Genomic DNA, 115,343 nt, shown 5'->3' with positions numbered 1-115,343 from the left:
AGGCTACTTTCCGAGTCGATGACCTTCGCCTGCTGCAGCAGCTCTTCCGCATGTTGCATGCCCTCTTCGGAGAGATGCACCTGCTTCTGCTTTTCATCCACCCAGTAATCGCCAGGGCCGTCTTCCACCGACTGGCGGGTCATGCGCGGCACGATCTTGTTCACCGCGATGTAGAGCTGCGGCGAATCCTCGGCCGGCCCGGAGATGATCAGCGGCGTGCGCGCTTCGTCGATCAGGATCGAGTCCACTTCGTCGACGATGGCGTAGTGCAGGCCGCGCTGTACGCGCTGATCCTTGGACAACGCCATGTTGTCGCGCAGGTAGTCGAAGCCGTATTCGTTGTTGGTGCCGTAGGTGATATCAGCGGCATAGGCAGAATGCTTGTCGGCTTGATCCATACCCGGATACACCACGCCCACGCTCATGCCGAGGAAGTTGTACAGCTTCCCCATCTGGGCCGCGTCGCGCTTGGCCAGGTAGTCGTTGACGGTGACGACATGCGTGCCCTTGCCTTCGAGCGCGTTCAGGTACACCGGCGCCGTGGCCACCAGGGTCTTGCCTTCACCGGTGCGCATTTCGGCAATCCTGCCCATGTGCAGCACCATGCCGCCGATCAGCTGGACATCGTAATGGCGCATGCCGAGTACGCGCTTGGCGCCCTCGCGCACGACGGCGAAAGCTTCTGGCAGAAGCTTGTCCAAGGTCTCGCCATTGGCGATGCGTTGCTTGAATTCGTCGGTCTTGCCGCGCAGGGCCTCGTCGCTGAGCTTCTCGAACTCAGGCTCCAGCGCGTTGATGCGCGCGACGGTTTTGGACAGCTGGCGCAGTACTCGTTCGTTACGGCTGCCAAATAGGCTCGTCAGGGCACGGTTAAGCATCGATCTTCCGGATCTGGAAACTGAAAGGGTGGCCGCCCGGCAAACCCGGACGGACAAAGGCTTGATGATACTAGGGTCCGCCGGCTATCCCAAACGCAAGAAAGCGCTAGCGTGCCGCATCAACGAGGCGCATCAACGGGGAAGGGGTGGCGGTACGGCGGCGCGCTTTCAAGGGCCACGCCGATGTTTGCTCAGCGATGGTTCTTGACGTACGCCAGCGGATTGACGACACGTCCGTTGTACCAGACCTCAAAATGCACGTGCGAGCCGGTAGAACGGCCGGACGAGCCGGCCTCGGCGATCTCATCGCCCACGCGCACATGTTGGCCGGGACGCGCCAGCAGCTTGCTGTTGTGCGCATAGCGGGTCATGTAGCCGTTGCCGTGGTCGATTTCCACCACGTTGCCGTAGCCATTGCGCACGCCGGCATAGGTGATCATGCCTTCAGCCACGGTGCGCACTGGGCTACCGTAAGGCACGGCGATGTCCAGGCCGGTGTGACGGGCAGCCATCCCATCGAAGGGGTCAGCACGTACGCCGAAATACGAAGAAATATAGCCATCTGCCGGCATGCCGGTGGGCTTTAGATTCGAATCGATGCGCGCATTCAGCAGCAAACTCTGCATGGCGTTCAATTGCGCCTGCTGAGTCTCGAACTGGGTGGCCAGCTGGCTGATGCCGGCATCAAGCGTCTGCGGCAAGGCATAAGCGCTACTGCCGTCGGTCACTTCCACACCGCCCACCGGCGGCGGCTGATCGAAATTGAATTCGTTGCTGTCGAGCTTACCCACCTGCACCAGACGCTCGCCCAATGCATTGATGCGGGTAGCTTGAGCCTGCAACTGGCCAAGCTTGATGGCCAGCGCGTCGAGCTGCCGATGCGCGTCATCGCGCAGGTCACCCAATTGCTTGTCCTGCTGCTTTACCTGTTGATGCAACGCGTTGATCTCTGCCATCGCGCGATCACGCGGACTGGCCACTGCCAACGCAACGCCAGCACCGATGCTCGCCAGAGCGAGCACGATCGCAGCTCCGATACTCCATACACGCCAGCGCAAATGCGGGTTGGTGAGATCCAAGGTTTTGGGCACCTTCCCTGCGCGTGAGACGAGTATGATTTGCATGTCGTTACCGGTTTGAAGTTTTTACTTATGCAGCGCGACGTTCCTACCTCTCACCGCACCGGACATGGGCCCCGACCCATTACCGATGTCGGTCCTGTCGCTGCGCTGGCCAAACAGGCCGGCAAGCTTGAGGCATTGGACCGCGCACTACGCCAGACGTTGCCATCGCCCCTGCGTGAGCAGGTCAGATTCGCCAATCTCCGTGACGACCGTCTTGTATTCCTGGCTTCCTCGCCGGCTTGGGCATCGCGCCTACGTCTACAACAGACGCAGATACTCGCTGCCGCACGCGCCATCGGCGCGAATGCCAGCTCAATCATCGTGAAAGTGGCCCCCCTTCCTCCGCCTGACCCACAGCCGGAGCAATCAAAACCGCTTTCGACTGCTGCAGCCCTTCACCTGAAGGCCGCAGCAGGCTCCATCCATGATCCCGAATTACGAGCAATGTTCCTGGAACTGGCGTCCGTCGCCGAAACGGCGAATTCCACCCCCTCCGCAACATCCTGAGCTGCTGGTGCTTGTTCCGGGTAAAGGCGAGCAAGCCGCCTGCCCCGACACGGAAGCCGGTTTTATACCACGGCATACCCCACCCAGGTCTCTATGACCTGTGGTCATAACGTGAACCCGGGGACGACAAAAGTGTGATCGTCATCACAAAAATGAACAGACCGGGCTCAAAGACCCGGTCTGCAAGGGTGACGCAAGCGATTTTTCAGATTGCCTGAGCGGGATGGGCGTAGGAGATCGGGGCGGTGGCCGGATCGTCCTGGTAGCTGACTTCTTCCCACGCGGAGGCATCGGCCATCAGCGTGCGCAGCAGCTTGTTGTTCAACTCGTGGCCCGACTTGTGTGCGTAGTAAGCACCGATCAGGCTGTGACCAAGCAGATAGAGATCGCCGATCGCATCGAGGATCTTGTGCTTGACGAACTCGTCTTCGTAGCGAAGGCCGTCTTCGTTGAGCACACGATAGTCATCGAGCACCACCGCGTTATCCATCGAACCGCCGAGCGCAAGATTGTGTTCACGCAGCATCTCGATGTCGCGCATGAAACCGAACGTACGCGCGCGGCTCACTTCTTTGACGAACGACGTGGTAGAGAAGTCGATCTCGGCGCGCGAAGTGCGCTTGGAAATGATCGGGTGATTGAACTCGATCGAGAAGCCGACCTTAAAACCTTCAAACGGCTCGAAGCTGGCCCATTTATCGCCTTCCTGCACTTTCACCGGCTTTTTGATGCGGATGAAACGCTTCGGTGCGGACTGCTCTTCGATGCCCGCCGATTGCAGAAGGAAAACGAACGGACCGGCGCTGCCGTCCATGATCGGCACTTCCGGCGCAGACAGATCGACGTATGCATTGTCGATGCCCAAGCCCGCCATCGCCGACAGCAAGTGTTCCACGGTTGAAACACGTACGTCGCCATTGACCAGCGTAGTGGACAAACGTGTGTCGCCCACGTGATCGGGACGTGCATGGATCTCTACCGGAGGATTGAGATCGGTGCGACGGAAGATGATGCCGGTATTCGGTGCCGCCGGACGCAACGTCATATAGACCTTGTCGCCGGTATGCAGACCGACGCCGGTGGCACGGATGATGTTCTTCAACGTACGCTGCTTAATCATTTATTGGGTACCTATAGGGGCAGCAGCCAATTCGAGCTGGGATGCTAACACAGTCTTAACCTGCGGAAAAACAAACCGTACCGTATTGAACGGACAATCCTTCATTTTCCTTTCATCAAATAATGCGAGTCATTCGCATCCCGATGCTGCAAGCACTATAGGTAAATCAAGTACTTGCGATTCGACACAGAATCCCGCGCCGGGGACGGGAAGATCCGGCAACGAGATTCTGGACTGGCGGCATGGAATCCCACTCCACACCAGCCAATCGTGCGCCATCCTTAAGATCGCACCGCCTATCGCATTCAACGCATGAACACGACGCCAGCCGACATCAGTGACGTCCCCCTGCCGCAGCTGGCTATCCAGCCGCGAAAGGTGGCGGAAAGGGAGGATACCCTCCTCGCCCCGCACAGGGAACACTGACAAGTTAATGCGTCGTTAGTTCATGCTCTCTCTACTTCTTCACATACTGAGTGCCTCTTAGTCGGCCTGACGGCGCAAAAAGGCCGGAATGTCCAGGTAATCGAAGCTCGGGTCGGCGCTCTTGGCCGGACCCTCGCCCCCGCGCGGGTTGCTGGCCGCGAGCTCCGGCTGGGCGTAATCCACCACCTCGTTGCCGGTACCGGTACGCAGCACGATCGGACGGGGACGCTGGCGCATTTCCACCTGCTGACCGGTAACCCGCTGCACAGGCTGGCGGGCGGCAGCGCGGTTGAGGCCGGTGGCCACTACCGTCACGCGTACATCGTCCTGCATTTCCGGATCGAGCGAGGTACCGATCACCACCGTGGCGTCTTCGCTGGCGAAGTCGTGGATGATGCGGCCGATTTCGTCGAACTCGCGCATGGTGAGGTTCGGACCGGCAGTGACGTTTACCAGGATGCCGCAGGCACCATTGAGGTTGACGTCTTCCAGCAACGGGTTGTTGATCGCCGCTTCCGCTGCCGCCTGAGCACGGTCGTCACCACGGGCCGTACCCGAGCCCATCATCGACAGACCCATTTCGCTCATCACCGTACGCACGTCGGCGAAGTCGACGTTGATCAGGCCCGGCGCCGTGATCAAATCGGCGATGCCTTGCACCGCGCCCAACAACACATCGTTGGCGGCTTTGAAGGCATTGAGCAGCGTCACCTCACGGCCGAGCACCGAGAGCAGCTTTTCGTTCGGCACCGTGATCAGCGAGTCGACATGCTGCGACAGATCTTCGATACCCTTCAACGCCACCTGCATGCGGCGACGGCCTTCAAACGGAAACGGCTTGGTAACCACTGCAACCGTCAGAATGCCCTTCTCTTTCGCTAGCTGAGCCACCACCGGCGCTGCGCCCGTGCCGGTGCCACCGCCCATGCCGCATGTAATGAACACCATATCCGCGCCTTCGAGCATTTCCTCGATGCGCTCGCGATCTTCCAGTGCGGCCTGGCGGCCAACTTCCGGATTGGCGCCCGCGCCCAGGCCCTTGGTGACGTTCGCGCCGAGCTGCAGGTGCATGCGCCCGCCGCAACCCTTCATGGCCTGTGCATCCGTGTTGCACACCACGAAGTCGACGCCTTCGATGTTGGAGTTAAGCATGTGCGCCACGGCATTGCCGCCGCCGCCGCCCACGCCAATGACTTTGATCACCGCATTCGGTGCCAGTTTTTCGACCAGTTCAAACATTTCCCGTCCTCCGTAGAGCTTTCGTTGTCGTTGTAACCGCGAGTCGACTCCTGTCTTCTCGTGGTGGTGAGCGAACCTCCATTCGCCCTGGCTGCGCCTCCTGCGCCACCTAACCCTTCGTTTCTAAAAATTCTTGGTGATCCACGTACGTAATTTGTCGACCAGGCCGCCGACGCTTCCGCCGGAAGGACCGCTGGCGCGCATGCCGCCGGAGCGCGCACCGTGCAACAGCAAGCCCACACCGGTGGAATGCAACGGATTGGCGATGACTTCGCCCAAACCCACCACATGCTGCGGCACGCCGATGCGCACCATCTTGTGGAAGATCTCTTCTGCCAATTCGAGCGCACCTTCCATGCGCGACGCGCCACCAGTTAGCACCACGCCAGCGGCGACCAAACTGTCATAGCCGGAACGGCGCAGTTCGTCCTGCACCATTTCGAAGATTTCTTCGTAACGCGCCTGCACGCTCTGCGCGAGTGATTGCCGCGCCAGACGACGAGGCGGACGATCGCCCACGCTCGGCACCTGGATGGTTTCTTCCGCGTGCGCGAGCTGCGCCAGTGCGCAGGCATACTTGATCTTGATTTCCTCGGCGTGCGCAGTCGGCGTGTGTACGCCGTAGGCGATGTCGTTGGTGACCTGATCGCCCCCCACCGGCAGCGACTTGGTGTAACGGATCGAACCTTGCGTGTAGATCGCGATGTCGGTGGTGCCTGCACCGATATCGACCAGGCACACGCCCAGTTCGCGTTCGTCGTCGGTGAGCACCGATTTCGCGCTGGCCACGGCCGAAGGCACCAGCTCGTCGACCGAAAGTCCGCAACGCTGGATGCACTTGCTGATGTTCTGCACCGCCGCGGCCGCGCCCGTCACTAGATGCACCGAAGCCTCCAGACGCACGCCGCTCATGCCAACCGGCGAGCGGATACCGTCCTGGCCATCGATGCGGTACTCCTGCGACTCCTTATATAAGACCTTGCGGTCAGCCGGGATCGCCACCGCGCTCGCAGCTTCCAATACTTGGTCGAGATCGCCCGGCGCCACTTCGCGATCGCGAATGGCAGCCGTGCCATGCGAGTTGCGCGTTTCCAGGTGGCTGCCAGAAATGGATGCATACACCGAGCGAATGTCGCAACCGGCCATCAGCTCGGCTTCTTCCACCGCGCGCTGGATCGAGTGCACAGTGGATTCGATATCCACCACTGAACCGCGCTTCATGCCGCGCGAGACATGCGAGCCGATGCCGATCACTTCGATCGGCTCACCCGGCTCGTACTCGCCCACGATCGCCACCACTTTCGAGGTGCCGATGTCGAGGCCGACTACCAATTGCTTATCGCTTTTGCCTTTCATGTGCGTGGCGTGCCTCCGGCGGTCGGGACGGCCGTCACTTGCGGCCATTTCACGGCAAAGCCGTTGGTGTAACGAAGATCGGCGTACTCGAAGCTTTGCGGGTGTCCTGCTGCCATCTGCGGATAAACGTCGAGAAAGCGCTGCAGGCGGCGACCCGCCTGATTGCGATCACCGATCACGATCTGCGCACCGGAGTCAGTCGCTACGCTCCAACTGCCGCGCTCGGTCAACGTGACGCCGGTGATTTTCAGATGCGTGCCGGTAAACGCCTTCTGCACATCGGCAAAGAAGCTCACCACTTCAGCGAGATGATCATCGGGGCCGTGCAAATCGGGCAACTGGTTGTAGTCGGTCGCATCCGGCACGGTGAACACCTTGCCTTCGCGGCTGATCAGCGCATTGGTGTTCCAACGCGCAAACGGTTGCCGCTCGTACACGCGCAGCAGCAAGGTATCCGGCCAGCGCTTGCTCGCTTCCACCGATTCCACCCAGGGCAATGCGGCCACTGTTTTCTGCACGGTATCCAGATTCAATGCGAAGAAGCCTTTGCCCAGGCGCGGCAGCACGGCGGCGCGGATCTGCTCCGCGCTCACATGCTTGAACTCGGCCTGCACCATCAACTGGGTGACCGGCCAGCGGTCGGCGGCGAACCAGCCGCTCAACACACCGACGATCGGCGTGACCACCAGGGCGATGGCCAGCAACCAGGCGACGAGGCGAATGCTTCCCCTCATTGCTCCTCCCTGAAACTGGTTTCCAACACGCGCCAGCACAGTTCCTGGTAGTCGATACCCGCAACGGCTGCGGCTTTCGGCACCAGCGAATGCGAAGTCATGCCCGGCGCGGTGTTCACCTCCAGCAACCAGTTGCGGCCTTCGCGATCACGCATCACGTCGACGCGACCCCAACCAAAACAACCCAGCGCGTCGAACGCTTCCAACGAGAGAGCGCGCAACGAAGCTTCTGCTTCACCTTCGAGACCAGGACAGATGTATCGAGTGTCTTCGGCGATGTATTTCGCGTTGTAGTCGTAGAACGCGCCCTTCGGCACGATGTGAATGCTCGGCAACACTTGGCGGCCAAGGATGCCAACGGTGAGTTCATCGCCGACGATCAGCGTTTCCATCAGCAGATCGCCCGGATATTTCTGCGCGAGTTCTACCGCGGCATCCAGATCCTTTTCTTCGAATACGCGCGTCACGCCTACGCTGGACCCTTCGCACGCAGGCTTTACGATCAGCGGAAAACCGATTTCCTTAGCCGCGGCATGCACGTCCGCACCGCGCGGCAACGCTACGAATTTTGGTGTCGGCAGACCTAGCGACTGCCACACACGCTTGGAACGCGTCTTGTCCATCGACAGTGCGGAACCCAGCACGCCCGAGCCGGTATATGGCACATGCAGCGATTCCAGCGCGCCCTGCAGTACGCCATCTTCGCCGCCGCCGTGCTGGCCATGCAGGATGTTGAACACGCGCGCGAAATGGCCCGCACGCAACGCATCCAGCAATGCCGGAATGCCGTCGATCCCATGCGCATCCACGCCGCGCGCTTTCAGCGCCGCGAGCACGTTGCGGCCCGAGTCGAGCGATACCTCGCGCTCGGCCGAGCTGCCGCCCATCACGACGGCGACGCGGCCAAACTGGGCGGGGTCGGTAATCTTTCTCATGTCTCGCTCGTCCTCAAATGACCGGCTTGTGCCAGCTCCACCGCCGCGGCGCCGATGTCACCGGCGCCCAGCAGCAGCAGCAAGTCGCCGTCGCGCAGCAACGTCGGCAGAGTGTCTTTCAATTCGCGCGGATGACTTATCAGCACTGGATCAACCTTGCCGCGCGCACGCACGGCGCGTGCCAGGGCACGTCCATCCGCACCGGCAATCGGCGCTTCGCCAGCCGGATAAACCTCGGTCAGCACCAACACATCGGCTTCGGCCAGCACGTTGGCGAAGTCGTCGAGCAGATCGCGCGTGCGGCTGTAGCGGTGCGGCTGGAAGCCCACCACCAGGCGGCGATCCGGCCAGCCACCACGTGCTGCTGCAAACACGGCGGCAAGCTCGCGCGGATGATGACCGTAGTCATCGACCAACATCACCTTGCCTTGGTCGATCGCGATCTCACCACGGCGATGGAAGCGGCGGCCCACACCTTGGAAATGTTTCAACGCATGCGCGATGGCATCCGCCTCTACCCCGAGCTGCCAACCGATCGACGCGGCAGCCAGTGCATTGAGCACGTTGTGGCGTCCCGGCAGGTTGAGCGTGACCGGAATGGCTTTGTTCACACCTGGCAGCAGCAGGTCGAAATGCATCTCGAAACCTTGCTGGCGCACGTTGACGGCACGCACGTCCGCACCCTCGGCATCGATGCCGTAGGTCATCACGCGGCGTACAGTGAGCTTGGCCAGCTCGGCCACTTCCGGATCATCCACACACAGCACAGCCAGGCCGTAGAACGGCAGGCGATGCAGGAAATCCGAGAACGCCTTGCGCACCAGCGCGAAGTCGCCGTGGTAATTCTCCAGATGATCGGCATCGATATTGGTGACGACCGCGATCACAGGCGACAGCAGCAGGAACGAACCGTCTGATTCGTCCGCTTCAGCCACCAGATACTGCCCCGTGCCCAAGCGGGCATTTGCGCCTGCCGCATTGAGCTGGCCACCGATCACGAAAGTGGGATCGTAGTTGGCTTCGGCCAGCACGCTGGCGGCGAGGCTCGTCGTAGTGGTCTTGCCATGCGTGCCGGCGATGGCAATGCCACGGCGGAAACGCATCAATTCGCCCAGCATCTCCGCGCGCGGGATGACTGGGATGCGCGATTCACGCGCAGCGACCAGTTCCGGGTTGTCGTTCTTGATCGCGCTGGACGTCACGACGACGTCCGCATCACCGATGTGTGCGGCGGCGTGGCCAATGCGCACATCGATGCCGAGTTGACGCAGGCGTTGCGCGGTCGGCGATTCGCTGCGATCCGAACCGGACACGGCATACCCAAGGTTGTGCAGCACTTCGGCAATGCCGCTCATACCCACACCACCGATGCCAATGAAATGCACACGGCGGAAGGTGCTCATCAAATCTTCGTGCGCAAGTAAACGACGCGGCGTCATGCGGCCACCTCCACACAGGCGCGCGCGATATCCGCGGCAGCATCCGGCTTAGCCAACGTGCGCGCGGCTTCCGCCATCGCAAGCAGCTTGGCGGGATCACCCAGCAGCGCAGTCAAACGCTGCGCCAAATCCTTCGTATTCAAATCACGTTCCTGGATCAATTCGGCTGCACCGGCGGCGACCAGCGCCTCGGCGTTGCGGGTCTGGTGGTCGTCCACCGCATGCGGGAACGGCACTAGCACGGCGCCCAGACCACATGCAGTGAGTTCGGCGAGCGTCAACGCGCCCGCGCGACACACCGCAAGATCAGCCCACGCATAGGTGCCAGCCATGTCTTCGATAAACGGTACGATGCGCGCCTCCACACCGGCATCGGCATACGCTTTGCGTGCTTCGTCGATACCCCGATTGCCGCACTGATGCAGCACTTCTGGCCGTTGCTCGATCGGCATGTCAGCAAGCGCTTGCGGCACGGATGTATTCAACGCGCGCGCACCTAGACTTCCACCAAGCACCAGCAAGCGCGGTTTGCCGCTGCGCTCAGCCATGCGTTGTGCAGGCGATGGCAACGAAGCGATCGCACCACGCACGGGATTGCCCACCCACTCAGCATTCGGCAGCGCGTCAGCAAAACCTGCCATCACGCGGCGTGCATGCTGCGCCAGCTTGCGATTGGTGAAACCGGCCACGCGATTCTGTTCGTGCACCAGCAGCGGCCGATGCAGCAAACGCGCAGCCACACCGCCTGGACCCGCCACATACCCCCCCATCGACAGCACGCTGCGCGGCTTCAGCCGATGCAGCACAGCCAACGACGAAAGCAATGCGCGCATCAACATCCACGGCGCGAGCAATCGCGTCTTCATGCCCTTGCCACGCAAGCCGCCCACCGTAATCGTGTGCAGCTCGATACCGTGCGCCGGCACCACTTTGGTTTCCATGCCGCCTTGCGCGCCCAGCCACACTACCGGCACACCTTGCGCGCGCAGCGTTTCCGCCACGGCTAGGCCGGGGAAGATGTGGCCACCGGTGCCACCGGCCATGATCAGCACGGGTGCCTGCGCGCTCATGCTGCCACCGCCTCGCGCTCGCGCGCGTTGTTCGGATTGGCATCCGACACCGCCGCTGCAGGTGCACGTGTAGCCATCTGCCGCGCATCGAGCGCACGATAGATTTCATATGTCGCGCGCAACAACACGCCCGCCATCGCGCAAGTCAGCACGATCGACGAACCACCATAGCTGATCAACGGCAAGGTGAGACCCTTGGTCGGCAGCGCGCCAAGGTTCACGCCAATCGACACCATCGTCTGCAAGCCGATCAACAGCGAAACACCGAAGGCGATATAGCCGGCGAAACGCTGACCGATTTCCACGCCCTTCAGGCCCACACTCAGGCCGCGCCATACGACCAGCGCAAACAACCCCATCACCACCACGATGCCGAGCAAGCCGAGTTCTTCGCCGATCACCGCGAAGATGAAGTCCGTGTGTGCTTCGGGCAGATACGACAGCTTCAACACACTCGAACCAAGCCCGACCCCCATCCACTCGCCGCGACCAATCGCCATCAGCGATTGCGTGAGCTGGAAGCCATCGGCGAACGGATCCTTCCAGGGATCCATGAATGAAGTGAGCCGCTTCATGCGATAGCTTTCGCTGGTCGCCGCGATCGCCAATAGCGGCATCAGCGGCAGGCCCATGATGAACAGGAAGATCGGCCGCGCGCCGCCCAGCCACACCAATGCGAGCGTCACAGCGATCATCAGCGTCGCCGAACCAAAGTCCGGCTGCGCAAGTAGCAGCAGCACCATCACGCCCGAAACCGCGATCGGCTTGATCAAGCCGAGAAACCGCGTCTCGATGCTCTCGCGATGGCGAACCAGATAACTGGCTAGATACACCACCAGGATCAGCTTCACGGCTTCCACCGGCTGGAACGACGTAACGACCAGATTCAACCAGCGCCGCGCGCCATTGAGGCGCATACCCAAGTGCGGCACGAATACCGCCAGCAGCATGATGAAAGCCACCAGCATCAGGAAGAAGGCGTGCTTCTCCACCACTTTGAGTTCGGTGCGCATGGCGATACCCGCTGCCACGCAACCGAGCGCGAGATACAGCAGATGGCGCTTCAAGTAGTAGAACTCACCGATGTGCGTGCTGTCGGCCACGGCGATCGAACTCGATGTGACCATCACGACACCCACGCAGGCAAGACCGACCAAGGCCACTAGCAGCGGCAAGTCGAACTTGCCGCGCGGGCCTTGCCGGCGCTTTGCTTGAGTTGTGTCGAAACCGAACATGAATCAACGCACCTTCAACGTCGCCAAGCCAATCAGCACCAGCACCACGCTGATGATCCAGAACCGCACGATGACCCGAGGCTCGGGCCAGCCTTTCAATTCAAAGTGATGATGGATCGGCGCCATGCGGAAGATGCGCTTGCCGGTCATCTTGAAGCTGGCGACCTGCATCATCACCGACACTGTTTCCATCACGAACACGCCACCCATGATCAGCAGCACGATCTCCTGCCGCACGATCACCGCAATCGCCGCCAGCGCAGCGCCGATGGCCAGCGCACCGACGTCGCCCATGAACACCTGCGCGGGATAGGTGTTGAACCACAGAAAACCCAAGCCAGCCCCCGACAGTGCGCCACAGAAAATCGCGAGTTCGCCTGCGCCGGGAATCGAGGGAATTCCCAGGTATTCGGAAAACACGCGGTTACCGGCGAGATACGCAAAGATGCCCAGCGCGCCAGACACCAGCACAGTCGGCATGATCGCAAGGCCATCCAACCCGTCGGTGAGGTTCACCGCGTTGGAGAAGCCCACGATCATGAAGTACGCGAGCACGATGAAGAACACGCCCAGTGGTACTGCCACATGCTTGAACACCGGCACGTATAGCGCCGTTTCCGCCGGAATATTGGCCGTGTGAAACAAAAACCACGCCGCACCCAAACCGAACACCGACTGCCAAAAATATTTCCAACGCGAAGCGAGCCCGCGGCTGTCTTTCAACACCAGCTTGCGGTAATCGTCGTAGAAACCGATCGCGCCGTAGCAGAGCAGCACCAACAGCACCAGCCACACGTAGCGATTGTTGAGGTCCACCCATAGCAGCGTGGCGATGGCAACCGACAGCAGGATCATCACGCCACCCATGGTCGGCGTGCCTGCTTTCGAAAGATGCGTTTGCGGACCTTCCTTACGCACCACCTGGCCGGCCTTGAGCGCGGCGAGCTTGCGGATGAGCGCAGGACCAAACAGCAGCGACATCGCCATCGCCGTCAGCGCCGCCATGATCGTGCGGAACGTGATGTATTGGAAAAGGTGCGGCGTGGCGAAATGCCGTGCGAACCATTCGGCCAGTTCAAGCAGCATCGTGTGCGCCCCCCTCTGGCCGGCTGCTCTTAAGTGCAGTCACTACGTGTTCCATGCCCGCGGAATGCGAGCCCTTGATCAAACAGGTGACGCCCGCGTGCACTTGGGCACGCAACGCGTCGATCAGCTTTGCCTTGTCGGCAAAATGCGTAGCGCCCTCGCCGAACGCCTCCACAGCGGCGGCATTCAACGGGCCTACTGCGAACAGACGATGGATACCTTGCTGGCGCGCATGACGTCCGACACCCGCATGCAGAGCGCGCGCGTCCGCTCCGAGTTCGGCCATGTCGCCCAACACCAGCCAGCGCTCGCCGCTGGCCAACGCCAGCGTGTCGATCGCTGCATACATGGAACTCGGATTGGCGTTGTAGCTGTCGTCGATCAGCGTCCAGCCGTCCGGCATCGCGATGCGTTTCAGCCGGCCTTCGACGGCGCTCGCCTGTTCCAGGCCTGCGACGATGGTGTCCAGCGGAACATCCAGTGCAAGCGCAATGCTGCTTGCAGCGAGCGCGTTGGCGATATTGTGGCGACCCGGCAGCGGCAACTGCACTTCTGCATCACCGTGCGGTGTGCTCAGTACGAAGCGTGAACCGTCCACGCGCTGCTCCAGAATCTCCGCACCCACGTCAGCCTTGTGATCCAGGCCAAAACGCAGCACTCGGCGCCCACCAGCCAGACCCATGAAGAAACTGGCAAAAGCATCGTCGGCGTTGACCACCGCCACGCCATCCGCTGGCAGCGCGCGATACAGCGCGCCTTTGGTTTCTGCCACCATCTCGATCGTACCCATCCGCTCAAGATGCGCTGGTGCGATGAGATTCACGAGGCCGATATCGGGCCTGGCGATGGCAGCGAGATAGTCGATGTCGCCGGGCTTACCTGCACCCATTTCGAGTACAGCGTATTCAGTATCTTCCGGCATCCACAACAACGTCAGCGGCAGGCCGATCTCGTTGTTGTAGCTGCCGGTGTTGACGTGCGTGCGGCCATGGCGCGAAAGAATCGACGCAGCCAGGGTTTTTACCGTGGTCTTGCCATTCGAACCGGTGATGCCGATCACCCGTGCGTTGCGCTGCGCGCGCACGGCACTGGCCAGGTCGCCCAAGGCCAGTTCGGAACTCTGCACTTCCACCTGCGGCAGGTCACCTTCCACACGATGCTCGACCAAAGCCGCCACTGCGCCGCGCGCTTTCGCATCGGCGAGATAGTTATGGCCGTCCACGTGCTCGCCCTTGAACGCAACGAACAGATCGCCTGGCTTTATCTTGCGCGAATCGATGGCGATGCCAGTCACGCTGACATCGACACCGTGCAGCCGTCCGTGCGTCCACATGGCAATGGCGCTCAGCTGCATCATGCGTGGCTCTCCAAGGCAGCGCGCGCGACTGCCATGTCGTCGAACGCGCGCTTGCCGCCCGCGCTTTCCTGATAGGTTTCGTGGCCCTTCCCAGCAATCAACACGACATCTCCGGTACGCGCCATCGTCAATGCCGCACGAATCGCCGCTTCACGATCGCGCTGCACGGTGGCTGCCTGTGGCCGTGCCATGCCGGCCAAAATCTGCGCGACGATCACGTCGCCATCTTCGCCACGCGGGTTGTCGTCGGTGACGATGGCGACGTCGGCCAGCCGCTCGGCGATTTCGCCCATCTGCGGACGCTTGCCCGGATCGCGCTCACCACCGCAGCCGAACACGCAGATCAGCCGCGCCTCGCAATGTGCGCGCAACGCGTTGAGCGCCTGCTCCAATGCATCGGGCGTATGCGCATAATCGACCACGACCAGAGGCAATCCACGCAGACCGCCAATGCGATTCATGCGGCCGTTCACCGGATCGAGTGCTTCGACCGCCTCGACGATACGTTCGAATGATTCGCCCAGCGCACCGAGGCAACCGATGACGGTGAGCAGATTCGCCACGTTGAAGCGACCAAGCAAGTGGCTGCGAATCGTTTGGGCGCCCCACGGCGTGCGCAGTTTGAATGCCACGCCTTCGGCCGAGGTGACGATATCGCTGGCTTCGATATCGGCGTGCTCATTGCCTGCGCTGCTTAGCCGCCATCCGCGAACACTCGGCGGCAGCTTGCTAATCAATTGGCGACCGAAGGCATCATCGATATTGATCACTGCGGTTTTCAATCCCGGCCATGCGAACAGCTTGGCCTTGGCCGCACCATAGGCTTCCATGCTGCCGTGGTAGTCGAGATGATCGCGCGTGAGATTGGTGAACGCGGCAACATCGAACGCGGTGGCGGCAACGCGCCCTTGCTCCAGTGCGTGCGAAGACACTTCCATCGCCACGTGCGAGGCACCATCGCGGCGGAACTCGGCGAACAGCCGCTGCACCGCGATTGCGTCGGGCGTCGTGCGTTCGCCTTCCATCAATTGCCCATGCAGGCCAGCACCCAGCGTGCCGATGGTGGCGGCACGATGCCCCAGATGTTCCAGCGCCTGCGCCAGCAATTGCACGGTGGACGTCTTACCGTTAGTGCCGGTTACGCCGATCACGCGCATCGATTCCGAAGGACGGCCAAAAAAGCGCGAGGCGATTTCGCCCACGAAAGCGTGCAACCCGTCGATCCATAGCACCGGCACGCCTGGATCTTCCAAGTCGGCCGGCGCCGGCGTTTCGGCCAACACCACGCTGGCGCCGCGCTGTATCGCACCGCGTACGAATTCGATGCCGTGTCCGCGCGTACCGCGCAGCGCGAAGAACGCATCGCCGCTGCGCACCTGACGCGAATCCAGCGCAAGCCCGGAAACGACGACAGGCCCTGCGGCCTTCGTTTCGGCGATGCCTTGAAGCAGATGATCCAGACGCTGGCCGTTCATGGCTCTACGGCCTCCACGGCGGATTGATCATCTTGTTGTGCGTTCTGTGGCGGCGCGGTACCAGCCAATCCTCCGCCCGCCTGCAACGGGCCGCCGACGTACCAGCGCCCGATGTTGTCGGGTGGTACGTCAAGCAGGCGCAGCGCGCCGGTCATGACGCTCTGAAACACCGGTGCTGAAACCACACCGCCGTAGTAGACGTTTTTCTTGGGGTTATTGATCACTACCACGCCAATCAAGCGCGGATCAGTGGCGGGCACGATGCCAGCGAACAGCGAGTTGTAACTGTTCTTGGCGTAACCTCCGCCCGATGCCAGATGCGCCGTGCCGGTCTTGCCGGCCACGATGTAGTTGGCAATCTGCGCGCGCGTGGCCGAACCGCCCGGCGCAGTCACCGTCTCCAGCATGTCCACCAGCTCCCGGGCGATAGTTGGCGAAATGATCTGCTTGCCTGCATCGCTACCGCCCTTGATGAAAGTGGGCGTGTGCATCACGCCGCCATCCGCCAGCGTGGCGTACGCAACGGCCAGTTGCAGCGGCGTGACGTTAAGGCCATAGCCATAGGCCATGGTGGCTTTTTCGATGGGGCGCCAGCTTCGGCCGGGCCGCAGAAGACCGACCGATTCGCCCGGAAAACCGCTGCCCGTGCTTTCGCCGAAGCCGAACGCGCGATACGTGTCATACAGAAACTTGGTATCCAGCGACAGCCCGATCTTGGCCGCACCGATGTTGCTTGACTTGGTAAGCACGCCGGTCGGCGTAAGCACGCCGTTACCGCCGGACTCCACGTCACGGATGTCCTTACCCATGAACATCCAGTGGCCGTTGCCCGTATCGACCATCGGCGACGTGGGCGTGTACTTGCCACTGGAAAGGCCGGCCGCCATGGTGAACGTCTTCATGGTGGAGCCCGGCTCCACCACGTCGGTCACGGTGCGGTTGCGACGTGCCGCGGCCGGGCTGCCGGTGACGACGTTAGGGTTGTAAGTAGGTAAGCTCACCATGGCGAGAATCTCGCCGGTGCTTATATCCAGAATCACGATCTCACCAGAATCGGCGTCGAGATCCTGCAACTGTTTTTTCAGTTCGCTATAGGCGAGGAACTGAATGCGGCGATCGATGCTGAGCGTGAGATTCTGCCCAGGCTGCGGCGCGTGCACCTGTTCCACGTCTTCGACGATGCGGCCCATGCGATCGCGGATCACGCGCTTCGCACCTGGCTTGCCGGCCAGCCAATTGTCGAACGCAAGCTCCAGGCCTTCCTGGCCATGATCGTCGATGTTGGTGAAGCCGAGCACGTGCGCGGTCACTTCACCCGACGGGTAGTAGCGCTTGTACTCGCGCTGACCGTTGACGCCCGGAACACCCAGCGCAAGCACCGCTTGCGCCGCTTCCGGACTCATCTGCCTGCGCAGATAAGCGAAATCGCGATCGGCACGCTGCTCCAGGTACGACTTCAGCTCATCGGCATTGGTACCCAGCGCCTGCGCCAACGCCGGAATGCGGTCGGCGTTGTCGAGCACTTCCGACGGCACGCAGGTGATGGACACCATCGGCGTGGAGACCGCCAGCGGTTCGCCATTGCGGTCGAAGATCGTGCCGCGCGACACGGCGATCGGCACCACGCGCAGAAAGCGCGCGTCGCCCTGATCCTGGTAGAACTGTTTGCGCACCACCTGCAGATCGAAAGCACGCGCCATCAGACCCAGCGATGCGATACCAAGCAAACTGATCACCAGCAACATGCGTCGACGCGTGCTGGGGCCCGCACCTTTGCGGCGCGAGCTGGGCTTCGGAGCCATGGCGTGCTGCAGCCGATTCATGGCCGCACCAACTGCACGTCCTGCGGACGGGGCGTGAACATGCCGAGTTTCGTGCGCGCTTCGTTGTCGATGCGGCGCGGCTCGGCCCAGGTTGCCTGCTCCAGTTCGAGCTGGCCGTATTCGATGTTCAATGCGTCGCGCTGGCTTTGCAGTTGCGACAACTGCACGAAGAGCGCGCGACTCTGGTGGCGCGTCCATACCACGGCGATCGCGCTGACCATCGTCGCCACCAGCAGCAGCAAGAGCGAGAAGATGCCGACGGCCCTCATGCCAGCTTCTCCGCCACGCGCAGCACAGCGGAGCGTGCACGCGGGTTCGCCGACTGCTCCGCTTCGGAAGGAAATTGCGCTTTGCCGATCGCAGCCAGCCTAGCCGGCGCTGCAGCAACGGGAGGACCGCGGCGACTGCCTTGCACGCGACCGGAATGATCACGGATGAATTGCTTCACCATGCGATCTTCCAGCGAATGGAAGCTGATGATCGACAAGCGGCCACCGGGATTGAGCCGGTCGAGTGCCGCTTCGAGCCCACGCTCGAGCGCTTCCAGTTCGCCGTTCACGCGAATGCGCAGCGCCTGAAACGTACGTGTAGCCGGATGCTTGCCAGGCTCGCGCCGACCGATCAGGCGCTCCACCAAGGCCGCGAGTTCGCCGGTGCGGGTGATCGGCGATTCTTTGCGGCGCTCTACGATGGCGCGGGCGATCTTCCGGCTGAAGCGCTCCTCGCCGTAGATCCACAACACGTCGGCGATCTCGCGTTCTTCGGCGCGGGCGAGAAAATCGGCGGCACTTTCGCCCTGTGTGGGGTCCATGCGCATATCGAGCGGCGCATCGGCCATGAAGCTGAAGCCGCGGGAGGCTTCGTCCAGCTGCGGAGAGGAAACGCCGAGATCGAGCAGCACGCCGTCGAGACCAATGGCCGTCTCATCCCATTCGGCCAGCGTGGAGAAATTGGCGTGACGGATCGACACGCGCGGATCGGTGGCGAATTCTTTTTGCGCGGTGGCGATGGCCTGCGGATCACGGTCCATCAGCAGCAGTCGACCATCCGAACCCAGGCGCGACAGCACGACGCGGGCGTGACCGCCGCGTCCGAAGGTGCCATCGAGATAACGCCCGCCTTCCCGCACGGCGAGACCCTCCACCGCTTCATTCAGCATCACCGGGATGTGCAGCAACAGGTCGGCCATGCCGCACTCCCGCATTTGTTCGAATTCATCCCGCGCCGACCCTTTCGGTCTAAAGGCGCAGGTCCGCCATGTCGTCGCTGATTTCGTCTTCGCCGATGGTCTGGCGAATCTTGGCCAGGTGGGCCTGTTCGCTCCACAGGTCGAACTTGTTGCCCATGCCTAGCAAAACCGCCTTTTTCTCGATGCCGGCCGCAGTGCGTTGGCTGGCCGGCAACAGGATGCGCATGGCGCTATCCGGCTCCAGCATCGCCGCCGCACCGACCAGCTTCATCTGCAAGGCACGATGTACGGCCTTGACGCTCGGCAAGGCGTTCACCTGGTCGCGCACCCGCTCCCATTCAGCGTGCGGGAACAGCCAGAGGCAGCCCGACTCGAACGGGTTGTAGGTGATCACCAACCGATTGGCGCAAGCGCTCGTGACCAGCTCCCGATACGCAGTCGGGATGGCCAGTCGGCCCTTGTCATCGACGGTGATGGCGGTTTCGCCCTGGAACACGACCTAGAAAACTCCACGAAATCCCACGATTTCACACAGGGGCCCACGATAGTCTCGCCTTTTGAGACTGTCAACAATTTTTTGCTTGTGAATCAATAAGAAAGGCGCGGTTGTGGCGAAATTTCCAGTGTTTTCTAGAAAGACCGGCAAGAGCCTTGATTGGCATGGATTTTTGCCCGCAGGAAGTAAGCAAAGAGGAGGGGGGAGTGAGAGAAAAGCCGGACGATCCGCTCTCTCACTACCCGCTCCTCTTCACTCTGTCCTGAATGAAAGGTGGAGTCGGCCTATAAGCCGGGTTCTGTACGCCTTGCGGCGCGACAGTCATTCCTCTCGGCCAGGCGTCACCGCCTGGCTCCAGCAACCTACCCGGGAACAACGCGGGCCGCGTTATCGTTCCCCTATTCGGTCTTGCTCCGGGTGGGGTTTACCGTGCCACGCGGCGTTGGCCCCGCGCGCGGTGCGCTCTTACCGCACCATTTCACCCTTACCTGTGCCCTTTTGAGGCCATCGGCGGTTTGCTTTCTGTTGCACTGGCCGTCAGCTCACGCTGCCCAGGTGTTACCTGGCACCCTGCCCTGTGGAGCCCGGACTTTCCTCGATGCGCACATGGCGCGACGCGACTGTCCGGCCGACTCCGTTGGATAGTGTAGCTGGTGGAAGCAGTGAGTAGGTTTGCACCGCAACCTACGCTCACTCCTGATAAAGCTGCTTGCGTGGCGCTCCGCTGATCGCCGCGGCCAATTTCGCTGCCTTCGCGGGTGGAAGCTCCTCGCGCAGGATTGCAAACACGCGACGCCCTTCGGCTAGCTTCGCATCCGTATCGTCACCACGCCCTGCGACAAGAACCACGCACTCACCGCGCTGTTGATTCGGATCCTCCACCACACGCGCTGCCAATTGCGAAAGCGGCTCGCCGATCACTGTCTCGAACATTTTGGTGAGCTCGCGCGCCAGCACCGCTTCACGTTCCGCGCCGAACACATCGCGCATATCGGCAAGGCTCTCTGCGATGCGATGCGAGGATTCATAAAAGATCAACGTCCGCGGATCGCTCGCAAGTTCTTCCAGGCGACTGCGACGTGCCGCGGATTTGGGTGGCAGAAAGCCCTCGAACACGAAGCGATCGCTGGGAAGCCCTGCGACGGAAAGCGCCGTGATGGCCGCACACGCGCCGGGCACCGGTATGCAACGGATACCCGCTTCACGCGCTGCGCGTACCAGCCGAAAACCCGGATCGCTGATCAACGGTGTACCGGCATCCGAAATCAACGCCACAGATTCGCCTTGCTCCAGTCGCCGCACGATGGCAGCCACCGCTTCGCGCTCATTGTGTTCATGCAACGCCACCAGCGGCGTGCTGACGTTGTGCTGGAGCATCAACGGACGGCTGTGCCGGGTATCTTCAGCGGCAATCAACGCGACATTGCGCAAGGTTTCGATAGCGCGCGCGGAGATGTCATCACGATGACCAATTGGCGTTGCGACCACCCACAGGCAGCCCATTTGCTTGGATGACATTCCGGAACCCTTTTCGCGGCGAAGCAACGATGCGATCGGCTATGATCGCGCAATTGCCCCCATGGGATCGAGGAAATCCATGCGTTCAGGTCGTCTCGCCGCGTCAGGACTGCTGATTTCAATGCTCTTGAGCGCCTGCGTGCCGTCCGTGGTGCCACGTTCGCCCGCAGAGATCGCCGCAGCGCAAAACGCTGCCGACCTGAGCAATCGGGGGCAATTCGACCAGTCCGCACAAGCCTATCTGGCGCTTGCCGCGCAAACGCCGAGCCGCGTCGATCATTACAAGCTGCTGGCCGCCGAAGCTTATCGCGAAGAAAACGCGCTGGATCGCGCGGCGCCACTTGTTACGGGCATCCAGCGCGACCGACTCAGCGATGACGAACCCGTACGCTTGGACTTGCTGCGCGCAGAAATCGCACTGCGCCAGCGCGACCCAGCCACCGCGCTGCGCTTGACCACGCAGCCGGATCTGAGCGTACCGGCGAATCTACGTCCACGCTTGCTGATCCTGCGCGCCGATGCGCTCGCTGGCACAGGCGATCTATGGGGTGCAGCGCGCACGCGCGTCGAAATGGACGACGTATTGCATGGCGCCGATCGCGAACAGAATCGCGATCAGACGCTGACGCTACTCACCAAGCTCGGTGCGCAACCGCTCAAGCAACGCGCAGCGGCCATGCAGCAAGGTGATCGCATGCTGCCATGGGTGAATGAAGCACTCGGCCGTCTGGGCGTGACGGTGGCACAGGCACAGCCGAATCTGGAACAAGCCGTCGGCACACTGGTGCCTGGCAGCGGCGCCAGTGTGCGCGAGGGCTACAAAATGCCCGCACATGTCGCGCTCTTGCTGCCCAACAGCGACGGCCTGGCGGCTGCAGGCGCAGCCATTCGCGAAGGCTTCTTTGCCGCTTACTTCCAGTCGTCCGACACGCATGCGCCACGCGCCACGGTACGCGTCTATGACAGCGGCGGCAATGCCGCCAGCGCGGTCAAGGCTTATAACCAGGCTGTAGCCGACGGCGCGCAGATGGTGATCGGTCCGTTGGCGCGCCCGGAAGTTATGGCTGTGCTCGGCCAGCCATCGCTGCCCGTTCCGGTGCTGGCGCTCAATCATTCGGATAACAAAACCCTGCCGGCGGGTACGGCAAGCGAATTTGCCCTGATGCCTGAAGACGAAGGCGCGCAGGCCGCCGATCACATGATCGAGCGCGGCCTACACAATACCTACGTACTCATTTCCGGCGACGACTTCGCCAAACGCGCCGCAGCAGCATTCAAGGCAGAGTTGGAAGCCAAGGGCGGACAGATCACCGGCACCGCACAGTTGCCGGCGAGCGGCGTCAATTACGGTGATGCCGTCAACGCATTGAATGCCGGCAATGCCGGAACCGACGCGGGCATTTTCATCAGCATGCGTGCAGAGCAAGCACGACTGCTGCTGCCGCAGTTGCGCATTGTGCGCATCAACCTGCCCGTATTCGGCACATCGCATATCTATGGCGGCAGCGATAACGCCACAGCGGATCGCGACTTGGAAGGCGTGGAATTCTGCGGCGCCCCGTGGCTGTTCGACGCACAAACCGGCCTGCCCGGCTATCACGACATCGCGGCACAGCTACCCGCCGCGCATGGCGGAACGGCCCAACTGTTCGCGTTCGGCATGGATGCATGGAACCTCGTGCCTTACCTCGACTGGCTGCACAACCATCCAGGCAGCTACCTACCCGGCGCAACGGGTCAACTTACCGTGGATACCTTCGGCCACGTGAAGCGCGTGCTGACTTGGCTGAAATTCCAAGATGGCGTAGCGCGCCCGAGCAACGCCAGCCTGCAGATGGACAGCACGCCTGATGGCCCTGCTCCCGCAAGCAGTGCATCCGCGCCGGCCGGCACCACCCCCATGCCAGCCACCCAACCCAACGGTGGCTGATGCGTGCTGCAGGGAGCGCGTTCGAACAACGCGCATGCACTGAATTGGAGGGCGCTGGGCTCAAATTGCTCACGCGCAACTACACCACGCGCTACGGTGAACTGGATCTCGTCATGCGCGACGGCGACACCGTGGTGTTCGTTGAAGTGCGGCACCGCCTACGCGCCAGCCATGGCGATGCCGCCAACTCGGTCACCGTAAGCAAACAAGCCAAGCTGATCCGCGCTGCGGAACTATGGCTGTGCACCTATTCCCGGCTATGACCAACAGCGGCCGCCACAAACTCCCACTGTGCCACCTCCGCGATGGGAGTCTCGCTGGGGGGCGATTTATACCGACGCGAACAAAGGTGTGGTTGGATTTTCCACAAGCAAATTAGGGCGAGAACAGGCTAGGCAAGCTGCATTGGAAGACTGCACGACCAAGGGCGGAATCCAGTGCAGGTACGCTATTTCTTATAGCAACAGCTGCGGTGCCATGGTCGCAGGTGACAACTGGTTCAATGTGGAATCGGGTGCAACGGAAGACGAGGCCATTCAAGCTGGAATGAAGGCGTGCAAGAAGGACAAAGACACCAATTGCCACGTCTACTTAACGACTTGCAGCCCTGCAGTACTTGTTCAATAAACGCGCCATAATGAAATCCACATTTTTCCTATCTTTTGCCCTGTTTTTGACTTTGGCCACTACTTCCTGCGGTTCCACCATGAGCACACCCGATATCAAACACAACACAAACCCGAAGGTGCGCTACGAGATCACCTTGACGATCAAGGATGCGCCAGGCCTGTTCGATTCGGTGACCGGATTCATGCAATACGATGTCGCCAACGAACAGTGCACCCCATACGAAAGATTCACTGGCATTTACCGTACACCGCCCGGCCAAAGCCCGCCGATTGCGTTCAGTCGAGTCAGTGATAACCAATACAAGGGCACCCTTCATCTCGACTTGTTGCAAGACGAGGACTACTACGGGCTTGGCGTATGTCATTGGTCGATGACAGCGGCGATCGCGCGCTTGAAATTCCAAGAAGCAACCTTCAGCCCAGACATATCGCAAAAACAGATCGTTGCGCAACAGTCAGTGACGATTTATTTCCCGAAGAGCGGTTATGGGGATAACTCGATCAAGGATATGCATTACGCCGGCTCCACTATGTCGGAGACCGTTGCTCACTATCGAGACGATTTCTTCTCCGTAACGCTTTCCTCCAAGGAGCGATTTGAATGAGCCTGGATTCTAATGACTATGCAGCTCTGTCAAAGGACTCCTACAAGGACCGAACAAAAGAAAAAGACGAGGACAGGATAGTTTCCATCGGGAAATATAAGTACAAAATCCTCGACACTGATAGCGATCCGTTCACTGGCTACCAAGGCACGGCTTACCAGAAGCTGGACGTCAACGGCCACTTCACTGGTGAGGTGATCATTGCCCATCGCGGCACCGAGTTCGGCCGCGAACCGATCAAGGATGGCCTTACCGACTTCGGCATGGTTGTTACCGGCCTCAATGCCCAAGCGCCTGCCGCTGAAGCATTTACCGAGCGCGCGATAGCAAAAGCCAAGATAGCCGCCGAAAAAGCACATGCCCCTCTACACATCACCGTCACCGGCCATTCCCTAGGCGGCACACTGGCCGAACTTACGGCATACAAATTCCATCTGCATGGTGAAACCTTCAATGCGTATGGGGTTGCAGGCCTGATGCATGGCGTTCCAGAAGGCGGATCGCAGGTTATCAATCACGTACGCGCCACTGACGTAGTGAGCGCCGCCAGCGCGCACTTCGGTGAAGTACGAGTCTATGCCACCACACAGGATATCGATCGCCTTTCCCATGCACATTACCACGAAGATGGGGCGGGTCTTGGGCGCAATGTGATTCACGCGATCGACCCAGGTGCGCATGGCATCGACAACTTCGTACCGGATGCACAAGGTCACTCGGCTCTCGATGCCGAGAATACCGCCCGCTATGGCGCCCATCACGCCATGGTCGACCGCTTCCGACAAGATGTACTAACGGCACGAACAGTGATATCGGCCCGGTGGGAAGTGCAAAAGTTCGCTTACGAAGCCAGCCAGGCCGTGACAGTCGCTGCAGCGGCACGTTGGCTTGAGACATTCGAGACGGCACGAGACACCACCGTCAAGACAGCCCACGTCGTGGGTGAGGCGTTCGACAACGCGCATGATGCGATGGCACGCAGTACAAAGGCCATGAACGACAGCATGGCGTACCTCTCCCAATCGCTTAGTGATGCAGGCAGTCGACTTGAGTCCAAATCTACGACTCCCACTTCTCGCATCTTGCTGGACGATCCCAGTCACCCTAGCCACGCGCTGTTTCAGCAAAGCCTGCAGGGCATACAGCAACTCAATAACGAGCATGGCGTAGCACCATCCGAACGCGACGGTCGTTTTGCGGGCGCGCTGGCGGCGGCCGCAGCAGCAAATGGTCTTTCTCAGATCGATCGTGTAGCGCTCAGCCAGGACGCCACCTACGCATTTGCGGTGTGTAAAGAAGGCGAACAGGATCTTTGGGGCGTAAAGCCTTGGATCGCTCGTGTAGAGACCGCGACCGCACTGAATACGCCATTGGTGCTAAGCAGTGAGGCCTGTATGCGGGCTATGCAGCAAAGAACTGACGAAAGCGCACGCGAGCATATGCCGGCACGCCGACACGAGCAGACTCAGGAACATACGAAGCACATCCATCAGTAGGAACGCTCCCTCACGGCAACAAGAAAGGCTGTCTCCACAAATCGAACGGTTAATAGGACAAAGAATATGAAACGGAATTACAGCAAAACACTTCATGCGACCTTCTCCTTGATCTTCGGTGCCATGCTGGCGACATTCGTTGCAGGCGCCGCCGATTCTCAGCTTGAGGGAGAAAATATTCTTCAGGTTTTGCCCAAGGATTTCGAGGTCGCTAATCAGCAGTCCCCCAACCACATCACCTTGACCGAGATGATTCCTAAGGGCGAGACGGTGGACCACTGGACTCAAATGGTCACAACTCAGATTTTTCACGGCATCGACGATCCTGCCTTCTACCCCTATTACAAGAAGCAAACTGGCGATCGCTTCGAGCAAGCCTGCGACGTTTCCAATTCGGAATCTTTTACGGAGCTTGACGGCGAAGAGAACGGCTACCCCGTTCATCTATGGCTTGCTTCCTGCAAGTTCAAAAATCCAAGGCAGGCACCGGAAATAACACTCTTCAAATTCATTCAGGGCAATGACGCCGCTTATGTGGTGCAGTTGGCGACGCACTACGAACCGACTGATGAGCAAATGAATGAGAGCATGAAGTATTTAGCCAAAGTCTTGGTCTGCGACACACGGCGAAAGGAAAGCCCATGTTCCATGCCAAGCCCCTCATCCAGTAACGCCGATGCTCCAGCACAGGACGGCGTAGCCGAACATAAAGTTTCGATAGGAGATGCCAATGCCCACGGAATCCCCTGCCTATCGATGCAGGACGTAAAAAATACGTATACACCCTTCGACTTGATAGCCAGCTTTGCGCAATGCGCTGATGAAGGCGACTATGACAAGGCAGCACGCCTGTATATAACAGCCAATTCGTACACCAAGTTCGATATAGCCAGAGTTGCCGATCCTAGCGTGGGAGATATGAGAACCATTGTCGCCTTGCGCATGGCCTCATACATGAGCGAAACACAGCGTAAAACATTTGATGAAGCACTTCATGCCATTACGGACAACGAAACACCATTGAATGCTTTTTGCGCGCAGATTCGTCGACTTGGACCACCCAGTTACTACCCGGACTATCTCATTGCGCATGGCATGAATGGCTTCCTCGACGAGTCGACACGTGGCGCTGCGCTAAAGGCTGATTTCAATGCTCGTGAAACGTGGAATAGCCTCGAAAAGGACTTTGTCCGATGCAAGTCGTGACGCATCGTAGCCATCGACGTCAACGCGATGACTTATACATGCATCACGCCACATGTTCATGATGGAGCATCCAAACCATGCTCGCTTTATGAGTGGCTCGATAGCGAAGCAGCGCCACCTTCACGAATACCCATGCAAAGGACAAGATCCCACTTCGGCACGGAAGCTAAGGAAGCCCTAATGAGGAGCTCGATTTTCATAGCTGCAACATTGCTCGCTCTTACTATCAATGCGCAAGGAACCTTGCAGTTCAGAGCTAATGATCCCTTCGCTTTCTGCACGCAAGGCCAAGACCTTCCCGATCCATGCTGGAAGCCACTGCCCCCATATACAGGTGGTGCCGCGTGGACTTACACGGGCACCTGCGATCCGCCAAACGAGTACGGGCGGTTGTGGACAGGTGACGACTATCGTGCCTTGAGCCAGTACCAAGCGATCTGCGCGATGGCAGGAAAAAGCGGCGCCTGGACTGGCGAGACGCCGCCCGACTTGGTGCCATTCAAGCACTGACCCCAAACGCGTTGGCGAGCCGCTCAATACACGGGTTTTACGACGCTTCGGCGTTAAACTGGTTATATGCCACTTCCCGCTGCCCTGCTCGACACCCTTCGCGCCATCTTTGCCACCCACGCGCTGTCGGTGGGTGAGGCCGAGCGACTCGCCTACGCCTACGACAACTCGCGTTGCAATGCCTTGCCTGATGCCGTGGTGTTTCCGACTGAACATGCACAAGTAGAAGCGCTCGTTCGCACATGCCGGCAGCATCACGTGCCCATCGTGGCGCGGGGGCGTGGCACCAACACCACTGGGGCCACCGTGCCGGTAAACGGCGGCGTCGTGGTGAGCTTCGAACGCATGAATCGCATCGTGCGCATCGATCCGGACAATCGCCTAGCTGTCGTAGAGCCTGGTGTGCTTAATGGTGACCTGCAAAATGCGCTGAAGCCGCATGGCTTCTTCTGGCCGCCCGATCCCACGTCGTCACCTTGGTGCAGCATCGGCGGCAATCTTGCCTGCAATTCGGCCGGGCCGCGTACAGTGAAATACGGCAGCCCGCGCGAAAACACACTCGGCCTTCGCGCCGTGGCCGGCACGGGTGAAAGTTTTCGTTGCGGCACATACACAAGCAAAGGTGCGACGGGCTACGACCTCACACGCTTGCTGATCGGCTCGGAAGGTACGCTTGCGCTGATCACCGAAGCCACGCTCAAGCTGACACCGAAACCTTCGGGCATGCGCACACTACGTGCCACTTATCGTGACGTAAACAGCGCGGCGCATGCCGTAGCGCGCATCATGGCGCAACCGGTCACGCCATGCGCATTGGAATTCATCGATGATGTGGCGCTGAAACTCGCGCGCGATTATGGTGGCGACGATGTGCCGTTGGCCGGCGCAATGCTGATGATCGAAGTCGATGGCGAACCGGACACCTTGCCTTCCGCGGTCGCCGCCGTATCGCAAGCAGCGCGTGGCGAGGGCTTGGAAGAGCTGCGTATCGCGCAGACCGCCGAGGAAACACAGGCGTTATGGTCCGCACGCAAAGCCCTGTCGCCCGCGCAACGCACGATTTCACCGAACAAGATCAACGAAGATGTCGTCGTGCCGGTAAGTCGACTTCCTGAGCTGGTGAATGGCATCCGCGAGCTTTCGCGCAAGCACGATGTGTTGATCGTCACCTTCGGCCACGCCGGCAACGGCAACCTGCATGTAAACCTGCTGCCGCGCGACGATGCCGAACGTCAGCGCGCGCATGCCTGCCTCGCAGAAGTGTTCGCGCTGGTGATTGCTTTGCAGGGCACGCTCTCCGGTGAGCACGGCATTGGCTTGGTGAAACGTGAATTCATGCCACTGGCACTGGAACCTGGCACGCTGGGTCTAATGCGCAGTGTGAAAGCTGCATTCGATCCGGAGGGAATCATGAATCCGGGCAAATTGCTGCCATGACAGAGAGCGATGCACTCCATGCGCTTCTCGTCGATATTCGAGCATGCCATCTCTGCGCCGCGCAGCTAAAGGATGGACCGCGTCCAGTGTTGCAAGCCAGCGCATCATCACGCTTGCTGATCGTCAGCCAGGCACCGGGGCGTAAAGTCCACGCCACCGGCATCCCGTTCAATGACGTCAGTGGTGATCGGTTGCGTGATTGGTTGGGTGTCGATCGCGATCTGTTTTACGACGCACAGCGCATTGCGATTGTGCCCATGGGCTTCTGCTTTCCTGGGAGTGGCCGTAACGGCGATTTACCACCGCGTCCCGAATGCGCACCAACTTGGCATCCGCGATTGATGCCCCTACTGAAGTGTGTGCAGTTGACGCTGGCGATCGGACAGTATGCGCAAGCCGGCGTTCTGAGCGAACAGCGAGGCGCCACGCTCACCGACACCATGCTGGCATGGCGCGAACACCTAGCTCGCGGAATATTGCCGCTGCCGCATCCAAGTCCCCGCAATCGCGCGTGGCTGAAGCGCAATCCGTGGTTTGAAGTGGAGCTGTTGCCGGTGTTACGCAGCGAAGTGGCGCGCGTGCTGTAGGTTGGGGTGCAAACCCCAACCCACGAGCTCAGGTGGCTCGACGGGAAAAGATCAGGTGCAGCCCGAACAGCATGAACACCGCACCGGCGCAACCATCAATCCAGCGGCTGAGGCGCAGATAGCCACGGCGCATCACCGGCAAGGCAAAGCAGCCGGCCACGAACGAGAACCACAGAAACGTCTCGACCACTACCATCGCCCACAACCCCCAGCGCGCAGCCGGCGAGATACCCGTACCAACAAACGCCGAAAAAATGCTGCCGAAATAAATCACCACTTTCGGATTGGCAAGATTGGTGAGCAGGCCATTGCGCAGCGAGCGCCAAGCGCCAACGAACACCTGCACGGGTTGCGCTGCTTGATTCTGCGCAGGCTTGGTCAGCGCGCTGCGCAGCATCTTCAGACCCATCCAGCATAGATAAAGGCCGCCGCAGATCGCGATCAGGCGCTCCAGCCAGATCAGCCGGTGCAACAACAATTGCAGACCAAGCAGCGCCAGTCCCGCCCACATCGCCACCCCAAGAGTGATGCCCGCCACGCCCGCCATGGCTTCGTGCCGCGACCGGCTCACCGCCGTCTGCGAGACGAAGAAGAAATCCGGCCCGGGACTCATCAGGGCGATGATCTGGACGATCGCGATGGTGATGAACTGGCTCATGGGGTCGCTCCGGCAAACTCTACGCAGTGTAGCGGCACGAGCGGGCCACCCACACTGCCGCGGCGAGCCTTGCCGGCCGGGCCGGGGTTCCTCTACGCTGCCGGAGCATCATGTACGGGCTCGCCCGGCTTTTTGTAGGGGATGTTTACCCTTGCCAGTCGTCATTCCGGCGAAGGCCGGAATCCAGTTTAAACACGTCCTGCGAAGCACTCGAAATATGTCGATGCGCTTCGCACGATGCACTCAACTGGATTCCGGCCTTCGCCGGAATGACGATAGGCAATGACCGGCATTCCCGAAACAGCACAAACCTATACGCATCACCCAGGGGAACGAACACATGCAGGAAACCAACCCATGAGCCTGAAGTTGCGACTCATCGCGATGAATTTCCTGCAGTACTTCGTTTGGGGTGCGTGGCTGATCACCATCGGCGCCTACTGGTTCCAGAACCGGCATTGGTCTGGCGCCCAGTTTGGCGCGATCTTCTCGACCATGGGCCTCGCTTCGCTGTTCATGCCATCGATTCTCGGCGTAGTCGCAGACAAATGGATACGCGCGGAGCGCTTATACGGTTGCCTGCACATCCTTGGCGCGGCGGTGCTGTGCATCGTGCCAACCATCGACAAGCCCAGTACGCTGTTCTGGGTGATGCTGCTGAACATGATGTGCTACATGCCCACCATTTCGCTGGCGATCACGGTGGCCTACAACGCGTTGAAGCGGGACGGCGCAGACGTAGTGCGCGTCTATCCGCCGATTCGTGTGTGGGGCACCGTGGGTTTCATCGCGGCGATGTGGATGGTGAGCCTGCTGCACCTGGAAACCACCACCGGCCAGTTCTATGTCGCCGCAGGCGCTGCGCTGCTGCTAGGCGTCTATGCTTTCACATTACCGCCCTGCCCGCCGCGCCTGCGCGGCGAAGCCCACCACTCCTGGCTGGATGCCTTGGGCCTCACCTCGTTCGCACTGTTCAAGCAAGCCAAAATGGCGGTCTTCTTCATCTTCGCCATGCTGCTCGGCGCCGCGCTGCAATTGACCAACGCCTACGGCGATACGTTCTTGCACGACTTCGCGCATGTGGAGGCCTACAAGGATCTGGTCGCAGTGCGGTATCCCGCAATCATCATGTCGATTTCGCAGGTGTCGGAAACGCTGTTCATCCTGGCGATTCCGTTCTTTCTGAAACGCTTCGGCATCAAGACCGTCATGTTGATCAGCATGCTGGCATGGACGTTGCGCTTCGGCCTGTTCGCGTTCGGTGATCCGGGCAATGGGCTGTGGATGATCGTGCTGTCGTGCATCGTCTACGGCATGGCCTTCGATTTCTTCAACATCTCCGGCTCGCTGTTCGTGGAAGGCCAGAGCGACCCGGCCATCCGCGCCAGTGCGCAAGGCCTGTTCATGCTGATGACCAATGGCGTCGGTGCGGTGCTCGGTAGCTCGATCAGCGGCCTGGTAATCGATGCCTACTTCACCCGCCCGGATCACTCACTGGACTGGCACAGCATCTGGCTCACATTCGCGGCGTATTCGCTGGTGGTGGCCGTGGTGTTCGTGTTTCTGTTCAAACACAAGCATGTGCCGGAAGCTCTGCAGGGCGCCCCTGCGCACTGATTCACGAATTTGCCCCCTCCCCTGCTTGCAGGGGAGGGTTGGGGTGGGGTGAGCACTTACTTCAAGCCCACCCACAAGCGCCCACTCCCTCCCAATCTCTTCCGAATCCGGCCCCGGGACAGCGTGGCGCTACAATAAGTCGATGCAAATCGGCCCCTACCGCATCGATCCGCCCGTCGTGCTCGCCCCCATGGCCGGCGTCACTGACAAACCCTTCCGCCTGCTGTGCAAACGGCTGGGTGCGGGCCTTGCCGTATCGGAGATGACCACCGCTGATCCCCGCTTGTGGCAAACCCGCAAGTCGCTCAAACGCATGGATCACGAAGGCGAGCCGGAACCCGTCAGCGTTCAGATCGCCGGCTACGACCCCGCCATGCTCGCCGAAGCCGCGCGCTTCAATGTTGCCCATGGCGCGCAGTTGATCGACATCAACATGGGCTGCCCTGCCAAGAAAGTCTGCAACGTGTGGTCCGGCTCCGCACTGCTGCAGGATGAACCATTGGTGGCGCGCATCGTGAAAACAGTAGTGGATGCGGTGGAAGTACCGGTCACACTGAAAATCCGCACCGGCTGGGATCGCCAGCACAAGAACGCACTCACCATAGCGCGCATTGCCGAAGACAACGGCATTGCCGCACTCGCCGTGCACGGTCGCACCCGCGCCGACAAATACGAAGGCGAAGCCGAATACGACACCATCGCTGCAGTGAAAGCCGCCGTACGCATTCCGGTGCTTGCCAATGGCGACATCACTACGCCACAGCAAGCCAAGCACGTACTCGACGTCACCCATGCCGACGCAGTGATGATCGGCCGCGGCGCGCAAGGCCGCCCCTGGATCTTCCGCGAAATCGCACACTATCTCGCTACCGGCGAGTTGCTTCCCGAGCCATCGCTGTTCGAGGTCTCAACCATCCTGCTCGGCCACCTCGAACACCTGTATGGATTTTATGGCGAGCACGCGGGCGTACGCATTGCGCGCAAGCATTTGGGCTGGTACGCCAAAGATCGGCCGGAAAATGGAGCTTTTCGAGATGTAGTGAACCGCGCAGAAAGTGCTCAAGACCAACTAAATCTGACCGCCTCCTACTTCGAAGTACTACATAACCACCTACGCGTCGCCGCATGATCCGTCAACGATAGCCTGAAGATTATTGTCATAGGCTAACAATCGCTTAGAGCGACCCGAACTCCAGAATCGTCGTCCCAGTGAACGCCAAGACCCAGTGTCTTTGGGCGCTAGAGAGCCGCTGGACCCCGAGAGGCAACAATTTATTCAGATCATCCCTAGATCGACGGAAAGGAAGCGACGCCATAATCAGCGGGACGTCGAACAATCGGCAGGAAGCCATGCTCACTCACCTCCTACAGAAAGCATCCAAGCCAGCAGTAGCGCGATTGGTTTGGCTCGCAGCAATATTCGCTGCCCTTGGCTGCAATCATGCCCACGCAGACTGCATAGACGACGCAGCACGCTACCAGCTAATACACCCTTATGTACTACGGGCCATCGCTTACCAAGAATCGCAGATGCGCCCGGACATCACTCACTCCAACACCAATCGCACGACCGACTACGGCGTCATGGGCATCAATTCCGTGCATCTGCCCGAACTGTCCGGTTTCGGCATCGCGCCAGACCAATTGATGGACCCGTGCATTAACGCATACGTCGGCGCCTGGTATTTGCGCCGCAAGATGGAAAAGTACGGGAACACTTGGCGCGCCGTCGCCGCCTATCACTCCGAAACACCGGAAGTCGGCTCAGCCTACGTCGCCAGAATTCAAGATTTACTTACGTCGTGGGGCGCCCTCGATCCGAACACCTCCGAACCAACAGCAGTAACCCGCTAACGTAACGCTTGTGCTACGCATTCCTTGCACAACGACCACGTCTCCGGATTATCACGAAGCGTCTCCACGATCAGACCTAACGCTTGCTGGAATTGCGACTCGTTGCTGAATTCGTCTCCAAACTCCCGTTTGAGCAGCCCTTCAACCAGACAGGTGACCAACACACACTCGTCCGTTACGCCAGCCGAGTGCAAGGCTTTGACCAAATCGGCAGGATGATTGGCGCCAGCCGCAATGCCAGCCTTTCGCTCTAGAGCCACAGCACCTGGTTGAACGCTCTCGGCGCTCTTGTTTTGCCGCTTAAGCTGCGTGCGCAATCGCGCGACCAGCTGATCGATTCGAGTAAAGGACGTCATACAGTTATTGTGCCTAGGAACGTCCTACCATAATTCAGTTTTAGGACACGCAAAGTTGTCAATTCACGGGGAACTCCGCGACATACCATCCAGCTTGAACAAGTATTTAATTCGCAAATAATGGACCAACTCTGTACAGCAGAGTTGGCCCAGATGGATGACACAGCTTTATTTGAAAACTGATGTCACGGTGCAGCAGCACGCAATTCCGACGATCCGAGACCAAAGAGCTCCTTACTCAACAAGTCATCACAAGCCAATCGCGCCTTGTCCAGATATTCCTTTAACAACGCAGCCTGGTTAGCCAGCAATTGGTCTTTGGTGGGTGGCTTCTTATCATCACCCTGAGTAGTCTGACACATAGCTTGCGCGACCACTTTCTTTTTCGGAACGTCAATCAATCGAGCTTTAGCTACATAGTTCACCCGGTAGTGAGACCAGTCCGTCGGGTAATAAACGAATTGCCAAGCGAAAGTCCTGGCATCCAACAGCAAGTCGGCACCTTTGTAAACCTCAATTATCGTCTGTATTTTGTCGTTCTTGGCAACAGAAACGTCGGGGTTCACGATCACCTTCGCGCTATAAGCTGATGCGATTTTTTCGGCAAGCGACAACCCTAGAACCGGCGCGGGATCGTGGACATCATTTTCCTTGACGAGTGCATTGCCCGCCGAAATCATGGCTGCAGCACCGATCAACCCGAACGCCGCCCTCCCCACTGTAACCGCATTGAAATCTGGTGTTTGATAGCGAGTTACTGCGATCTTCTTCCCCTGGAACCCAGCCGCATCATGACTAGACATGGGAATAGTTTTAACACTCACACAACCCGTCAATGCCATGACCCCGCTCAACGATATAAATTTTATGGCATTTTTAATCATTCCCTATCCCCATATTAAAATTCGTTTATTACATGGACATCATGGATTGCTAGAAATCCGACCAAAGACTAAGAAGGACGCGCCGGTTATGGGCTAGAAAACAACCGATTTAATGGCGACAGCATCACCTCAAATCGTTTTTCTAATGACATCAATAGATGTACAAGCTGATAAAATGATTCATCGCATGCAAAGAGATTAACGATTATCGCCTGTCGAAATCAGCAGTTAGTCAGCAAAAAGGATTTCGCGGGTAAAAATCTGACGGATAGAGGGCGTGATTGCTGACACGCACACGCCTGTCGTGGTTGACCTGATGACAGCTAACGCATGGCGTTGCCAACCGATATTGGATGCATTGCTGATGGCAATCTGGCGTCGACGCCCAACGGGAGAGGTTGTTATCCATTCGGACCAGGGCGTGCAATACGGCAGCGACGATTGGCGCCGCTTCTGTCGCGAACACGGATTGCAGGTCAGTATGAGTCGACGCGGTAACTGCTGGGATAACTCCGTTGCGGAGTCGTTCTTCAGCAGCTTAAAGAAGGACCGTGTGCGCGGCCGTGTCTACAGTAGCCGTGAAGAAGCGCGCAGCGATGTGTTCGATTACATCGAGGTTTTCTACAACCGACAACGCCGGCATGGACATCTGGGAGGCCTTGCGCCGATGATGTTTGAGGCGGCTAGCTCAAAAACCAGTGCCTAACCGTCTATGAAAGCGGGAGCGTACCACATGATGGTTGGCACAGGATAGTTACAGAAGCCTTGCGAATAACTTACAATCCATTTGCAAGCTCCGTGTCGGGGGAACGGACGTCCTAACTCAAATTCGCATAGCGAAGACGTGCCGAATGCAAAAACTTCTTCACTTTCATCTCCCCAAGACAGGCGGCACAACGTTACGCCACCATCTGATCAATCAATTGGGAGAGCACAAAGTCACTCCTGCCTTGACCGGAATGCGCTTGGCGGATGCACTGATCGAGTGGGATCAAATGGAGGCCATCAGCGGCCACTTCTTGGCACGTCATGGCGACAGACTACCGCCAGATCGCTACAGCTTCACCGTCCTTCGCGACCCTCTGGATCGCTTTCTTTCTGACTTCTATTTTTCAAAGATAGATAACTCGCGCAGGCCTCTCGATGGAAGAACCCACGCTCTTGATCTCGATTCTTACCTCGATAGCCTAACTGACAGGGAACGCAAAGGGTTTCCACTTCAGTTGGAAATGCTCTACCCCCTTGGCACGAACTCTCAATGCACTCTCACCCAGGACGACAAGTTGTCGGCCGCTCTGAATGTGCTGGAGCTTTTTAGTTCGATAGCCATCCAGGACGAACTGGAAGACTTCACATGCATGCTTGACGCCAATTTCCATTGGCCATGCAGGCCAACCCCCAGGGTCAATGTCACATCATATCGGCTGAATCTCGACGATTTAAGTGCATCGCAACGCAAACGCTTAAGGCTGTTGCTTGAGCCGGAAGTGGAGCTCTACCAGCGGGCCAAGGAAATATTCAAGAAACAAAGGAGACTGCTCCTAAGCCTGGCCCAGGGCAAAGTGGGAGCTAATCCTGTTCTTGAGTCGACCGAATCAGCGAAGAATCAGACCATACCGTCCCCTAAAAACCTCGGGGACCTGAGGTGCGTGATCAAAACGGTTCGCGTGAGTGGCTCCATATCGGGCGACGGGCGTGTTATGAGCGGAGAGCAAATTTCAATCTCGATTGCGTTTGAAGCAAAAGTAACCGTGGCGTCGTTAAATATAGGAATCGCTATCAAGAATGATCGCGGCGTGCTTATATTTGGCACCAACTCAATGCTTTTGGGCGAAGTATTCAGCCTCACGGCTGGCGGATACGTCGCCACGTATCGCATGCTAAATCGCATGCCGATAGGAAAATACTACTTAGACGCAGCTCTGATTCCAACCGAGACCCACTATGAAGGTTGCTATAACTGGATAGAGCAGGCTGCTTCGTTCGATGTATACGATGTTGCCTTGACGACCTTTGAAGGCAAGATATTGATGGATGCCCAGGTTGAATTAACGCCGATGTCAGACTCGTCTTCATGCTCTGTCGCCCCTTATATAACCGCGAATCGATTTCTACGAGCGAGGGCACGATCGAATGAACCTTTGAGTGATTTCAACTCTGAAATTGTTGCGATGTGTTCGCCAGAAACTGTTCAGGGCGGAAGTGAGGCGTTATTTCCGGTGCGATTGAACAACAAGAGCAATGTGACTTGGCCTGCTTTAGGCCTACAACCGGTCGCCCTGTCTTATCGTTGGTACAGTAGTGAAGGCGCTGTCTTGATCGCCGACGGTTTAAGAACACAGCTTCCCATCGATGTGGAGCCCGGTCAGAGCATCGCCGTAGTACTTCACGTCAAAGTCCCGGACGCTAAAGGCAAACTGGCCCTGACGGTGTCGTTGGTTCAAGAGGGCGTAAGCTGGTTTATGGATAGACACCCTAGCTCCGCCCTTGTATTCAATCTCGCTATCATTTGAGTTCAATATGGGGGCTATGGAATACCCCACCAATTAGCGAGAGCGAGAATGACTCAAGCAGATGAAATAAGACTGGAAAGCAGCTCAGTCTTCTCCTTCATCACAAGCGCATCTCCCCTGCTTTCCACGTTCAAACGTAACAGCGGCTCTGTATTGGACGCGCGCAGATTAAAGCGCCACTCACCAAAATCTGCACTGATGCCATCCACCTTTTCCACGTGTGGCTTCTGACTAGCAAAATGAGCCATGACGTGATCAACGGCCTTGGCGGCATTGTCAACGGTAAAATTGATCTCTCCACTACATGGGAAATCAGCAACCTGCTTGCTTACTAACGACTCAAGAGACTGACCACTCTGGCTGATGCGCTCTGCCAAAAGCAGCCAGGGAATCATTCCCGAGTCGCAGTAGGCAAAATCACGAAAGTAATGATGGGCACTCATTTCTCCACCGTAGATCGCGTCCTCTGCCCGCATGCGCTCCTTGATAAAAGCATGCCCCGTCTTGCTCTGCACCGGTATACCACCGGCATCTCGCACCATCTCGATGGTGTTCCACGTCAGACGGGGATCGTGGATCACCTTTGCGCCAGGATGCTTTTCGAGAAGCTGAGCGGCGAGCAGACCGACGATATAATACCCCTCGATAAACCCGCCCTCGGCATCAAAGAAGAAGCAGCGGTCAAAGTCGCCATCCCAGGCTAACCCAAAGGCCGCGCCATGATCGCGGACTGCATCCGCTGTAGCGGCACGGTTTTCAGGTAACAACGGATTGGGAATGCCGTTAGGGAACCTGCCGTCTGGCTCATGGTTTACCCGAATGAATTCAAACGGTAAATGTCTGGCGAGCAAATCCACCACTGGTCCCGCACAACCGTTGCCAGCATTCACTACAATCTTCAACGGCCGCAGAGCCATCCCATCGATATAGCCCATCAGATGGCTGATATAGGCCGCCTTGTCGTGATCACGGGTCACGTGACCAAGACGCTCTGCATCCACGAAGCGGTTCTCTTCCACCAAACGCTCCATGTCACGTAAGCCCGTATCACCGCTGATTGGGCGGGCTCCTTCCCGCACCAGCTTCATGCCGTTGTAGTCCATCGGGTTGTGGCTGGCAGTGACCATAATCCCGCCGATCACACCACGATGAAATGTCTGGAAGTAAACCTCTTCAGTACCACACAAGCCGATGTCGATGACATCACAGCCGGCCTGGGTCAGGCCTTCGGACAGCGCTGCAGCCAGTGCCGGACTGTCCTTCCGGATGTCATAACCGATCACCACGCGGCCATTACCCACGATCTGAGCAAATGCACGGCCGATTCGTTCTGCCAATTCGACGTTGAGTTCATCAGGAATGCGGCCGCGAATGTCGTAAGCCTTGAAGCTCTTGAGCGCCATTTTACAGTTCTCCTGGAGGCCGGAGCCTTATTCACTTGCCTCGTACATCCACTGCAGCGTTTGCCGCAACGGAATCATGTCCAACGGACCGATCAATCTGGCCAACTTCGCGTTGGAACCAGCTAATCTCGCCACCTCGTTAGCTCGAACGAATGCAGGGTTGACGCGCACTTCCATGCGATAACCTGCCAGATCCTCCATCATCCCAATGACTTCGTTAAGCGTATAGGCATGACCGGAGCAGAGATTGACGACCTCGCCGACTGCGTCTGCATCGAGCAGCTTCCGGTACGCACTGGCCACGAACCTTACGTCTTGGAAGTCGCGCGCAACATTGATGTTGCCTAGCTCAATCATCGGTGCACGACGTTGAAAATGTGAAACGATCTTGGGAAGCAGGTACTTTTCTGACTGCCCTACGCCCGTGTAGTTAAAGGGACGCGTCAGGACGATGGGCAGGCGATCGGTCCAAAGGCGCGCCATCTGCTCCATCGCGAGCTTGCTGACCGCATAATCATTGGCCGGAGCCGCAGGCAAGTCTTCGGTCAGGAGCGATACGTCACTGTTGCCATAAATATTGGCGCTACTCGCCAATATCACTGTGCGCGGCCGATGACTACTGGAGGCTAATGCTTCCAATAGATTGCGCGTACCTACGATATTGGTACGATAAATGGCGTCCGCATCGCCATGCGCAACAAAAGCGATGGCGGCAAGATGTATCACCACGTCGGGCATCAGATTCCCTACAGCCATGATCGTAGCCTCGCGATCGCATAGATCGACCTCAACGTTTCCGGCAGCGGGGCCGTGCGACAAGCCCACCACGTTGTAACCCGCAGCCATCAGCTCAGCCGAAACGTATTTGCCGGTAAAGCCAAGGCTTCCGGTCACCAGTGCAACTGGTTGCGAACGATCAGAAGGACTGGCCACGTTCGTTCCGTTGAAGGTCCGCAGCGACCATCATGCGACACAACTCTTCAAGGCTCGTCTTCGGCTCCCACCCTAATTTGGCTTTGGCCTTAGCCGGATCACCGATCAACAGGTCGACCTCTGCTGGGCGGTAATACCTGGGATTAATCACCACCATAGCACGGCCGGTTTCACGACAAATGCCACGCTCACCTTCCCCCTCTCCTCTCCAGTCAATCGTGATGTCCACGCCCTTGAAAGCCATGGCCACGAAATCACGGACGGTTTCTGTACGGTTGGTCGCCAATACGTAGGTATCGGGCTCGTCCGCCTGCAGCATGCGCCACATGCCTTCGACATATTCCTTTGCGAAGCCCCAGTCGCGCCTGGCGTCGAGATTTCCGAGCTCGAGCCGATCCGTGCGACCCAACTTGATCTTGGCCACTGTGTCGGTGATCTTTCGAGTCACGAACTCTCGGCCACGCAGCGGTGATTCGTGATTGAACAAAATCCCGCTGCTACCAAAAATCCCATAGGACTCGCGATAGTTCACCGTCATCCAGTGAGCATAGAGTTTGGCAACACCGTACGGACTGCGCGGATAGAAAGGGGTGTCTTCCTTCTGAGGAACCGCCTGCACCTTACCAAACATCTCAGACGTCGACGCCTGATAGAAGCGGACTTTCGGATTGACGATACGGATCGCCTCGAGAAGGTTCAATGTACCTACCGCCGTGATTTGCGCGGTCAGCACGGGTTGGTCAAACGAGACGCCCACAAAGCTTTGGGCAGCCAAGTTGTACACCTCGGTAGCCTCGGTCTCCTGCAATAGGCGGATCGCAGAACCAAGATCGGTCAGGTCATACTCAACCAAATGCAAGTTCGGCTGCTTGTCGATGCCGAGCTCTTCAATCCGCCAGAAATTGACGGAACTCGTGCGCCGATACGTACCATAGACGGTGTATCCCTTTTGAAGAAGCAGTTCGGCGAGATAGGCACCATCCTGGCCGGAGATGCCAGTGATAATCGCAGTTTTCATGGAGCTTTTTCCTGATTTCATAATTAATCCAGTGGCGATGACTTACGGCGTGTCTAACCCGGCGACCAGGTTTTGTAAGACGACTTTCCCGTGACTGCGTCAAGAAACCGCTCGGCACTTGTCGCCCACGAATTTACGGCAACGGCCGCCTGATTCGGGACTGCCCCATTTCGAACGGCGTCGAGCGAGCGCTCAATAGAATCCGCTAGATCTTTGGCGGAGTCTCCCGAGAAGTAGAAGATTCCATCTCCACCAACCTCTCGGAATACGGGAATATCCCGAGCAAGTACTGTTACCCCGCGCATCGTCGCTTCGATGATTGGCAGACCAAAGCCTTCACCACGCGACGCCACAAGCAACAGATTGGCCGAATCATATAATTGATCAAGAAGCTCGTCGCTTGCAGCGGAGAACCAAGTCACGCCAGAGGCTGCAATCACTTCATTGCCCAACCGCTCGATTAACTGCTCAACACACCAACCTTGCTTACCGACGATTACCAAATTTGCGTTGACATTTCGCTCGCGCAATTTGACGAACGCGTCGAGTACCTGATCGTGCCCCTTTCGGGGTTCGATCGTACCCACCATAAGTACTAGGTTTCCGTTGTGGCGCAACCACCTTAGGCGCTCCTCTTCTTCAGGGGACATGCCGCGAGATGGCACACTGGCCTGGACGTCAGCGCCTAAATGAAACCAGGAAAGTTGCAGTGGAATTTTACGTCCGGTCGTGGGTAGCCACGCTGCGAACTCATCCGCCACAGATCGCGAAATGGCCACAATCCTGTCCGCGATAGTTGCCACTGTCGGATACCAACGTCCCAAGATTTCCGTCGCGTTGGCTGGAAACCATTCGGGACGTGCCACAGGTAGCATGTCGTAAAGCACGAAAGTGATTTCAACGCCTTTCGCTCTTAATGTACTGAAGAATTCCGAGGCTGTGATAACGGTAGGTGCTAGATCGAGGCCAACAAATAGGTCACCCGTAGTGGCATCCATCGGATCATCGTCCAGGCCCATGTCTGGGCAGCCGAGAAATGCGCATGTAAAACGACGGGCATAGCGATAGACGCCATCTCCGTTACTGTAGACAGGCTCAATACGCCAGCCAGTTTTGTTTTGCGTTAGTAACTCACTGAGAATGCTGCGTACTACACGTTGGATTCCAGTGCGCGCATCGGTTCGAGCCAATTCCGAGACATCCAGCAACAACTGAGGGTGGGAAGTAAGCGGCCCTAGTAACGGTGCGAGACCGAGTGCCACGGCGTCGCGATCAGTGCTCGTTGGTTCGACGGTTGAACGGATAGCTGATAGCTGATCGACGGCGTGTTTTAGAATTCGACGAGAGCTGCGCTCGTACAATGCGTCAATGGTCAACGAGTACTGTTTGGCAATACGCGCAGGATCATGCAGCCTTTCCAAATAGTCTCTCCCGGCCCTAGCCAGTGCCGAACGAGTCTCTTTGGAATCAATCAGCCGACCAATGCTAGTCGCAAGGTCCTCGACACTGAATTCATCCTCAAGCGTTATCACTGTCTCGCGTGGCAATTCGGCCAACGACCCATGCGCGTTGACGATGGTTGGAATCCCCCACGCCATACAATCAAGGACTGCTGCAGACGTCTCGCCACGCGACTGCCGTCTCAATTGGACGGCTATATCTGCGGATGCGAGCCAATGACGATAAGTTTCCGCATCCGCAAAGCCCGTTATGAATACATTCTCAGCGCCGACTGCCCTTGCACGCTCATAAAGCATAGTCTGCCAAGCTAAATCCGCAGCCTTGCCGACAAAAACGAGCTTACAGTCGGCGCGATGACCAAAGGAAGTCAGCCACGCTTCGAGCAACGACTCATTGCGCTTGTTGGCGCTAAGCATCCCGAATGAGGCGACCACCAACTGCCCATCGTCCAACCCAAGTACGCGCCTAGCTTCAGCGCGATCAACAGTGTGCTGTACCTTGCGGAGAAGAGGTATTTGAGCAAAACACGCTGCCTTGTCGCCGCCGTACCATTCATTGGCGAGCGTACGACTGTGCGTGGAATGGACTATCACCCCGTCGGCGGCAGCAACCACGCTCCAGTTACAAGGAAATTTATACGCGATGGCATATTGGGCCGTAATACTTTGGTCAACCGCCTCGCCGAGCATCTTCAACGCGTAATAACCGTGCCCTTCATACAGCGCCTGCTGCCATAGGCCCGGAATTCGACCCTTTTCCTGGAGCCATTGATGAAGATTGCCGAGGTAAAAATCGTGCAACACCACAGTTCCACCAACTTTCGCCAGCACATCAAACATGTGACCGTGAAATTCAGAGTTACCAAAATGATAAAGCACTCGATCAAAGCGTTTGGCGTTGGCTAGAAACCAAGGCACATCTCGCACTGGTACAACTAAGCCATCGAGATTAATTGGTCTATCAATATCATCAACGACCAATTCGATATCGTAATAAGCCACCAGTTCCGGTAATAATTCCGCGCTGAAGTCGGCGATACCAGACTGCTGCGGCGGCAATGGTGACAAGTACGCCAACTTGGGCTTGCCACGTCGGGCTGGGACTTGTCTAGCTGCGAGAACCTCGGCGCACCGAGCACCAACGGCCATCTCTATACCCTTCCACGCTTCGGTGCCGGTTCGCTTCCAAGAGAATTGCTTGCTGCGCGAAAGCCCATTCGAAGCAAGTCGTTCTCGCAACGCATCGTCCGACAGAACGCGAATGATAGCGTCGGCGATGGATTGCTTGTCTCGCGGATCAAACACCACCCCGTCCAAACCAACCACCTCCGGCAAGCTAGAAGTCTTGGACACGATGACGGGTGCCCCCACAGACATCGCCTCCAACACCGGCAAGCCAAATCCCTCGTGCCAAGATGGAAACACGAATAGCTCGCACAAGCCGTACAGCGCAAGCAGATCCTCATCAGTCACAAAGCCAGTGAGAACTAACGCATCATTGGGCAAGCCGACGCGTCGTGCAAGGGCACGTAGACGCTCGAACTCTTCCGGTTGCACTTTGCAGACGATCGCCAGCTGATGCGACTTCGCGATGCGGCCCGTTGTCGCAAATGCCTCGATCAACAGATCGATGTTCTTCCGGTGATCTATTCCGCCGGTGTACATCACAAATGGCTTCTTGAGCTTTAACCTCGCACGAACCTCGCGCTCCGCACTCTCCGGCATAACAACCTGCGGAGCGTAGCGCTCATTCACAGCCGCAGAGATATTTAAGACGCAATCGGGCGCATATTCCAACGCACCAAGAATCTCCTGGCGCGAGCTGTCGGATATGGCTAGCAGGACATCGGCCCGGGCCAGCCCCCTAAGGACATTCAGATACCAGTTGCGCAGCCGAGGGTCGCGAAGATAAATATCCGGGTACGTGTAAGGAATAAGGTCATAAACAACCACCACCGTAGCAATGGCGATATCGGCGGATGGAAGCGAGCAGACACAGTCGTCAATCCAACCTTCAAAAGGGCTGAGAAGAAGAAAGCAGTCGGGCGCAATCGATGCGATTAAGGCATCACGTACCAACTGGCTTGCCTCAATTCGCCACGCGTTACCCTCATCCCCTGCGTTACGAGGCGACGGAGAGGTCCAAACGTGGATATCTTGGGGATCCACCTTCGTCTTCAATTCCCGGCGCAACTCGATCGCGGACTCCTCCATGTCCCCGTTGATAAGGAAGGAGATGCGTCGGCCGTCAGCCTGGCTTATCAATGCATGCACGAGTGAATTGGCATAAATGCCAATCCCCCGCTTTCCATGCTCAACGCTCTGACACGCTTGCAAATCGATGAGCAAATGCATGGGTAAATTATTTTTCTGATCCATAGACGTCACGATGACTTCGTTGCTCTGTCGAGCATCGAGCGAACCTCTCGCGCTCGTGCAGGCAAGTGCGTATATCTGCGGGGCACCACCGCCCGCGGAATAGGCGGCAGGGGCTGCGGCTTAGCATCACCGACTACAGTGCGAACCAAGCGAGCCTTGAGTCCAGGCGTAGCACTTAGAAGAACGGAGCCTATTCGGCGTAGCGCAGGGCGATTTGTAGCTGCGATAAGAAGCCGAGTCAATTTGGCGTTGCTAGGCCGAACGTTTCCAATCCACTCACCGCGTACCAGAGCACGCAGCACACGCGCGATGAAACGCGGCCCTTTCGTTAGGCGCCACGAACGACTAAGAAGAATCTGCTGAAGCTTGGCGTCGATCGCATGCTCACGATTCATAACATCAAGCAACGCTGCTTGCACATTGTGTGCAAAGCCGAGTCGTTCATGCACGCGTTCGATCGCCTGGTCCACGCTATTGAGTCGCTGGGCTAAGCGCTCCAATTGCTCATCGACGTTACCGTGAGCACGCTTCTTGAACGCTTCTTCGAAGCGATTGCCAAAAGCTGCGAGTCTTTCGTCCAGTCCATTTAGGATATCGGTCGACATGCTCTGTTCGAAGTGCTTGCCAAAAGCCACGAGTCTTTCGTCCAGTCCATTCAGAATATCGGCCGACATGCCCTGTTCGAAGCGCCTGCCAAAAGCCACGAGTCTTTCGTCCAAACCATTCAGGATATCGACCTGCATGTTCTCCAGGCGTTCCGCCCTGGCAGCGACGGCATGATAGCTCTCATTAACTCGTTGCGACTCCGCTCGCTCAAGCTCAACTTCTTGGGATAGACGATCCATTTGTGTACGTGTCCATGATTCAGAATAGCTTACGAAGTCGTCAAAGAAGTTGGGGGGTCGCGAGAAATACGTAATGCGATCCTCGTGCTCTAGGGCCACATAAAACCGATTTAATCCGTCGTCGTAGGCAAATATGTAATTTGCATCTAGCAGCAAGTGCTCCCATTCGCCAAATGTCGGCTCTGGGGAATTTGGCTTAGTGGCCTCGACCAAGATGATCCAAGGGCGAAAGCGATTCAAATCCAGGCTCCGAAGCACGGCGGCCTCAGCACCCTCAACATCGACTTTGAGAAAGTGCACGTCCTTCGGTCCGTAAGTCCGAAAGACCGCATTCAGCGTATGCGCCTTCAGCCGCTTTTTGACGACACTCCAGCCTTCTTTCGCGTAACGCCTGGCGTAATCCTGACTTACTGTCGAGAGGCCGGTGTCCTCGACATCATAAAGTTCGATATAACCAGGCTCGTCGGAGATTGCTGTATTGAGATTAATGTCCTGGGGCCGATCATCGCAAATCAGACGAAACCAGCGTTCTACTGGCTCGATATTTACGCCGTGCCATCCGCGCGACTGAAACGCCTTGGTCACCGAACCATTGATTGGATGCTGCGCCCCCACGTCTATATAAAAGCCCTCGCCAATGTCAGCGAGAGCACGAACAAGCATGACGTCCTCGTAATTTTGGGCATACGAGATCATGCTCATGCGCGCAACACCTTGATGGTCGGCGGAATCCACGCGAGTCCCACAAAGCCTGGCTTATCCAAATTGGTCACGGAGAACGTGAGCGCAAGGTCGCGCCATTCGTAATTGTTGACCAAATGGGTGTCCGTGCTTACCAGCGCGGTGGAAATGGAGTAGTGACCTGGCCCGAGGTTGGCGGGGAAATCGACAAGAAACTCAATGGATTCACCGCACTTGATGTCAGACACTACTTGTTTCGTATGGAACGTATTGGTTCCGTAGACCTGCTGCCCGGTTCGATCCTTGATCATGTAGCCCAGCACGAGATGCGGTACCGCCACCTGTGCGGAAACCTTCACACGTAGATGCAAGGGTTGCCCCACCGCCACAAACTCGACCGGCTCCCCAGCTCCGTTGTATAGCGCGATACTCGACACTTGGACTTCCCCGGTGCCGGATATCGTCTGAGTTCGCCCGTCCGCCTTAACTTCCGTGCGGATTTTATTATTTTCTTTATCCGCGATCAGGGCATTGTAATAATCCATGATCGCCTCGGGTTCGCCGTCACGGATAACACGACCGTGTTCCAGCAGAATGGCTCGTGTACACAGCGCCTGGACAGCCGCCTTGTCGTGGGAAACGATAAGCAACGTGGTGCCCGCCTTCTGGAATTCGCGGATACGCGCAAAGCTCTTGTGCTGGAAGTAGGTATCGCCAACCGACAGCGCCTCATCAATGATGAGCACCTCTGGGCGGAATGCCGTCGCAACACTGAAGGCAACGCGCATGGCCATGCCGCTGGAATATGTGCGCACGGGCTCATCGAAGTAGGGCCCTATTTCCGCAAAATCCTCGATCGCAGCGATGACCCCATCGACATCTTGGCGGCTAAAACCCATAAGCCCAGAAGAATGATAAACATTCTGACGCCCGGTCAAATCCGGATTGAAGCCCATGCCCAGCTCGAGGATGGCAGCAATTCGCCCAAAGTACGTAACGGCCCCTTCACTAGCACGTGAGGTACCCGTGATGATTTTCAGCAATGAGCTTTTACCGGCGCCATTCTCCCCAACGATACCGATGGCCTCCCCTTCCCTTACGGAGAAGGAGATATCGCGAAGAACCCATTTTTCGTGCCGACTCTGACTCTTAAAGCCAAACCAGTTCGCAAAACGTGACCATTCTGAAGAATAGTCCCGATAGGCCTTCCCGACCTTTTCTACCCTCAACACCTCGCGCGTCATAGCACATCCACCAGTTCCGGTGCAGCCTTACGGAACATATACAGGGCCAATCCTAGAAAAACGAGGCTTCCCACCAAAAGTAAGCCCAAGCGCACAAAAGGCGGCATTTGCTGGAACAGAAGAACATTTTGATAGCCCTGTATCACTGGCGCAACAGGGTTGAACGCGACAACACGCTGAAACTGTTCCGGAAGAACATCGGCAACATAGACGATCGGCGTCATCCAGAACCACAGCTGCAATACAACGTTCATAACTTGTCCGACATCGCGAACAAAGACGTTGATGACGCCAAGCACCAGACCAAGCGCCGCCGCGAAAACGAGCAAAGCCATGGTTAGCACCGGCACCCAGAGAATGAGCCAAGTTACTGGGTGATTTGTGATCAAAATGATCAACAGGGTCGCCATCAGCAGTAGCGCATGATTTACCAGCGCTCCGCCCAGGGTAATGACCGGTATGCAAATCCGCGGAAACGCAATTTTCTTCATCAAGCCTGCGTTATCCACAAACATCGTCAGGCTACGGGACACCACCTCAGCAAAAAGCGACCAAGGCACCATCCCGGCGATCAGATAGACCGCATATGAAAGATGAGCGCCCTTTCCTGCTGGAAGCCTTGCCGCAAGAAGGGATGAAAGCACGATGGCGTAAATTGCCACCTGCGCCAAAGGCTGCAATATCATCCACGAAGCACCCAGCTTACTGCGATTAAATCGGGTCCTCAGATCCGCCTTAATCGCTGAAATCATGAAGTGGCGATATCGCCATAGGGCAAGCAACATTTGATTCATCGTCGATAACACTCAATCAGGTTTGCACCAGTCTCACTCGCAAAGGTGAAGACCAGGTTTTGGACGAACGGCCTACCAAGGCAGCGAATTGACAGTAGGCACGAATCTAAAAGGCGCTGTAAATTAGATTTTCAGCGCGCCGGCAAGCTCGTCCTTTAAGTCCTTTATATCCTCCACGCCGACCGACAAACGGATTAATCCGTCGCTGATGCCGAGTCTCTTGCGGTTCGCCACAGGTACTGAGGCGTGAGTCATGATCCCTGGATGTTCAATCAAACTTTCGACCCCACCCAACGATTCTGCCAACGCGAACAATTCACAACGTTCAAGCATGCGCCGGGCCTTCTTAAGCCCACCTTTCACCTCGATCGTGATGATGCCGCCGAAACCGTACATCTGCCGTTTGGCTAGCGTGTGCTGCGCATGGCTCTTGAGGCCCGGATAAATCGTCCGCTCGACTGAGGGGTGCTTTTCCAGCCATTGCGCCAACTCCAGCGCGTTGGTGCAATGCGCCTTCATGCGCAAATGCAGGGTCTTTAGGCCACGCATGGCGAGGAAAGCATCGAACGGGCCGGCAATCGCGCCGACTGAATTTTGCAGGAAAGCCATCTGCTCAGCCAGTTCCTTACTGCCAGCGACAACGATGCCGCCAACCATGTCGGAATGACCATTGAGATACTTGGTCGCCGAGTGCAGAACCAGATCTGCGCCAAGCTCCAGCGGCCGCTGAAGCATAGGCGAACAGAAAGTATTGTCGACCACCAGCATCAATCCATTCTTCTTAGCGAAGGCGGCAACCTTAACCAAGTCGACTAGCTTAAGCATTGGATTGGTCGGGGTTTCAGCCCAGATCATCCGCGTATTGGGTCTGAGCGCAGCCTTCAGCGCCTGGGCATCATTGAGATCTATGAAGCTGAATTCCAGACCGGCGGAACGGCCGCGGACCCGTTCGAAGAGTCGATAGCTACCGCCATAGAGATCGTCCATGGCGATAACGTGGCTACCCGAGTCGAGCAGATCCAGCACAGTTGCCGCCGCAGCCAACCCCGAAGCGAACGCGAACCCGGCCACGCCGCCTTCCAAGTCCGCCACACACCTTTCATAGGCCATGCGGGTGGGGTTTTGGGTACGCGAATATTCAAACCCCTTATGCTTCCCTGGACTTTGTTGCACGTAGGTGGACGTGGCGTAAATGGGTGTCATAACAGCCCCTGTGCTCGGGTCCGGCTGCTGCCCGGCGTGGATAGCTCGGGTGCCCAAGCCCAGTGCATTCGTCTTGCTTTGACTCTTAGAGGTTGTCATGGCGTGAAAGCTGGGCCTTCCTGAGGATAAAACGCCAATCTTAACCTGCTAGGCGACTATTACCGAAGGGACCCCAGTAAAGAACATCGCTGCAGCAAGCGATCCTTCAGTCTCCGTACGAAAATAGGCAAGCGATCCATACGGTTGCGAATGGAAAGAAACCATCCGCCACAGTGCTTAAGCAAGGATCGGGTCTATGCGCGTACGCCTTTTACAACACGCTGCAACTATCTTCTATCAGGGAGATGCCGTCGCAGCCCGCCACCTCCTATCGAAGCAGTCAGGGCCACCAATATTTCGCGCAGCCGCCGCGATAGCCATCTTGCTCAGCCTTACCACTGAGACGTAACGATTGGTAAAACTCCAGCAAGTACGGCTGACGACAAAACCGCTCATCGAAGCCCTTTCGTTGCATTGCCCAATTCTCGCCTTCAATGAAAGCCCCTCCGACACCCATCGACTCGAGCTGCGAAGCCAAGCAAATAACTGGCGCCCCAAAGTTACGCGCCAATGATGGCAACACCTCTCCCAACGTTTGAAACATTTCAACGCTCTAGCAGCAGCAGGCCTCCATTTCACTCTTGCACCGCAGCGTTCCTATGTGGAGGCAGTAGTGCAAAGTTACGACCACTGCTGGCCTCGATTGATAGGATGATGCTCCATGATTTCAGACGGACCCGTATGAAATTTCTCCTGTATGCGCAAGCCTACTCTTTCGGCATCGAAGACCTGCCAGATGCGGTCGATCACAGCGGTTTCTCTCTCCTGAGCGCCTTCTCCGAGATCCTGCGTGATTTGGGCGAAGTTGCCCAAATCCACCACATAGAGGAAGCCGAGCACGCCTACAAGCAATGCCTGGAAAAAAATGAGGCGTGCCTGCTGCTCTCGTTTACACCGCCGTATATAACGCCTATTACACTGAATTGTCCGGTTATACCTGTCTTTGCATGGGAATACGGCAACATCCCCGAACAGATCGAAGAGCGGTGCTGGCTGGATAATCCGCGCCATGATTGGCGCTTCGTTCTATCCAAGGCCAAGGGCGCCATTGTCCTGTCCACCCATGCACGTGATGCAATCCGGCGAAGCATGGGCCCTACGTATCCTGTCTTAGCGGTGAGCTGGCCGCTGCCCCTTCCTCCTAAGGATCGGACTTTCGGCTTCCTTCCTGTCCCAAATTCGGAACGAGGAGCAATTCTCTCAATACACGCTGCTGTAGCGGATAGTCATCAAATGGGACTCGACGCCGATGCCATTGTCTGCGAGGAAAATGACGATACGCCATCTTTGGATCCTGCCGATATCCTCGATCTTCCCGCTCTCAATCACAATTCACAACGCATCCTAAACGACTCCCATGAAAACTCAGCGGCGACATCGCTGATAGAGCCGGGGCTCATTCCTCCACCACATTGCAGCTGGGATTTTCCTCCGATCACGGACATACGGATGCGCCTGCGTGGCACCGTTTACACGGCGACGCTTGCACCGTCGTTGGAACAAGACAACTGGGAAGATCTTGTTACTGGCTTCTGCTGGAGTTTCCGCAATTCCGAAGATGCCACCTTGATGCTCGTCGTCGACGACCCAGTTCCGTTCGCTTGTCACACCAAGCTTGTCTCGCTTCTGACTAAGCTCTCGCCATTCAAGTGTCGCGTGCTGGCCATCTATGGCCTACCTTCGGCCGATGAATATGCGGCACTGATACGCGCCACCACCTATTGCGTAAACACGTCCCATGCGAGCGGAAATTGTCGGCACATAGCCAACTTTCTCGCTGCCGGAGTACCTGCCATTGCTCCAGCACACACGAGTCTAAGTGACCTCATCAGCGCTGATAACGCATTCCTGGTCCGCAGCATACCCGGCCTTCCTAGAGTCTGGCCGCATGGCGATCGTGACACCTATCGCACGTCTTGGCACCAGATCGACTGGCAATCGCTCACTGATGCATTCCATAAGAGCCACATCTTGGCCACCGAACAGCCAGCCATGTACCTCGCGATGAGTCGCTTAGCGAGGGAGCGCGCAATTGCGCACTGCAGCAGCGACGTGATCAAGATCGAGCTCCAGCAGTTTCTGCGCGACACTATCGCTGCAAGCCTAATCGTGCATCACGATCAGCATAAACAACCTTTCACGACGACTCCGGGCAGGAACCATGATACTGCTTGTCTACACCAGCACAGCCGATAAAGACCTGATCAAAAAGCTGGGATGCCGAGAATACAGTTATCGCTTCGTCATCCGTGAATTCATGCCGTTGTTGCAAGAGTTCGGCAAAGTTATCGACATTAGCCACCCCGAAAAGGAGGTCGACGTCATCTATTCCTCGTACCTAGCTCAGGGCGAACAATGCCTGTTTCTATGCTTCATGCCTCCGGGAAAAACTCCGATCCGCCTCAGGTGCCCGACTATTCCAGTTTTCGCTTGGGAGTACGACATATTGCCGAGCGAGCCGTTCCGAGGGCGCCCCCGCAATGATTGGACCAGAGTGTTGGCCCGATTAGGCACAGCCATCACGCATTCCAGTTTCGTCGTCGAAAGCACTAAAGATCTGCTTGGACAGAACTTTCCCATAGCAAGCATTCCCGCACCACTTTGGGATCGCATGCAGCACCCTCGTGACACTCCCATCAATCCCCCTTGCCTCACCCTCCAAGGATTGATCATCGACAGCAGAAAGATTGAGTTGTCCTCCTACACGAGAACCGCTCTGAAGGCCACTCCCGCACATGAGATGCATGTACTCGCAGAACCCGCCACTGAAGCTGTAACGATAGCCCTAGAGGGGATCGTCTACACGGCCATCTTCAACCCGCACGATGGACGTAAGAATTGGCGAATCATGATATCCGCCTTCTGCGAGGCCTTACGCAACAAAGATGATGCAACATTGCTTATTAAGTTGACACATCATGATGCCAATCAAGTTCTGCCGGCAATGCTGCAGCAAATTTATCAGATGGGCCAGCTCAAATGCCGTGTTCTTCTCATCCATGCCTACTTGTCTGACAAGACATACGGCGAACTCATAAGTTGCACCACTTATACGTTGAACACGTCTCATGGCGAGGGCCAGTGTCTTCCATTAATGGAATACATGTCTTCAGGCATACCTGCCGTGGCACCTCGTCATACTTCAATGCTTGACTATATCGACGACCACTGCGCCTTCGTCGTCGAGTCTTCTGCGGAAATCAGTTGTTGGCCCCACGACCCACGTCAGGTTTTTCGAACACTGCGCCAACGCATCCATCATGACTCACTAGTTAACGCCTTCCGGACGAGTTATTACGTAGCCAAATATGAGCCCGGCACCTATGGGTACATGAGTCAGTCTGCTCGTCAGTCGTTGAAGCGATACTGCTCCATGGATGTAGCTCGATCGAGATTTCGGCAACTCCTATCAGCAAGGCTCGCCAAGCCGACAATGGAAATTGCGTAGTGGCATCGATCATGCGCATCATGACTACTGCAACATCGCGCTCCTCCAATACGGACATCGAGTGCCTACGTGCACTGGCGGTGATCGGCGTCATGATCCATCACGCACAAGGTAATTTATTCCATCCTGGGTTACCGTTACTGGACCGTATTTTCGCCATCGGCCAGACGTGGTGCGGCGTTGACCTTTTCTTCGCCATTTCCGGATTTGTCATCGCACGCAGCTTGCTTCCACAATTGGCAACCGTTTCCGGCAGCCTGGCCGCACAATGTCGCATCATTGCCGCGTTCTGGATCCGGAGAGCCTGGCGCCTGTTGCCGTCGGCTTGGTTATGGCTTGTAGTTATGCTGCTTGCCTCGATGGTGGCAAACCGAAGCGGAGTATTTCAAAGTGTTCATGCCAATCTGATTGCGACTTTGGCAGGCTTTTTCAATGTCGCCAACATCCGCTACGCAGACAGCTTCTACCAATATCCCTATGGAGCTAGCTTTGTCTATTGGAGCCTCTCGCTGGAAGAACAATTCTACGTCGTACTACCACTGTTGGCGGCATGTACGCGGCGATATTTCCCCTGGATATTGGCCGCTCTACTCGCCATCCAACTCCCTATGCACCGAAGCATCTTAGCGATGGCTTTTCGAACCGACGCGCTTGGCTTGGGCGTTTTGCTTGCTGTGGTCAGCAAAACGACCCTTTACGCCAAGGTTGAGCCGCGCGTCCTAGCGCGTGTTCGCGGAAGTGGTGGACTGATTCTTGCACTTCTTCTGTCACTCACGGCGGTATTGGCCGTGCTCAACGAAAAGCACTCTTCGTTTGCGATAGGCGGGATCGCGATTGCTACTACGGCGCTGGTCTGGATAGCGTCTTACGATGCGAACTACCTTATTCGACAAAGCTGGCTCAAGCGCGGTCTAACCTGGATCGGAAATCGTTCGTATGCGATCTATTTGTGCCACATCCCAATATTTTTTCTGCTTCGCGAATTTTGCTTCCGCTTTGGCCTGGAGCACCCTTCGGCATGGCTGCTTGGAGCAACGGCAGCCTGCCTTATTGCGCTGGTGGCGGAAATGAATTTTCGTTACGTCGAGCAACCTCTTCGACACCATGGTCGTCAAGTCGCAAATCGGTTCTCTACACGTCACCAAAGAAAGACAGATTCCGCTTCCGATGCCCCTGTGCGATCGCCCCCCAATGAAAGCCAAACCGCAGTCAGCGCATAACGTTCTTGTCACGTTCCTGAAGCGTGAATCGGGAGGAGAACAAAAGATATGTCAAGCATCACAAAAAAATTGCTTGGATTACCTTCCAAGCCTCATGCATCTGAGCATGACGCACAGACTTCGGCGCATACAGATGTGGCACCCCGCAAGTCCAGCGATCTGAGCGATCTTTCCGGCGCTAGGGGCGTTGGGCTACAAGACGCGACACTCAGCGGCTGGTTTCAGAACGACACAAACGAAATTTTTCGCGGGATATCGATCAGTGACAATGACGTCATCGTCGACGTGGGCTGCGGGGACGGTGGAAACGCCGCGTTCTGCCTCAGGCGCGGAGCGAAAGTAATCGTGATTGACAGCGACGGCGAAGCCATTGCCACAGCCACCGCAAGATTGCGCAACATTCATTCCGAAAACGTAACGGCATATGTAAGCGACGCCAACCCGCTACCTTTACAAGACGCAATCGCCACACGCGTGATCTGCACCGAAGTGCTTGAACACGTGGATGACCCCACTCAGGTCCTGCGCGAATTGGTACGAATCGGCAAACCGGGAGCGCGTTATTTGCTCAGCGTTCCGGATCCGTTAGAAGAGCATTTACAAAAGCACGTCGCACCGCCTGCCTATTTCCAGAAACCGAATCACGTGCGAATCATCGAGCGGCAGCAGTTTTCCGACATGGTCACACAAGCCGGCTTGGTCATAGACGAGGTGGCGTATTACGGATTTTTCTGGTCTATCTGGTGGGCACTATTCTGGTCTTGCGATGTAGATCTGGAACATCCATCACATGCTGCGCTCGACCATTGGACGGAAGCTTGGCGTGCGGTGATGTCCATGCCGAACGGTTCAGATCTCAAACGCAAACTAGACAGCTTTATGCCCAAGAGTCAGGTAATTGTTGCGCACAAACCTGCTTGAACGGAACCTACGCACTATGAACTTGACCATAACCCGGACGCTATGGAACTACCGCGGCTTTATCTTCGGAAGCGTAAAACGCGAGTTCCAGTCGCGTTACCGCAACTCCTTACTCGGAGCAGCCTGGACCGTCCTACAGCCGTTGGCGATGATCACTGTTTATACGGTGGTATTTTCCGAGCTAATGCGCGCAAGGCTACCGGGCATCGATCGCGCGTACGCCTATAGCATGTTTCTTTGCGCCGGCCTGTTGACCTGGGGCCTGTTCGCCGAAATCCTCCAGCGCGGGCAGAACGTATTCCTCGACAATGGAAACATGATTAAGAAGCTCAATTTTCCTCGTATATGCCTTCCTGTCATTACAGTCATTAGCGCACTAATCAATTTCAGCATTACGTTTACGCTCTTCATATTATTCTTGTTAGCCGTTCACAGTTTTCCCGGAACGATCGCGCTCTATACCCTTCCAGTCCTCGCCATCCAGATTGCATTGGCTGCAAGCATTGGCACCATAGCGGGTGTTCTCAATGTCTTCTTCCGCGATGTAGGTCAGTTTCTGAACATCTTGTTACAGTTCTGGTTCTGGTTCACACCGATCGTCTATTCAGTAGCAACCTTGCCACGATGGGCTCGACCATGGATTGGTTTCAATCCAGCAGCCGCCTTAGCACAGGCCTATCAAGCCATCTACGTATATGGCAAGACTCCGGATTGGCATGGATTGTGGCCTGTCGCGCTTCTCGCGGCAGTACTCTGCGTTTTGGCGTTGCTGTTGTTTCGCCGACATGCTGGCGACATGGTGGATGAACTGTAATGGGCGTTATTCGTGTCAACGGGCTGGGCAAGGCCTATAAGAGTTATTCCAGCCAATGGTCACGATTAGCCGAATGGCTAACGCCGTTCGGAAAACCCCGGCATCACCGTCATTGGGTTCTGCAAGACATTCACCTCAATGTGGGCGCAGGTGAGGCCGTAGGCATCATCGGCAGCAACGGTGCTGGCAAAAGCACGCTGCTCAAGATCATTACTGGCACAGTTCGCCAAAGTTGCGGAACCGTCGCACTCAATGGCCGTGTCGCGGCCATGCTCGAACTAGGCATGGGCTTTCACCCCGATTTCACCGGCCGACAAAACGTCATGATGGGTGGACAGCTGCTTGGCCTGTCGGTGAGCGAGATTCAGAAGCTGATGCCAGAGATCGAGGCTTTCGCTGAAATTGGCGACTATATCGATCAGCCTGTTCGCACCTATTCCAGCGGCATGCAGATGCGCCTGGCGTTTAGCGTTGCTACGGCGCACCGTCCTGACATCCTGATCGTGGATGAAGCTCTTTCCGTAGGCGACGCCTATTTCCAACACAAAAGCTTCGACAGAATCCGTAAATTTCGGATGGCTGGCACCACCTTGCTGATTGTTTCGCACGATCGTTACGCAATCCAGACCGTTTGTGATCGGGCGATTCTGTTGGATTCTGGCTGCATTCGAATGGAAGGCAGACCGGTCGAGGTGTTGGACTATTACAACGCCATGATGGCCGAGCGCGATCATCAGCAAATCCAGCGCGTCGCCTTGGCAGACGGTAATATTGCAACGGTGTCGGGTACCGGCGAGGCATATATCACAAGTGTTCGAATCACCGATCAACGAGGGCAAGCACTGCAGTCGATCGAAGTCGGCCAACTTTTGCGTCTTGAAGTTCGCATCAAGGCTCGTTCCGTACTGGATCGTGTTGTTCTCGGCTTCATGATTACCGATCGACTGGGCCAGTGCATCTATGGCATCAACACGCACAGGCTCGAGCAACCCATCATGGACATGGCCGCGAACGAGGAGGCCACGTTCCGATTCGATTTTCCTGCGCGGCTTGGTAAAGGCAGCTATGCAGTGGCTTTATCGCTGTCACGCGAAGATTCGCACATCGACAAAAATTACGAATGGCGTGACAACGCACTCATGCTGCACGTTTTCAACACCAAACAAGAAAATTTCGTTGGTTGCAATTGGCTGGACGCAAAGGTCAGCATCGAACGCAGGCTCCCGAATCAGAGCACGGGTGATATCCCTGCCTGACCAGGTAAATGATGTGGCGCCACTCCCCCATGCAACAAACCTTTATATTGGGGAGCACATCACAAGCTACTAGTTCAGATCGATCATCGCCAACAATCGTGCGCGCAAACCCGGTGTCCGCCTGAGTGCCTTACCTATCAGGAGGCGTAACACGCGGACGCCAGCTATCAATTTCAGGAGCCGCTTGACTATCAGCTTGGCCAGAGCAGGCCAGTTGCTCGGCTTACGCGCCTGTTGAGCGAAGCGCCAGGCTGAGCCCCACCTGGATTCCCACATGGGACGCAAGCGAGCCAACTCGGCATCGCGACTTTCCAACTGACGACCCAATTGCTGCTCCAAAGTTTCCAACTGGCGCTCTAACTCACTCACTCTCAGCGTGCGTCCATGCAAGGTAGTGAGAAGTTGGAAATGCTCCTGGCGCAATCGTTCGACCAGATGCTGCAATTCGGAGTGGGCTTGCTCGCTTTCGATCAACCGGGCCAATCGTTTGGCGGCAAGTTCGCGCCAATCCAAGGTAACGGCATCATCGATACCGGTTTTGTCGTGGATTTTGGTCAACACGTGTCTACTCTCTCCTGCGCCAGAGTTCAAATTCGCTCTGAATCGACCAGGCCGCTAAGTCATCAACATTCCATCGGCAGCCCCCACGCCCAGAGCACCCGGCACCTATCCCGCTCAACACTTTGGAACCCAGATCGAACGGTAGCCTACATGATGAGCCGCGGACAGTCCCTGCGGCAGACGGCCGTCAAGCCCCACAGCTTGACGGTAGTGCATAATCAGCGCGACCACGTCGGAGTGATTCATGCAGACCCTGCTCGTAAGCGGTGGAGCCGGATTTATCGGCGCAAATTTTGTGTTGCAGGCTGTCGCCGACGGCCTTCGAGTCATCAACCTGGACAAACTCACCTATGCGGGCAACCTGGATACTCTGACAAGTCTGCATGGCAACGAAAATCATTATTTTGTGCAGGGCGACATCGGCGACAGGGAGCTACTAGATCACCTGCTGGCGGAATTCAGACCGGAAGCGATCGTCAATTTTGCAGCCGAATCGCACGTTGACCGATCCATCGACGGCCCGGCAGCGTTCGTAAATACCAATGTGGTAGGTACGCTCGCCTTGCTGGAGCGCTCACGCGACTACTGGAAGCAGTTGCAAGGAACATATCGCGACGCGTTCCGTTTCCTGCACGTTTCCACCGATGAGGTCTATGGCTCGCTTGGTGCGGAAGGACGATTCACCGAAACCACACCTTACGCTCCTAATTCGCCGTACTCCGCTTCCAAGGCGGCATCTGATCACTTGGTACGGGCCTTCCATCACACTTATGGCTTACCCACCGTCACCACGAACTGTTCTAATAACTACGGTCCGTACCAGTTCCCGGAAAAGCTTATTCCGCTGGTCATCCAGAAAGCGCTGGCTGGAGCTTCCCTGCCCGTTTATGGCGATGGCCTGAACGTACGGGATTGGCTCTACGTAGGCGATCATTGCGCTGCGATCCGGCGTGCGCTGGCAGCGGGTCGGATCGGCGAAACGTACAATATTGGTGGAAATGCAGAGCGCACCAACATAGAGGTGGTGCGCACCATCTGTACCTTGCTTGATATGCGCTACCCGCATGCCGAGGGGCGCCACCACGAATCGCTAATCACCTACGTCAAAGACCGCCCCGGCCACGACCGCCGCTACGCCATCGACTCCAGCAAACTCCAGCGCGAACTCGGCTGGCGGCCGGCTCAAACGTTCGAAACGGGCATTGCCCAAACGGTAGACTGGTACCTCTCCAACCAGCCGTGGGTACAGCGCGTACTCGACGGCAGCTACCGTATGGAGCGTCTCGGCGTATGAGCGCACGCAGGGGGATCATTCTGGCCGGCGGTTCTGGCACCCGGCTTTATCCGATTACACAGGCCATCAGCAAGCAGTTGCTGCCTGTCTACGACAAGCCGATGATTTACTACCCGCTGTCCGTGCTGATGCTGGCGGGCGTGCGCGAGATCCTGATGATCAACACGCCACACGAGCAGCCGCTGTTCCAGCGACTGCTCGGCGACGGCTCGCAATGGGGCATCGATATCCACTATGCCGTGCAGCCGTCGCCCGATGGCCTCGCGCAGGCTTTCATTATCGGCCGCGAGTTCGTGGGAAACTCGCCAAGCTGCCTGGTGCTGGGGGACAATATCTTCTACGGAGTCGGTCTTACGGAGCGCCTGAAGCGTGCGACGGTACGGGCGCATGGTGCGACGATTTTTGGCTACTGGGTGAAGGATCCGCAGCGCTACGGTGTAGCCGAGTTCGATACCGAAGGATGTGTAATAGGCATCGAGGAAAAGCCGGCACAACCGAAATCGCAATATGCCGTCACCGGTCTGTATTTCTATGATCAGCGCGTATGCGACTACGCTGCCGATCTCAAGCCATCCTCGCGCGGTGAACTGGAAATCACCGATCTCAACCGCTGCTATCTGCAGGATGGCTCCTTGCATCTGGAACAGCTCGGTCGTGGTTATGCGTGGCTCGATACCGGCACGCACGAATCCATGATGGAAGCCGGCAACTACATTCAAACGATTGAAAACCGGCAGGGGCTGAAAGTCTGCTGCCCGGAAGAAATCGCCTATCTCAACGGCTGGATCGACGAGGAGCAGGTCATGCGCCTGGCGGCCCCGTTACTCAAGACCGGCTATGGCCAGTATCTCGTTCAATTGGTAAAGCAAGGGCCTGCTCGATGAAAGCTGTACAAACCTCCCTGCCTGGCGTGCTGGTCATTGAGCCGCAGGTCTTCGAGGATCCGCGCGGGTTCTTCTATGAGAGCTACAACGAGGCAAAATACGCCAAGCTAGGTATCAATACGAACTTCGTGCAGACCAATGTCTCGCGCTCTTCGAAGGGGGTGCTGCGCGGCCTTCACTATCAGTGGCCAAATCCGCAAGGCAAGCTGGTCAGCGTGCTGGAGGGCGAGGTCTACGACGTCGCCGTGGATATCCGTCGCGGCTCACCCACCTTCGGTCAATGGACCAGCGCGATGCTGACCGCCGGCAATCGCCGGCACATGTGGATTCCCGCCGGCTTCGCGCACGGCTTCTGCGTACTATCTGATTTCGCTACCTTCACCTATCAGTGCACCACGCTGTATGACCCCGCTGCCGATGCAGCAATTTGCTGGAACGATGCAGCAATCGGCATCGACTGGCCGATCGGCGAACCGCTGATTTCCGCGAAAGACGCCAAGGCGCCACTGCTGGCCGACGTGCTGGCCGATTGTTTGCCGCCGTTCGAAGCATGAATATCCTGCTGCTTGGTGCCAATGGGCAGCTTGGCCGCAGCTTTATCGAACACGGCGGATTGGCGGCGCGGGGCCAGTTAGTCACCGCAACACGAGACGGCCGTCGTTTTGATGACGGCCCGGCAGAGGTGGCCGATCTGTCACAGCCCGATACGCTACCCGGCCTGTTGGACCGACTGCAGCCGCAGTTGATCGTCAATACGGCTGCCTATACCGCGGTGGATCGCGCCGAGAGCGAAGAAACACTGGCGACACGAATCAATGGTGATACCGTCGGCGTGCTCGGGCGCTGGGCTGCTGCCAATGGTGCACTGGTAATTCACTACTCCACCGACTACGTATTCAACGGCAACGGTACGGAACCATACCCCATCGATGCACCCACGGCACCGTTAGGGGCGTATGGCCGCAGCAAGCTCGCTGGAGAGCAAGCGTTGCGAGACAGTGGCGTACAGCACCTACTGATGCGTACCGCCTGGGTCTACGCGCCACACGGCCACAACTTCCTTCGCACGATGTTGCGACTGGCAGGGGAGCGTGAAGAAATCCGAATCGTGGCTGACCAACATGGCAGCCCCACTGATACGACGCTGATCGTGCAAGCTACCCTTGCCGCCCTCGATACCTGGCTGGAAGCCAACCCCATGCAGCGTGATCAAATGTCTGGAGCACATCATCTGGTTGCCAGCGGTAGCACCACTTGGCATGGGTTTGCCGAGGCCATCATGCAAGAAGCCAAGACGCTTGGTGTGCTTGCCAGGGTGCCTAGGCTGGTTCCCATTACGACCGCAGAATTCCCCACGCCCGCTCGCCGGCCAGCCTGGTCGGTGCTGGACAATACGGGCTTTCAGCGACAATTCGGCTATTCTTTGCCGGATTGGCGGCAGGGTTTGCATCACACCATCAAGTCACTGGTCCCATAAAACATGTTGATTCCTCTTATCCTTAGCGGCGGCAGCGGCACCCGCCTGTGGCCGGTTTCACGCAGAAACCTTCCCAAGCAATTCCTTTCCCTCAGCGGCGACGGCACGCTTTTCCAGCAAGCCATTACCCGCACGCAGAAGCTACCTGAAGCTTCTGCACCCATCGTTGTTGCCAGCGAGGACCATCGGTTTCTAGCGGCTGATCAGTTGCTGGAAGCGGGTGTAGAAGGCGCCACGATCGTGCTGGAGCCCATCGCTCGTAACACCGCCCCGGCCATCGCCCTGGGCGCCTTGAAAGCCGTGGAGCGCGATCCACAGGCATTACTGCTGGTGCTGCCGGCCGATCATCTTATTGGTGATACGCAAAGCTTCGCCGCCGCGGTGCAGCAAGCCCTGCCTGCAGCTAGAGATGGCTGGCTGGTGACCTTCGGCATCCGCCCGGATCGCCCGGAAACCGGCTTCGGCTACATCCGTCGCGCCGAGTCGATCGGCAGCAGCGCGTTCCGAGTGGAGCGCTTCGTGGAGAAGCCGGATCTGGCCACTGCCGAAGGCTACGTGAAGGACGGCAGCTACGACTGGAACTCGGGCATGTTCCTGTTCAAGGCCGCCCGCTATCTGGAAGAGCTGGGGCAGCACGCGCCGGAGATGCTTGAAGCGGTGCGCAAGGCCTATGCCACCGGGCATGGCGATCTGGACTTCGTACGCGTAGATGCCGAAGCCTTTGCCAAGGTGCCGGACAATTCCATCGACTATGCCGTGATGGAAAAAACCTCGCGTGCGGCGGTGATTCCGGTGAGCTGTGCGTGGAGCGACATCGGTTCGTGGTCGGCACTGTGGCTCTCGGGACAGCACGACGAGCACGGCAATCAGCGCGAAGGCGATACGCTCACGGTCAACACGCGCAACTCGCTGCTGCGCTCACACGATCGCCATATGATCGCCACCGTCGGTGTGGAAGACATCATCGTGGTGAGCACGCCGGATGCCACCCTGGTTGCGCATCGCAATGCCGCGCAGGATGTGAAGAAAGTGGTCGACCAGCTCAAAGCTTCCGGCCGCACCGAGCATTCGTTCCATCGCGTGGTGCATCGCCCGTGGGGTAGCTATGACTCGCTTGAGGAGGGTGGACGCTTCCAGGTGAAGCGCATCGTGGTGAAGCCAGGCGCCAGCCTCAGCCTGCAGAAACATCATCATCGCGCAGAGCACTGGATTGTGGTGTCGGGTACCGCCGAGGTCACCTGTGACGAGAAAGTGTTCTTGCTGGCAGAAAACCAGAGCACTTACATCCCGCTCGGCAGCGTGCACCGCCTGCGTAACCCTGGCAAGGTGCCGTTGGAGCTGATCGAGGTGCAGTCTGGCAGCTATCTCGGCGAGGACGACATCGTGCGCTTCGATGACGTGTACGGTCGCGCCTAATCCGCGTAACGCCTAAATCCTCTCCCCAACTGGGGAGAGGAAACACCACGCTTCCTGCTTGAACCAGCAAGCATTCCAATCTGGTATCCCATCGACATCCGTACAACTTGATCCTGCCGCGCAAGGCGGTTGCAATAGCGCTGTGCCCGTATCACATAGGCACCATGGCTCAAGGAATCCGCATGTCCCATTTTTCGATCTGTCTCGCTCTGCGTCGTACGCTGACGCGAGCCTGCCTCTTGCTTTTTGCGCTAAGCGTCCCGGCGATAAGCCTGGCTGGTTCATCGCCCACGCAACCACCCATCCGGCACGTCTTCATCATCATGCTGGAGAACGAATCCTACCCAGTCACATTCGGCCCGCAGTCGATCGCCCCTTATCTCGCCCGCGAGCTACCTAAGCAAGGCGCGCTGCTACCCAACTACTACGGCGTCGGCCATTACAGCCTGGACAACTACATCGCCATGATCAGCGGCCAGGCACCCAATCCGGCCACGCAGGGTGATTGCGTGGCCTTCAGCGAATTCGTGCCGACGGCCAGCAAGCCTGATGAGAACGGACAGCTACCTGGCGCCGGTTGCGTATATCCCAAGAGCATCCACACCCTCGCCAACCAGCTAACCGATGCAGGTTTTACCTGGAAGGCGTACATGGAGGACATGGGCAAAGATCCCGCACGCGAATCCGCCACCTGCGCGCATCCTGCCATCGGCACTCCCGACATCACCGAGCACGCTACGCCGAACGACCAATACGCAGCCAAGCACAATCCTTTCATGTACTTCCACTCGATCATCGATAAGCGGAAGTACTGCGACAGCCGTGTGGTGAATCTTGAACATCTCACAAACGATCTCGCCAAAATTGAGAACACGGCGAACTTTATCTATATCACGCCGAATCTTTGCCATGATGGCCACGACGCGCCCTGCAAGAACGGTGATGCCGGTGGACTGATTTCCGCCGATGCGTTCCTGCGCGTCTGGGTGCCGCGCATTCTCAACTCACAGGCGTTCAAGAAAGACGGCCTCTTGATCGTCACCTTCGACGAAGGCAACGACGGCAAGGCGTGCTGCAATGAAAGGCCGCTGCCTGGCGGCCCGCAACCTGGTGGACAGATCGGTCCTGGTGGCGGACAGATCGGCGCCGTGCTGCTTTCGCCTTTTATCGCCCCAGGCACGCAGTCAGACGTGGAATACAATCACTACAGCCTGCTGCGGACCCTGGAAGATATCTTTGGGCTATCGCACCTCGGCTATGCACAGGACAATCAGCTGCGCACATTCAGTAGCGACGTATTCACTGCGCAACCTCCGGTGGCGAAATAAGTCCTCGCCGCACTACATAAGAAGGCGCCCTCTGGAAAACCAGAGGGCGTCGTCGTTTCAAACATGGAAAAACTGCTTCCCAGTCCGATGCCTACATTAGGTTGTAGGCATTCAATGCCTGCGCATCTTCACATAGCAGGCATTTGCATCGAGACAATAGGAGTGCAATGCGTTTTATTGCCACGAAACATCGCTGTTCATGCACCGCGCCAAGCGCCATGCCGGACTGGCACCAGTCATTTAATATCGCCTTCAATTGTCCACGCGCGCTCCGTCTGAATCGCAACTCCGCGCAAGCAAGCTGTACTTCGATGAACAGAACCATTCCGTGATGCCCTCGTGAAAGCAAGCACGACGTGGTATCTACACTTTCGCGACACTCATTACAGAAACTTAGCGTCGCGTTCGCCTACCGCACACGCAAGGAGATCGACGTGAATCATTTCAAGCCGTTCAACATCCGCCACCGCGGCATCCGGACCGGCCTCGCTGCTGCCGTACTGTCAGCCATTGCCCTGCCCGGTACTGCCTTGGCCGGTGCCTTCCAGCTACCCACCGACAACGCCGCCGGCTGGGCTCGCGCGAATGCCGGTACTTCATTGTTCCCAGACGATCCTACCGCCGCCTTCAACAATCCCGCTGCGATGGCCTTTTTCTCCGCGCCGGCGTTCCAAGGCACGCTTATCGGCATCCGGCCGCAAGCGCAGTTCAATGGCCAGACGCTGGACGTGGATGGAAACCCGACCAGCGGCGGCAATCCCAACGGCTTCGGCCGGTTCAAACTGTTTCCCAATTTCGGCGCAGTGTTGCCGATCAACGACTGGCTCGCACTAGGCGGCTCACTGGCTGTGCCTTACGGCCTGGCCAGCAACTACAACTCCAGCTGGCAGGGGCGTTATTTCGGCACCCGCACCGATCTGCAATCCATCGCGGTGAGCTTCTCGGCATCCTTCAAGCTCAATGACCGCTTTTCTGCCGGCGTCGGCGTACTGGGCCAGCGCACCAAGGCTCAGCTTGACACCATGCTCGACCCGAACGGTGCCGCCAACGCGCTGTTCGGTCTACCGTTGCCGCCACAGCAGGACGACGTGCAACTGAACGTCAACGTGAAACGGAAACTCTCCTTCGGTTATTTCGGCGGTTTCGTATTTAAGCCGACAGACCAGGATACGTTCGGCGCCAGCTATCACTCACGCGTGGAGAATACGCTTAGCGGCAACTACGCCATCTACGGCAGCGCTACCGGCAAGCAGTTGCTCGCGCTGGCCCCTGTGCTCGATCCTGCCCTGCCCACCATCAATCCCAACGGAGGAAGGGCAAGCGCGGCGTTGGATACGCCGGCCTATGCCACGGTGGACTGGCTGCATGCGTTCTCCGACCGCCTGTCGATCGCCGGCACGGTGAAGTGGACGCAATGGTCCACCTTCAAAGACCTCGTGCTGACTTCCAGTGGCCAGCAACTCGTGGCGCTGCCGGAGCGTTACCGTGACGGCTATGCGTATTTGATCGGCGGTGATTACAAGCTCACCGATCAATGGACGCTGCACGCCGGTGTCGGTTACGACAGAACCCCCACCGTGACGCTCAGCCGCGACCCGCGCGTACCTGACGGCAACCGCAAGCTGCTCGGCTTCGGCTTGGGCTACAAGGTCAGCAGCCACATTGGCATTGACCTGGGCTACCAGCATCTATTCGTTGCGCGCGCACCGGTGCATCTGACCAATCAACCGTTACTCGGCGCTGCAACGATGAATGGGTACTTCGATGATTCGGGTGACATCGTGAGCATGACGGGCACGTATCACTTCTGATCGTACCGCTCCCTCCCCTGTTACGCAGGGGAGGGAGCGGATAGCGCAAGATCGAAACATCCCTCTAAAAATCCACTGCTCCGCTCAACATATATGTCCGATGATTGTTCAGTGGCACATATGTTTCATCAAAGGTGGGGCTATACAAAGTGCGATCCAGCAGATTCTTCACGCCCAGCGTCACGCTCCAGCGTGGCGTGCGATAAAACACGTTCATCGCCACATTCGCTTGCCCGGGAATCTTGATGTACGTAATGGTTTCGGACATCAGTCCCTGGCTGGCGCTACGCGCCAGCGCACCACCTGCGACACCGAAGCCGCGCAGCACACCTTGCTGGAAGGTGTAGTTCACCCATAGATTGAAACGCTGCTGCGGTTGCCCCGTGGCTTGGCTGCCGTCGTTGTTGTGTACCGATGCACGCGTGTAGGCAGAACTCAGATTCAGCCCTGGCGCAATCTGCCCGTTGAACTCGATCTCGAAGCCCTGGTTCGACTGGCCCGGACCACTGACGAAGTTATACGGGGGCTGCAGCGATACCAGATCGCTGCTGTGGTCGAGCATGATGCGATAGGCCGCCACGGTAAGACGCGCACGATCCTCGAACAGATTGAACTTCGCACCGGCTTCGATTTGCCGTGACAGCGACGGCGGCAATGGCCTTCCATCTTTGCCAAGATACGTATCCGGCTGAAAGCCATTCGCCGTGTTAGCGTAGAGCGACACGTCAGGCGTCAGTTTGTACACCAGCCCGAAATTGGGCACCCAATGCACCTTGCGCATATTCCATGGCGTGCCATCGGGATGGGTCGTTTCCAGTTCGTAGCTGGTGCGCCGCCATGCCAACAGCGCCTCCAGGCGTGTACCGAGGCTGATCTGGTCCTGCAGGAACAGTCCGCTTTCCGTAGTCCACGCTTGCCCCGGTGAATAGCTGAGAGAGTAATCGTCCGGCGTAAGCACCGAGGTCGGCGGCGGCAGCGGCCCGCTGGTAAAGAGGTTGTATGACCCGCCGATATTGCCGGTATCAGTCGCATCAACACTGCTGCCAAGCTGGATGCGCGAGAAATCGAAACCCAGTACCACCGAATGCTGCATCCAGCCATGCCCGAATGCAGCCGCCACGCTATTCTGCAGCGTGTAATACGCATCGGACGAACGATAGTCCCGGGCAAAAGCTAAAATATCGCCGGTTGGCTGGATACTCGCCATCGTCCAATCCTGCAAATCGATCGACTCGCGCACGTATTGCGCCCGGCTGCGAAACGACCAGATGTCGTTGAAGCGATGCTCCAGCATGTAGAACAACCGCCGCGTCTCCACCGACGTGTGATCGTTCGGATTGTCCAGCAACAGACCCGGCGGCGACGCGGAACCAACCGTATCACCCAACAGAACGGTGTGATCGGGAATGGGTACGCGATTCATCATCCACGACATACCAGCAATGAATGTGGTGTCGGAAGTGGACCATCCGATCGATGGTGCAACGTAGCGATTGCGCTGCCCGCGCATACCCTGTGGCGTGCGGTCTGCCACGTCGCCGTTCAATACCAGGCGATATGTCCATGTCTTGCTGTCGTTCAACGGGCCAGCCAGATCCAGGCCAAGCTGTTTCTCGCCATGCTGGCCGAAGGAGAACACCAGTCGACGAACAGGCTCGGCTTGCGGCTTTTTCAGGATCACGTCGATCAAGCCGCCAAAATTGTTGTTGTTGGACGTGTCGCCAAGGATGGCCTGCGGGCCCTTCAGCACTTCGACGCGTTCCACGCCGATCATCGGCGGATAGTCGCCGATGCCCAGGACGTTGTTAGGCATGCCGTCGGTCATGCCGTTGCCGGTAAAGAAACCGCGCACATTGAAGATCGGCAAGCCGCCCGAGCCATCGATGTACTGCGCACCGGCCACGTTCCGGATGGCATCGGCAATGGTTTGCACCTGTTCGGATTGCAACAGGTCCTGGGTGACGATGCTTACCGATTGCGGCACGTCGAGCGGATCGGCCAGCGTACGCTCAGGCCCACTGCTCACATCGGCCATGAAACCCTCGTCGCGGCCCACCAACCCGATCGCCCGAATCGGCGGCAGCAGTATCGCCTTGGTTGCCGCCGATGGACTGCTAGAAGGCTGTCCGGCTGCGGCTACGCGCGGCTTCACCACCACCGTGCGCGCGTCGACGAAGGCGAAGCTCATATTCGTGCCTTCGAGCAGATGGGTCAGCGCCGCTTCCGGCGTGAACGTGCCGCTCACCGCATGCGAACGCAATGCATCCACCGTTTGCCCGGCAGTAAGCACCTGCACGTTCGCCTGCTTACCGAACGCGATCAGCGCCGTCGCCAACGGCTGAGTAGGTATGACGAAGCGCATGCCGACCGTTTGTTCCGCCGCAAGAGCGGGTGCCATGCACGCTCCCCCTGCAACCAACCCCAACGTCAGGCAGCCGTAAGCTGGCAGCCAGGCGAACCGCCTCATAACTTGCGTCAACTCCGCGCGAAATCACGAGTGTGACATGGGTCATGACCGTTCGCACGAGTTCGCGGAAGACAGCTGACAAACGTTGGGTGGCTAGCTTGCATCAAGCTTTCGCGCTTGATTTTGGAGGCTTGCGGCGGGTTGGAGTTTGTGCCCCAACCGACGTCAGTGCTGCTCAGCGTGCCGCGCGTCAGAAAGCATGATTTGATCTGTCTCCTTGCTCACCCGCAACGGAAACACTTCCGGCAACGCGCCCACCCAGCTATCGATCGCATCCGTGCGAACCGTGCCCGTGTACGTCAATTTGTTCAGATCAGCATCGACGATATGCACCGGTTTGCTGGTGTAACGGTTCAAATTGGCAATCACCACGCCCAGCGGTTCGTCGATGAACTCCAAACGATCGTTGCGCCAAGCTGTCACCTGCTCAGTCGCCATGGTATCGACAGCCATGCCCGAAGCATTGGGATCGAAGGAAACGCGCTGGCCCGCAGTGGCTTCCAGCGTATTGCGTTGGCTCGCGCCCGTGCGCAGATCGGCAATCTCGACGCGCCCTTGCGTCACCGCGACCATCACCCGCTCACCGGTACGACGCACATCGAATGCAGTGCCGATATCGTGCACGGACACATCGCCCGCAGTCACCACGAACGGGCGGCTGTTGTCATGCACGACGTCGAAGAAAGCCTCGCCACCGCGCAATTCCACACTGCGTCGATCGCGGCCGTAATGCACCGTCAACGTGGATGCAGCACCCAGCGCCACCTTCGTGCCATCCGGCAGGCTGAAGCTACGGTTTTGCGCGACGGCACTCTGATAGGTCTGCGTGGTGTCGCCGGAAGCGAAGTGTGCCCAGCCGTAATAAACGGCGCCGGACAAGACGACCACTGCAATCGATGCTGCCGCTGCGAGTGGAAGCCAGTGCCGCCGCGGTGGAACAGGGCGTGCAAAGGCGTTGATCAGCGCCTGGCGCGATACACGATCGAGATGACCCAGTCGTTCGGCAAACGCATTCATGCGCTCGAACGCTTCCAGGTGCCGCTCGTCCTCGGCCGTCCACGCCAGCCATTGCTCGACCGTATCGCCGTCGGCATTGGGCTCACGTAGCCGTACCCACCAATCAGCGGCCGTTTGCACGATTTCTTCCTGTTGTTGATTTGCCATCACGGCACCTCCTTCTCATCGACGCGGGCGCGGCAATGAGCCAACGCATGGGCAACGTGGTAGCGCACCATGCGCTCGCTGAGTTTCATGGTTTGCGCGACGCTGCCGAAATCGCGCCCTTCGATCACATGCATCACAAACGCCTGACTGGCCTTGGCCGGCAACTCGCGCAGGGCGTGGCGAAGTCCGGCCACCTGCTCCACGGCCATCGCATGGTGGTCCGGGCTTTGCTCATCCATCGGCTCGTCCTGCGATTGCACGATGGCGAAATCACTGCGCACCTTGCGTTTGCGCAAGCGATCGATGGCCAGATTGCCGGCGATCTTGAACAGATAGCCGCGCAGGGAATCGACTTCCTCGCGGTTATCCATGGTCAGCATCCGCAGATACGCTTCCTGCGCCACTTCCTGCGCATCCGACAGCGAGTTGAGGCGACACTGCAAAAAGGCGATCAGCGCACGATTGTGCTCGCGAAACAGCCTTTCGATGTCGCTCACATGCACAGACAGCGTCACGGTGCTCATAGACCCTGATGGACCGTCAAAAGCGTGCCACAACGGCGAACGACGTGTGTGAGGACAGCGGGGCCAAGGCGTTGATCAGCATTTGCTCCGCTTCACGCCGCAGCGCCTCCCGGCGACGGAATGCGGAGCGGTGATTGCTCGACACCTCTGCCTCCGTCTTGTGCGTAAGCATGGCGGGCAACGCATACCAACCGCCGCCAGCACGCTGGCCATGCTGCTCTTCCCAGAATGCGTCGTAATCCGAATACAACGGACGGCCGCTGCGGCGCAGCGGGTGGGCTTCGTTGCTGATCGCTACCAACCGCTCAATGCCATAGTGCCGTGCAAAGGTGTAAACCAGTGACAGCATCAATTGCTTGGGGCGCATGCCGTGCAGATTGCGCGTAAGGTCGCGCACCACGTCCCTGGCGTTTTCGCCACGCGGACCTTGCAGGCAGCCGATCATCAGCGTCGGCAGTTCGTCGGCTACCGAGAACACGATGCTGTACAGCGGGTCTTCGTTCACGTCGCACAGCTGCAGGCAAAGCTCGCCCTCGCAGCCCTTGTAGATCGGCGGCCGCATGACCAGCGTCAGCAAGGAGCCGTCCTTGGCCGTGATGCTTCCCAGACTTGCGTGGCCCATGGCGTAGACCAGCTCGAACAAGCCGCGCGGCAGGTGCGCCCTCGCGAAACGGTAGTGCTGCTGCAGGTAGGTCAGACGATCGCGCCGATGCCAGTGCGCATTGACGTAGCGATGCATGTGCCGCTCCAGCAGGCGCGGATCGCGCCGGCGGTAGGCACGCATCACCCGGTCGGCACCAATGAAAGCGAGAAAGCGCTGGTGCTGAGCTCCCATGCACGCGCTGCGCACGAGATACTTCAGCGCGGTGGCGCTGCGCTTGTACCAGGGACCGGTCCAATCCTGACGATGGCGTAGTGAGTCCAGAAGATTCGCCAACGGGCCGGAGGGCACCGTTTCGGTAGACGGCGCTCGGCGCGGCTCCGGTAGGTAGGTGCCCGGCGCCAGGAAGGCTTCCAGGCCGATGCCCAGGACACCGGCGGGGGGATGATTGGGTTTGTTCAAGGCGTTCGTTCCATCGGGAAACAAGCAGTTCCCCTCTGAGACGTTTCAGCTTTGGGATTTTGAAATGGACTGAACGGGGCCACTCCTAGAAGGCATAACTGTCCGTAAAGCTTCGCCCTACCTTACCGTCGTCCCGGCGAAGGCCGGGACCCAGCGACTTGTAGATCGTCAAAGTCACTAGGCCCCGGCCTTCGCCGGGGCGACGGTAAGGTATAAGCAAACGCTTGGCGAAGTTGTATAGATATCTACTACCTGAAGGGACAGAGTCCACCTTCAACGCCGCGATTTTTCAGCCAGCGCCGTACCCTGCGGCGTCCCCATCGCCTGAAACAACGCCGCCGTATCCGCCAGACGTGCCGCCCTTGCCTGGATCTCCGTCAATCGCGCGTTCTGCCAATGCTGCTCACTCAGCACCATCGATGGATAAGAAACCGCCCCCAGGCGATAACGCGCATCCGCATTGCCGAAGGATTGCCGTGCCGACTCCGCCTGCACGTGCGCAGCTTGCAGCGTCAAGGCGTCCTGGTCCAACGCCGTCAACGTATCGGCGACGTTCTGGAACGCGTTGAGCACCGTCTGCTGATAGTCCGCGATCGACGCGTTGTAGCTCGCGATGGCCGCTTTGCGTTTCGCAATCAACTCGCCGCCGTGGAAGATCGGCTGCGTCAGCGAAAGCCCAGCGCTCCACACCGAACCCGCACTGGTGAACAGGCTTGAGGGCTTGAACCCCTCCGTACCTAGCGTGGCCGACAGCGAGATCTGCGGAAACAGGTTCGCCGTCGCCACGCCCACTTTCGCAGACGCGGCGTGCACCGCGGCTTCGGCAGCCAAAATGTCTGGTCGTTGATGCAGCAAATCGGACGGCACGCTCACTGGCACGTTTTCCGGTAGATGCAGATCCGACAGCGTCAAATTCGCCGGCGCTTGATCCGGTGTGCGTCCCAGCAACACGGCCAAGGCGTGCCTGGCCTTTTGCGCCTGGGCGCGCAGCGGCGGCAAGGAAGTGTCGACGCTTGCCGCCTGCTGCTGCAGGCTCAGCACGTCATCTTGCGATGCGGCACCCAGTCCGTGCGCGTGCACGGTCAAATCGGCCTGCTGGTGTGCCAGCTTGGAAAGCTGCTCGGTCGTGCGAACCTGTTCTTCCAGCGAAGCGGCGTTGATCGCTGCGATCACGATGTTCGCCGCCAAACTGCGCTTAGCCGCATCGAACTCGTAGGATTGCTGATCGACCTGCGCCGCCGTCTGCTCGATACCGTGCCGTGTCGCGCCGAACACATCGAAGTTGTAGCTAAGCGCCAGCTGCCCGGCGTAAACATCGTAGAGATTGGTCGGCGGTCCGAAACTGGGGAAGCCCAAGGCACGCTGACGACTGCTCTGCGCCTGCGCATCCAGTGACGGCAGCATGTTGGCGCCGATCTGCGCGCGCAGCAGCTGATGCGCGGCTTCCAGCGTGTGCTTGGTCGACGTCAGCGAAGGATTGTTCCTCAGCCCCTCTTCCACCCAGGCATTGAGCGTGTCGTTGCCATACTCGCGCCACCATTCCGGCACGGCGCGTTCGCCCAAGCTGAAGTGCTGCGCTACGCCATCCACTTTCGCGCTGTCGGCAGGCGTGGGCTCGGCCGTGTAGTGCGCCGGCGAAGGTGAAGCTGGCGGTTTGGCGGGCGGTGCGAAAGCACAGCCGGCCAAGCTCAGCGCCGCCATCAACGCCGTCATACGCAGCGCTGGAATGATCATGATTGCAGGCCTCATGTTGCAGCCTCCGGTTCGGTTGCAGGTTCATCGGCGCGCACGCGGAACCACGCGGCATACAGCGCTGGCAGATAGAACAGGGTGAGCACGGTGGCGACGGTAATGCCGCCCATCAGTGCCGTCGCCATTGGGCCGAAGAAGTTGCTGCGCAACAGCGGAATCAGCGCGAGCACAGCCGCCGCTGCAGTCAACGTGATCGGCCGGAAGCGCCGCACGGTCGCGCCGACGATCGCTTCCCAACGCGGATGACCGGCGCGAATATCCTGCTCGATCTGGTCCACCAGAATCACCGAGTTGCGCATAATGATGCCGAACATGGCGATCGTCCCGAGCATGGCCACGAAGCCATACGGCTGATGGAACAGCAGCAGCGCGAGGATCACGCCGATCAATCCCAGCGGCGCAGTCAGCACCACCATGAAAGTGCGGCCGACGCTTTGCAGCTGAATCATCAGCAATACCAGCACAGCCACCAACAACACCGGCATCTGCTCGTTCACTGAATTCTGGCCTTTCGCATTCTGCTCCACCGATCCGCCCACTTCGATGCGGTAACCGACCGGCAGATGGCTACGGATATCGGCAAGCTTCTTGTCGACGGTATTGGTAACGTCCAACCCCTGTGCGCCATTGCGCGTGTCGGATTGCACGATGATCGACGGCTGGCGATCACGTTCCCAGATCACGCCATATTCCAGTCCGTAGCTCACGTGACCCAGCTGCGCGAGCGGAATCGCCGTACCGCTGGAAGTGGGAATCGCCAACCGTTCGATCTGATCCGGGTGAACACGGTCGCCGTGTTCGCTACGCAAGTCCACCGCAATCAGCTTGTCGCGCTCACGGAACTGCGTCACCGTGGTGCCCGACAGATTCATCGCGAGGAAGTTGGCGATGTCCTGCGAAGTAAGACCCAACTGCCGCGCCTTGAATTGATCCACCTCGAAACGTACCGAGCGTTCGGCCGGTTCATCCCAATCGAACTGCACGTTGGTGGTATCGGGATTGGCGCGCATCACTGTCGCCACTTGCTCGGCAATGCCGCGCACCTTGGCGATATCGTCACCTTCCACACGGAACTGCACCGGGAAGCCCACGGGCGGACCGTTTTCCAGACGACTGACGCGCGTGCGCACCGCAGTGAAGTCACGCTTCAGTTCACCTTCGAGGAAACTTGCCAGCAGCTCGCGCTCCTTCACATCCTTTGTGGTGATCACGAACTGCGCAAAGTTGGGTTGCGCCAACTGCTGATCCAGCGGCAGGTAAAAACGTGGCGCACCACTGCCGACGAAGCTGACGAAGTTGATGATTTCCTTGCGATCCTTCAGCACCGTTTCGAAGCGTTGAGTTTCACGTAGCGTCGCTGCGTACGAGGCACCTTCCGGCAAACGCAGATCGACCAGCAATTCCGGGCGATCAGAGCTCGGGAAGAACTGCTTGGGCACCAAGGCGAAGCCAGCCATGGCGATCACAAACAGCACTACCGTCGAGGCCAACACCAGCCAGCGATTCCGCAGACAGGCATCCAACCAGCCACGAAAGCGGCGATAGAACGCGGTGTCATAGATCTCGATTTCTTCACCGTTATGCACCGGCTGCACAGCTTTGGCGGCACGCGCTTCATTCCAGCGCCTTGGCAGGAATCGCGCCCACCATTCCTGGCCCGGCTTGGCGCGCTCGTGGTGCTCCGGAAGCATGTGGTAGCCGAGCAGCGGAATCACAATCACCGCCGCCAACCACGACACCAGCAGTGCAATCGCCGAGACTTCAAAAATCGAGCGCGTGTATTCGCCCGTACTCGACTTGGCCAAGGCGATCGGCAGGAAGCCCGACACCGTCACCAGCGTGCCGGTCAACATCGGAAACGCGGTGCTGGTATAGGCAAACGCGGCAGCACGCACGCGTCCCCAGCCCTGCTCCAGCTTTACCGACATCATTTCCACCGCGATAATCGCGTCGTCGACCAGCAAGCCCAGCGCCAGCACCAGCGTGCCCAGCGAGACTTTGTGCAAGCCAATGCCGAGCATGTCCATGCACAACGCGGTCGCCGCAAGCACGAAGGGGATGGAAATCACCACCACCATGCCGGTGCGGAAGCCTAGGCTCAGCAAGCTCACCAGCAGCACGATCCCCACGGCTTCGGCCACCGATTCCAAGAAGTCGTCCACGGAATGCGAGACCGCATGCGGCATGCTGGTCACTTCCGATAGCGTCAAACCCGCAGGCAGGCGTTTCTGCAGATCGCCGATCTTCTTGTCCAGCGCCTCGCCCAGATGGATCACGTCGCCACCTGTTTGCATCGTGACACCGATGCCAAGCACCTGCTTGCCCATGAAGCGCATCGTTTGGCTGGGCGGATCATCGTAGCCGCGCTTGATGGTCGCGATGTCGCCTAGGCGGAAGCTCTTGCCGTTGATGTGCAGCAGCGTATTGGCCAGCGCATCGAGATCGTCCAACTGACCGCTCGGGCGCACGAATACGCGATCGTCGGCCGTGGTCAACACACCGGTCGACGCCACCGCATTTTGATCGTTGATCGCCTGCCCGATCTGCTGCGGGCTGATGCCGAGCTTGGCCAGCTTCGCATTCGCGACATCGATGTAGATGTGCTGGTTCTGATCACCAAAGTAATCGACCTTGGCGAGGCCCTGCACACGCAGCAGTTCCACGCGCAGCTGATCGGCGTAATCGTGCAACTGAGCGGGCGTGTAGCCCTCGCCTTCCAGCGCGTAAATATTGGTGTAGACGTCACCGAACTCGTCATTGAAGAACGGCCCCTGCACGCCTTGCGGCAACTGCGCGGCCATGTCGCCGACTTTCTTGCGCACCTGATACCAGGTTTCAGGCACGACCGCGGCGGGCGCGGAATCCTTGATGTTGAAGAAGATCAACGATTCGCCAGGACGCGAATAGCTGCGTAAAAAGTCGATATTCGGCGTTTCCTGCAATTTGCGGCCGATGCGATCGGTGATCTCCTCTTGCACTTGCTTGGCGGTTGCGCCTGGCCAGAACGTCTGGATCACCATCACCTTGAAGGTGAACGGCGGATCTTCCGACTGCGAGAGATTCTTGTACGACAGCAGACCGAACAGCGCGATCAGCCCCATCAGAAAGAACACCAGCGACTGATGGCGCAAAGTCCACGCGGAAAGATTGAAGCGTTCCTCGTGGCTCATTGCGGTGCGTCCTCAGGATGAGGCGGCGCAATCGGTGTCACTTTTTCGCCTGCGGACACCGCGTGCACACCCTGCATCACAATGCGCTCGCCCGCTTTCAAACCTTCGGTGATCAACACGTCATGTTCGCCGTAGCGCGCGACGGTGACTGGACGCAGATCCAACTTGGAATCGCTCGGCTGCACTACCCACACCGCTGGATGCTCGCCCTGATGGAACAGCGCAGTGGCCGGAATCGTGATCGCACTGTCGGACGATTTAACGCCTTCCAGCGCAACATCGGCCGTCATGCCGAGCTGCAACGATGCATCGGCGTGATCGACGGTCAGCTTCACCAGATACGTGCGCGACTGCGCATCGGCCGCTGGTGCAATTTCGCGAACGCGTGCTGCATACGTATGTCCCGGCAATGCAGGCAGCGTCACCGTCGCCGCTCGGCCGATGGCGATGTCGCCGACGCGGCTTTCCGAGACGTCGACGTACACTTCGCGCTCACCCGACTGAGCGAAGCCGAACACCGTCTGCCCCGCAGCAAGCACCTGCCCCACTTCGGCTTGGCGGCTGGTGATGATGCCGTCGTGATCCGCCACCAGCGTGGTGCTCTGTGCCAGTTTGTATTGCTGCCTAGCCTGGTCGCGGCCTGCCAGCGCGGAGGCGTAGCTGTCCTGCGTCTGCTGCAGTTGCAACTGGCTGATCAGGTTCTGCTTGAACTGCGCTTCGTCACGATCACGCTGCTGGGTGGCGAACAGCAGGCGATGCTCGGCCGCATCCAGCACTGCCTTGGCATAGGACAACTCCTGACTGGGATCGGCCGGATCGAGCAGCGCCAGCGGCTGGCCCTGTTTCACCTGCTCGCCCGGGTCGACATAGCGTTCGATCAGTCGCCCCGCCATGCGGAACGACACCGGCATCTCATAGCGCGCATGTACTTCACCTGGGAAACGGCCCGCTATCGAGCCATCGGTGGCCTTCACGGGCATGGCGATCACCGGCACGGCGGCGTCCGCATCGGGCGCTTTCCGGCCGCAGCCAGCCAGCAAAATCAGGCACATGGCCGCGGCAAGCGGCAGCCAGGCGTGCCGCGCCAGCCCGCGCGGCCCGGGGAAAGATGGATGACTCACAGACCGCTCCTGGGGAATTGAGGGGATCGTTAATACAGCGCTGGACTCTAATCCATATACGAATTCAAATACAACTATGTATTTAGATACACGTGCCATTCGTCGTGGTAAAGTGGCGCATGTCACGCAAACGACTTACCCGGGAAGAAAGCCGCGAACAGACCCGCACGCGCCTCATGGACGCGGCGGTGGCGGTTATCGTGAAAAAAGGCCTGAGCGGCACCAGCGTCGAAGACATCGCCGGACATGCCGGCTACACCCGTGGCGCGTTCTACTCGAACTTCAAGAGCAAGGCTGACCTGTTCATCGAGCTGCTCAAGCGCGATCACGGCCACGTCCAGGAGGATCTGCAGCAGCTACTGGACGCGGATCTTTCGAACGAAGCCCTGCAAATGCAGTTGGCCCAGTTCTATGGCCAGTGCTATCGCGATCACAACAGCTACGTGCTGTGGGCCGAGGCGCGGTTGCATGCGGTACGCGATACCAAATTCCGCCAGCGCATGAACACGCTGTGCCTGGAAAAGCGCGACATGATCGCCAGCTTCATTACGCTGTTCGATCAGCGCATGGGGCTGCAGCCATCATCCACGCCACCTACTGACCTCGCGCTGGCGATGATGGCGCTGATCGACGGCATGCTTTACTTCAACATGAGCATGCCGAACGAAATGTCCGATGAGGCCACCGGATCTGTACTGAGCACGATCTTCACTGCAACGTTTTTTGGTTTGCAGGCGAAGCAGACTAAGTAGGTTGGGTTACCCCGGACTTGATCCGGGGGTAACCCAACATGTTCCAACGGCATTGTTGGTTTACGCTGCGCTAACCCAACCTACGACGTAAGCGATACTCGTCGTAACCAACATACATACTCGCGCCCAACACCATCAGCGCAAGCAAGTACCAGGTGATCAGATAGCTAAGGTGATTGTTGGGAAAGTTGATCACCGTCTTGCCACCTTCCGGCCACTGGCCACTGCTCCCCGACGCTGCATCCGCATCCACGAAATAAGGCGCCACGTCGTGCAGGCCGCGAGCGGTGGCTATCGCGGCCACGTCGCGCGTATACCAGCTGTTGTGCGCCGAATCGTTGTGGCGAAACAACGTAGGGGCTTCAGACATGCGCAGCAAGCCCGTCACCGTTACCTCACCTGCTGGTCCTGGTACGCAATGGCCGTCGCGACCGCACCAGTCCGCAGGAGCGAAGCCTCGATTAACCAACACGATGGAGGCATCCGCCAAGCGCAAAGGTGTCATCACCCAATAGCCGCTGCCTTCATCGGTGGCTGTCCACACCAGCGTCTGGCGCTCATGCAGAAACACGCCGGTGAGGCGGACGTGCAGATATTCGTCCTTTTCGGCGGTTACCCCGGCCCATTGGTCGTGCGCAGGCAGCGCGATCGGCAGCGCGTGTACGCGTGAGTCAACGCGGGCGATAAGTGCGCGCTTCCAGGCAAGCCGGTGGACTTGCCAGTTGCCTAGGGAGATGAAACCAGTGAAAAGAGCTGCAGCCAATAAAGCGAGCAGAATTAGCGCAACCGGGCCGCGTGGAGCACGTGGCGCGTCGTAGTGGGAAGTGTCTTGAAGAGCCATGGCGACAATGATCGCATCTTATCGGCTCCGATATCTCACGCTGCGACACCGTAAACGTAACACCACGAGGTCGTCATTCCCGCTTTCGCGGGAATGACGGCAGCAAGGCAAGAGCGAGGATTTCTATGCCCCCTCTTCTCGAAAAAAAAAGGGACGACGTTCACGGCAAACTCCGCACGTCCTTCATCATCGACGGCATCATGTTCTGGTTGAGGTGGTACATGATCCAGATCGATCCGCTCAGCGTGATCACCACCAGCACGATGGTGAACACCAGAGCCAGCATGTTCCAGCCACCTTCGGACTTCGCGTTTAGATGCAGGAAATACACCATGTGCACCACGATCTGGACCGCGGCAAATAACAGGATGAAGGCGTCGGCCGGACCGGTCTTGGAGAACGCGCCGGACATCACCAGCCAGAACGGAAGAATGGTGAGGAAGGCCGCTGCCGCGAACCCTGTCATGTAGCCTTTAAGGCTGACGTGGATTTGCTCTACACCATCGTGAGCGTGCTCGTGATGACCGTCATCATGCGCATGCGGGGTGTGGTCGCTCATGACAGCACTCCCATCAGGTAAACGAAGCTGAAAACGCCCACCCACACCACGTCAAGGAAGTGCCAGAACATCGACAGGCACATCAGCCGGCGCTTGTTGGCGGGAATCAAGCCCTTTTTGCCCACCTGCACCAGCAGCACGATCATCCAGATCAAACCGCTGGTCACATGCAAACCGTGCGTGCCGACCAGGGTGAAGAACGAGGAAAGGAAGGCACTGCGCCCCGGACCCGCACCGATCGACACCAGGTGCATGAACTCCGTCAATTCCAGTGAGATAAAGCCGGCGCCCAAGAACCACGTAACGATCAGCCACGCCATCATCGGCCCGCGGCGATTTTGCTGCATCTCCAGCACCGCAAAACCATAGGTGATCGAGGACAGCAGCAGCAGCGTGGTGTTCAGTGCGACGATCGGCAGTTCCAACACCTCCTTCGCTGATGGCCCACCGGCATATTCACGACCCAGCACACCGTAGGCAGCGAACAGGCAGGCGAAGATCAGACAGTCGCTCATCAGGTACAGCCAGAAACCCAACAGCGTGGCATTTTCCGGATGATGATCTTCGGCCACGTGGAAGCGCAGCGCCTCTTCCGCGCCACTGCCCCCGCTTACGGTCATGGTCATGTCGGACATGGGCATCAGGCTCCGGCACGCGCTGTTTCAACGCGCCCTACTTCATCGGCAGGGATGTAGTAATCGCGGTCGTAGTTGAACGTGTGGTGGATGGCCACCGCCAGCAGCGCCACGAACGATATCGCCGCGATCAGCCACATATACCAAACCATGGCGAAGCCGAAGATAAGGCTCAGCACGGCCAGATAAACACCGGTACCGGTGTTCTTCGGCATGTGGATGGGCAGGAAACCTTCGACCGGCCGGCGCCACTTGTATTGCTTCATCTGCCACCAGGTATCTATGTCATGCACCTGTGGTGTGAAAGCGAAGTTGTACGGCGGTGGCGGCGAAGAGGTGGACCATTCCAGCGTGCGTCCGTGCCAAGGGTCGCCAGTGGTGTCGCGCAGCTTGTCGCGATGAAGAATGCTCACCGCGAACTGCACGATCATTGCCGCAATGCCGATCAAGATCAGGATCGCACCGAACGCCGCGATCTCGAACCATATCTGCAACGACGGATCGTCGAAATGGCGCAGTCGCCGCGTCACACCCATCAGGCCCAACCAATACAGCGGCATGAAGGCGAAATAGAAGCCGACCACCCAGAACCAGAACGAGACCTTGCCCCAGAACGGATCAAGCCTGAAGCCGAACGCTTTCGGGAACCAGTAATTGACGCCGGCGAACATGCCGAACAGCACGCCGCCGATGATCACGTTGTGGAAGTGCGCAATCAGGAACAGGCTGTTGTGCAATTCGAAATCCGCTGGCGGTACCGCCAACAACACACCGGTCATGCCGCCGATCACGAAGGTCACGATAAACGCCACCACCCATAGCATCGGCACGTCGTAGACGATGCGGCCACGGTACATGGTGAACATCCAGTTGAAGATCTTCGCGCCCGTCGGGATCGAGATGATCATGGTGGTGATGCCGAAGAACGAGTTGACGCTCGCACCCGAGCCCATGGTGAAGAAGTGGTGCAACCACACCAGGTAGGAAAGCACCGCAATCACGACCGTGGCGTACACCATCGATGCATAGCCGAACAAGCGCTTGCGGGAGAACGTGGAGGTGACCTCGGAGTACACGCCGAACGCCGGCAGCACCAGGATGTACACCTCCGGGTGTCCCCACACCCAGATCAGATTGACGTACATCATGTAGTTGCCACCAAGATCATTGGTGAAGAAGTGCGTGCCTGCATAACGATCCAGCGCCAGCAAGGCCAGCGTGGCGGTCAACACGGGAAACGCAGCCACGATCAGCACGTTGGCCAGCAACGCCGTCCAGGTGAAGATCGGCATCTTCATCATGGTCATGCCGGGCGCACGCATCTTCACGATGGTGGCGATCATGTTGATGCCCGATAAGGTTGTGCCGACACCTGCTATCTGTAACCCCCAGATCCAGTAGTCCACGCCGCTGTCCGGACTGGCAGGCAGCTCCGACAGCGGTGGATAGGCCAGCCAACCTGTGCGCGCAAAGACGCCGATGAACAATGACGCCATGACCAGCACGGCGCCGGATACGGTCATCCAGAAACTGAAATTGTTGAGGAAGGGAAAAGCAACGTCACGCGAACCGATCTGCAACGGCATGACAAAATTGATCAGGCCGGTGATGAACGGCATGGCGACGAAGAAGATCATGATCGTGCCGTGCGCGGTGAAGATCTGGTCGTAGTGATGGGCGGGCAGATAGCCCTCATGCGCACCGAAAGCAATGGCTTGCTGTCCGCGCATCATCAGTGCATCGGCGAAGCCGCGCAGCAGCATGATCAACGCCAGCACGATATACATGATGCCGATCTTCTTATGGTCCACGCTGGTGAACCACTCGCTCCACAGATAACCCCATTTGCGGTAGTAGGTGATCGCCCCCAGCACCGCGATGGCGCCTATCGCCACGCCGAGGAAGGTGAAGATCAGAATCGGCTCGTGATAAGGAATGTCATCCAGGGTGAGCCGTCCGAAAATCAGCTTGCCGAGGTCGGGAGAATGAAAAGTCATTGCGGCACCCGTGCTTCAGTTCACTGTGGATGAGCCATCGGCATGGCCGCATGGCTTTCGGATGAAACGGACGCCTCACCGCCCCCGCCGGAGTCCGGCACGCGCAACATGTTCATGCATGAAGGACCGGGCTGAACGCAGCGATTGAGGATGGATCGGTAAAGCCCTGGCGCTACGCTGCCGTAGAACTGCACTGGGTTGCGTTCACTCGGCGCTTCCAGCACTGCATACGCGGCTTGATCCAGCGTATCGCCATGGCTTTTCGCTTGCGCCACCCACTTGGCAAAGTCACCTTCGCTCATGCCGTGGAAGGTGAAGTTCATGTACGAGAAACCAGCGCCGCTGTAGTTGGCGGACATGCCCCAGTAGTCGCCAGGGTGGTTGATCACCGCCTGCAACGTGGTCTCCATGCCCGGCATCGCATAGATCTGGCCAGCCAGCGCGGGAATGAAGAACGAGTTCATCACGCTGGAGGCTGTGAGGTTGAAGTGGATGGGTCGATCCACCGGTGCCGCCAACTCGTTCACCACTGCAAGATTCTGCTCGGGATAGATGAAAAGCCATTTCCAGTCGAGCGCCACTACGTCGACTTCGAGCGGTTTGGTATCGACGGTCACGACACGGCCCGGACCGAGGCGATCGAGCGGACGGTACGGATCGAGCTTATGCGTGCTCACCCAGGTGATCGCGCCCAGCGCAATGATGATCAGCAAGGGCGCTGACCAGATCATCAGCTCCACGATGGTGGAATGATCCCACTCCGGATCGTAGTGCGCTTTTTGGTTGGATGCCCGGTAACGCCAAGCGAATACCAGCGTGGCGACGATCACCGGCACCACGATCAGCATCATCAGGATGAACGACGTGATGATGAGATCACGCTGCTGGCGCGCGACATCGCCGGACGGTGACATCAGCACCGTGTGGCAGCCCGTAAGCGCCGTAGCGAGGGCTAGCAGTAGCAGTCCGCGGAGAGTCTTCATGGACATGACCGACGCAACCGAATGAAAAGGGGGTACTGCTGTGCCGACAAGGTACGCCGATCGGCGGCCCTTACGCAAATGGTCTGTCGACTGCCAGGGATGGATCGTTGGATTTCGCATATCTGCCATGCGTCTGTAACGTACGAACATCGCAACGATGCCGGCAAACGTCACTCGTGAGCGTATTGAATCGCAAGGTGATGGCTGGGTGAGTCCCCCATTCGGGTGAAAGGGGCGCGCGCGTTTGCTCCAGCGGCATAACATACGTGGCGCAACACACGGCCTGCAAAAAAATAGACCTAAACATCCCTAGCCTTGGCGGCATAACGGTGCCATGCTGTATCTGCCGCACCCTATCCGAGTAACGACGATGTCAACTACGTTTGAGGATCAGCGCGAACCAGCGGGCCTATCCCCGGAAGACCTCGTGCGCATTCACGCCCACGCCCGATTGGCGCCAGGCGAAATCGCCGTCGGCGTCATCGTTGGGCGAACTGCGGAATATTTCGACTTCTTTGTGTTCGGCATCGCCTGCGTGCTGGTGTTTCCGTCGGTATTCTTTCCCTTCGAAAGCCGGCTGGACGGCATGCTGCTGTCGTTCGCGATCTTCTCGCTGGCCTTCATCGCGCGCCCGCTTGGCACCACGCTGTTCATGTCGTTCCAGCGACGTTGGAGCCGCGGCACCAAGCTCACTATCGCCATGTTCCTGCTCGGTAGCGCTACCGCCGGCATGGCTTTCCTTCCCAGCTACAACACGATCGGCGGATGGGCCATCGGCCTTCTGACTTTTTTCCGCATTCTGCAAGGCGTCGCAATGGGCGGCTCATGGGATGGCCTGCCGTCCCTGCTCGCACTCAACACTCCGCCTGAGCGACGCGGCTGGTATGCAATGCTCGGACAGCTCAGCGCACCGATCGGCTTTCTGATCGCCAGCAGCCTGTTCCTGTTCCTGCATAACGAACTCGCTACGGACGACTTCATCGAATGGGGTTGGCGCTATCCCTTCTATGTCGCGTTCACCATCAACGTCGTGGCGCTGTTTGCCCGTCTGCGTCTGGTGGTCACAGAGGAATACACCCGCGCCATGGAAGAACGCGAGCTGCAGCCCATCGGCATCATCGACATGCTGCGGCGACAGGGTTACAACATTTTCGTCGGCGCCTTTGCAGCACTGGCGAGCTACGCGCTGTTTCACCTCGTGTCCATCTTCCCGCTGTCGTGGATCGTGCTCGGCACCACGCAAACCGTAAGCGCGGTACTGACGGTGCAGATCGTCGGCGCACTTGTCGGCATCTGCGGCATGATCGCTTCCGGGGTTATCGCTGACCGGATCGGGCGACGCACGATGCTGGGCACAGCAGCCACACTCATCGGCGTCTTCGCATTGTTCGCACCGTGGCTGCTGGGTGGCGGGCATGCAGCGCAAGACGCCTTCATCATCGTGGGTTTTGGATTGCTGGGTCTGTCGTACGGACAAGCAGCCGGCAGTGTGACGTCCAACTTCGAAATTCACATGCGCTATACCGGTGCTGCGCTGACGTCCGACTTTGCGTGGCTGATTGGTGCTGCGTTTGCACCGCTGGTTGCGTTGGGATTATCAGCGCGATTCGGGTTGGTAGCAGTGAGCTTGTATTTGCTCTCGGGCGTGGCGTGCACATTGATTGCGTTGCGCGTGAACAAAGCACTAGCAGCGCGGGAGTGATGCTGTAACTCTTTCCAACCGAGGGTATACGTTACTTCGCAAGGGTGACGGCGCACGATTGCGAACCAAACACTCTGCCAGTGCGCCGCGGCCCAAGCAGGCCTGGATGACAATCCCAGCGTTGGGAAATCGCTAGATAGCTGAGATTGTCACCTCAACCTACGAGCTAATCTCCTCGGACCGCAGAGCTCTAAGAAAGATCATCATGCTTGGCCGCCTCGTAACAAGGTGAACCAAAGTGCCAATCGTAGTTACCGCGAACGTACGCACGGGTCTCGCTAAGCAAACGCATTAACGTTGAATTGTCACCACGCTTCCTCACCTTCGCTTCCAGCGCCAAATGGCGCTCAATAGTCCAACCTCCTTATCGAGCGCATCCCGCAGCGAAAGCCTGCGCTCGCGCATTAACATGCTGACAATATTTATGGATGATCCCTTGGCTTCCTTTGAATAGGAAAAGATGTCGTTGCAGGGGCAGAGAAGGAGACTGGAAAGTTTGCGCAAACGATGAACATCCTCATCGTTGTAGATATTCTCGGGCACTGGCCGCAGGGCACAACCTCTCGTAGGCGACACCTAGATATACACGGGCACAGCATTCGGCAACCTTGCTATTAAGAACGCCGTTCGCTTACGGGACACCCTCGAGCAACCCGTGACCCGAAACGTGCAAACACCATCCTTCCATATCCCATCACAGGCGAGACATGCAAACGATCAACGTTGTTGCTGCTGCATGGCTCTTGCTTTCCTTGCGTCACCGCACAAGCGCGCGTTTCCTCCACTCACATCGCGCAAAACCGGCGCGATGTGAGCGAACCCTTTGACAGGCACTGAATGGACGGCATGCTATGTTGTGCCGTCTTAAAGCGGTGTTCCCTGTGCGTCGAGGAATTTTCCCGTGGAACAAAACGGGATCGAGTCGTGTTTTCTTCGCGTGACGAAGCGATCGATCTCCAGGAACACGCTGGCGGCGCAGTAATAGAAGGAATGAACCACGGAGCGATAGATAGTGCCAATGATTTTCATCCCAACAATCAATTGGCTCTTTCAATAGACGCCCCTTACCCTTGCAAACCAATCCCCTTACCAACCACTCAACGGAAAACAGCAGATGTCGCTGATCAACACCGAAATCAAACCGTTCAAGGCCACCGCTTACAAGGATGGCAAGTTCATCGATGTGACCGAAGCCACCCTGAAGGGCAAGTGGTCCGTGGTCGTGTTCTACCCGGCCGACTTCACCTTCGTGTGCCCGACCGAGCTGGAAGACCTGGCCGACCATTACGCCGAGTTCCAGAAGCTGGGCGTTGAGATCTACGGCGTTTCCACCGACACGCATTTCTCGCACAAGGCATGGCACGACACCTCCGATGCGATCAAGAAGGTGCAGTACCCGCTGGTGGGCGATCCGACCGGCACGCTGACCCGCAACTTCGACGTGATGATCGAAGAAGAAGGCCTGGCGCTGCGCGGCACCTTCGTGATCAATCCGGAAGGCCAGATCAAGCTGTGCGAAATCCATGACAACGGCATCGGCCGCGACGCGTCCGAACTGCTGCGCAAGGTGAAGGCCGCGCAGTACGTGGCTTCGCACCCGGGCGAAGTGTGCCCGGCGAAGTGGAAGGAAGGCGCTTCCACCCTGAAGCCGTCGCTGGACCTGGTCGGCAAGATCTAAGTTTCAAAGCTTGGCGATGCCCGCAACGGGACATCGCCGCGGGCCCGACATCCCCCTCCCGCCGGGCCCGCACCTTTTACCTCGAGCAGATGCCTCCCATCCATGTTTCACCGGATGTAGGAGGCGTCTACTCCAAATTCAGGCATTGATGGAGAAGAACCATGCTGGACAACGATCTGAAAGAACAACTCAGGGCCTATCTCGAAAGGGTGACCCATCCGATCGAGCTGGTCGCCTCCGTCGATGACAGCGCGCCCTCGCAGGAATTGCTTGGACTGCTCCGCGATATCGAATCGCTTTCGCCGCAGGTGTCACTGCGCACGAACGGTCACGAGTCGCGCAAGCCTTCGTTCGCGATCAACCGCGCCGGCACCGATGTAAGCGTTCGCTTTGCCGGCATCCCGATGGGCCACGAGTTCACCTCGCTGGTGTTGGCGCTGCTTCAAGTCGGCGGTCATCCGTCGAAGGTGGCGCCAGAAGTGATCGAACAAGTGCGCAATCTCGAAGGCGAGTACGTCTTCGAAACCTTCATGTCGCTCAGCTGCCACAGCTGCCCGGATACGGTGCAAGCGCTGAACCTGATGAGCGTGCTGAACCCGAACATCAAGCACATCGCCATCGACGGCGCACTGTTCCAGGACGAGGTGAACGAGCGCCAGGTGATGGCCGTGCCCACCGTGTTCCTCAACGGCCAGCCGTTCGACCAAGGTCGCCTGACGATCGAACAGATAGCCGCGCGCCTGGACAGCGGTGCCGCACAGCGTGATGCGGAGAAACTCAACGCCAAAGCGCCGTTCGAGGTGCTGGTGGTGGGTGGTGGCCCTGCCGGTGCCGCGGCGGCTATCTATGCCGCACGCAAGGGCATCCGCACCGGCGTGGCAGCCGAGCGCTTCGGCGGCCAGGTGCTGGATACGATGGCGATCGAGAATTTCATTTCGGTCTCCTATACAGAAGGCCCGAAGCTGGCCTCCGCGCTGGAAAACCATGTCCGCGAATACGACGTGGATGTGATGAACCTGCAGCGCGCCGAGCAACTGATTCCCGCGCAGGAAGAAGGCGGATTGATCGAGGTACGCCTGACCAGCGGTGCTTCGCTGAAGGCGAAGACCGTGATCCTTTCTACTGGTGCACGCTGGCGCAACATGAACGTGCCGGGCGAACAGGAATATCGCAACAAAGGTGTCACTTATTGCCCGCACTGCGACGGCCCGCTGTTCAAGGGCAAGCGCGTAGCGGTGATCGGTGGCGGCAACTCCGGCGTGGAAGCAGCGATCGACTTGGCCGGCATCGTGGATCACGTCACGCTGTTCGAATTCGACAGCAAGCTGCGCGCGGACGAAGTGCTGCAACGCAAGTTGCACAGCCTGCCGAACGTAAAGGTGATCATGAGCGCGCAGACCACCGAAGTGGTCGGTGACGGCCAGAAGGTGAGCGGCCTTACCTATACCGATCGCACCAATGGTCAGAGCCACCGCGTGGACCTGGAAGGTGTGTTCGTGCAGATCGGCCTGCTGCCCAACACCGAATGGTTGAAGGGCTCGGTGAAGCTGTCGCCGCGTGGCGAAATCGAAGTGGATGCACGCGGTGAAACCTCGATACCGGGTGTGTTTGCGGCGGGCGATGTCACGACCTCACCGTACAAGCAGATCGTGATTGCGATGGGCGACGGCGCGAAGGCGTCGCTGAGTGCGTTCGATTACTTGATCCGTTTGCCGGTTACGGTTGTAGAAAAAGAAGAAATGGCTGCCTGAGCTTTTGCCCCCTCTCCCCTCCGGGGAGGCCATTTCCTCTTTCCCTTTTCCCAAGGGAAAAGGGGTGGGGTGATGGGCCAACCTCGCCCGACGTTCAACTGCGTGCAAGAATCAAACCCATACATGCGCGCGCCACCATGAGCTTCCCCTGCAAACCTAATCACATAACCCAACCCATCTCTCCAAAGGAGGGATGGGCTTGATGCGTGCCATCGTCATCATGGGAGTGTCCGGCTGCGGCAAATCGACCGTAGCCGAAGCCATTTGCCAACGCACCGGCGCGCATCTGATCGAAGGCGACGCTTTCCATCCACCTGAAAACATCCGCAAGATGAGCAACGGCATTCCGCTCACCGATGCCGATCGACAGGGCTGGTTGGAACGACTGGCACAGGAATCTATCCATCAATTGCGTTTATCGGAACGCGTGGTACTCACCTGCTCCGCACTCAAGCGCCGTTACCGCGAAACCTTGCGCGGCACAGTACCGGATCTAGGTTTCGTGTTTCTGGCGTTGACGCCCGAACAGGCAGCAGATCGCGTAGCGCATCGTAGCGGCCATTTCATGCCAGCCTCGTTGATCGAAAGCCAGTTTCGCGATCTGGAACCGCCGAGTGATGAGCCGTCGGTGTTGACGATGGATGCAACCCAACTTGTCGATGCGATCACCGATGAAGTGATCGCATGGTGGCCTTGAGGGATTATGTGTTACGCGCGAGCGCACGCTTACCTGAAACACCAAGCGTCCATTTCAAATTCACACCAAGCGTACCAAGCACGATCAGGCCTAGCCCGCTCAACTGAATAACAGCCAGGCGATGACCGTACAACACGTAATCAAGCAACAAGGTCACCAGCGGATACACGAACGCCATCACCGCGATCGTCACCACCGGAAGACGCGGATACGATGTGTAGAACAACACATACACAATCCCACTGTGGATCACGCCCAAACCCGCCAGCCACCACCAATGCGTTCCCCAGTGCAGCGCCGTCGAGCTGGAAAACCACACCAGCATCGCCACACCCACCCAGCACTGGATCATCACCAGCGCAAACGGCCGCTGCTTGCCGACCTTGCGCGACATCAGTAGCGAAGCGCCGCATAGCAACGCAGCCAAGAACGTAAGGCCGATACCGATGAGATAAGACCGGTCGGCGCTGTGCCACATGCGCATCGGGTCGGCCGAGCACGCCACACCAATAAAACCGATCAAGGTCCATATCAGGTCCGCCGGGCGCGTGCGCTCGCCTTGCAGCAGCGCCGCCAGGATCAGCATCACAAACGGAAAGAAGTGATACACCATCGTCGCGACGCCGATGGACGAACGCGCCATGCCGGCAAACAGGCAGACCCAGTTCAGCACCAGCAGCACGCCGCTGAGGATTGCGCCACGGATCAACACACGCTCTTGCCACAGGCCACGCAAATGGCCGCCCGCCAAACCCCATCCAAGCAGAAACAGGCCACCGAACAGGCATCGGTAGAACACGGCAGTCACCGCATCCTGACCGCTTTCGTGGACGAAGACGCCGACGGAACCGATGAGGATTTCGGCGAAGAGCAACTGGGCTAGTGCGGTGCGGTTGTTGTTTTGTTCGAGCATGGTCCGGTGCCAGTTATTTCACGACGCCTCAGCCAGCCCCTCCCCCAGCTTGCAGAGGGAGGGGGCAGTCTGCGCAAGGCTGGAAACCAACGTAGACCACTCGCTCCGACCAATACAGATTCAGATAAGATCCATTTTGACCAGTACAGTTGAAACCACTCATGCTGCTCTACGAACAACTAGCCACCCAGCTACGCACTCAGATCACCCAAGGCGCGCTGCGTGCCGGCGAGCGCCTACCCTCCATCCGTCAACTTGCGCGCAGCCACGACGTAAGTATCGCCACGGCAGTACAAGCCTGCCTGCAACTCGAGCGCGAAGGCTTGGCGCAGGCGCGACCGCGTTCCGGCTATTTCGTACGTGCCGCTGCCCCGCTTCCACCTGAAGCACGCCCGTCGCGCCGGCGCACGCCCGGTAACGTCAGCAACCCGATGCTGCAAGACGTGCTGGACATGCTTGCGCGCAGCGATCTGTTGCCATTGCACAGCGCCACGCCGTCGCCTGCGTTGTTGCCACAAGCAGCGCTTACTGCGTCGTTGTCGCGTTGCCTGCGCCATGCGCCCACGGCAGCGCTGGATTACGCACCGCCGCAAGGTCATCTCGCGTTGCGTCGGCAGATCGCGCAACGCTATGCGCAAGTAGGCGTAACGGTTTCACCAGACGAGATCGTCATCACCGCTGGTGCGATGGAAGCGATCAGCATCGCCTTGCGTACGCTCACCCAACCCGGCGACGTAGTGCTGGTGGAAGCACCGACCTATCACGGCATTCTGCAAGCGGTGGCGGCGTTGAAACTGAAAGTGCTGGAGGTGCCGAACCTGCCAGATCGAGGCATTGATGTGGCACGGCTGGAGCAGTTGTTGCAGCAGAACAAAGTACGCGCAGCCGTACTGGTGCCCAACTTCAATAATCCACTCGGCAGCTTGACCGACGATGCCGCCAAGCAAGCCCTGTTGAAGAGCTGCGCGCGACATAAAACCGTCGTTATCGAAGATGATATCTACGGCGAACTGGCCTGGTCAGGACAACGACCGTCGCCGCTGCGGCGCTGGGACAAACACGGCAGCGTGATCACCTGCGGTTCGTTTTCGAAGATCCTCGCACCCGGCTTGCGCGTGGGCTGGATGGTGGGCGGCGACTGGACCGAGGCGCTGTTGCGAACCAAATATTTTTCCACCGTCGGCAGTGCCAGCCTGCCGCAGCTTGCGCTGGCCGACTACCTGCAACGTCACGATCTGCAGCGTCATCTGCGCCAGCTATGCCGTGCCCTCGCCGACAACGCGCAGCGCATGCACCAGGCGATTGCACACAATTGGCCCAAATCAACGCGCGCATGTACGCCGCAAGGCGGGCTTTCACTATGGCTGCAATTGCCCGGCGTGAATACGCAACGATTATTTGAATTAGCACTGCGCGAAGGCATCGGCACCTCGCCAGGCATGCTGTTTTCCAGCCGGGGCGATTATGGTGATTGCTTGCGGTTGAGCTGCGGACTGCCCTGGAACGACAAGCTCGATCACGCCTTGCGTCAATTGGGACAACTGGCGTCTCACTGCTAATCAACTCGCGTAGCCCGGGATGAAATCCCAGCTTTCTTGTGGCTTCTGATGCTGGGATTTCATCCCAGCCTATACACGTAATTTGTATTTAAAAAATCATCCGTTGGATTTGCACCAAATAAGCGCGCCATTGCACCAATTACGCGCGAAAATAAAAAACTGTGTCAAATTCATCTCAATGAGATGTCGATCTATTGACGCGTTGCACAACGTGTCATAGCCTCAAATTGCCGCAGCTCGGGGAAATCAATGCTGCGGCGCATAAACAGAGATTTTGCATACATCCAAGTCCTTGGAGGGACACCTTTTGCTTTAAATCTTCGTGGGGAATTCAAATGAAACGACTTGCTCGACGTCCGTTGGCAGCCGCCATGCTGTCATTGTTTTCCGTAGGAATCGTATTCACCACCGCCGCCTGGGCCGATGATCCTCCCGCCGACTCATCGAGTCCCCAGAACGCCAAACAGCTCCAACAAGTAGTCGTCACCGGTACACGCGCTTCGAATCGCACCGCTGACGAATCGCTCTCTCCGATCGATATCATCTCGCCCGCCGATCTCACCTCCAGCGGCTATACCGATCTCGCCAGCGCCCTCAACACCGTATTGCCTTCGCTGGATTTCCCCCGCCCCGCCATCAACGATGGCAACGATGCGCTTCGACCCGCCTCACTGCGCGGCCTCTCGCCCGACGATGTGCTGGTGCTGGTGGATGGCAAGCGCTATCACACATCCGCGCTGGTCAATTACAACTCTTCGGTGGGCCGCGGTTCGGCGCCGGTGGATCTGAATTCCATTCCGATCTCCGCGATCGATCATATCGAAGTGTTGCGCGATGGCGCAGCCGCGCAGTACGGCTCCGACGCTATCGCGGGCGTGATCAACATCGTGCTGAAACACGGCAGCCAGGCAGGCGGGAACGACATCACCGCCAATGCCGGCATCATGGACGTGGGCGATGGCGCGAACAACGGTGTGCAGGGTTCGGTAGGCATTCCACTGGGTGGCGCCAACGGCAGCGCACCTGGCTGGATGCGCGTCGCGTGGAATTACCAGAACCAGATGAACACCAACCGCTCCGAAAATACGGACCGCGGCACCACCATCGCAGGCGCAACCAACACCACCGGCTATCCCTACGAACGCTACGGCGATCCGGCCGAAAAAACCTATCAGCTGCTACTCAACTTCGCCTACGACATCACGCCGAACATCCAGTTGTACGGCTATCTCAACGGCAGCAAGCGCGATGTCACCTCCAACGGTTATTACCGCGCCTACAACTCTGCACGCAACGTGCCGGAAATCTACCCGAACGGCTTTCTTCCGCAGATCGTCAACCACACCAACGATACGGCCTTCGTGTTCGGCGTGAAGGGCAAAACGGCGGGCGGCTGGCACTGGGATGTTTCGGCTGATTACGGCGAGAACAACCTGGTGTTCGACATCCAGGACAGCGTCAACACCAACCTGTATTACACCAAGGGCTATTCGCCCACTTACTTCCACGCCGGCACGTTCGCCAATAAAGAAGGTGTGTTGAACGTAGACCTGAGCAAGGAATTCAGCTGGGGCTTCCTGCCGAACCCGGTTACCGTCGCGTTCGGCGCGGAATACCGCAATGAAAGTTATGACATCGGTGCGGGTGATGCGGATTCCTATTTCTTCGATCCGAACACGCTCATTCCCGGCACCACCAGCCCATATGCCGGCGGCTCGCAGGTGTATCCGGGCCTGACGCCGGAAGTAGCGGGTGATTTCACTCGCTACAGCAAGGCCGCTTATGTCGATGTGGAAACCGACCTCACCGACAAATGGTCGGCCGGTGTTGCCGCGCGCTATGAGGATTACAGCGATGCCGGTTCCACGCGCTCGGGCAAGATTTCCACGCGCTACCAGCTAACGCCCACCTTCGCCCTGCGCGGCACGGTATCAAACGGTTTTCGCGCACCTTCGCTCGCCCAGCAGAACTACGAATCGGTGGTGACGCTGATCCAGAACGGCTCGCTTGCACAGATCGGCACCTATCGCACGTCCAATCCCACCGCCATCGCCTTGGGTGCAAAGCCGCTGGTTCCAGAAAAATCCGTGAACTACAGCCTCGGTGGCGTGTGGCAGCCGACCAGCAACTTCAATGCGACAGTGGATATCTACCAGATCCGCATCTGGGACCAGATCCTGTATTCCGATCAGATTCCGGTGAGTATTCCGGGCGATCAGGTGACCGGCGCGCAGTTCTTCGTCAATGGTGCTACCACACGCACACGCGGTGCGGATCTCATCACCAGCTATCACCTGGATCTGGAGAGCTGGGGCGCGCTCAACCTCACCGGCAGCGCTAACTACAACCAGACGACGATCCTGCACGTCTCCACGCCTGCGTTTGGCCGCGCCAGCCAGGGCTTGCTGACGGACGCCGCACCACGCACCAAATTCGTGCTAGCCGGCGACTGGCTGCTCCATGGTTTTGACTTCCATGCCAACGCCACGCGCTACGGCACGGTGACGCGCCTGGGCGACGACGCCAACGGCGATGAGGATCAGATCTTCTCCGCGCGATGGATCTTCGATCTGTCGGCCAGCTACAACTGGCAAGCGTGGACGTTCTCCGTGGGCGCCGACAACATCACCAACCAATATCCGACCAAGGCCTCGCTCAACAACGTGTATGAAGACCGTGCGGATGGCCTGCAGTACTCGTCGTTGTCGCCGTTCGGCTTCAACGGAAGGTATTGGTACGGGAAGGTGACGTACCGGTTCTAGCTTCTAGCTCCCTCTCCCCCAATCTTTGATCAATCACGGGGGAGAGGGCTGGGGTGAGGAGTCACGGCTTGCGGAAGAAATTTGTACCCCTTGAAGCCGTCATTCCCGCGGAAGCGGGAATCCATCTTCGCTTTTTGCATCAGAGCAAATTGGATTCCCGCTTCCGCGGGAATGACGGCCTCAAGGTTGTATAGAGCCCCTCGCAAGTTCAACCTCTCATCGGTTTCTTCTCAGCAAGAAGAGTGAGTCGCCGCCGGCTCGCGAGGTATCCGATGCAAGACGACAACTGTACGTTCTCCATGAAACGCCGCGACCTGCTGCGCATGATCGGCATGAGCGGAGGTGCAGCCGTGATGTACCAGGCGATGAGCAGCCTTGGCTTCGCGGCGGAATCCACCTTCAAAGGCCAACCGAAACTGCAAGGCGCACCGAAAAACACCTCGGTACTGATTCTGGGTGCCGGCATAGCCGGCATGGTGGCGGCTTATGAATTGCGCCAGGCCGGCTACAAGGTGCAGGTGCTCGAGTACAACCATCGTCCCGGCGGACGCAACTGGTCGCTGCGCGGTGGTGATCGTTTCACCGAATTGGGTGGCTTCTCGCAACACTGCCAGTTCGATGAAGGGTTCTATCTCAATCCTGGCCCGTGGCGTTTGCCTTATCACCACCACGGCATCCTGAGTTATTGCAAGAAGCTCGGCGTGCCGCTTGAACCGTTTGTACAGGTCAACCACAACGCCTACGTGCACAGCGCCAACGCCTTCGGCGGCAAACCGCAGCGTTACCGCGCGATCAATGCCGACTACCGTGGCCACGTCGCCGAGCTGCTCGCCAAGAGCACGCAGCAGGGCAAGCTCGATGACGCAGTGAACAAGCAAGACCAGGAAATGCTGCTCGAATCCCTGCGCGATTGGGGTGCGCTCGACAAGAACCTTGCATACAGCAGCGGTATTGCCAGCAGTAATCGGCGCGGCTTCGATAAAGACCCCGGCGGTGGCCTTTCCGCTCGCCCCATTCCTTCCAAGCCCGTCGCGCTCGACGAACTGCTCGGCTCACGCTTGTGGAGCAATCTCAGCGCCAGCGAAATCTACGAATTCCAGACCAGCCTGTTCCAGCCAGTGGGTGGCATGGGGCGCATCGGCGAAGCTTTCGGTCGCGCACTGGATGGTGTGATCCGCTATGGCGCCAAGGTCACCGCGATCCAGCAGGACGAGCATGGCGTCACCGTCAGTTACGAAGACGCCGACAAGCCCGGCAGCACCCAAAAGGTGCACGGCGATTGGTGCATCTGCACGATTCCGCTGTCGGTGCTCAGCCAGATTCCCATGAATGTCAGCGCGGCGATGACCGAAGCGATCAGCGCCGTGCCCTATGCCGCATCGGTGAAAGTTGGCCTGCAATTCAAGCGCCGCTTCTGGGAGGAAGACGAGCACATCTACGGCGGCATCACCTATACGGACCTGCCGATCGCCACCATCGGCTACCCGAGCACCGGCTTTCACAGCAGCGGCAAGGGCGTGCTGCTCGGCGCCTACATCTGGGGGCTGCATGCGTTCGAGTTCACCGCGATGACGCCAGAGCAGCGTGTGCAAAAAGCACTGGAATACGGCAGCCAGATCCATCCGCAATACGCCCGGGAATTCGAAACCGGCGTTGCGGTGGGCTGGCATCGCTCGCCCTTCACCATGGGCTGCTTTGGCCTGTGGTCGGAAGAAGCACGCGCGAAACACTACGACAACCTCTGTCAGATCGACGGGCGCATCGCGCTGGCCGGCGAACATGCCTCCTATCTGCCTGCATGGCAGGAAGGCGCCGTGACATCCGCGCTGGACGTGATCGAGCGTATCCATCAGCGCGCCGTTGCGGAGGCCCGTGCATGAAACGCAAGCATCTCCTGACGACATGCCTATGGCTTGGCCTGCTTTCGCACACTGGCGCATTGCATGCCCAGTCTTCCGACAACGCTACGCACGCGCAATCGGCGCTCGGCTTCGCCGATGGCAAGGCGGTGTTCCAACATATCTGCCAGGGCTGCCATATGCCTGATGCCAAAGGCGCAACCGGAGCCGGCACCTATCCCGCACTCGCCGGCAATCCGCGCCTGGTTTCGGCGCAATACATGGCGGCCGTGATCCTGCATGGCCGGCGCGACATGCCTTCCTTCATCCAGACCGGTGACGCCGGACCGCTGGAAAACTCCAAGCTCAGCGACGCGCAGATCGCGGATGTGGTCAACTACGTGCGCACCCACTTCGGTAACCACTATGCGGACCGCATCACCGCCCAAGAGGTTGCCGGCATGCATCCCTGACCGGAGAAAACCCACTATGCAGAAGTCAAAGTTCGTCGCTGCCCTGGCCCTGTTGCTTGCTGCACCCACGTTTGCCCACGCACAGGATGTCACCCGCTACAAGCTGCCCAACAGCAACTTCCCTATCTCCGCCGCGGTGGAAATACCGGCGGGCAAATCCCTCGTCTTCCTAAGCGGCATGGTGCCGCCGGTGGTCGATGCGAAGGCGCCGAAGGATTCCGTCGCTGCCTACGGCGACACCAAGACCCAGGCCATCGGTGTGCTCACCTCGATCCAGAAGCAATTGCAGAGCATGCACATGGACATGGGCGATGTGGTGAAAATGCAGGTGTTCCTGGTGGGTGACGAAGCGCACGGCGGACATATGGATTTCGCCGGCTTCATGGCTGGGTACACGCAGTTCTTCGGTACGAAAGAGCAGCCCAAGCTGCCGGCGCGTTCGGCGTTTCAGGTGGCTGGACTGGCGAATCCCGGGTTTCGGGTGGAGATCGAGGTGATTGCGGTACGGCCGTAAAGGCTCTACTCCCTCTCCCCTTCGGGGAGAGGGTTGGGGTGAGGGGCGGTGCTTGCCAAGATTCCCATACTCCCTCACCGTCATTCCGGCGAAGGCCGGAATGACGGTGAGGCAAAAACCACCCTTGAAGAAGAACAGATGAGTTTCGTCCACCGCCAATGCAAGCCGCTTTATTCCGCATCGTCGCAAGGCACACGCGTGCTTCCGCATTAATCTAGACGCACACGTTTGTGCACCGAGAAAACCGCATCATGGGGCTCTATCCACTGTTCGCCGATCTGACCGGGCTGCCGGTACTCGTCGTGGGTGGCGGCCACGTCGCCGAGCGCAAGACGGCCGCACTGCTCTCGGCCGGCGCAAAGGTGCGCGTGGGTGCGCCGTCGCTCACGCCCGCCCTGATGCAACAGGTTGAACAAGGCAAAATCGAACATCTCGCCGGTGCGTTCCAATCCGCATGGCTGGATGACGTATGGCTGGTCATCGCCGCCACCGACGATCACGAACTGAACGCCCGCGTCGCCGCGAACGCGGAAGATCGCCGCATTTTGGCGAACGTAGTGGACGCTCCCGCCCTATCCCGTTTCCAAGTCCCAGCGATGGTGGACCGCACGCCATTGACGGTAGCGGTTTCCACCGGCGGTGCAGCACCCGTGATTGCCCGTCGTGTGCGCGAAACACTGGAAACCGAACTCGATCACGCATTAGGTCCGCTCACCGCGCTCGCGCAGCGATACCGCACATGCATCACACAGCGATGGCCGGATATGGCCGAACGCCGCGCCTTCTACGACTGGCTGCACGACGGACCAGTGATGAACCAGTTGCGCAACGCACGTCCCGATGACGCCGAGCGGACTTTGCTGGATGCGTTGGATGCGAAAGAGCCTGTGTCGCGCAAAGGTTCGGTGCTGCTGGTCGGTGCTGGCCCTGGCGATCCTGGCTTGCTCACGCTGAATGCGTTGCGTGCACTCAACCGGGCCGACGTGATCCTGCACGACTCGCTCGTTAGCGAACCTGTGCTCGCGCTGGCACGCCGCGATGCCGAGCGTATCGACGTGGGCAAGCGATGCGGTGGGCGTCATACGCAGCAGGAACAGATTCATCAGCTGCTGCTCGAACAGGCGCAGGCAGGCCGCCTTGTAGTACGGCTGAAAGGCGGCGATCCGTTCGTGTTCGGGCGCGGTGGCGAAGAGATGGAATTTCTGCACCAGCACAGTATTCCCTGCGAAATCGTGCCCGGCATCACCGCCGCCGTGGCGTGCGCGGCTTATGCGGGCGTTCCGCTGACGCATCGCGAGCACGCACGTTCCGTACATTTACTCACCGGCCACGGCAAAGAATCGCTCGATGCGATGGATTGGCCAGCGCTAGCGCAGGATCATCAGACTTTGGCCGTCTATATGGGTGTGGCCAGGTTGGATGAATTCACACAACGCTTGCTGGAGCACGGTCGGCGGCCGGATACGCCGTTCGTCATCATCGAAAATGGCACGCTGCCACAACAGCGGATGGTGCGCGGTGTCTTGCAGGAATTGCCTGTGCTTGCCAAGGAACATGCGATTCATCCGCCAGCATTGTTGATCGTCGGGGAGGTGGCGGCGCTGGCGCACGAACATGCATGGTTTGGTGGGACACCATGAAAGTATGCGTTCCCTCACGGTCGTCATTCCCGCGAAAGCGGGAATCCATTTTTACGGATGCATCAGAGCAAAGTGGATTGACCAGCTTCGCTGTTGTAAAGCGCCTCCGCTTTCGCGGGAATGACGGCCATGAGGTAAGGTGACCCTCATAGCGCCCCGCGCGACCCTGCAGGCATGACAGACATCAACTCAGAACGCCCCCTGCAAAACCGCCGCATCGCCATTCCCGAGTCGCGCGAGCTGGATATGTTCGCGTCGCTGCTGGAACGCCGCGGTGCATCTGTCCTGCGCTGCCCGTTGGTCGACATTCGTGACACGCCAAACCCTGAGCCGGTACTCGACTGGCTGCGCGCATTCTGTGCCGGCCGCTGCGATGATCTGCTGCTGTTCACCGGCGAAGGTGTGCGACGCCTGCTGAGCTTGATCGACCATCATGCGCCGGAACTGCGCGACCGCTTCGTCACGCAACTCGGCGTCGTGCGCACTATCGCGCGCGGCCCCAAGCCCGGCCGCGTGCTGCGTGAACTTGGCTTGAAACCCACGTTGGTCGCCGACCCTGCCACCACGCCCGGCATGATCGCGTTGATGCAAACGCTCGATCTGAAAGGACGCCGCGTGGGTGTGCAGCTTTACGGCACAGAGCCGAATGCACCGCTGATGGATTTTCTCGCTACCGCCGGTGCGAATGCGCTACCCGTGTGGCCGTACGTGTATGCCGATGCGGCGGCAGATGCGGAAGTGCTGGGGCTGATCGAGTCCATGCAGCAGGGCCAGATCGATGCGATCGCCTTTACCAGCCTGCAGCAAGTGGAACGGTTGTTTCGCCTGGTGGAAGTTGATCGGTTAAAGCAGGCGCTGGCGCACACGCTAGTGGCGGCGATTGGTCCCGTAGTGGCCGATTCGCTGCGCGCGCACGGCGTTGAACCTCAAGTAGTGCCGGAAGAAAGTTATTATCTTAAGCCGTTGACACAGGCGTTGATTGAAAAACTTGCCGATGCCACCCCTCTCCCTCCGGGAGAGGGGTTGGGGTGAGGGTACGATCAGCGCGCAACGACAAAACTCGCACAAGAAGTCGTTATCACGCTCCGCCCGAACCCTCACCCCCAGCCCCTTTCCCGGAGGGAGAGGGGCGTGTCGTAATCACGCATTCACCTCCGCCCGCACTTCCGCAATCAACTGCCGCAGCTCCGGCACGCACGAGCCGCAATTGCCGCCCGCGCGCAAGGCAGCAGTGATCTGCGCTGGAGTTTCCAGGCCTTGCTTACGGATCGCATCGCAAATCGTGTTGCGCCCGACACCAAAACACGAACACACCATCGGGCCTGTCGCCGCACCGGGATCGGCGGGTTCGCCGATCAGCAGCGCCATGCGATCGGCTTCTTCCAACTGCTCTTTCAGGAACAAACCGGCGAGCCAGTTCCGCGCCGGCAGATCCGGGCGCGAGGATAAAAACACGCAAGCCTCGATGCGATCGTCGACCAAATGCGCCGCGCGATACACGCCCGTACTGCGATCCTCATATTCCAACCAATCCGCGTCCGGATCGCTTACGCCCAGCCACGCACGCGCCCAGGCACTGCATTCGGATGGCCGTTCGCGATGTGCGATCTCGTAACGACGAAAGCGATCGCCCTGGATGGACGTCCAATAGCTCAATCCATCCGGCGCCAGCAGATTGCGACTGAGTGCAAAGCCGTACCAACGCACCGGAAAGGGTTCTACGCTTACCGGCGTGTGCTTGAACTCCGGCTCGCCGGAGACCGGATCGACCACCGGATTGACCAGGCTACCCACGCGCGCGTCGGAAGCGAACTGATCGTTCCAGTGGATCGGCACGAACACATTGCCGGCGCGCATGCCGCCGCTGTGCTTCACGCGCGCCACCATACCACCCCAACGCGATTGCACGCGTGCCAGCTCACCTTCACGCACACCGCAACGAAGCGCGTCGTGCGGATGCATGTCAACAAACGGTTCGGGAATATGACCCGTCAGGCGCGGCGCTTTGCCGGTGCGCGTCATGGTGTGCCACTGATCGCGCACGCGGCCGGTGTTTAGCACCAGCGGGTATTCACGGTCGGTGGCGTGTACGGGCATGCGTGCCGGCGTCGTCACAAAACGCGCGCGACCGTTTGCGCGTGAAAACCCGCCATTCGCAAACAGGCGTGTCGCGCCTTCGCCATTCGCTACGACCGGCCATTGCACCGGCCTTAACTCGTCGTAAGCGCTGCGATCCAGGTTTGCCAGTCCTTCGAGATTGAGCAGACGCCGTGCAGCGAGCGCATCATTCCCCTGCACTTCGTGATTGCGATAGGTAGTCAGCCGCGCATGCTCGGCAAATACCGCGTGCACGTCGTCGAACTGAAATCCTTCCGCAAAGCCCATCCGCTGCGCCACATCGCACACGATGCGCCAATCCGCGCGCGCCTCCTCCGGCGCGGGCAGAAACGTGCGCTGGCGCGAAATACGCCGCTCGGAGTTGGTAACGGTGCCGTCCTTCTCGCCCCAACCCAGCGCGGGCAGCAAGGCATGCGCGTACGCGTTGGTATCGGTCTGCGCGACGATGTCGGAGCTCACCACCCACTCGCAACCTGCCAGCGCCCGCTTCACGCGATCCGCATCGGGCAGGCTCACCACTGGATTGGTGGCCATGATCCACAACGCTTTCACCTTGCCCTCGCCGATGGCGTCGAACAGGTCCACGGCTTTCAAACCCGCACGTTCGGCGATGCGCGGCGATTGCCAGAACGTTTGCACGATCTGGCGATGCACCGGATTTTCCAGCTCCATATGCGCCGCCAGCATGTTCGCCAGCCCGCCGACTTCACGGCCACCCATCGCATTGGGTTGACCTGTCAACGAGAATGGCCCCATACCCGGCTTGCCGATGCGCCCGGTGAGCAAATGGCAGTTGATGATGCTGTTGACCTTGTCGGTGCCGCTGGAGGATTGGTTCACGCCCTGCGAGAACAGCGTGACAGTGCGCTCGCAACGTGCAAACAAGCGGTAGAAATTCAAAAGATCGGTCAGCTGTACACCGCAGATGCGCGCCACCTCGGCTGGATCACCGGCATCGGCCTGCGCTGCTGCCAGCGCCTGCGCGAAGCCTTCGGTATGTGCTTCCACGAAACGCGCATCCATTGCGCCGTGCTGGAACAGAAACGCCAAAAGGCCATTGAACAGCCACACATCCGTGCCCGGCTTCACTGGCAAGTGCAGGTCGGCCGATTCACACGTTGCCGTGTGACGCGGATCGATCACCACGATGCGTGGCGGCGCACCGCTTTCCTTTGCCTTGGCGATGCGCTGGTACACGATGGGATGGCACCACGCTGTATTCGAGCCCACCAGCACGATCAGCTCGGCCTGCTCCAAATCTTCGTAGCAACCCGGCACCACGTCTTCGCCGAACGCGCGCTTGTGGCCGGCCACGGCGGACGACATGCACAGGCGTGAGTTGGTGTCGATGTTGGCGGTGCCGATGTAGCCCTTGGCCAGCTTGTTGACGACGTAGTAGTCCTCGGTGAGCAATTGGCCGGATACGTAGAACGCCACGGCATCGGGGCCGTGCTGATCGATGACGCGGCGGAAACCTTCGGCCACGCGATCCAATGCGTCATCCCAACTCGCGCGGCGTAATGTGCCATCCGATGCGCGCAGCATGGGGTGCAGCAGGCGGCCACGCAGATCAACCGTTTCGCCGAGGGCCGATCCCTTTACGCACAGGCGGCCGTGGTTGGCGTGATGCTGTGTGTCGCCTTCCACGTGCACGGAGCCGTCGGCGTTGGCGCGGGCCAGTACGCCGCAACCTACACCGCAATAGGGGCAGGTGGTGGCGACGGTCATGGCCTGATGCCCTTGAAGTCTCCATGTTCTCGGCCGTCATTCCCGCGAAAGCGGGAATCCATCTTCGCTTTGGACTCCAGAGCAAATGGATTCCCGCTTTCGCGGGAATGACGGCCAGTTGGCGGAAGCCGTACCAAGCTCATGCCGCCACCTCCGCTTGCTGGCAATAATGCTTGCCAAACAAAATGCGATCGCGGATCGGCGTGATGTCCGTACCATTCTGGATCAGCTCGAAATACCAGCCACCATCCTTCACATCGCCGTACAACACGGCGCCGATGATCTGGTTGTCCTTCAACACGAGCCGCTTATAGATGCCGCGGCGCGGATCGCGCAGCACCAGATCCTCCGTACCATCACCACCGATGAAATCGCCGGCGGAATAAAGATCGATACCCGTCACCTTGAGCTTGGTGGCGGTACGAGTGAAGCGATAGCGACGATGCCCAATGCGCGCCAGATGCGAAGCACACACACGTGCCTGTTCCCATACCGGCGCCACCAAACCGAATGTGAGGCGACGATGCTGCACGCATTCGCCCACGGCGTAGATATGCGGATCATAGGTCTGCAAGGTGTCGTCGACCACGATGCCGCGATCGCAGTGCAATCCACAAGACTTTGCCAACGCGATATCCGGACGTACGCCCACTGCCATCACCACCAGATCGGCATCAATACGAGCACCGTCAGCCAGCTCGATGCCCTGCACACGTCCATCGCCATACAGCGCCTTCGTCTGCGCACCCAGCAGCACGTTCAAACCGCGCCCTTTGAGATTGTGCGAAAGCAACCGCGACGCATCGGCATTGAGTTGCTGCTCCATCAGCACATCAATGCGATGAAGCAGTGTCACCTGCATGCCGCGACGTAAAAGGCCGTTGGCAGCTTCGATGCCGAGCAGACCACCACCGATCACGGCAGCATGCTTATAAGTGCTGGCGGCGTGCAGCATCTGTTCGACATCGTCGATGCCGCGAAAGCCAATCACGCCTGGCAGATCCGCACCTGGCAAGGGAAGAATGAAAGGCTGCGAGCCCGTGGCAATCAGCAGACGGTCATAAGCCACCTCCACGCCCTTGCGCGAATGTACTCGCCGACGGCGCCGATCGATGGCAACCACCGGATCGCCGGCATGCAGCGTAATGTCATTTTCCGCGTACCACTCCGGCGTATTGAGCATGATCTCGTCGGCGCTCTTTTCGCCGCTCAACAGCATCGAAAGAAGGATGCGGTTGTAGTTGCCGTAGGGCTCCGCACCGAACACTGTGATGTCGTACAAGCCGGGCGCAAGCTGCAGCAGCTCCTCCACTGTGCGCATGCCGGCCATGCCATTGCCGATAACGACCAGCCTAGGCCGCGATGCGCTCATCGTGCGGGTTGCCCCAGCAGTATGTGATCGCCTTGCAATTGCACCTTCCAGGCACGCACGGAATGTTCCGGTGCTTCAAGGCATTCGCCAGTACGTAAATCGAAGTGCTGTTTGTAGATCGGCGATGCAACCACGACACGCTCGCCCAGACTGCCAATCAGTCCGCGCGACAGCACATAGGCGTCTGCGTTCGGATCGAAATTGTCGATCGCGTAAAGTTCGTGCTCGCCAATCCGGAACACGGCCACCTGCTCGTCATCGACCAGCGCGCACACGCCCGTGTTGGGCACGATGTCTTCCAAATCGCACACGAGTGTCCAGCCGTTCGTCGTCACCACATCTTCCATCGCTTTACTCCGTCACGACGCTGGCGGGAATGCGCCGGCTGCGTTTTTCTTCCGACGTCGCCGGGCGGATTTGACCGCGTTCCGCGACGAACACTACGTTGCTATCTGGTGCATGGCTGTTGACGAAGTGCTGGAAGCGCTTGCGCGTTTGCGGATCGGCCACCGCTTTTTTCCATTCGCATTCGTAGGTGTCGATGACGAGCTGCATCTCCGCTTCGAGCTCGTCCGCCAACCCCAACTTGTCGTGCACGATCACGTCCTTGAGGTAATCCAGGCCGCCCTCCAAGTTGTCGCGCCACACGCTGGTGCGCTGCAGGCGATCGGCGGTGCGGATGTAGAACATCAGGAAGCGGTCGATGTACTTGATGAGCGTCGGCGTATCGAGATCACCCGCAAGCAGCTCGGCATGGCGTGGCTTCATACCGCCGTTGCCGCATACGTACAGGTTCCAGCCTTTTTCGGTGGCAATCACGCCCACGTCCTTGCCCTGCGCTTCGGCGCATTCGCGTGTGCAGCCGGACACGGCCATTTTCAATTTGTGCGGCGAACGCAGGCCCTTGTAGCGATTTTCCAAGTCGATCGCAGCGCCTACCGAATCCTGCACGCCGTAACGGCACCACGTGGAACCTACGCAGGATTTCACCGTACGTAGCGACTTCCCGTAAGCATGGCCGGATTCAAAGCCGGCGGCGATCAGTTCTTCCCAGATCAGCGGCAACTGCTCCAGCCGCGCACCGAACATGTCCACGCGCTGCCCGCCGGTGATCTTGGTGTAGAGACTGTATTTCTTCGCAATCGCGCCCACGGCGATCAAACCATCCGGCGTGACTTCACCACCTGGCATGCGTGGCACTACCGAGTACGTGCCGTCCTTCTGGATGTTGGCGAGGAAGTAATCATTGGAATCCTGCAGCGAGGCATGCTCTTTCTGCAGCACGAATTCGTTCCAGCAGGAAGCGAGAATGCTGGCCGCCACTGGTTTGCAGATATCACAGCCAAGACCTTTGCCATGGCGGGCGAGCAGTTCGTCGAAGTGCTTGATGCGCTCCACGCGTACCAGGTGATACAACTCCTGCCGCGAAAAAGCGAAGTGCTCGCACAGGTGGTTGTTCACCGCCAGGCCCTGGCGCTTCATTTCCGCCTTCATGATCTGCGTGACCAATGGTACGCAGCCACCGCAGGTGGTGCCGGCCTTGGTGACAGCTTTCAACTCACCAATGGACGTCGCACCGGCGCACACTGCATCGCAAAGCTGTCCTTTGGAGACGTTGTTGCACGAGCAGATCTGCGCGGAAACCGGCAGCGCATCCACGCCCAGCCCTGGTTTAGCGTTGCCGTCCGGCGTGGGCAGGATCAGGAATTCCGGTGATTCCGGCAGCTCGATGCCATTGAGCATCATCTGCAGCAGAGTGCCGTATTCGCTGGCATCACCCACCAGCACGCCACCGAGCAACTGCTTGCCGTCGCCCGACACCACCAGCTTCTTGTAGACCTGCCGGCGCTCGTCGCTGAACTGATAGCTGCGGCTACCCGGCGTGGTGCCGTGCGCATCGCCGAGACTGGCTACATCCACGCCCATCAGCTTCAACTTGGTGGACATGTCGGCGCCGACGAATTCCGGCAGTTGCAACGCTTGCTTGCGTTCAAGCAGTGCGCACAAGTGCGCAGCCACTACGCGCGCCATGTCGTAGCCCGGCGCGACCAAACCGAATGTCTTGCCGCCCCAATATGCGCATTCGCCGATGGCGTAGACGTCCCAATCGCGCGTGCGGCAATAGTTGTCAACGTGAATGCCACCGCGTTCGCCGACGCCCAGTTCGCACTGGCGCGCCAACTCATCGCGCGGGCGAATGCCGGCGGAGAACACGATCATGTCGGTATCGAGATAGCTGCCGTCGGCAAACTTCATGCGCTGATGCGCACTGTCGCCGTCGATGATTTCCACCGTGCTTTTGCCGGTGTGGACGGTAACGCCGAGTTCCTCGATCTTCCGCCGCAGAACCTGGCCGCCGATATCGTCCACCTGTACGGCCATCAGGCGCGGCGCGAATTCCACTACGTGTGTTTCCAAACCCAAATCGCGCAATGCCTTCGCGCACTCAAGGCCAAGCAGGCCGCCGCCGACCACTACGCCAACCTTGGAACGCTTGCCCCACTCCTGCATGGCGAGCAGATCGTCGATGGTGCGATACACGAAACAGCCGGAACGTTCATTGCCGGGAATGGGCGGAACGAACGGTTTCGAACCGGTGGCGAACACCACCTTGTCGTAAGTGAGCACTTCGCCGTCGGCGGTGGTGACGCGCTTCTGTTGGCGATCGATGTGCGTCGCCTGCGCAGCAAGGCGCAGTTGTATGCCTGGCTGATCGAAGAAGCCAGGCTTGACCAGCGAGAGATCGTCAGCACTCTTGCCGCTGAAGAATTCCGACAGGTGAACACGGTCGTAAGCAGGTCGGCTTTCTTCGCACAGCACTGTGATTTCCAGTCCGGGCGGCTGGCGTTCCATCAGTTCTTCCAGCAGCTTGTGCCCAACCATGCCGTTGCCGATCACGAGCAGTTTCATTGTCATATGCCGCACCTCACCCGCTTTACGCAGCGACCGACGTCACCGCCGGTTGCGCCTGATTCAAACCCAATGCCTCGCGATAAAGCTGTTCTTCGCGTGCCGTGTGCTCGGCACTGAAACGCACAGCGAGTGCGCACAAGGAACCGGCGATCACGAAACCGCCGAGCAAAGCAAAGGTGTGCTGCACTGAGCCGGTGCTCTTGAGAAGAAAGCCCGCGGCCACCGCTCCGACATTGCCACCCGCACCGATGACGCCGGCCACACCGCCCAGCGCCTTGCGGTCGATAAACGGCACCAACGCATACGTGGAACCACAGGCCATGTGCGTGAACAGTCCGAAGACGATCATGGCCGTCACAGCTAACCCTGCCGCCTGCGCACTGGAAAACCACAGCAAGCCCAACCCTTCGCCGAGCATCAGCGCGCCGAGCAGCCAACTGCGCGCCACCAGCCCGTGTTTGCGCGCAAGACGATCGGATGCGATGCCGCCCAGCGCGCGGGCAAACAACGCGAGCAAACCGAAACTGCCGGCAGCCAATCCCGCATGCTGCAAATCCATACCGAAACGGTCGACGTAATAGCTCGCCGCTACGCCATGCACGAACAACTCGATGCCGAAACAACCCGCATAGGTGACGAACAACATCCACACGCGGTAGTTGCTTATCGCGGCGAGGAATACGCTCCAGCCACCTGCTTTGCCGACATCGAGCGCCACGCCTTGCGCACGCAAGTCGCGGTAATCGCCCCGCGGACAATCCTGACCATAACGCCAATACAAAACGGCAACGATCAGCATCGACACGCCCGGCACGAACATCGCGGCACGCCAGCCCAGATCGTGCTGCACGCCCAATGCGATCACGGCCGCCAACAACCATGGCATGACCGATTGCGCTACGCCGCCACCTGCATTGCCCCAACCGGCCGCGGCGGCATTCGCGGTGCCCACCACGTTCGGCGCGAACATCACTGACGTGTGGTATTGCGTAATGACGAAACCCGCGCCGGCGATGCCGATCGCCAGACGGAAGAACAGAAACGATGCATAGCTATGTGCAAAGGCGATACCGAACACAGGTACCGCGCCGAGCACGAGCAGCCATGTATACGTGCGTCGCGGTCCGAAGCGATCGCACAGCGGCCCGACGATCAGCCGTCCAAACACTGTCACCGCCACGGCGGCGATGCTGATGTTGGCGAGCTGATCCTTGCTCAGATGAAATTCGCCTTTGATCAGCGGCATCAACGGCGCCACCGCGAACCAGGCGAAGAAGCAGACGAAAAACGCCAGCCAGCTCAAATGAAACGCACGCATTTGTGGCGTGCGCAGCCGAAATAAATCGATCCGCGTAGCTTTGCTCGACATGCCCTACCCCGCTGAAGACTTGCCCCGCATGGCGGCCCGTCCGTCGCGCGAAAACGCCGATCAGCAGGCCTTGATGGATGACGCGCTGCATCATTTGTGCCAGGGGTTTAACTTGCTAATTTCTCGGGATTTTTATGCAGAAATTGCGCATAGAAGCTGATCATCGCGCACCAGCCAAGGGCTAATAGCCCCTGCTTTGCACCGTTGCGGTGCAGCAATTGAGCGAGACCGGTACAGCCGGCAGCCGCGGCAACTCTCCCGGTACGTCCTCGGTGAGGGACCGGTCTGTGGCCCCGGATGGCGCGGCCTCAGTCGCCCGTGAAATCCGAAATCAACAACTCGTTCTTTCAGTTCGGCGTCAATGCAAAGATGGCGGCGCGCTAGAAGAAAGCCGCAGGGCTGATACCGAAGCGAACTGACAGATCTCGAATGTGATCCACGGTCAAACTGCGCTTACCAGCAAGAATCTCGGAAACCACACTCTGGCGACCGATTTCCGGCAACTGGTTCTGCTTGAGACCGTGCTGCTCCATCAGAAAGCGAAGAACCTGCACACCGTTCACTTTGGGCAGGGGGTAACGTCGCTGGTCATAGGCGTAAATGAGGTCGCTGATGGTCATGAACAACGAATGGTTCGGATGCGCTTCATCCATCGCACCCATCTCAAGCAGCTCATCGGCAACACGGGTGGCGTCTTCATAGTCCCGATCGTTGGCGATATGGCCAATGTGAGCGGCCCCCCGGAATTTGTCCCAGGCCTTTGCAATGGAGGTGATGGCGAGTTGTGCGTTCATTTCCATTTGCCTTTGTCGTATTCGGCATGAGTCAAGACGTGTTTGATGTAGCAGATTTGCTGGACAAAACTGATTCCGACCACAATGCGGTAACGGTTGCCGCGAATATCGAAGATGTACTTGTCCTCATAGATATCAACGGAGTTGAACGTCTTTCTCAGATCATTGAAGCCTTGGAAATCGCCGCTCTCAATCAATTTCCGCCAGATCTGAAGAGGCTCATCTGCATCAGGATGTTCTTGGGCAAACTCGACCAGCCGCCTGTTAGTGATGACTCGCATCTTGTACATCCTTGTGCTCGCGCACCCAATTTATCGCAATTTGCGATATTTTCAATAGCAATTTGCGATATTCACCCTGGAGTGATCATAAGGGTAATCCGCTTGCAGGGTCGGATCAGTCGTGCAACCATCCACTATAGTGAACGTTAATATCCTATAGTGAACGATCAGGCCATGCTCATCCGAGACGCAAACTCATGTGATGTCGAAGGCATCACAGCGATCTACAACGACGCCGTCTTGCACACCACGGCCATCTGGAACGAGCAGACCGTTGACACCACCAACCGAGCGTCATGGCTCGCCGATCGGAACAAAGCCGGCTATCCGGTGCTGGTGGCCGTGAACGACGCAGGCGACGTGCTCGGATATGCCTCGTTCGGCGATTGGCGCGCATGGGATGGTTATCGGCATACCGCGGAACATTCGATCTATGTGCGCGCCGATCAGCGCGGCCAAGGCATTGGCGAGGCGTTGCTGCTCGCGTTGGTCGAACGTGCACGCAGCAGCGATAAGCACGTGCTGGTGGCAGGCATCGAAGCAAAAAATGAAGCGTCGATCCGCCTTCACCACAAACTCGGTTTCGAACAAGCCGGCTATTTGAAGCAGGTGGGCACCAAGTTCGGCCGGTGGCTGGATCTGGTTTTTCTGCAAATAGTCCTCGACGCCCGCAGTGCGCCGGAAGGAGAACACCATGGCTGAGACATTGGATATCGATGCAAGCCTGGCGCGGCGGCTTCGGCTAGAGCGCGAGGCACGCGGCTGGTCATTGGCGGACGTTGCAGAACGTTCGGGCGTCTCTAAAACCATGATCAGCAAGATCGAGCGCGCCGAGGTCAGCGCGACTGCTGCATTGCTTGTGCGTCTTGCTTCTGCTTTTGGTCTCACGCTTGCCGGTCTGCTTGTTCGCGCCGAGGGCCATGCGGGGCGCGTCTCGCGTGCTGCAGATCAACCGCAATGGACCGATCCGGAAACCGGCTATGTTCGGCGACAGGTGCTTGCCATCCCCGATCATCCGCTCGAACTGGCTGAAATCGAACTACCACCAGCCGGCAGCGTGAACTTTCCCGCGCATAGCTTCGCGCTTATCCGCCAGGCGGTCTGGGTCCGGTCAGGCTCGCTCACCATCACCGAAGGCGGAGAACGGCATCGCCTCCATCCAGGAGACTGCCTGGCTTTTGGTGCGCCGTCCGACGTCACTTTCGCCAACGAAACCAACAAACCGTGCCGCTATGTAGTGGCGCTGTATCGGCAGTAGGAGGGAAATGCATGGATATTCGTGTAGACGATCTTTCCAGCACCGCGACACACTCGCTTTTGCATCTGCACTTAGCGGGAATGCACTCGAATTCACCACCGGGGCATGTCTTCGCACTCGATCTGTCTGGCTTGAAATCCGCCGACGTGACGGTGTGGAGTGTGTGGAACGGTGACGACATCTGCGGCATCGGGGCGCTGAAACAACTCGATGCAAACTCGGGGGAAATAAAGTCGATGCGCACGCATCCGAATTACCTTCGACGTGGCGTGGCGGCAGCGCTGCTGGAACACATCATCGAAGAAGCCCAAGCACGCGGCTTTCACCGCCTAAGTCTGGAAACAGGCAGCGGTCCGGCCTTCGAACCTGCACTTGCTCTCTATCGGCGACACGGCTTCATCAATGGTGAAGCCTTTTCGGACTATCAAAAGAGCGACTTCAATCAGTTTCTGCATCTGAAACTTTAGGGGCCTCTGATCAACGCCTGCGTACATCGCAGCGTCGTGATGATCTTCTTCCAACTTATGCCGATGTCAGTTTCCTGATCGCCGATTGCGTGGCGCTCACCATGAAGCGCCACGACAGCCGGATGAGCGACAAATCCGCCCGAGTGTGGATTCGCCCATTCAATAGGCGATTGGGCACACCTTCCGGCTCGATCACGGATCAGTCTTTGATGAATGCATCGGCTTGCGGAACTTCAGCACAAACTTATCGGTGTGCCCTTTTATTTCCGGCGCGAACACCGACTTGTCATGTCCGTCCTGTGGATTGCTGAGCAATTCACTCTGTGCTTCCAGCACGAAACCCGCCGCCTTCGCTTGCGCAATGACCACGGCCGGATCGATGCGGTGCAATGTATGCGCATCCTGTTCGCCAGAACCGGGTTTGGCCACGTGATCGATCACGATAAAGACACCGCCCGGTTTCAGCGCCTTGAATACAGCAGCATCAAGTTTGCCCGCCTGTTCCGGGCCCGTGCTTCCATCGACGCTGAAGACACTGACGGCGCCGTAGACATCGTGGTAATTCTGCGACGTCCATACGACGTCCAAAGGTGCGCCGACATCGAGCCGATCATAGGGTCGGATATCGAGACGGGTGTTGCCGCTATAGGCAGGATCGGCAACCAGCGCATGAATGGACTTGAGTCGCTCCGGTGGCGCCTTGGCGGCATAGACCTCTGGAACGATGGCATACACGTGACCTTTGGCCCCGACCACCTTGCTGAAGATGCGGGTGAAATAGCCACCGCCCGGCATCACGTCAGCAACGTTGTCACCCGGCTTGATGCCGGCGAACGCGATCAATGCTGCCGGCTTGCGATCGTTGTCGAGCTGTTTGTCCGCAGCAGGGCGCGCGCTGTCGGAAACAGCGTCCGTCACATAGGCAGGTTGGGATGCGGTCTGGGCATGCAACAGGGTTGCGGTGCCGAGAAAGAGAAAAGCAAGCGCTGAAGATTTGTTCATACGCTGTCATGGCTCCATCTAGCAAATGTAAAAGCTTTTTTGCTCGTCATCCCCGCGTACGCGGGGATGACGACACCGCGGTATTAATCAAAGCATCCGTAGAGACTAGTCCCTACGTTGTGCGTGTAAAGGCCGCGACTGCTTATTTCAGACATTGCAATTTGAAATGGCTGCACTTAGCCGAGCTGTCCATCAAACAACCCTGATGGACGCACCATCATTTAAAAAGACGATCGCAGAAATACCGCGACGCTGCTGTGAACCGGCACAACAGCTCATTACTATGCCCCACCGGGTTTCGCCCATCGAAAACGTAGGACAGTTGCATGAATGGAAGTTGGTGGATAGGGCGAATCTCTGCGATCGTCTTGGCACTCCTGTTTTCAACAATATCGCCGCCAGCCAACACTGAGGATGCACCCAAGACCATCGATGCACCGCTATGGTTGCGTTACCCCGCCATCTCGCCGGATGGCAAGACCATCGCCTTCATCTTCCACGGACACTTGTTTACCGTGCCGAGCAGCGGCGGTATAGCGAAAGCGCTGACATCGGGGACATCACATGAAACGGCGCCTGTGTGGTCGCCGAACGGCAAGAGCATTGCTTTCGCCTCCGACCTGCATGGCAACTATGACGTCTACGTGATCGATGCGGACGGCGGAGCGCAAAAGCGCCTGACCGCTTATTCCGCTGATGACATCCCGACCGCGTTCACACCCGATGGCCAATCGGTGTTGTTCAGTTCCCATCGCACTGACACCCGCACGAGCGCCAAATACCCGGCCAACTTTCTGCCCGAGTTGTATCAGGTGCCTGTGGCGGAAGGACTGTCACCGACGCTTGTACTGAGCACGCCTGCACTCGGCGCGCATTACGACCGCTCAGGGCAACATCTGCTCTATGAAGATGTGAAGGGGGTTGAGGACATCTGGCGCAAGCACGAAACCTTCGCCAATGCCCACAAGCTGTTTGTCTACGACGTGCGCAAAAACAGCTTCACGCAGCTTCCTGGTTACCAAGGAGAAAATCGCAATCCGCAATGGGCGCCGGATCAAACGTCGATCTTCTTTCTCAGCGAACAGAGCGGATCGTTCAACGTCTGGCGGCAAGCGCTCGCAAAGGGAGCGGCTGCCAAACAAATCACTCACTTCACCAAGAATCCGGTTCGCTTCCTTACCGTTGCCGACGATGGAACGTTGTGCTTTGGTTTCGATGGCGAGATCTACACTTTGCCTGCGGGATCAACGCTGCCGGTCAAACTATCGGTGGCGGTGCCTTCCGGCGATACGCGCCAGACCAACACGACGCTCCACCTGAAATCCGATGCCACTGAAATGGCGTTGAGCCCGACCGGGCGGGAGATGGCCTTCATCGTCCGTGGTGACGTCTATGTAGTCTCCACCGAAACCGGTGCCACGCGACGCATCACCAACACGCCAGCACAGGAACGCGGGATCGCTTTCAGTCCTGATGGGCGACACCTTGCTTTTGCTGCGGAGTACGGCCGGCCGTGGTCGCTTTACGAGGCGTCCCTTGGTAAACCAGAAGACACCGGCTTTGTCGGCGCCTCGGCGATCGATATCCATCCGTTGCTCGAAAACGATAAGGACAATCAGCAACCGCGTTATTCGCCCGACGGCAAGGAAGTGGCGTTCCTCGAAAACCGCGCCACGTTGAAGGTGTTGAATCTGGCGACAAAGACGACACGATTGATCTTGCCGGGCGACGTCAACTACTCGGTGGAAGATGGCGACCAATGGTTCGACTGGTCGCCGGACGGAAAGCGCTTTCTGGTCAACTTCCTTGACCTCAATCGCTGGTCACGCAAGGCTGGTTTGATCGATGCTTCCGGTCGCGGAACGCTGCTCAACCTCGCCGCAAGCGGGTTCGAGGAGATCAAGCCACGCTGGTCGCCGGATGGCCGTGCGCTGATCTGGATCAGCGACAAATTCGGCCTGCATGGTGCAGGCTACGACGCTGATTTCGATGGCGACGTGTTGGAGATGTTTCTGTCCCAGAATGCCTTTGACCGGTTCAACCTGTCGAGCGCCGAGGCCAAGACCACACCTGCGCCAACAAATCACCCGGCTGAAAGTCTGGAACTTGAAGATCGGGACGATCGGACGGTGCGGCTCACGCTTGGCTCCTCCAACGTGGTCGACGCACAGCTCACGCCCGATGGCGAGCAGCTGATCTATGCCGCACGCGGAGCGACCAGCGTTGAACTCTGGTCATTGACACCACGCGATAAAAATCTGCACAGACTAGCCTCGGTCAGCGCCAAGCCCGGAGACGATGCACCGGTGAGCGTGTCTCTAACCAGTGATGGCAAGACGGCTTATCTACTAGCGACCGGCAAGACTACGCGCGTGAACATCGCCTCCGACACCGTCACGCCCGTCGCCTTTGATGCTGAAAAGCAGATCGATGGCATGGCCGAACGCGCCTGGCTTTTCGATCATGTTTGGCGACTGGAGAAAGCCAAGTTCTTCGACGCCGAGATGAATGGGGTCGACTGGGACTACTATCGCACCGTCTACAGTCGCTTCCTGCCATTCATCGACAACGACGAAGACTTCGCCGAGATGTGCAGCGAGATGGTGGGTGAACTCAATGCCAGCCATTTGGGATGTCGATACAAACGAGAGTCATCTGACGAGACTGCGGCGCTCGGTGCGTTCTACGATCCCGACTATCACGGGCCGGGCCTGAAGATTCAGGAAGTCATCGAGAAAGGTCCGCTGTCGGGAGCAGCGATCGCTCCAGGCACGATTATCGAACGCATCGATGCGCAAGCGATCCCGGCAGGCTGCGACCCGAGCTTGGTGCTGAATCACAAGGCCGGCAAGCGAATCGTTGTTGACCTGATCGATCCAATGACTCAGCAACGGCGACAGATCACCGTCAAGCCGATCACGCTCGCCGAGGAACAAGACCTGCTTTACGCACGCTGGGTCAAGCACCAGCGCGAAGAAGTGGATCGGCTGAGCGGTGGTCAAGTTGGCTACGTGCACCTCAAAGCCATGAACAACCGCGCGTACCGCGATATGTTCGACGATGTCTTCGGCCGCGATGGCGACAAACCAGCGCTACTGATTGACACCCGCTACAACCATGGCGGCCACATGCGCGACGACTTGATCACGCTGTTGAGCGGCAAGCGCTACTTGCACTACGTACCGCGCGGTCGCTCGATTGGCTGGGACCCGGTGGCACCGGTCGGCAAATGGGCAGGCAAGACCACCCTGCTCGTCAACGAAGACAATTATTCCGACGGCCACCTCTTCCCTTGGGTCTACCAGCACCTGCAACTCGGCAAACTCGTCGGCATGCCTGTTCCGGGCACCGGAACCTCGGCATTCAGAGAAACAGAACAGAATCCGCGGATCACCATCGGCGTGCCACACGGCGCGGTGGAAGACACCAACAGCATCGTCATGGAGCGGGTGCAGATCGAGCCCGATATTCGCGTCGCCAATAACCCTGCGTCGCTCGCCAAGGGCCAGGATCTTCAGCTTGAACGTGCCGTGCAGCTGCTGAAAGACGGGAAATGACGCGCTCGTAGGCTGGGCTGTTTTCAGCATCCATTGCCGGGATGACACCCCAGCCTATGTATGGACTCGCCCCCTTCGTCAACCGCTTTTTTCATCCCCGAATGCCGGCTGCATCTATGTATGAGGCCTCACCAAGGTGGCAAGGTGTGCC

Annotated in this window: 97 protein-coding genes and 1 other RNA gene (1 of these 98 running past the window's edge); 44 read left to right on the top strand and 54 right to left on the bottom strand. The window is 58.5% G+C overall.

The window, feature by feature from the left end:
• On the bottom strand, positions 1-878 hold the 5' end (the start) of the coding sequence (gene secA, locus QQJ86_RS09970; RefSeq protein WP_284320788.1) for a preprotein translocase subunit SecA. 1,855 nt of this gene lie to the left of the window's left edge; the window shows 878 of its 2,733 coding nt (coding positions 1-878); the start codon lies at positions 876-878; its stop codon lies beyond the left edge, outside the window.
• A gap of 191 nt (positions 879-1,069) precedes the next feature.
• Positions 1,070-2,002 carry a M23 family metallopeptidase gene (locus QQJ86_RS09965; protein WP_284320787.1) on the bottom strand — a complete coding sequence of 311 codons (933 nt, stop codon included), beginning with the start codon at positions 2,000-2,002 and terminating at the stop codon, positions 1,070-1,072.
• Positions 2,003-2,029: 27 nt separating this feature from the next.
• Between QQJ86_RS09965 and QQJ86_RS09960 the strand changes: the two genes are divergently transcribed.
• Positions 2,030-2,509, top strand: a complete 480-nt coding sequence (locus QQJ86_RS09960; protein WP_284320786.1) for a DciA family protein — start codon at positions 2,030-2,032, stop codon at positions 2,507-2,509.
• A 205-nt stretch (positions 2,510-2,714) separates the two neighbouring features.
• Here QQJ86_RS09960 and lpxC read toward each other — a convergent pair whose 3' ends face one another.
• The 17 genes from lpxC to rsmI all read right to left on the bottom strand — a co-directional run bounded on the left by lpxC (position 2,715) and on the right by rsmI (position 21,007).
• Positions 2,715-3,629, bottom strand: coding sequence for a UDP-3-O-acyl-N-acetylglucosamine deacetylase (lpxC, locus tag QQJ86_RS09955; protein ID WP_284320785.1), 915 nt, complete (start codon positions 3,627-3,629; stop codon positions 2,715-2,717).
• 483 nt (positions 3,630-4,112) lie between these two features.
• Positions 4,113-5,294, bottom strand: a complete 1,182-nt coding sequence (gene ftsZ / locus QQJ86_RS09950; RefSeq protein WP_284320784.1) for a cell division protein FtsZ — start codon at positions 5,292-5,294, stop codon at positions 4,113-4,115.
• Positions 5,295-5,417: 123 nt separating this feature from the next.
• Positions 5,418-6,650, bottom strand: a complete 1,233-nt coding sequence (ftsA, locus tag QQJ86_RS09945) for a cell division protein FtsA (protein WP_284320783.1) — start codon at positions 6,648-6,650, stop codon at positions 5,418-5,420.
• The gene (locus QQJ86_RS09940) at positions 6,647-7,384 is read right to left on the bottom strand and encodes a cell division protein FtsQ/DivIB (RefSeq protein WP_284320782.1); all 738 of its coding nucleotides are present in this window, start codon (positions 7,382-7,384) and stop codon (positions 6,647-6,649) included. The genes ftsA and QQJ86_RS09940 overlap by 4 nt, the downstream gene beginning before the upstream one ends.
• Entirely contained in the window at positions 7,381-8,319 is a 939-nt protein-coding gene (locus QQJ86_RS09935; RefSeq protein ID WP_284320781.1) for a D-alanine--D-alanine ligase, read from the bottom strand. Before QQJ86_RS09935 ends, QQJ86_RS09940 begins: the two co-directional genes overlap by 4 nt.
• Positions 8,316-9,758 (bottom strand): UDP-N-acetylmuramate--L-alanine ligase, encoded by a 1,443-nt coding sequence (murC, locus tag QQJ86_RS09930; RefSeq protein WP_284320780.1) that lies wholly within the window; start codon positions 9,756-9,758, stop codon positions 8,316-8,318. The genes QQJ86_RS09935 and murC overlap by 4 nt, the downstream gene beginning before the upstream one ends.
• Positions 9,755-10,828 carry an undecaprenyldiphospho-muramoylpentapeptide beta-N-acetylglucosaminyltransferase gene (gene murG / locus QQJ86_RS09925; protein WP_284320779.1) on the bottom strand — a complete coding sequence of 358 codons (1,074 nt, stop codon included), beginning with the start codon at positions 10,826-10,828 and terminating at the stop codon, positions 9,755-9,757. Before murG ends, murC begins: the two co-directional genes overlap by 4 nt.
• Positions 10,825-12,063, bottom strand: coding sequence for a putative lipid II flippase FtsW (gene ftsW / locus QQJ86_RS09920; protein WP_284320778.1), 1,239 nt, complete (start codon positions 12,061-12,063; stop codon positions 10,825-10,827). Before ftsW ends, murG begins: the two co-directional genes overlap by 4 nt.
• A gap of 3 nt (positions 12,064-12,066) precedes the next feature.
• A complete protein-coding gene (gene mraY / locus QQJ86_RS09915; RefSeq protein WP_284320777.1) occupies positions 12,067-13,149 on the bottom strand; it encodes a phospho-N-acetylmuramoyl-pentapeptide-transferase in 1,083 nt (360 codons plus the stop codon).
• A complete protein-coding gene (locus QQJ86_RS09910) occupies positions 13,139-14,506 on the bottom strand; it encodes a UDP-N-acetylmuramoyl-tripeptide--D-alanyl-D-alanine ligase (RefSeq protein WP_284320776.1) in 1,368 nt (455 codons plus the stop codon). The genes mraY and QQJ86_RS09910 overlap by 11 nt, the downstream gene beginning before the upstream one ends.
• The gene (locus QQJ86_RS09905) at positions 14,503-15,981 is read right to left on the bottom strand and encodes a UDP-N-acetylmuramoyl-L-alanyl-D-glutamate--2,6-diaminopimelate ligase (RefSeq protein WP_284320775.1); all 1,479 of its coding nucleotides are present in this window, start codon (positions 15,979-15,981) and stop codon (positions 14,503-14,505) included. The genes QQJ86_RS09910 and QQJ86_RS09905 overlap by 4 nt, the downstream gene beginning before the upstream one ends.
• Positions 15,978-17,783, bottom strand: coding sequence for a peptidoglycan D,D-transpeptidase FtsI family protein (locus QQJ86_RS09900; RefSeq protein ID WP_423372836.1), 1,806 nt, complete (start codon positions 17,781-17,783; stop codon positions 15,978-15,980). Before QQJ86_RS09900 ends, QQJ86_RS09905 begins: the two co-directional genes overlap by 4 nt.
• A gap of 17 nt (positions 17,784-17,800) precedes the next feature.
• Positions 17,801-18,073: a cell division protein FtsL gene (ftsL, locus tag QQJ86_RS09895; RefSeq protein WP_284320773.1), complete on the bottom strand. Its 273-nt coding sequence runs from the start codon at positions 18,071-18,073 to the stop codon at positions 17,801-17,803.
• Positions 18,070-18,993, bottom strand: a complete 924-nt coding sequence (gene rsmH, locus QQJ86_RS09890) for a 16S rRNA (cytosine(1402)-N(4))-methyltransferase RsmH (protein ID WP_284320772.1) — start codon at positions 18,991-18,993, stop codon at positions 18,070-18,072. Before rsmH ends, ftsL begins: the two co-directional genes overlap by 4 nt.
• Positions 18,994-19,042: 49 nt before the next feature.
• Positions 19,043-19,489: a division/cell wall cluster transcriptional repressor MraZ gene (gene mraZ / locus QQJ86_RS09885; RefSeq protein ID WP_284320771.1), complete on the bottom strand. Its 447-nt coding sequence runs from the start codon at positions 19,487-19,489 to the stop codon at positions 19,043-19,045.
• Positions 19,490-19,760: 271 nt separating this feature from the next.
• Positions 19,761-20,125, bottom strand: an RNA gene (gene rnpB / locus QQJ86_RS09880) — RNase P RNA component class A.
• 54 nt (positions 20,126-20,179) lie between these two features.
• Positions 20,180-21,007 carry a 16S rRNA (cytidine(1402)-2'-O)-methyltransferase gene (gene rsmI, locus QQJ86_RS09875; protein WP_284320770.1) on the bottom strand — a complete coding sequence of 276 codons (828 nt, stop codon included), beginning with the start codon at positions 21,005-21,007 and terminating at the stop codon, positions 20,180-20,182.
• 79 nt (positions 21,008-21,086) lie between these two features.
• Here rsmI and QQJ86_RS09870 point away from each other — a divergent pair, with 79 nt between their 5' ends.
• The 9 genes from QQJ86_RS09870 to QQJ86_RS09835 all read left to right on the top strand — a co-directional run bounded on the left by QQJ86_RS09870 (position 21,087) and on the right by QQJ86_RS09835 (position 29,407).
• Positions 21,087-22,937, top strand: coding sequence for a penicillin-binding protein activator (locus QQJ86_RS09870; RefSeq protein WP_284320769.1), 1,851 nt, complete (start codon positions 21,087-21,089; stop codon positions 22,935-22,937).
• Complete coding sequence (locus QQJ86_RS09865) at positions 22,937-23,200, top strand: YraN family protein (RefSeq protein ID WP_284320768.1); 264 nt, start codon at positions 22,937-22,939, stop codon at positions 23,198-23,200. The genes QQJ86_RS09870 and QQJ86_RS09865 overlap by 1 nt, the downstream gene beginning before the upstream one ends.
• Positions 23,201-23,228: 28 nt before the next feature.
• Positions 23,229-23,564 carry a DUF4189 domain-containing protein gene (locus tag QQJ86_RS22825; protein WP_423372837.1) on the top strand — a complete coding sequence of 112 codons (336 nt, stop codon included), beginning with the start codon at positions 23,229-23,231 and terminating at the stop codon, positions 23,562-23,564.
• Between the two features lie 79 nt (positions 23,565-23,643).
• Positions 23,644-24,171: a hypothetical protein gene (locus QQJ86_RS09860; RefSeq protein ID WP_284320767.1), complete on the top strand. Its 528-nt coding sequence runs from the start codon at positions 23,644-23,646 to the stop codon at positions 24,169-24,171.
• Positions 24,168-25,667 (top strand): XVIPCD domain-containing protein, encoded by a 1,500-nt coding sequence (locus QQJ86_RS09855; RefSeq protein WP_284320766.1) that lies wholly within the window; start codon positions 24,168-24,170, stop codon positions 25,665-25,667. Before QQJ86_RS09860 ends, QQJ86_RS09855 begins: the two co-directional genes overlap by 4 nt.
• A 66-nt stretch (positions 25,668-25,733) precedes the next feature.
• Entirely contained in the window at positions 25,734-26,873 is a 1,140-nt protein-coding gene (locus tag QQJ86_RS09850) for a hypothetical protein (protein WP_284320765.1), read from the top strand.
• A gap of 180 nt (positions 26,874-27,053) precedes the next feature.
• The gene (locus tag QQJ86_RS09845; RefSeq protein WP_284320764.1) at positions 27,054-27,383 is read left to right on the top strand and encodes a hypothetical protein; all 330 of its coding nucleotides are present in this window, start codon (positions 27,054-27,056) and stop codon (positions 27,381-27,383) included.
• A gap of 66 nt (positions 27,384-27,449) precedes the next feature.
• On the top strand, positions 27,450-28,820 hold the full coding sequence (locus QQJ86_RS09840) for an FAD-binding oxidoreductase (RefSeq protein ID WP_284320763.1): 1,371 nt from the start codon (positions 27,450-27,452) through the stop codon (positions 28,818-28,820).
• Between the two features lie 86 nt (positions 28,821-28,906).
• Positions 28,907-29,407, top strand: coding sequence for a uracil-DNA glycosylase family protein (locus QQJ86_RS09835; RefSeq protein ID WP_425604584.1), 501 nt, complete (start codon positions 28,907-28,909; stop codon positions 29,405-29,407).
• A gap of 28 nt (positions 29,408-29,435) precedes the next feature.
• Here QQJ86_RS09835 and rhtC read toward each other — a convergent pair whose 3' ends face one another.
• Positions 29,436-30,065 carry a threonine export protein RhtC gene (gene rhtC, locus QQJ86_RS09830; RefSeq protein WP_284320761.1) on the bottom strand — a complete coding sequence of 210 codons (630 nt, stop codon included), beginning with the start codon at positions 30,063-30,065 and terminating at the stop codon, positions 29,436-29,438.
• A gap of 357 nt (positions 30,066-30,422) precedes the next feature.
• Between rhtC and QQJ86_RS09825 the strand changes: the two genes are divergently transcribed.
• From QQJ86_RS09825 to QQJ86_RS09815, 3 genes are all read left to right on the top strand, one after another.
• Entirely contained in the window at positions 30,423-31,682 is a 1,260-nt protein-coding gene (locus QQJ86_RS09825) for a nucleoside permease (RefSeq protein ID WP_284320760.1), read from the top strand.
• Between the two features lie 142 nt (positions 31,683-31,824).
• Positions 31,825-32,811 carry a tRNA dihydrouridine synthase DusB gene (dusB, locus tag QQJ86_RS09820; RefSeq protein WP_284320759.1) on the top strand — a complete coding sequence of 329 codons (987 nt, stop codon included), beginning with the start codon at positions 31,825-31,827 and terminating at the stop codon, positions 32,809-32,811.
• Between the two features lie 221 nt (positions 32,812-33,032).
• A complete protein-coding gene (locus QQJ86_RS09815) occupies positions 33,033-33,536 on the top strand; it encodes a lytic transglycosylase domain-containing protein (RefSeq protein ID WP_284320758.1) in 504 nt (167 codons plus the stop codon).
• Here the strand turns inward: QQJ86_RS09815 and QQJ86_RS09810 are convergent.
• Together QQJ86_RS09810 and QQJ86_RS09805 are read right to left on the bottom strand one after the other, a co-directional pair.
• Positions 33,533-33,892, bottom strand: a complete 360-nt coding sequence (locus QQJ86_RS09810) for a hypothetical protein (RefSeq protein ID WP_284320757.1) — start codon at positions 33,890-33,892, stop codon at positions 33,533-33,535. The two genes, QQJ86_RS09815 and QQJ86_RS09810, sit on opposite strands and share 4 nt — an antisense overlap.
• 185 nt (positions 33,893-34,077) lie before the next feature.
• Positions 34,078-34,776 (bottom strand): hypothetical protein, encoded by a 699-nt coding sequence (locus QQJ86_RS09805; protein ID WP_284320756.1) that lies wholly within the window; start codon positions 34,774-34,776, stop codon positions 34,078-34,080.
• 268 nt (positions 34,777-35,044) lie between these two features.
• On the opposite strand from QQJ86_RS09805, the gene QQJ86_RS09800 reads away from it, so the two are divergent.
• Both QQJ86_RS09800 and QQJ86_RS09795 read left to right on the top strand, forming a co-directional pair.
• Positions 35,045-35,482 carry an IS3 family transposase gene (locus QQJ86_RS09800; RefSeq protein ID WP_423372995.1) on the top strand — a complete coding sequence of 146 codons (438 nt, stop codon included), beginning with the start codon at positions 35,045-35,047 and terminating at the stop codon, positions 35,480-35,482.
• Between the two features lie 145 nt (positions 35,483-35,627).
• Positions 35,628-37,289 (top strand): Wzt carbohydrate-binding domain-containing protein, encoded by a 1,662-nt coding sequence (locus tag QQJ86_RS09795; protein WP_284320754.1) that lies wholly within the window; start codon positions 35,628-35,630, stop codon positions 37,287-37,289.
• A 53-nt stretch (positions 37,290-37,342) separates the two neighbouring features.
• On the opposite strand, the gene QQJ86_RS09790 is transcribed toward QQJ86_RS09795, so the two are convergent.
• The 9 genes from QQJ86_RS09790 to QQJ86_RS09750 all read right to left on the bottom strand — a co-directional run bounded on the left by QQJ86_RS09790 (position 37,343) and on the right by QQJ86_RS09750 (position 49,892).
• Positions 37,343-38,692 carry a phosphohexomutase domain-containing protein gene (locus QQJ86_RS09790; RefSeq protein ID WP_284320753.1) on the bottom strand — a complete coding sequence of 450 codons (1,350 nt, stop codon included), beginning with the start codon at positions 38,690-38,692 and terminating at the stop codon, positions 37,343-37,345.
• A gap of 27 nt (positions 38,693-38,719) precedes the next feature.
• On the bottom strand, positions 38,720-39,625 hold the full coding sequence (locus tag QQJ86_RS09785) for an NAD-dependent epimerase/dehydratase family protein (RefSeq protein WP_284320752.1): 906 nt from the start codon (positions 39,623-39,625) through the stop codon (positions 38,720-38,722).
• A complete protein-coding gene (gene gmd, locus QQJ86_RS09780) occupies positions 39,609-40,643 on the bottom strand; it encodes a GDP-mannose 4,6-dehydratase (protein WP_284320751.1) in 1,035 nt (344 codons plus the stop codon). The genes QQJ86_RS09785 and gmd overlap by 17 nt, the downstream gene beginning before the upstream one ends.
• A 53-nt stretch (positions 40,644-40,696) precedes the next feature.
• A complete protein-coding gene (locus QQJ86_RS09775) occupies positions 40,697-44,482 on the bottom strand; it encodes a glycosyltransferase (protein ID WP_284320750.1) in 3,786 nt (1,261 codons plus the stop codon).
• 5 nt (positions 44,483-44,487) lie between these two features.
• Positions 44,488-46,029, bottom strand: coding sequence for an FkbM family methyltransferase (locus QQJ86_RS09770; RefSeq protein WP_284320749.1), 1,542 nt, complete (start codon positions 46,027-46,029; stop codon positions 44,488-44,490).
• Complete coding sequence (locus QQJ86_RS09765; RefSeq protein WP_284320748.1) at positions 46,026-47,252, bottom strand: ABC transporter ATP-binding protein; 1,227 nt, start codon at positions 47,250-47,252, stop codon at positions 46,026-46,028. The genes QQJ86_RS09770 and QQJ86_RS09765 overlap by 4 nt, the downstream gene beginning before the upstream one ends.
• Positions 47,249-48,046, bottom strand: coding sequence for an ABC transporter permease (locus tag QQJ86_RS09760; protein WP_284320747.1), 798 nt, complete (start codon positions 48,044-48,046; stop codon positions 47,249-47,251). The genes QQJ86_RS09765 and QQJ86_RS09760 overlap by 4 nt, the downstream gene beginning before the upstream one ends.
• Positions 48,047-48,169: 123 nt before the next feature.
• Positions 48,170-49,348, bottom strand: coding sequence for a trans-sulfuration enzyme family protein (locus QQJ86_RS09755; RefSeq protein ID WP_284320746.1), 1,179 nt, complete (start codon positions 49,346-49,348; stop codon positions 48,170-48,172).
• 280 nt (positions 49,349-49,628) lie between these two features.
• Positions 49,629-49,892 (bottom strand): hypothetical protein, encoded by a 264-nt coding sequence (locus QQJ86_RS09750; RefSeq protein ID WP_284320745.1) that lies wholly within the window; start codon positions 49,890-49,892, stop codon positions 49,629-49,631.
• Positions 49,893-50,029: 137 nt separating this feature from the next.
• Between QQJ86_RS09750 and QQJ86_RS09745 the strand changes: the two genes are divergently transcribed.
• From QQJ86_RS09745 to QQJ86_RS09720, 6 genes are read left to right on the top strand one after another with little or no spacing between them, the layout of a single operon-like run.
• Positions 50,030-51,544 (top strand): glycosyltransferase, encoded by a 1,515-nt coding sequence (locus tag QQJ86_RS09745; RefSeq protein WP_284320744.1) that lies wholly within the window; start codon positions 50,030-50,032, stop codon positions 51,542-51,544.
• Entirely contained in the window at positions 51,510-52,796 is a 1,287-nt protein-coding gene (locus QQJ86_RS09740) for a glycosyltransferase (protein ID WP_284320743.1), read from the top strand. Before QQJ86_RS09745 ends, QQJ86_RS09740 begins: the two co-directional genes overlap by 35 nt.
• A gap of 11 nt (positions 52,797-52,807) precedes the next feature.
• On the top strand, positions 52,808-54,016 hold the full coding sequence (locus QQJ86_RS09735; RefSeq protein WP_284320742.1) for an acyltransferase family protein: 1,209 nt from the start codon (positions 52,808-52,810) through the stop codon (positions 54,014-54,016).
• Between the two features lie 48 nt (positions 54,017-54,064).
• Complete coding sequence (locus tag QQJ86_RS09730; protein ID WP_284320741.1) at positions 54,065-54,937, top strand: class I SAM-dependent methyltransferase; 873 nt, start codon at positions 54,065-54,067, stop codon at positions 54,935-54,937.
• A 16-nt stretch (positions 54,938-54,953) separates the two neighbouring features.
• A complete protein-coding gene (locus tag QQJ86_RS09725; protein ID WP_284320740.1) occupies positions 54,954-55,751 on the top strand; it encodes an ABC transporter permease in 798 nt (265 codons plus the stop codon).
• A complete protein-coding gene (locus tag QQJ86_RS09720; RefSeq protein ID WP_284320739.1) occupies positions 55,751-57,007 on the top strand; it encodes an ABC transporter ATP-binding protein in 1,257 nt (418 codons plus the stop codon). Before QQJ86_RS09725 ends, QQJ86_RS09720 begins: the two co-directional genes overlap by 1 nt.
• A 69-nt stretch (positions 57,008-57,076) precedes the next feature.
• Here the strand turns inward: QQJ86_RS09720 and QQJ86_RS09715 are convergent, their stop codons facing one another.
• Positions 57,077-57,568: a hypothetical protein gene (locus QQJ86_RS09715; RefSeq protein ID WP_284320738.1), complete on the bottom strand. Its 492-nt coding sequence runs from the start codon at positions 57,566-57,568 to the stop codon at positions 57,077-57,079.
• Positions 57,569-57,812: 244 nt separating this feature from the next.
• Between QQJ86_RS09715 and rfbB the strand changes: the two genes are divergently transcribed.
• The 7 genes from rfbB to QQJ86_RS09680 all read left to right on the top strand — a co-directional run bounded on the left by rfbB (position 57,813) and on the right by QQJ86_RS09680 (position 65,778).
• Positions 57,813-58,862: a dTDP-glucose 4,6-dehydratase gene (gene rfbB, locus QQJ86_RS09710; RefSeq protein WP_284320737.1), complete on the top strand. Its 1,050-nt coding sequence runs from the start codon at positions 57,813-57,815 to the stop codon at positions 58,860-58,862.
• On the top strand, positions 58,859-59,746 hold the full coding sequence (gene rfbA / locus QQJ86_RS09705; RefSeq protein WP_284320736.1) for a glucose-1-phosphate thymidylyltransferase RfbA: 888 nt from the start codon (positions 58,859-58,861) through the stop codon (positions 59,744-59,746). Before rfbB ends, rfbA begins: the two co-directional genes overlap by 4 nt.
• Complete coding sequence (gene rfbC, locus QQJ86_RS09700) at positions 59,743-60,300, top strand: dTDP-4-dehydrorhamnose 3,5-epimerase (RefSeq protein WP_284320735.1); 558 nt, start codon at positions 59,743-59,745, stop codon at positions 60,298-60,300. The genes rfbA and rfbC overlap by 4 nt, the downstream gene beginning before the upstream one ends.
• The gene (rfbD, locus tag QQJ86_RS09695) at positions 60,297-61,223 is read left to right on the top strand and encodes a dTDP-4-dehydrorhamnose reductase (RefSeq protein WP_284320734.1); all 927 of its coding nucleotides are present in this window, start codon (positions 60,297-60,299) and stop codon (positions 61,221-61,223) included. The genes rfbC and rfbD overlap by 4 nt, the downstream gene beginning before the upstream one ends.
• Positions 61,224-61,226: 3 nt before the next feature.
• On the top strand, positions 61,227-62,639 hold the full coding sequence (locus QQJ86_RS09690; RefSeq protein ID WP_284320733.1) for a mannose-1-phosphate guanylyltransferase/mannose-6-phosphate isomerase: 1,413 nt from the start codon (positions 61,227-61,229) through the stop codon (positions 62,637-62,639).
• A gap of 182 nt (positions 62,640-62,821) precedes the next feature.
• Positions 62,822-63,967, top strand: coding sequence for an alkaline phosphatase family protein (locus QQJ86_RS09685; RefSeq protein WP_284320732.1), 1,146 nt, complete (start codon positions 62,822-62,824; stop codon positions 63,965-63,967).
• Positions 63,968-64,401: 434 nt separating this feature from the next.
• Positions 64,402-65,778 carry an outer membrane protein transport protein gene (locus QQJ86_RS09680; protein WP_284320731.1) on the top strand — a complete coding sequence of 459 codons (1,377 nt, stop codon included), beginning with the start codon at positions 64,402-64,404 and terminating at the stop codon, positions 65,776-65,778.
• 64 nt (positions 65,779-65,842) lie between these two features.
• Here QQJ86_RS09680 and QQJ86_RS09675 read toward each other — a convergent pair whose 3' ends face one another.
• The 7 genes from QQJ86_RS09675 to QQJ86_RS09645 all read right to left on the bottom strand — a co-directional run bounded on the left by QQJ86_RS09675 (position 65,843) and on the right by QQJ86_RS09645 (position 77,039).
• Positions 65,843-68,176 (bottom strand): TonB-dependent siderophore receptor, encoded by a 2,334-nt coding sequence (locus QQJ86_RS09675; RefSeq protein WP_284320730.1) that lies wholly within the window; start codon positions 68,174-68,176, stop codon positions 65,843-65,845.
• Between the two features lie 234 nt (positions 68,177-68,410).
• A complete protein-coding gene (locus tag QQJ86_RS09670) occupies positions 68,411-69,409 on the bottom strand; it encodes a FecR family protein (RefSeq protein WP_284320729.1) in 999 nt (332 codons plus the stop codon).
• A complete protein-coding gene (locus QQJ86_RS09665) occupies positions 69,409-69,933 on the bottom strand; it encodes an RNA polymerase sigma factor (protein ID WP_284320728.1) in 525 nt (174 codons plus the stop codon). The genes QQJ86_RS09670 and QQJ86_RS09665 overlap by 1 nt, the downstream gene beginning before the upstream one ends.
• Before the next feature lie 16 nt (positions 69,934-69,949).
• On the bottom strand, positions 69,950-70,996 hold the full coding sequence (locus QQJ86_RS09660) for a VirK/YbjX family protein (RefSeq protein WP_284320727.1): 1,047 nt from the start codon (positions 70,994-70,996) through the stop codon (positions 69,950-69,952).
• A 273-nt stretch (positions 70,997-71,269) separates the two neighbouring features.
• A complete protein-coding gene (locus tag QQJ86_RS09655) occupies positions 71,270-72,745 on the bottom strand; it encodes an efflux transporter outer membrane subunit (RefSeq protein ID WP_284320726.1) in 1,476 nt (491 codons plus the stop codon).
• Positions 72,742-75,918, bottom strand: coding sequence for an efflux RND transporter permease subunit (locus QQJ86_RS09650; protein WP_284320725.1), 3,177 nt, complete (start codon positions 75,916-75,918; stop codon positions 72,742-72,744). The genes QQJ86_RS09655 and QQJ86_RS09650 overlap by 4 nt, the downstream gene beginning before the upstream one ends.
• Positions 75,915-77,039, bottom strand: a complete 1,125-nt coding sequence (locus QQJ86_RS09645; RefSeq protein WP_284320724.1) for an efflux RND transporter periplasmic adaptor subunit — start codon at positions 77,037-77,039, stop codon at positions 75,915-75,917. The genes QQJ86_RS09650 and QQJ86_RS09645 overlap by 4 nt, the downstream gene beginning before the upstream one ends.
• A 119-nt stretch (positions 77,040-77,158) precedes the next feature.
• On the opposite strand from QQJ86_RS09645, the gene QQJ86_RS09640 reads away from it, so the two are divergent.
• Positions 77,159-77,791 (top strand): TetR/AcrR family transcriptional regulator, encoded by a 633-nt coding sequence (locus tag QQJ86_RS09640; RefSeq protein WP_284320723.1) that lies wholly within the window; start codon positions 77,159-77,161, stop codon positions 77,789-77,791.
• Between the two features lie 70 nt (positions 77,792-77,861).
• Here the strand turns inward: QQJ86_RS09640 and QQJ86_RS09635 are convergent, their stop codons facing one another.
• From QQJ86_RS09635 to cyoA, 5 genes are all read right to left on the bottom strand, one after another.
• Entirely contained in the window at positions 77,862-78,632 is a 771-nt protein-coding gene (locus tag QQJ86_RS09635) for an SURF1 family protein (RefSeq protein WP_284320722.1), read from the bottom strand.
• Between the two features lie 160 nt (positions 78,633-78,792).
• Positions 78,793-79,191, bottom strand: a complete 399-nt coding sequence (gene cyoD / locus QQJ86_RS09630) for a cytochrome o ubiquinol oxidase subunit IV (RefSeq protein WP_284320721.1) — start codon at positions 79,189-79,191, stop codon at positions 78,793-78,795.
• Positions 79,188-79,826 (bottom strand): cytochrome o ubiquinol oxidase subunit III, encoded by a 639-nt coding sequence (gene cyoC / locus QQJ86_RS09625; protein ID WP_284320720.1) that lies wholly within the window; start codon positions 79,824-79,826, stop codon positions 79,188-79,190. Before cyoC ends, cyoD begins: the two co-directional genes overlap by 4 nt.
• Before the next feature lie 5 nt (positions 79,827-79,831).
• Positions 79,832-81,790 (bottom strand): cytochrome o ubiquinol oxidase subunit I, encoded by a 1,959-nt coding sequence (gene cyoB, locus QQJ86_RS09620; RefSeq protein WP_284321003.1) that lies wholly within the window; start codon positions 81,788-81,790, stop codon positions 79,832-79,834.
• A 53-nt stretch (positions 81,791-81,843) separates the two neighbouring features.
• Entirely contained in the window at positions 81,844-82,806 is a 963-nt protein-coding gene (gene cyoA / locus QQJ86_RS09615) for a ubiquinol oxidase subunit II (protein WP_284320719.1), read from the bottom strand.
• A 427-nt stretch (positions 82,807-83,233) separates the two neighbouring features.
• Between cyoA and QQJ86_RS09610 the strand changes: the two genes are divergently transcribed.
• Positions 83,234-84,508 carry an MFS transporter gene (locus QQJ86_RS09610; RefSeq protein WP_284320718.1) on the top strand — a complete coding sequence of 425 codons (1,275 nt, stop codon included), beginning with the start codon at positions 83,234-83,236 and terminating at the stop codon, positions 84,506-84,508.
• A 318-nt stretch (positions 84,509-84,826) separates the two neighbouring features.
• On the opposite strand, the gene QQJ86_RS22820 is transcribed toward QQJ86_RS09610, so the two are convergent.
• Positions 84,827-85,051 carry a terpene synthase family protein gene (locus QQJ86_RS22820; protein WP_425604583.1) on the bottom strand — a complete coding sequence of 75 codons (225 nt, stop codon included), beginning with the start codon at positions 85,049-85,051 and terminating at the stop codon, positions 84,827-84,829.
• A 571-nt stretch (positions 85,052-85,622) separates the two neighbouring features.
• Between QQJ86_RS22820 and ahpC the strand changes: the two genes are divergently transcribed.
• The 3 genes from ahpC to QQJ86_RS09595 all read left to right on the top strand — a co-directional run bounded on the left by ahpC (position 85,623) and on the right by QQJ86_RS09595 (position 88,634).
• On the top strand, positions 85,623-86,186 hold the full coding sequence (gene ahpC, locus QQJ86_RS09605) for an alkyl hydroperoxide reductase subunit C (RefSeq protein ID WP_284320717.1): 564 nt from the start codon (positions 85,623-85,625) through the stop codon (positions 86,184-86,186).
• A 161-nt stretch (positions 86,187-86,347) separates the two neighbouring features.
• On the top strand, positions 86,348-87,937 hold the full coding sequence (ahpF, locus tag QQJ86_RS09600; RefSeq protein ID WP_284320716.1) for an alkyl hydroperoxide reductase subunit F: 1,590 nt from the start codon (positions 86,348-86,350) through the stop codon (positions 87,935-87,937).
• 202 nt (positions 87,938-88,139) lie between these two features.
• Complete coding sequence (locus QQJ86_RS09595; protein WP_284320715.1) at positions 88,140-88,634, top strand: gluconokinase; 495 nt, start codon at positions 88,140-88,142, stop codon at positions 88,632-88,634.
• Between the two features lie 4 nt (positions 88,635-88,638).
• Here the strand turns inward: QQJ86_RS09595 and QQJ86_RS09590 are convergent, their stop codons facing one another.
• Positions 88,639-89,547 carry a DMT family transporter gene (locus QQJ86_RS09590; RefSeq protein WP_284320714.1) on the bottom strand — a complete coding sequence of 303 codons (909 nt, stop codon included), beginning with the start codon at positions 89,545-89,547 and terminating at the stop codon, positions 88,639-88,641.
• A 161-nt stretch (positions 89,548-89,708) separates the two neighbouring features.
• Between QQJ86_RS09590 and QQJ86_RS09585 the strand changes: the two genes are divergently transcribed.
• From QQJ86_RS09585 to QQJ86_RS09555, 7 genes are all read left to right on the top strand, one after another.
• Positions 89,709-91,106, top strand: coding sequence for an aminotransferase-like domain-containing protein (locus tag QQJ86_RS09585; protein WP_284320713.1), 1,398 nt, complete (start codon positions 89,709-89,711; stop codon positions 91,104-91,106).
• A 371-nt stretch (positions 91,107-91,477) separates the two neighbouring features.
• Positions 91,478-93,868: a TonB-dependent receptor plug domain-containing protein gene (locus tag QQJ86_RS09580; protein ID WP_423372996.1), complete on the top strand. Its 2,391-nt coding sequence runs from the start codon at positions 91,478-91,480 to the stop codon at positions 93,866-93,868.
• Positions 93,869-94,167: 299 nt separating this feature from the next.
• Positions 94,168-95,748: a flavin monoamine oxidase family protein gene (locus QQJ86_RS09575; RefSeq protein ID WP_284320711.1), complete on the top strand. Its 1,581-nt coding sequence runs from the start codon at positions 94,168-94,170 to the stop codon at positions 95,746-95,748.
• Complete coding sequence (locus QQJ86_RS09570) at positions 95,745-96,179, top strand: c-type cytochrome (protein WP_284320710.1); 435 nt, start codon at positions 95,745-95,747, stop codon at positions 96,177-96,179. Before QQJ86_RS09575 ends, QQJ86_RS09570 begins: the two co-directional genes overlap by 4 nt.
• A gap of 16 nt (positions 96,180-96,195) precedes the next feature.
• Positions 96,196-96,693 carry a RidA family protein gene (locus QQJ86_RS09565; RefSeq protein WP_284320709.1) on the top strand — a complete coding sequence of 166 codons (498 nt, stop codon included), beginning with the start codon at positions 96,196-96,198 and terminating at the stop codon, positions 96,691-96,693.
• 251 nt (positions 96,694-96,944) lie between these two features.
• Positions 96,945-98,333: a siroheme synthase CysG gene (gene cysG, locus QQJ86_RS09560; RefSeq protein WP_284320708.1), complete on the top strand. Its 1,389-nt coding sequence runs from the start codon at positions 96,945-96,947 to the stop codon at positions 98,331-98,333.
• A gap of 174 nt (positions 98,334-98,507) precedes the next feature.
• A complete protein-coding gene (locus QQJ86_RS09555) occupies positions 98,508-99,365 on the top strand; it encodes a uroporphyrinogen-III synthase (protein WP_284320707.1) in 858 nt (285 codons plus the stop codon).
• 108 nt (positions 99,366-99,473) lie between these two features.
• Here QQJ86_RS09555 and QQJ86_RS09550 read toward each other — a convergent pair whose 3' ends face one another.
• From QQJ86_RS09550 to QQJ86_RS09520, 7 genes are all read right to left on the bottom strand, one after another.
• The gene (locus QQJ86_RS09550; protein ID WP_284320706.1) at positions 99,474-102,179 is read right to left on the bottom strand and encodes a nitrate reductase; all 2,706 of its coding nucleotides are present in this window, start codon (positions 102,177-102,179) and stop codon (positions 99,474-99,476) included.
• A gap of 139 nt (positions 102,180-102,318) precedes the next feature.
• Positions 102,319-103,551 carry an NAD(P)/FAD-dependent oxidoreductase gene (locus tag QQJ86_RS09545; RefSeq protein WP_284320705.1) on the bottom strand — a complete coding sequence of 411 codons (1,233 nt, stop codon included), beginning with the start codon at positions 103,549-103,551 and terminating at the stop codon, positions 102,319-102,321.
• Positions 103,548-103,898 carry a nitrite reductase small subunit NirD gene (gene nirD / locus QQJ86_RS09540; RefSeq protein ID WP_284320704.1) on the bottom strand — a complete coding sequence of 117 codons (351 nt, stop codon included), beginning with the start codon at positions 103,896-103,898 and terminating at the stop codon, positions 103,548-103,550. Before nirD ends, QQJ86_RS09545 begins: the two co-directional genes overlap by 4 nt.
• A gap of 4 nt (positions 103,899-103,902) precedes the next feature.
• Entirely contained in the window at positions 103,903-106,467 is a 2,565-nt protein-coding gene (gene nirB / locus QQJ86_RS09535; RefSeq protein ID WP_284320703.1) for a nitrite reductase large subunit NirB, read from the bottom strand.
• A gap of 19 nt (positions 106,468-106,486) precedes the next feature.
• Positions 106,487-107,833: an MFS transporter gene (locus QQJ86_RS09530; protein WP_284320702.1), complete on the bottom strand. Its 1,347-nt coding sequence runs from the start codon at positions 107,831-107,833 to the stop codon at positions 106,487-106,489.
• A gap of 380 nt (positions 107,834-108,213) precedes the next feature.
• Positions 108,214-108,633 (bottom strand): helix-turn-helix domain-containing protein, encoded by a 420-nt coding sequence (locus tag QQJ86_RS09525; RefSeq protein ID WP_284320701.1) that lies wholly within the window; start codon positions 108,631-108,633, stop codon positions 108,214-108,216.
• Positions 108,624-108,908, bottom strand: a complete 285-nt coding sequence (locus tag QQJ86_RS09520; RefSeq protein WP_284320700.1) for a type II toxin-antitoxin system HigB family toxin — start codon at positions 108,906-108,908, stop codon at positions 108,624-108,626. Before QQJ86_RS09520 ends, QQJ86_RS09525 begins: the two co-directional genes overlap by 10 nt.
• Positions 108,909-109,082: 174 nt before the next feature.
• On the opposite strand from QQJ86_RS09520, the gene QQJ86_RS09515 reads away from it, so the two are divergent.
• Genes QQJ86_RS09515 through QQJ86_RS09505 form a run of 3 tightly spaced genes read left to right on the top strand, consistent with a single transcriptional unit; the run spans position 109,083 to position 110,633 of the window.
• On the top strand, positions 109,083-109,610 hold the full coding sequence (locus QQJ86_RS09515; protein WP_284320699.1) for a GNAT family N-acetyltransferase: 528 nt from the start codon (positions 109,083-109,085) through the stop codon (positions 109,608-109,610).
• Entirely contained in the window at positions 109,603-110,166 is a 564-nt protein-coding gene (locus tag QQJ86_RS09510; protein WP_284320698.1) for a helix-turn-helix domain-containing protein, read from the top strand. Before QQJ86_RS09515 ends, QQJ86_RS09510 begins: the two co-directional genes overlap by 8 nt.
• A gap of 11 nt (positions 110,167-110,177) precedes the next feature.
• On the top strand, positions 110,178-110,633 hold the full coding sequence (locus QQJ86_RS09505; RefSeq protein ID WP_284320697.1) for a GNAT family N-acetyltransferase: 456 nt from the start codon (positions 110,178-110,180) through the stop codon (positions 110,631-110,633).
• 192 nt (positions 110,634-110,825) lie between these two features.
• Here the strand turns inward: QQJ86_RS09505 and QQJ86_RS09500 are convergent, their stop codons facing one another.
• On the bottom strand, positions 110,826-111,635 hold the full coding sequence (locus QQJ86_RS09500) for a class I SAM-dependent methyltransferase (RefSeq protein ID WP_284320696.1): 810 nt from the start codon (positions 111,633-111,635) through the stop codon (positions 110,826-110,828).
• A gap of 326 nt (positions 111,636-111,961) precedes the next feature.
• Here QQJ86_RS09500 and QQJ86_RS09495 point away from each other — a divergent pair, with 326 nt between their 5' ends.
• A complete protein-coding gene (locus tag QQJ86_RS09495; RefSeq protein ID WP_284320695.1) occupies positions 111,962-115,192 on the top strand; it encodes a S41 family peptidase in 3,231 nt (1,076 codons plus the stop codon).
• Positions 115,193-115,343: the final 151 nt, after the last annotated feature.

The sequence above is a fragment of the Dyella acidisoli genome (assembly GCF_030160295.1).
GTDB classification, from domain to species: Bacteria; Pseudomonadota; Gammaproteobacteria; order Xanthomonadales; family Rhodanobacteraceae; genus Dyella_B; species Dyella_B acidisoli.
Note: the sequence above shows the minus strand (reverse complement) of the source record. Positions and strands in the feature narration are given on the sequence as shown.

Excerpts from the sequence above, each read along its gene's own strand:
- rsmI (WP_284320770.1), bottom strand. The coding sequence starts at position 21,007 with ATGTCATCCAAGCAAATGGGCTGCCTGTGGGTGGTCGCAACGCCAATT.
- QQJ86_RS09520 (WP_284320700.1), bottom strand. The coding sequence starts at position 108,908 with ATGCGAGTCATCACTAACAGGCGGCTGGTCGAGTTTGCCCAAGAACAT.
- QQJ86_RS09665 (WP_284320728.1), bottom strand. The coding sequence starts at position 69,933 with ATGAGCACCGTGACGCTGTCTGTGCATGTGAGCGACATCGAAAGGCTG.
- QQJ86_RS09850 (WP_284320765.1), top strand. The coding sequence starts at position 25,734 with ATGAAACGGAATTACAGCAAAACACTTCATGCGACCTTCTCCTTGATC.
- QQJ86_RS09505 (WP_284320697.1), top strand. The coding sequence starts at position 110,178 with ATGGATATTCGTGTAGACGATCTTTCCAGCACCGCGACACACTCGCTT.
- QQJ86_RS09565 (WP_284320709.1), top strand. The coding sequence starts at position 96,196 with ATGCAGAAGTCAAAGTTCGTCGCTGCCCTGGCCCTGTTGCTTGCTGCA.
- QQJ86_RS09590 (WP_284320714.1), bottom strand. The coding sequence starts at position 89,547 with ATGCTCGAACAAAACAACAACCGCACCGCACTAGCCCAGTTGCTCTTC.
- cyoD (WP_284320721.1), bottom strand. The coding sequence starts at position 79,191 with ATGAGCGACCACACCCCGCATGCGCATGATGACGGTCATCACGAGCAC.
- QQJ86_RS09795 (WP_284320754.1), top strand. The coding sequence starts at position 35,628 with ATGCAAAAACTTCTTCACTTTCATCTCCCCAAGACAGGCGGCACAACG.
- QQJ86_RS09550 (WP_284320706.1), bottom strand. The coding sequence starts at position 102,179 with ATGACCGTCGCCACCACCTGCCCCTATTGCGGTGTAGGTTGCGGCGTA.
- murC (WP_284320780.1), bottom strand. The coding sequence starts at position 9,758 with ATGACGCCGCGTCGTTTACTTGCGCACGAAGATTTGATGAGCACCTTC.
- QQJ86_RS09585 (WP_284320713.1), top strand. The coding sequence starts at position 89,709 with ATGCTGCTCTACGAACAACTAGCCACCCAGCTACGCACTCAGATCACC.
- QQJ86_RS09720 (WP_284320739.1), top strand. The coding sequence starts at position 55,751 with ATGGGCGTTATTCGTGTCAACGGGCTGGGCAAGGCCTATAAGAGTTAT.
- rsmH (WP_284320772.1), bottom strand. The coding sequence starts at position 18,993 with ATGGCCGACCTGTTGCTGCACATCCCGGTGATGCTGAATGAAGCGGTG.
- QQJ86_RS09765 (WP_284320748.1), bottom strand. The coding sequence starts at position 47,252 with ATGACGCGCGAGGTGTTGAGGGTAGAAAAGGTCGGGAAGGCCTATCGG.
- rfbB (WP_284320737.1), top strand. The coding sequence starts at position 57,813 with ATGCAGACCCTGCTCGTAAGCGGTGGAGCCGGATTTATCGGCGCAAAT.
- QQJ86_RS09840 (WP_284320763.1), top strand. The coding sequence starts at position 27,450 with ATGCCACTTCCCGCTGCCCTGCTCGACACCCTTCGCGCCATCTTTGCC.
- dusB (WP_284320759.1), top strand. The coding sequence starts at position 31,825 with ATGCAAATCGGCCCCTACCGCATCGATCCGCCCGTCGTGCTCGCCCCC.
- ftsW (WP_284320778.1), bottom strand. The coding sequence starts at position 12,063 with ATGTTCGGTTTCGACACAACTCAAGCAAAGCGCCGGCAAGGCCCGCGC.
- QQJ86_RS09545 (WP_284320705.1), bottom strand. The coding sequence starts at position 103,551 with ATGAGCGCATCGCGGCCTAGGCTGGTCGTTATCGGCAATGGCATGGCC.
- QQJ86_RS09760 (WP_284320747.1), bottom strand. The coding sequence starts at position 48,046 with ATGAATCAAATGTTGCTTGCCCTATGGCGATATCGCCACTTCATGATT.
- QQJ86_RS09940 (WP_284320782.1), bottom strand. The coding sequence starts at position 7,384 with ATGAGGGGAAGCATTCGCCTCGTCGCCTGGTTGCTGGCCATCGCCCTG.
- QQJ86_RS09670 (WP_284320729.1), bottom strand. The coding sequence starts at position 69,409 with ATGGCAAATCAACAACAGGAAGAAATCGTGCAAACGGCCGCTGATTGG.
- QQJ86_RS09805 (WP_284320756.1), bottom strand. The coding sequence starts at position 34,776 with ATGATTAAAAATGCCATAAAATTTATATCGTTGAGCGGGGTCATGGCA.
- QQJ86_RS09570 (WP_284320710.1), top strand. The coding sequence starts at position 95,745 with ATGAAACGCAAGCATCTCCTGACGACATGCCTATGGCTTGGCCTGCTT.
- QQJ86_RS09510 (WP_284320698.1), top strand. The coding sequence starts at position 109,603 with ATGGCTGAGACATTGGATATCGATGCAAGCCTGGCGCGGCGGCTTCGG.
- rfbC (WP_284320735.1), top strand. The coding sequence starts at position 59,743 with ATGAAAGCTGTACAAACCTCCCTGCCTGGCGTGCTGGTCATTGAGCCG.
- QQJ86_RS09750 (WP_284320745.1), bottom strand. The coding sequence starts at position 49,892 with ATGTTTCAAACGTTGGGAGAGGTGTTGCCATCATTGGCGCGTAACTTT.
- cyoC (WP_284320720.1), bottom strand. The coding sequence starts at position 79,826 with ATGTCCGACATGACCATGACCGTAAGCGGGGGCAGTGGCGCGGAAGAG.
- QQJ86_RS09775 (WP_284320750.1), bottom strand. The coding sequence starts at position 44,482 with ATGGATCAGAAAAATAATTTACCCATGCATTTGCTCATCGATTTGCAA.
- QQJ86_RS09755 (WP_284320746.1), bottom strand. The coding sequence starts at position 49,348 with ATGACAACCTCTAAGAGTCAAAGCAAGACGAATGCACTGGGCTTGGGC.
- lpxC (WP_284320785.1), bottom strand. The coding sequence starts at position 3,629 with ATGATTAAGCAGCGTACGTTGAAGAACATCATCCGTGCCACCGGCGTC.
- QQJ86_RS09855 (WP_284320766.1), top strand. The coding sequence starts at position 24,168 with ATGAGCCTGGATTCTAATGACTATGCAGCTCTGTCAAAGGACTCCTAC.
- QQJ86_RS09635 (WP_284320722.1), bottom strand. The coding sequence starts at position 78,632 with ATGGCTCTTCAAGACACTTCCCACTACGACGCGCCACGTGCTCCACGC.
- QQJ86_RS09910 (WP_284320776.1), bottom strand. The coding sequence starts at position 14,506 with ATGATGCAGCTGAGCGCCATTGCCATGTGGACGCACGGACGGCTGCAC.
- QQJ86_RS09815 (WP_284320758.1), top strand. The coding sequence starts at position 33,033 with ATGCTCACTCACCTCCTACAGAAAGCATCCAAGCCAGCAGTAGCGCGA.
- QQJ86_RS09870 (WP_284320769.1), top strand. The coding sequence starts at position 21,087 with ATGCGTTCAGGTCGTCTCGCCGCGTCAGGACTGCTGATTTCAATGCTC.
- QQJ86_RS09935 (WP_284320781.1), bottom strand. The coding sequence starts at position 8,319 with ATGAGAAAGATTACCGACCCCGCCCAGTTTGGCCGCGTCGCCGTCGTG.
- QQJ86_RS09675 (WP_284320730.1), bottom strand. The coding sequence starts at position 68,176 with ATGGCACCCGCTCTTGCGGCGGAACAAACGGTCGGCATGCGCTTCGTC.
- QQJ86_RS09900 (WP_423372836.1), bottom strand. The coding sequence starts at position 17,783 with ATGGCTCCGAAGCCCAGCTCGCGCCGCAAAGGTGCGGGCCCCAGCACG.
- QQJ86_RS09690 (WP_284320733.1), top strand. The coding sequence starts at position 61,227 with ATGTTGATTCCTCTTATCCTTAGCGGCGGCAGCGGCACCCGCCTGTGG.
- QQJ86_RS09500 (WP_284320696.1), bottom strand. The coding sequence starts at position 111,635 with ATGAACAAATCTTCAGCGCTTGCTTTTCTCTTTCTCGGCACCGCAACC.
- gmd (WP_284320751.1), bottom strand. The coding sequence starts at position 40,643 with ATGAAAACTGCGATTATCACTGGCATCTCCGGCCAGGATGGTGCCTAT.
- cyoA (WP_284320719.1), bottom strand. The coding sequence starts at position 82,806 with ATGAAGACTCTCCGCGGACTGCTACTGCTAGCCCTCGCTACGGCGCTT.
- QQJ86_RS09495 (WP_284320695.1), top strand. The coding sequence starts at position 111,962 with ATGAATGGAAGTTGGTGGATAGGGCGAATCTCTGCGATCGTCTTGGCA.
- ftsA (WP_284320783.1), bottom strand. The coding sequence starts at position 6,650 with ATGAAAGGCAAAAGCGATAAGCAATTGGTAGTCGGCCTCGACATCGGC.
- QQJ86_RS09730 (WP_284320741.1), top strand. The coding sequence starts at position 54,065 with ATGTCAAGCATCACAAAAAAATTGCTTGGATTACCTTCCAAGCCTCAT.
- QQJ86_RS09825 (WP_284320760.1), top strand. The coding sequence starts at position 30,423 with ATGAGCCTGAAGTTGCGACTCATCGCGATGAATTTCCTGCAGTACTTC.
- QQJ86_RS09685 (WP_284320732.1), top strand. The coding sequence starts at position 62,822 with ATGTCCCATTTTTCGATCTGTCTCGCTCTGCGTCGTACGCTGACGCGA.
- QQJ86_RS09865 (WP_284320768.1), top strand. The coding sequence starts at position 22,937 with ATGCGTGCTGCAGGGAGCGCGTTCGAACAACGCGCATGCACTGAATTG.
- QQJ86_RS09745 (WP_284320744.1), top strand. The coding sequence starts at position 50,030 with ATGAAATTTCTCCTGTATGCGCAAGCCTACTCTTTCGGCATCGAAGAC.
- nirB (WP_284320703.1), bottom strand. The coding sequence starts at position 106,467 with ATGACAATGAAACTGCTCGTGATCGGCAACGGCATGGTTGGGCACAAG.
- QQJ86_RS09845 (WP_284320764.1), top strand. The coding sequence starts at position 27,054 with ATGAGGAGCTCGATTTTCATAGCTGCAACATTGCTCGCTCTTACTATC.
- QQJ86_RS09640 (WP_284320723.1), top strand. The coding sequence starts at position 77,159 with ATGTCACGCAAACGACTTACCCGGGAAGAAAGCCGCGAACAGACCCGC.
- QQJ86_RS09555 (WP_284320707.1), top strand. The coding sequence starts at position 98,508 with ATGACAGACATCAACTCAGAACGCCCCCTGCAAAACCGCCGCATCGCC.
- ahpF (WP_284320716.1), top strand. The coding sequence starts at position 86,348 with ATGCTGGACAACGATCTGAAAGAACAACTCAGGGCCTATCTCGAAAGG.
- QQJ86_RS09575 (WP_284320711.1), top strand. The coding sequence starts at position 94,168 with ATGAAACGCCGCGACCTGCTGCGCATGATCGGCATGAGCGGAGGTGCA.
- QQJ86_RS09810 (WP_284320757.1), bottom strand. The coding sequence starts at position 33,892 with ATGACGTCCTTTACTCGAATCGATCAGCTGGTCGCGCGATTGCGCACG.
- QQJ86_RS09960 (WP_284320786.1), top strand. The coding sequence starts at position 2,030 with ATGCAGCGCGACGTTCCTACCTCTCACCGCACCGGACATGGGCCCCGA.
- QQJ86_RS09530 (WP_284320702.1), bottom strand. The coding sequence starts at position 107,833 with ATGTCGAGCAAAGCTACGCGGATCGATTTATTTCGGCTGCGCACGCCA.
- mraY (WP_284320777.1), bottom strand. The coding sequence starts at position 13,149 with ATGCTGCTTGAACTGGCCGAATGGTTCGCACGGCATTTCGCCACGCCG.
- ftsZ (WP_284320784.1), bottom strand. The coding sequence starts at position 5,294 with ATGTTTGAACTGGTCGAAAAACTGGCACCGAATGCGGTGATCAAAGTC.
- nirD (WP_284320704.1), bottom strand. The coding sequence starts at position 103,898 with ATGGAAGATGTGGTGACGACGAACGGCTGGACACTCGTGTGCGATTTG.
- cysG (WP_284320708.1), top strand. The coding sequence starts at position 96,945 with ATGGGGCTCTATCCACTGTTCGCCGATCTGACCGGGCTGCCGGTACTC.
- QQJ86_RS09735 (WP_284320742.1), top strand. The coding sequence starts at position 52,808 with ATGCGCATCATGACTACTGCAACATCGCGCTCCTCCAATACGGACATC.
- ftsL (WP_284320773.1), bottom strand. The coding sequence starts at position 18,073 with ATGAGGGCCGTCGGCATCTTCTCGCTCTTGCTGCTGCTGGTGGCGACG.
- QQJ86_RS09740 (WP_284320743.1), top strand. The coding sequence starts at position 51,510 with ATGATACTGCTTGTCTACACCAGCACAGCCGATAAAGACCTGATCAAA.
- QQJ86_RS09515 (WP_284320699.1), top strand. The coding sequence starts at position 109,083 with ATGCTCATCCGAGACGCAAACTCATGTGATGTCGAAGGCATCACAGCG.
- QQJ86_RS09655 (WP_284320726.1), bottom strand. The coding sequence starts at position 72,745 with ATGAGGCCTGCAATCATGATCATTCCAGCGCTGCGTATGACGGCGTTG.
- rfbD (WP_284320734.1), top strand. The coding sequence starts at position 60,297 with ATGAATATCCTGCTGCTTGGTGCCAATGGGCAGCTTGGCCGCAGCTTT.
- QQJ86_RS09595 (WP_284320715.1), top strand. The coding sequence starts at position 88,140 with ATGCGTGCCATCGTCATCATGGGAGTGTCCGGCTGCGGCAAATCGACC.
- ahpC (WP_284320717.1), top strand. The coding sequence starts at position 85,623 with ATGTCGCTGATCAACACCGAAATCAAACCGTTCAAGGCCACCGCTTAC.
- QQJ86_RS09580 (WP_423372996.1), top strand. The coding sequence starts at position 91,478 with ATGCTGTCATTGTTTTCCGTAGGAATCGTATTCACCACCGCCGCCTGG.
- QQJ86_RS09770 (WP_284320749.1), bottom strand. The coding sequence starts at position 46,029 with ATGAGCATGATCTCGTATGCCCAAAATTACGAGGACGTCATGCTTGTT.
- rhtC (WP_284320761.1), bottom strand. The coding sequence starts at position 30,065 with ATGAGCCAGTTCATCACCATCGCGATCGTCCAGATCATCGCCCTGATG.
- QQJ86_RS09905 (WP_284320775.1), bottom strand. The coding sequence starts at position 15,981 with ATGAACGGCCAGCGTCTGGATCATCTGCTTCAAGGCATCGCCGAAACG.
- QQJ86_RS09525 (WP_284320701.1), bottom strand. The coding sequence starts at position 108,633 with ATGGAAATGAACGCACAACTCGCCATCACCTCCATTGCAAAGGCCTGG.
- rfbA (WP_284320736.1), top strand. The coding sequence starts at position 58,859 with ATGAGCGCACGCAGGGGGATCATTCTGGCCGGCGGTTCTGGCACCCGG.
- QQJ86_RS09650 (WP_284320725.1), bottom strand. The coding sequence starts at position 75,918 with ATGAGCCACGAGGAACGCTTCAATCTTTCCGCGTGGACTTTGCGCCAT.
- QQJ86_RS09790 (WP_284320753.1), bottom strand. The coding sequence starts at position 38,692 with ATGGCGCTCAAGAGCTTCAAGGCTTACGACATTCGCGGCCGCATTCCT.
- murG (WP_284320779.1), bottom strand. The coding sequence starts at position 10,828 with ATGAGCGCGCAGGCACCCGTGCTGATCATGGCCGGTGGCACCGGTGGC.
- QQJ86_RS09860 (WP_284320767.1), top strand. The coding sequence starts at position 23,644 with ATGAGCACACCCGATATCAAACACAACACAAACCCGAAGGTGCGCTAC.
- QQJ86_RS09725 (WP_284320740.1), top strand. The coding sequence starts at position 54,954 with ATGAACTTGACCATAACCCGGACGCTATGGAACTACCGCGGCTTTATC.
- QQJ86_RS09965 (WP_284320787.1), bottom strand. The coding sequence starts at position 2,002 with ATGCAAATCATACTCGTCTCACGCGCAGGGAAGGTGCCCAAAACCTTG.